Origin of the sequence: Pseudoalteromonas sp. BSi20311 (assembly GCF_000239875.1) — a bacterium.
Classification (GTDB): domain Bacteria; phylum Pseudomonadota; class Gammaproteobacteria; order Enterobacterales; family Alteromonadaceae; genus Pseudoalteromonas.
The window spans coordinates 1-101,495 of sequence record NZ_BADU01000063.1; the positions used below are offsets into that span (position 1 = coordinate 1).

Genomic DNA, 101,495 nt, shown 5'->3' on the forward strand with positions numbered 1-101,495 from the left:
GTTAGTAACTAGCTTTACTCTATTGTTTGTATTTCATGAACGGTGACAACACCATCGTGTTTATTACAATCAATTTTAATTTCGCCGAATGTTCGTCTCGGTGATGTTGACCTACGGCAGGTCATGTTTTGAGCTTTAACACCAAACTGCTCAATATAAACGGCAACAATTGCATCTATTTCTTGCTTCTCGTGTGTTGTCGCAGCAGTATAAAAAGTATCATATTGTTGTGACCAATTTTCAACGCCTGCTTCTGCAGCAACACCCAACCACCCCATACCAAGCTTAATTGATTGCTCTAAATATTGCCCTTTTAAAAACATAAACGCTAGGGTGTATTGTGCACTTTTATAGCACAATGCAGCGGGCTCTTCTAAATAGTTAAAAACCTCTTCAAACTCCCCTTTTTTGTATGCCTTAACACCATTATATTCTTTTTTCTTCATGGTATTATCGCTGTAAAGACTTATTGGTGACGAATTACAGCCAGTTATTAAAGCCATCAATACCAGCAAAGTGGCACTCAATTGTCAATGATTCATTATTATCCTTAATTTATTATTGTTTTTGCCCAGAAACATATACCACTTTTAAAACACCCGCCCTAAAAGTTGTTAGCATAAATTTAACATTATCATGGGATTGCAAAGCTTACAGCGATTATTTTATTAGCGCAGTTTTAATCGCCTATTAAAAGTAGATAAACCTAATTTTTTAATACCCTGTATTTATACACAAGGCACTTTACCACTTTAAGCAAAATACTTTTAACTGGCTCAAATTTATCACTGGCTGTCTGTTTGTTGAACTAGTAGTAATAACTGCGCGGCCGCTTTAGCATCGTCTAATGCACGGTGATGATTAGTTAAGTCTAAATTAAAGTGTGCAGATAAATTACCGAGTGAGTATGACTTTAATCCCTTAAATGCTTTGCGTGATTCAACGACTGTACACAGTTTCGGCATTTTAAAATTAATTCCTATCCTCTCAAGCTCTTTTTTTAATAAAGCCATAATCAAAATTAACATTATGCGCCACAAAAATACTGCCTGATAATTGATTCAGTAACGGCGCTGCAATATCGCTAAATATGGGCGCATTGCTTACCATGGCATCGTTAATGCCTGTAAGCGAGGTAATAAAACGAGGGATGGGTCGCTCTGGGTTTATCAATGTGGTCCATGTATCAACTATTTCGCCCTGCTTTACTTTAACAATACCAATTTCGGTAATGCGGTTACCGCCTTTGAGGCCTCCTGTAGTTTCAATATCTACCACACTATAAATACGGTTAGGGTCTACATACCACTTCACCGCGGCAATATTGACTTTAAAACCACTGTTTTTTAAATTATCGATGCTCACTAGCTGGTTTCTTTTAAGCTTGTCTCCGGGCGCTTTTACCTCCTCAAAATGAACTGCGCTGTTATCAACAATCATTAAATCGGGGTAACCATCTTTTAATTGTCGGTAGTTTTTTGCCATGTTTTTTAAATGGCTTAATAGCGCATTTATCGGGCTGTTTAAAATAAGCATCTCTAATGGCTTTAATACATCTTTGTGCCATCTAAATAAGCCATTTGATTGCTCATAATACTTAGCTGAATGGTTACACACTAAACGCAGCAATTTTTGGGTACTATTACACGCAGCCAGCCGCGCCTCTACTTGCGAGGATTGATTTAAATAAAATGTATCCGTTTTTAAGGCTTGCGGGTAAATATCAAACTCATTGCAGGGTGGGGTTGGGGTTTCAATAAAAAGTTCCTGCCAAAAAACCAGCGCAAATAAGCTTTGCCACAAGGTATTCTCAGTATAAAAAACCTGCTTACCTTGACGAGTGTAGTGATCACTTACACCTAACTCAACATCGCCACGATAGAGCTCATCAACTTCTATAATACAGCGTGTACTGGCTAACATTTCACTAAGCCGTGAGCGTGTTTGCTTGTTAAATTTACGCATTAAAAAGTCATCCGCAAAGTACAGTAACTCATCGGTGAGCGGATTTTCTATAATTTTCTCAAGTTGCGCCTTTACCCATTCTTTATTGCCTAAACGGTATTGCTCTCTTATTTGAATTTCTAGGGCGTGCGCATCATCCTCGCAGGCATTAAGTACATCAAACGCTAATACAGGGTTAGTTGTTTTTAGTTGCTTATAAAGTATGATCAATAACTTATTCTTTAGCTCTCGAGCTACAACCCCTACTGCTACTTCATTTATTAACTGTTTTGCTAACGTCTCATTTTCATTGTCATCTTTCGCGTTTTTAACGGCTAACCGAAAACGGTTTAACACATAGTTAGATTGCGCTTCCTCAATTGAGTCAAAGCGAGACAAACTTTCATTATGCCCTTGCCTAACAGGGGTTACCCCTAAGTCTCTTAGTACAAATCGATTTTGATGATTAATATCGCCTGCACTGAGCCTGCCAATATATAAAAATTCAAAATACTCGTAATACTCTTCTCTATTATTTATCACGTACTGATTATATAAGTGTGCAAGACACTCTGGCTTAGATTCAAAGAATGAACTAGCTATTTCAACTAAGTTACTTTTAGCAGCGCTTTTTTTAAATAATGGTGGTTGTTCTTGCTTTTCTAGCAGCTCTATTAAGGCCGGTTTTGTTAGGTGACTTAGTAGTTGCCTATGATCTTTATTAGAGGGTTCTACAATTAACTTTGCCGCTTTTAATTTAAAAAGTGCTTGGTATGGCGAACTAATTTCTTCGTAGTTTAATGATTGGGTTTGAACTAAATAAGGCTTACGAGAATAAATGCGCGCCAACATACACTGGCTCTGCTCGTCGAGCGTATTTATTTTACTAATAAATGAAATATGCCTTTGCTCGAGTAAATGCATGCATTTCTCGCTCACAAACGTTAATAGCTCTCTAAAATGTGCCAAATAATATTTCGCTGGTAACTCTTTTTTCATAAAACCGCCCACACTGTATATAAAAACAGTATCTAGTATCTCGTTATTTTTATCAACCCAATAAATTTTTATGCATACGTATTACTATTGAAATATCTTTTTTAGCGTGATCACTCTGTGCTAAGGTTGCCAGCAAATTTAGTGCTACTTTAACTTCATTACACATAATAAAAATTAGGATTGAACAACATGACGACACAGCATGCAACTAAAGGTGAGCATAGCGCACAGACTAAGTGCTCGCTTTTATATGTTATTTTTATATCGGCCATTGCCGCTATTGGTGGCTTTTTATTTGGTTTCGATTCGGGCGTTATAAACGGCACCGTATCGGCATTAGGTAATACATTTAACTCAAGCAGTGTTGCAACTGGTTTTAATGTTGCATCTGTATTATTAGGTTGTGCGCTGGGGGCTTTAGCTGCTGGCCCATTAGCTGACAAATTTGGCCGTCGCGCTATTATGATTGTCACTGCCATTATATTTGCAGTCAGCGCTTTTGGCTCTGGGGTTGCCGATAGTTCTGCTGAGTTTATTTTTTACCGCTTATTTGGCGGATTAGGCATAGGGGCAGCCTCTGTTTTAGCACCTGCTTATATTGCAGAAGTAGCACCAGCAAGTTTACGTGGTCGTTTAGCGACATTACAACAACTCGCTATCGTACTTGGTTTATTCGCAGCCTTTTTAAGTAATTACCTAATTGCTAACGCCGCTGGCGGTGCCGAAGGTATTTTAATGTTAGATTTAGCCGCATGGCGCTGGATGTTTTGGGCTGAACTTGTTCCTGCAGGGTTATTTTTAATTGGCGTACTTTTTATTCCTGAGTCACCGCGTTACCTAGTCGCACAAGGTAAACTTAAACACGCTAAAACTGTATTTAATAAAATCTCAAATGACGATGCTGATACGCAAATCAATGACGTGAAGCAGTCTCTGCAAAGTGATAAAAAACCAAGTATTCGCGACTTATTTATTGATGGCAGTAAAAAAGTACATCCTATTGTTTGGGTGGGTGTGGCTTTATCAGTTTTCCAACAATTTGTTGGTATTAACGTGGTATTTTATTACGGCTCAGAGCTTTGGCAAGCCGCTGGTTTTGACGAATCACAATCACTGTTTATTAATGTGCTTGCCGGCACCACCAATATTTTATCTACCTTTATAGCTATTGCCTTAGTCGATAAAGTAGGCCGTAAGCCACTACTATTGGTAGGTAGCATAGGTATGTTTATTAGTTTAAGTGCACTTACCTACACCTTTGGAAGTGCAGGCCTTGATGAAGCGGGCAAATTAGCACTTAGCGAAAATATGGGTACCTTTGCATTAATAATGGCTAATTTGTTTGTGGTATTTTTTGGCTTAAGTTGGGGCCCTATAGTGTGGGTGCTACTTGGCGAAATGTTTAATAACCGTATTCGCGGTGCGGCCCTTGCTGTTGCAGCTAGCGCGCAATGGATAGCTAACTTTGCTATTACTATGACCTTCCCGATTATGCTCGGCAGTATTGGTTTAGCTGGCGCTTATGGCTTTTATGCCTTATCGGCATTTATTAGTGTATTTTTTGTGGTCAAATACATCAAAGAAACACGCGGTATGAAATTAGAGTCAATGTAATTACTTAGCCTGAGTAGCATCGACTTGCCATTAGTTTACTCAGGCTAATCCTCCGTCCTATTATCTTTCTGCTCATAAAACTAATTAGATACATTTAACCATTTGGCAAGCGAATACTCTCTGGCACGGTGTAAGCTTTTGCCTGTTGAACCATTATCAACTGAGTATATTACCAATCACAGTGTATAAATCATCACTATTAATTGGTTTGGCAATAAAGTCATCCATACCGGCTATTAAGCATCGCTGTTTATCTTCTTCATAGGCATTAGCCGTAATCGCTACTATAGGCACTCGCCAACCTGTTTTAAGTTCCATAACTCTAATCGTACGTGTGCATTCATAACCATCCATGTTAGGCATTTGGCAATCCATTAAAATCAAATCAAACGATTGCTCTTTTAATACATCAAGAGCCTTAATACCATCCTCGGCCATAACAACCACAGCTTTAGTCGGCTCCAACATTTTTGAAATAACCTGCCGATTTATCGCATTATCTTCTACCAACAGTATGTGCTTACCCAGCAGATTTGGTTGCAAAGCTGCTTTTTTAGGTAAGGTTGAGGGAGCGTCTGCTGACTCTGGTGCACTAATACTAAACGCAAACGTACTACCTTTACCCTCTTCGCTGTTTAACTGAATTTCACCGCCCATCATTTTTATCAGCTTTTGAGAAATAGCCAACCCGAGCCCTGTTCCCCCATATTTACGAGCAACGCCCACATCAGCTTGAGTAAATTCGCTAAATAACAGTGATTGCTGTGCCTTCGCAATACCAATGCCACTATCTTCAACGCTAACTTGAAGCTTATTATCGTGATAATCAAACGACAAATTCACAAAGCCTTGCTGCGTAAATTTATACGCATTAGAGAGTAAATTAATGATCACCTGATTTAAGCGTAATTCATCAACACTAATGCACAGTGGCAAATTCTTAGATTGAATAACCGTAAATTCTACCTCTTTGGCAGCAACAATAGAGGAAAATAAAGAACGTATATTTTCGATAAATGGAGTTAGCTGCGTAGGCTTAATATTTAACTCCATGGCATTTGCTTCAATTTTAGAAAAATCTAAAATATCGTTAAGAATATTAAGCAAGTTTTTTGCACTTTTTTGTTGTGTGATTAACAACTCCTTTTGTTCGGTACTTAAGGACTGATCTCGAAGCAAAACCTCTCCCATACCTAATATGCCATTCATAGGTGTTCGAAGTTCGTGACTCATGTTTGCTAAAAATTGTGACTTAGCAATATTTGCTTCATTGGCGAGTTTAACTGCTTGTGTTAATTCAGTTGTTTGCTCTGCGACTTTCTCTTCTAATTGCTGATTAAAATGACTAAGCTGTTTATTGAGATCTTCATTTTTTACATTAGAAGTTTGCAAACTTTTAATTGAGTGTTGTAGTGCATTGCCCAACATTTCAAATTGTTGCTGTAGTTGCAGCACTTCATACCAACTAGAATCTGTATTAAATACGTGTTTTTTAGTTTTACTAAAGCTATTAATTAAATGAGTGAGCTCTATGATGGGTTTAACCAACAAATGGGTAAATTTATGAATAAATAAAACCACTAGTGCAATAGAGCATAATCCTAATAACATAGTAGGCAACCATGCAGCCACTACCACCATAGTTAAATGTTTACGATTATATAACGATATAACCTGCCAACCTGTGTTGTCGTCAACATACTGATTTGTATGGTACATCTCGTTATCATTTGAGCGAAAAAGTTGATTGCCACTGAGGCTTTGAAGACTAAGTTCCTGCTGCTTAAAATCACTGAGCGCAGCAAACTGGCTTAACGAACTAAATACCACTTTTTTATCTGCATCTAGAACAAGTAAATCCCCATTATATTCAAATAAATTTGGTATAAACCGCTCTAATTGATCTAGCTTAAGTGATCCCTCAACGACCCCATAAAACTCATCATTTTTATAAATCGGGGCGGAAAGCGCTACAATGGGTTGATCGCCTAATCCTCTGCCTTGAAAAACACCACTGATGTAGCCCAACGGGAACTGCTGAGCTTGAGCAAAATAAGGACGATCATTAATATAACGCTGACTCTGACTCAAACCACTGAGTAATTCACTCGGCATACTTTTCTCGACATAACCTTCAGAGCTGGCATATAGACTAGTTACAAAGCCAGGATATAATTCCATTAGCCGCTCTAACTGCTGTTGTATTGATACCCCAGCACTTATTGCATCACTGGTTATTACCATGGCACTTTTATGAAACAATAAATAATCACTCAGCTGGGCACTGATCGAACGAGATTTTTCTTTAAGTTGAGTGTTTACTTCGTATTCTAAGCGCGAATAATGCTGATTAACCAAAAAGGCACTGGTGATCAAAACCACTAAAGCAATAATTATACTTACAACATAGCTTAATATTCGGGCCAGAGGCTGCCCTTGATAAGCTCGGCTTGCATGGGGGACAAATATACTCACCAAGTCAACCAAAGCCAACGCTATCATAGCATTGATTAAGTATTTTGAGGCAGCCACAACAAGTGTGAGCCAAGGCAGGCCTATAACAAAGTGACCCAAAACCCACACCAGTGGTAAGCCCACTAAAAACCAAAATACGGCGCCTAAAGGAAGTATTGGCTTAGAACGCTTTAAACAAAAGACATAAAGCCAAAATAGCTCAAGTACATAAACAACACTGGTCCAGCTATGCCCCCAGCGATAAAATAAAAAACCAGTTACAATCGCTAAACTAAGAAGAGAATAACGAAGCCCTGCAAACACTAGGCTAAGTATTACAAACGTCTGACCAAATAAAAATTCAGAGCTATCAAAAAAATACAGAGGTAGAAGGTTAGCGCAACCTCCAATAAGCCCGAGTAATATTGCCAGCGCCCATTTATTCCTCTGAGATGCCATATTGACCCTTTATAGCTTTATTGAACACCTGCGGTGTATAGTATAATCACGAGTTTTAATTATTACTTACCCGTTAGCTATTGTCTATAATGACAAAAAATTAGCTAAGTGCGTAAAAGCTAGAATTAGCGTACGAATAACAAAATAAAATATTAGAAAATAGATAAATGGAATTTTAATACACCCAAATGAGGAGTTTGGGTGGCAGTCTTACCAGCCACATCTCGGCACACACGTCACAAACTGTGGCTGCTCCCTTCCGGGCCTGACCAGGTTCGCCTGCTAGTGTTGCGAGAGGACCAATAAGACTACCATTGAGGGCCTTGGTTGGCGCGATTGAGATTATCTCTACTTTTGCTCTGTTATTCAAGGAATAATCAAAAAAGAAAGTGCGATTGCATACTTCATATACAATCGCAGTCTATTTAGGTGTTAAAGCGATTATTAATTGCTCTCTAACTCAGCTTTAATATTACGTAGTGCCGCTTTTACTTTTTTCATGTTCTCTGGGCCCATGCGTAAAAGTTGCTTTTGCGCTGCGGGTAATTGTTCCCATTCAGAAAACGCATACTGATAAGTCACTGAGTCACGTAATAGAGGTAAACTGCCTTTTGGCTCAGGAGTATCAAGTAACAGGTCAATGGCATCTTCAAGTGTTTGAGTAAACTCATCATCACCATAGCCTATTTCAGTGTATGCGCTATTGATTAGCGGTTTATATTCTTCATATAAGCGCACGGTTTGTGCTGCACTCATACTTGTTAATATTTTTACATACGGGGTATAGCGTTCATAGCTATTAGGATCAATGGTTAAAATATCGCCTTCGTTTACGCTAAAACCTTCTTCTAACTTTGTAACTGGGGTGTGTTTTTTAGCCACTTTACCTTTTGCTAAGTTATCGATAAACACCACACCACGACGAATAACATCATCATTTAACACTAAGCTCATCGCTACATCACCCAAGTATTCATCTAATTTTGCAATGACTACAGGGTCGCTGTCGTTTAACGTTGGTAAAGGCACAATCTCGGCTTCGGGCTCAACCTCTGGACGCTGAGCTGGAACGGCTAATTCGGCAGGTTTTTCAGGTTTAACAGAAGGCGCACCTACCACAGGGTCGTTTTCAGGCTTTAGCTCCATAATAGGTTGCTCTTTTACCGGTTCTTCAACCTGCATTACTGTTTTTGGAGATTCACTTGGTTTTAATAAAACAAACGCAGCGGCAATAATGATGATTAGTAAAATAACCCCTGCAAAGATAAGGTTGTTATTCGGCGGACGTTTTTGAACATCTGATTCTGATGGTTTATCTGACATACGAACTCCATAAATATAAAAATGCGATGCTGTTTAGAGTACTCTAAACAGGTTTAATTCATTAGTTGCACTAATTATTTATTAATGTAGCTAATGTATCCTTTGATTCTTCTAGCTTAAAGACTTACAGTGCATAAATAAAGTAAAGACAGTGAACAGTTTAAATACGTAACATGAAAATTAAGCAAGTCGATCCCAGTAAACCTAAAATTGCCTTATTACTTACAGGTGGTGGTGCCCGAGCGGCTTATCAAGTCGGCGTATTAAAAGCATTAGCGCAAAGTATGCCAAGAACCGCTCCGCTGCCCTTTAGAGTGATAAATGGAACCTCTGCCGGCGCAATTAATTCTACGGCGTTAGCATGTTACGCTTCATGTATGCATTTAGCAGTTAGAAAACTAGAAACAGTATGGAAAAACTTTTCCACCTCTATGGTGTACAAAAGTGACTTCTTTAGTGTATTTGGCCATATTACGCGTAATATTTTAACTAGTTTTCAGTCTGAGCATATAAACCATCCACCAGCGAGTTTGTTAAATAATCGGCCACTTAGGAAACTGTTAAACGATATTCTTGATTTACATCGAATTGAACGTAACTTACATCGTGATTACTTAGAGGCGCTGTCGATTACGGCATCCAGCTATACAACAGGCGATTCTGTTGCTTTTTTTCAGTCAAATACGCAGCATTCTTGGCAACGAGCCAAACGCGAAGGACGCGCTACGCGTATCAATGTTGAACACCTAATGGCCTCAAGTGCTATTCCTATGGTGTTTCCTAGTGTGAATATTTATAACCATTACTTTGGCGATGGCTCAATACATCAGCTTTCACCTTTAAGCCCCTCTATTCACTTAGGGGCCAATAAAATATTTATTATTGGTGTTGAACAACCTAAAGAACCTCATCCTCCGGGTTACTCTGCGCATTTCCCCGGGCTTTCTGCTGTAGCAGGTCACTTACTCGACAGTGTATTTACCGATACCATGCAGTCTGATTTAGAACGCTTAGACAGAATAAATCGTACGCTAGGACTATTACCCAATAGGGACAAACATCAAGAGTTAAAACAAATAGAGAGCTTTATTATTAATCCTTCGCAAAACTTTAATGCTATTGCAGCGCAGTACTATGATGATATGCCTTGGGCAATTAAAGTGTTACTGCGTATGATCGGGGTAAAAAAGCGTTCTCAGTCGAGTTTAACCAGTTACTTATTGTTTGAAAAACGCTACACCCAACACTTAATTCAGATTGGTTATGACGACGCAATGGCTCAACTGCCTGAGATAAGAAAGTTTTTAGAGCTAGACTAGGGGCTGTTAATCTTTAAAGGTTAACAGGCTCTAACTCACTCAATGCCATCGAGTAAGTAGTGTTCAACATGCTCCACTCGCCTAGGTTTGCCTTGTAGCACTAAAATATCGTTTGCGTATAATATGGTATGATCTTGTGGCATATCCATTTCCTCCCCCTCACGACGCAATGCCTTAATTAGCACTTTTCTTTTACCTAAATTAAGCTCGCTAATAGCCTTATTTACCGCAAATGCTTTATCCGGCAAAGCAATAACATGTAAATACTCTAAGCGTTCGGGCAAGTTGGTATCGCTTTCGATATTTTCGCCTGCAAAAAAGCTTTGCAATAACTTATAGCGGTTGCGCCTCTCGCTACTAACTCGGCGAATTATTCGACTCATTGGCACACCTGACATAGATAATACATGTGAGACCAGCATTAAACTTGCTTCAAGCGCCTCAGGCACAACCTCAGTAACCCCTAGCGCTTTTAAGCGCTCTAACTGACTATCATCACGGGTTCTTATGAGTATTTTAACCTTAGGTGCAACCTGTTTAATGGCATCAATCACTATTTGAGTTTGTTGAAATTCCGTAAAAGTAATAATCACTAAGCGTGCCCGCTCTACCCCAGCACACTTTAAAATATCTTTTTGTTCGACGTGACCAAACAATAAAGGCTCACCCGCCGCTTTTCCTTCCTGTACTAAAATGGGATCGCTTTCAATGGCCACATAATCAATAGCCTCTGGCGATAAAAAGCGAGCAATGGTTTGCCCTACCCGAGAAAACCCACATATAACTACATGGTTATGATAAAGCGGACTGCTTTGCGGCTCGTCTTCATAGGTAAACTTAGCGCGCTCTAACATTCCCAGTCGCTTTAAAATAAAGGGAGTCTTATCGATTAAATACGGGGTGAGTGCCATAGAAATTACGCCCATGGCAATTAAAAATGAGACTTGCTCCACATTTAGTAAGTCATGCTGTGCTGCGAGTGCTATTAACACAAAACCAAACTCACCCATTTGCCACAGCATAATAGCGCACGCTAACGCGTCTTGTTTTCGCTCACCCATAAACAAAGACGAGACGGTAACTACGGCAATTTTTAAAATTAAAATACCAACTAAGGCTGCAATAATGATACCTGTATTATCAAATACAAAGCTTATATCTAGCTGCATACCTACGGTGACAAAAAATAGCCCCATTAAAATATCACGAAACGGGCGAATATCCGCTTCTAACTGATGGCGATAATGGCTCTCCCCAAGCATCATACCCGCTAAAAAAGCCCCTAATGCCATTGATAAGCCAAATGAATAAGTAAGTAAACCCGCAAATAAAGCAACTAATAAAGTGGTTAATACAAACAGTTCATCGCTTTTTGCTAATGCCACTTCATTAAAGACTTTAGGTAAAACCCATTTACCAATAGCCCATAACAACACACATACAAACGCACCTTTAGTGAGTGCAAATAACAAAGCCCAACCAATACCATTTGAGTCATTGCTGGCAAACAAAGGCAAAATAATCAGTAATGGCACAACGGCAATATCTTGAAATAATAAAACGCCGATTGCCAATTGCCCTCTGCGTTTATTTAAATCACCGCTCTCTTTTAATAATTTAGCAACTACGGCGGTAGAAGAGAGCATAATAATAATGCCAATAGTAAAACTGGTTAATAAATTAAAATTTAATAAATACAAGATCACTATCAGCAAAATACTACTGACAAATACTTGCAACGACCCTAAACCAAATACAATGTTACGCATTGCCATTAAGCGCGATACAGAAAACTCCAAACCTAAACTAAACAGCAAAAATACAATACCTAGCTCTGCAATAAAGTCCATTTCATGGCTTTGTGCCATCCAACCAACACCATGGCCACCAGCTAGTAAACCTACCGCTAAATAAGCTAATACAGGGGGAAGCCCTATGCGCTTAAATAGCCATACAAATAAAACCGCAGCGACTAAAAGTCCAAAAATCTGAGTATTAATACTTTGCAACGCAAACCTTATAACAATCTATGGGGTGTGACTTAACTATAGCAACCGCATAAGTTTCAGCCAGAATTAAAATGTGGCACGCGATCTGCTTAATTTACAAAAGTAATACTATAGGGGGAATAAATAGTGGAAAACGTTCATATTTTGACACAACGTATCTCTGGTCGCGGTGAATTTTTGCCGTTCTCAGCAGAGCAATACAGTAGCAATACACCAACAGCCCTGCATGAGCTGTCAACTAAACTACAAACTAGCTTAGTACTGGAAGATATTTTAGGCACATTTGCAAACTTTGCAAAACAACTGCTTAATTTTTCTGGAGTACACTTTCAAACTGCGCATATTGATGTGAAAACACCCAATAGTAATGTTGAAAACCCAGCCTACTCATTTGATCTAAACGTGGAAAATGAGCATTTAGGCATTCTCACTTATTACACCAAATACCCGCTTAGTGCGGCTATTGAAAAAAAACTACAACAGTTTCACAGTGTATTAATTTATCCACTGCGTAATGCAATAATGTACAACCGTGTATTAAAGCTGGCAACTAAAGACTCATTAACCGGATTAAACAACCGTAGTCAATTTAATGACATGTTGCTACAAAAGCTTGAAAATCATAGACGTAACGGCCATCAATTTAGTTTAATGCTACTTGATTTAGACAACTTCAAACAAGTTAATGACAACTATGGTCATAAAATTGGCGATGACGTTTTAAAAGAATTTGCAGCTGTACTATCTAGCAGTATAAGAGGCACTGATTCTGTGTTTCGTTTTGGTGGCGATGAGTTTTCAATACTAATTGAAGACCCTGCTTTTACTACCAATAAAGTGGTGTCTGAGCGTATTATGCGTTTGGTAAGAAACTCTCCGATTATGTCTAAATACGATGTCACTGCCAGTATTGGCTTTACACTGACTAACAACGGCGACTGCCATAACGAGATATTTTCTCGTGCGGATAAGGGCTTATATAAAGCAAAAGCTTCTGGGCGAAATTGCGCAAAAGCTTATTAAGCAATAAAAACATAACGCTTCAAAAGCCTAGCCTCCCCCGCTGGGCCTTTTTACGCTACTTTTTTAATATAAAGTACTTATAAATTAGCAGCATGGCACAAAAACCAAAAAAGAAGCCACTGAGTAAATTAAGTAATGCGGCAATTGTCGCAAGCGGTGTAAAAAGCACTAACAGTAAAGGCGTACTCACTCCTAAAATAAAAAACACGCCCCCCTTACCTAACCAATAGGCAAGTAAAATGGCGGCACATACCATACCGCCCAACACAGCGTAGCCTAATGTAATTATATTAAGGGTTAAAAATACATTCGCTAAAACTGCAATCAATAGCGTAATTAATATGCCAATGGGTGCCTTATTTATAAGCGACAGCCCAACATGAGGTTGTTGACTCATAATTTATACTCCCAAATAACTCCATTCTCATCTTTATGGTTATCACTAACAAAATAACCAACCACTTGAACTAGCTCATCATTGTAAAAAATTAATGGAATATCAGCACGTAGCCAAGGCGCTACTTTTGCATCTTTAAACCAATGTTTAAGGCTATTACTGCCTGGTTTTTTGAGTGGTTTAATACGCGCACTATTACAGTTAAAACGAACACTGACTTGTTCATCAGGTTTAGGGGCGCGTATACCTATTCCCTGCAGGCATTGTAGTATTTGTCCGTCATTCAGCACTAGTTCGCGACTTGTTACGCGTTCAATATTTACGGCTAAAGGCGTCGGCTGCACAAAATAAAGTAAACCTTGATGGCGACGTATTTGCCCATCGCTTAGCTCAATTTTTATTTGTGCATCAGCTTGTGCATGAATGGCTTGGCTCATTATTTGTGTTAATTGCTTTTGTGAGGGCATAGTGTGGCTAAATAATGCCAGCCACGCGCGTAATACATTAGCAGTGCGGCCAGCGCTGTAATCAGACAGCTTATGTAATTCAAGTGCTTGATGTTGATTAATGCACTGAGCGAGATCTTGCTGGGTATACTCATCCAGTAGTGCTTGCTGCTGCTGTAAAAGCTCAATACTTCGTGCTGTACACTGCTCAAACCCAGTAAAACGTTCTGCCAACTTTGGCACGATTTGTTGACGCAAAAAATTACGCTCAAAGCGTTCATCCGAGTTTGATTCATCGGTAATATGACTAATATTAAATTGTTGGGCAAATGCTTCTATTTCACTGCGCTTTATTGCCAGTAATGGCCTAAAACACTCACGACCACTCTCAAGCACTCTGATTGGCTGCATAGCACCCAGCCCTTTTAAGCCTGAACCACGTTTTAATCGCAGTAAAAAAGTCTCTATTTGATCGTTTAGATGCTGACCTAGCAAAATGACACTACCACTGGGGCTGTATTCATCAAGCGCTTGATAACGCACTTTGCGGGCTTGTGCTTCAATACTGGTTCGCGATTGTTGCTTTACCGTGACTTGCGCCGCTTTAAAGTTAATTGCTAGCTGCTGACAACGTGCATAACAAAATTGCTGCCAATGAAATGCGTTTTCACTTAAACCATGATTTACATAAATTGCGCTTAAATTTAATTGCGGGTACTGCTGTTTTAACCCATGCATTATGTGTAACAACACCACCGAATCTACGCCACCAGATAAGGCCACAGTAAATGTGAATTGCCCGTTTTCTATATACTGATTAAGGGCTTGTTGTACCTGCAAATAAATTTGTGATGTGTGCATTAATATAACCAATGAGTAAATTACTAATAGCCCTGATAATAAAGGCTCTACGTTAAGGCATTTTAAAACAAAAAAAGCCGCATAGGCGGCTTTTTTCTCTATTTAACCTGAACTTTGGTTAAGAGATTTACTAACATATTGAATCATAGTAATAATTAGATTTATTCTCTCTAGCCAGAGATTTAAAGTGAAAACAAGGCGAATTTTCGCGTCAATAGCTGGCCTATTGCAAGTAAATTCAACGCAGTTAGCGCTGAAAATAGCTGCTTGAGATAGATTTATTATCCAGAGTTCAGGTTATTTAGCTACATTTAGCTATTTTTAACAATAACCAAACGACATTAAACGCTTGTAACGTTGGTCCAGCATCTCTTCAAGCGATAACGCTTGTAGGTCTGCTAAATCGCGTTTAAGGCGAACTTTTAAGTTACGTGCCATGGCATCATAATTACGGTGTGCACCGCCTAACGGCTCATCAACTAGATTGTTGATTAAATCTAGCTCTTTAACACGCTCGGCTGTTACACCCATTGCTTCTGCTGCAAGTGGCGCTTTATCAGCACTTTTCCATAAAATAGAGGCACAGCCTTCGGGTGAAATAACCGAGTAAGTGCTGTATTGCAGCATGTTTACTCTGTCGCCGACACCAATCGCTAATGCACCACCTGAACCACCTTCACCAATAACAGTACAAATTGTTGGTACTTTAAGTGCGGCCATTACTTTTAGGTTACGTGCAATTGCTTCAGACTGACCACGCTCTTCAGCGCCAACACCTGGGTATGCACCTGGGGTGTCGATAAAGGTCATAATTGGCATTTTAAAACGCTCAGCCATTTCCATTAAGCGCAATGCTTTACGGTAACCTTCTGGTTTTGGCATGCCAAAATTACGTTTAATTTTTTCAGCAGTACCACGGCCTTTTTGCTGACCGATCACCATAACTGGCTCACCATCTAAACGGGCCACGCCGCCTAAAATTGCAGGGTCATTAGCAAACGTACGATCACCCGCAAACTCGTCAAATTCCGTGAAAATACGCTCGATGTAATCTCGAGTATAAGGACGCAACGGATGACGTGCTAGCTGTGATACTTGCCAAGCGCCAAGTTCAGAGAAGATTTTCTCCTTCATTTGTGCGCTCTTTTCTTTAAGTTTGCTGACTTCCTCTTCTAATCCAAGGTCTAATTCGCCAGCGCGGCTTACATTTTGTAATTCTTCAATTTTTGCTTCTAATTCTGCAATTGGAAGCTCAAAATCAAGATAATTGAGGCTCATGCTCTAAACTACCTAATTAGTTAAATTCTAGTTCTACATTTTGCGCTGCCATCAGCGATAACTTATGAATTAAGTCGTCACTTGGCGTAACACACCATTCGATCCCTAGGGTTAATTGCACCAACGCATCGGGGCGTTGATAATATACCTTGATCGGACACGTTCCCATTTTGTATGGTTCGAGTACTTTTTGTAATTTATCGAAGAAACCAGCCTCGATCTGCACCATATTCAGCGTCATCTTAATCGCTTTTATACGCTTTTCACGCGCCTGAGCAATGGTGTTTATTTCTCTGGCGGTCATTGTAATACCACCAGAGAAGTTATCAAAGCTGACCTGTCCGGATATCACCAAAATATTATTGATTTGCAACATATCTTGGTACATTTCAAACTGTTCTGGAAACAAGCGTACATCAATTCGGGCGCTTTTGTCATCTAAAGTTATTAAGCCCCAACGATTTCCTTTTTTATTAATTAAGGTTCTCGCTGCAATCACTAAACCTGCTCCAGTTGAGAGCACATCACGATTAGTTGGTTGTAAGTCGATGAGTCGACCACTGGTGTAATGCCCAAGCTCTCGTCGATACTGGTTTATAGGGTGACCGGTTAAGTAAAGGCCTAGGGTGTCTTTTTCGCCATCAAGCCACTGATTATCCGTAAGCGGTGTCGCTTTTATAAACGCTTGCTCTACTTCGTCAGGCTCTGTGGCCAGTAAACCAAACAAGTCACTTTGCCCTAACAGCTCAGCTTTGTTGTGTTGATCGGCTGCGCGCATTGCATCTTTTAAACTTGCCAGCAGCGTTGCTCGCCCAGGTTGATTTTTTTCTGGCCCTAGTTGGTCTAATGCACCTGCATAAATTAATTTTTCGGTGACACGTTTATTTAAGCGTTTTAAATCAACACGCGCACAAAAATCAAATAGGTCCTTAAATGGGCCGCCTTTTGCTCGCGCCTCTAATATGGCATCAACCGGCGCTTCACCCACACCTTTAATTGCTCCTATACCGTAAACAACTTCACCTTGAAGATTAACAGTAAACTTGTATTCACCAGCGTTTACATCGGGCGGTAACAAAGTGAGTTTCATGTTTTCACATTCATCCACCAGCGTTACTATTTTGTCGGTGTTATCCATATCAGCCGACATTACTGCAGCCATAAACTCAGCCGGGTAATGGGTTTTCATCCACAGCGTTTGATACGATACCAATGCATAAGCTGCTGAGTGAGATTTGTTAAAACCATAACCCGCAAACTTTTCAACCAAGTCGAATATTTTTATCGCAAGCTCGCCATCAATGCCATTATTACGCGCGCCCTCTTCAAAGGTTGAGCGCTGTTTTGCCATTTCTTCGGGCTTTTTCTTACCCATGGCACGACGTAACATATCGGCGCCGCCTAGTGTATAACCGGCCAGCACCTGCGCTATTTGCATAACTTGTTCTTGATACAAAATAATGCCGTAAGTCGGCTCAAGAATAGGCTTTAAACTTTCGTGTTGATATTGCGCATCGGGGTATGAAATTTCTTCTCTGCCGAGCTTTCGGTCGATGAAGTTATCTACCATGCCTGATTGCAGTGGACCTGGACGGAACAAAGCAACAAGGGCTATCATATCTTCGAAGCAATCGGGCTTTAATCGGCGAACTAGGTCTTTCATGCCGCGTGATTCTAGCTGGAATACTGCGGTGGTTTCAGCGCGCAGCAGTAGTTCAATACTTTTTTTATCATTCAGTGGAATGGTGTTGATATCAACCGGCTGCTTGCCTTCACGCTTTAAGCGCTCGTTGGTCATATCCACTGCCCACTGCAAGATGGTCAGCGTACGTAAGCCTAGAAAGTCAAACTTAACCAAACCGGCGGTTTCTACATCGTTTTTATCAAACTGAGTAACCGGAAACTTGCCTTCATCATCACAATAGAGCGCAGCAAAATCGGTAATTGTGGTCGGCGATATTACAACGCCCCCTGCGTGTTTACCGGCATTACGGGTACAACCCTCAAGAATACGACACATGTCGATTAAGTCTTTAACTTCTTCATCGCCGTCGTAGGCTTCTTGCAAACGAGGTTCAACTTCAAACGCTTTGGCTAAGGTCATTCCCGGATCGCCCGGAATAAGCTTAGAAATACGATCAACAAATCCATACGGATGACCAAGTACCCGGCCTACATCGCGTATAACCGCTTTGGCCGCCATAGTACCAAAAGTAATAATTTGCGATACCGCATCACGGCCATACAAGGCCGATACGTGATCAATTACTTCATCACGTCTATCCATACAAAAATCGACGTCAAAGTCGGGCATAGAAACACGTTCTGGATTCAAGAAGCGCTCGAAGAGTAAATCGAACTCTAGTGGATCAAGGTCGGTAATTTTAAGCGCATAAGCTACTAAGGAGCCCGCACCTGAACCACGCCCTGGACCTACTGGAATATTGTTATCTTTACTCCACTGAATAAATTCCATTACGATCAAGAAGTAACCAGGAAATCCCATTTGGTTAATTACATCGAGCTCTATCTTTAAACGCTCATCGTATTCGCCGCGTTTTTCTTGGCGTTCTTGCTCATCAGGAAATAAAAATTGCAGTCGTTCTTCAAGTCCATCTTGTGAGACTTTAACCAAAAACTCATCAATTTTTAATGAGCCTGTAGGGTAATCTGGTAGGAAATACTCACCTAATTGAACGGTTACATTACAGCGCTTTGCGATTTCTACAGTATTTTGTAACGCCTCTGGAATATCACTAAATAGCTCTGCCATTTGCTCTGGCGTTTTTAGGTATTGCTCTTGTGAAAAACGCTTTGGTCGGCGTTTATCATCTAGGGTATAACCATCAAAAATAGCCACCCGAATTTCATGGGCTTCAAAGTTTTCTGGCTTTAAAAATACCACTTCATTGGTAGCCACCACTGGCAGTTGCTCTGTGGTTGCAAGCTCTACAGCCATATGCAAATAATTTTCTTCTTGAGCACGGTTAGTGCGAATAAGTTCAATATAATAATGATCGCTAAAGTGCTGCTTATAAAAGCTTATCACCGACTCAACAATAGCGGGGTTGCCTTTTATTAATGCTTTTCCTAAATCGCCATCTTTAGCACCCGAGAGTATGATGAGCCCCTCTTTTAAATCAACTAACCATTCACGGTCAATCACTGGACGATGAAACACATGACCACGTTGGTAGGCTTTAGAAATTAATAAGGTGATATTTTTATAGCCAGTGTTATCTTTAGCTAATAACGTTATTCGGCTTGGCTCATCAGGAAACTCAGGACTACGTACCCAAAAGTCAGCGCCAACAAGTGGCTTGATACCTGCGTTATGCGCTGCGCCATAAAAACGCACTAAACCACAAAAGTTCATTTGATCGGTAATTGCCAGCGCTGGCATTTCAAGCTCTTGTGCTTTAGCAACAATTGGTTTGGTTTTTGCCAAACCATCAACCATCGAAAAGTCTGAGTGCACTCGTAAGTGAACAAAATCAGGAGCTGCCATAATTACTCCTTACCCGAAAGCGCAAGTACACGCTGCACCGGTTTAAAGCTCTTACGATGCTCATCTATAGCACCGTATTGTTCAAGCGCTGCAAAGTGTGCTTTAGTCGGATACCCTTTATGCCCTGCAAACCCATACTGTGGATAGCGCGCATCAAGTTCAATCATTTCATCATCACGGGCCACTTTTGCTAAAATAGACGCGGCTGATATTTCAGCGACTAAGCTATCGCCTTTCACCACTGCTTGAGCAGGCATAGCCAATTTAGGAAGGCGGTTTCCATCTACAAACACAAATTCAGGCACTGTGCTAAGTGCTTCCACCGCGCGGCTCATGGCAAGCATGGTGGCTTGTAATATATTTAGCTCATCTATTTCGCTTGGGCTACAACGACCAATGGCGTAACACAGTGCTTTTTCTTTTATTTCGATGGCTAATAATTGGCGTTTTTTATCCGTTAATTTTTTAGAATCGGCAAGGCCTGCGATTGGCTTAGCGGGATTTAAAATAACAGCGGCAGTAACCACATCACCCACCAGCGGTCCACGACCCACTTCATCTACGCCGGCAATTAGGGTTACATTAGGTCGTTCAATTTGCATTTATTAACTCCGCCACTGCATTTGCAGCTTGTTTACTTGCATCTAATCTAATTTTTTCATGTATGGCTAAAAAGCGGGCTTTTAATTCTTTATTATCGCTATTTAGCATAGGAGTGAGTGCCGCGGTTAAATTAGCCACATTACACTCACTTTGTAAAAACTCTGGTACTAATTCTTCGTCTGCCAATAAATTTGGAAGCGAAAAATATTTAATATTAAAGGTAAATAAGGTTTTAAAAATCCAATAACTTAGTGGTTTAATTTTATAACCAACCACCATTGGCTTTTTGTATAACATGCCCTCAAGCGTTGCCGTACCTGATGCCAGTAATATAGCATCGGCGGCTTGCATAGCTAAATTTGATTGGCCATCTAGTAAGTTAACATTAAGTGAGGGCGCTGTGGCATTTAAAATAGCAATAAACTGCGCTTTGCGCTTTTCGTTCACCAGTGGCACAACGACTTTAAGCGCTGGGTTCTGTGCTTGCAACTGAGCCGCTGTTTTTATGTAGGTTTCACTTAACAAGCCCACTTCTGAGCCCCGGCTCCCGGGTAATAACGCTAACACCTTGTCATCAGCATTTAAGCCTAGTTGGCTACGGGCTTGGCTATCGTCGTGCTCAAGTGCAATGTCGTCGGCTAATGTGTGGCCTACAAAAGTACAAGGTACTTGGTGCTTGTCGTAAAATTCTTTCTCAAAAGGTAATAAAGCCAATACTAAGTTAGTGGCTGCACTTATAGTGTGAATGCGTTTTTCACGCCACGCCCACACTGAAGGGCTAACGTATTGCACAGTTTTAATACCCGCATCTTTTAACGGTTTTTCTACACGTAAATTAAAATCGGGCGCGTCAATGCCTATAAACACATCAGGAGGATTATCAATAAAATGCTGCACAAGTTGTTTGCGAATTTTTAGTAAACGCGGTAAACGGCCAAGGACTTCAACCAACCCCATAACCGACAGTTCATCCATATCAAACAGCGTTTTGCAGCCTTGAGCTTGCATTTTAGGACCTGCAATACCTTCAAAAATTGCATCAGGAAAATGCGCTTTAAGCGCTTTAATGAGCCCTTCACCTAAAATATCGCCCGACAGTTCACCTGCCACAATACCAATTCGTAGTTGTTTTTTATCTTTTTTCATTTGCTATTTTTTCACAAGTAAACCCGGCGTTCATACCGATTAGTTTACCGTGTTTTAAGGCTAGGTTAAACGCTTAAAACGCACCACTTTTTTCTAGCTTACTCTTAATTGATGATTGCGTATTTTATAGACTGATTTAATGTCATAGTATATTAAAGTTTTCTAATATACATATTGACAAAAATTGTACTAACACTAATAATGACGCAAACTTTCAGAAATTACTGAAAGTTTATTAAAAACATTAACAATTGCTTTGTGCTGTCACTGCATCACAACCAAAGGAGCCAAAAATGATAGATGAAACCTTTGTGGATCTATCGCGATTACAGTTTGCTGTCACCGCTCTATTTCATTTTTTATTTGTGCCGTTAACAATCGGTATGACCTGGATTTTAGTTATTATGGAATCGGTTTATGTTATGACCGGTCGCGAGATTTATCGTGATATGACTAAGTTTTGGGGCAAGTTATTTGGTATTAACTTTGCTATTGGTGTGGCTACCGGCCTCACTATGGAATTTGAGTTTGGTACTAACTGGTCGTATTACTCTCATTATGTGGGTGATGTATTTGGTGCACCACTGGCTATTGAAGGCTTAATGGCCTTCTTTTTAGAGTCAACATTTGTGGGGATGTTCTTTTTAGGCTGGGATAGGCTCTCTAAACGCCAGCATTTAGGGGTAACATTTTTAATGGCGCTGGGTACAAATATGTCTGCGCTGTGGATTTTAGTTGCTAATGCGTGGATGCAAAACCCAGTCGGGGCAGAGTTTAACTATCAAACCATGCGTATGGAAATGACCAGTTTTGCAGAGCTGGTATTTAACCCAGTAGCACAAGTTAAGTTTATTCATACCGTGTCTGCAGGTTATGTTGCCGCCTCTATGTTTGTACTTGGAATTAGCAGCTGGTACATATTAAAAGGACGTGATTTGGCATTTGCTAAACGTTCGTTCTCGGTGGCATCAGGCTTTGGTTTAGCCTCTATTTTATGTGTTATTTTACTCGGTGATGAATCTGGCTACGAAGTCGGTGAAGTACAAAAAGTAAAACTCGCGACCATTGAAGCGGAATGGCATACCGAAGAGGCCCCCGCCGCTTTTACCATGCTAGGTATTCCTGACTCTGAAGAGCAAGTAACTCATGCTGCGGTTAAAATTCCTTACGCATTAGGTATTATTGCAACGCGCTCACTTGATGAACAAGTAATTGGTATTTCAGATCTTGAGAAAAAACACGAGAAGCGTATTCGCAATGGCATGATTGCTTATGAATACCTAGAAAAACTTCGCGCAGGTGACGATACCCCTGCAAATATCGAAAAGTTTGATAACGTGAAAGATGATTTAGGCTATGGCTTATTACTTAAACGTTACACTCCTAACGTGGTAGATGCCAGCGAGGCACAAATACAACAAGCCGTTAAAGACTCCTTCCCTAAAGTGGGCCCTATGTTTTGGTCATTTAGGATTATGGTTGGCTGTGGCGTAATTATGCTTGGCGTGTTTATTCTCTCTTTTTATTACAACGCCCATCGTATTATTGAACAAAAACGTTGGTTGTTATGGGCGGCGGTATTGAGCATTCCTCTGCCTTGGATTGCTATTGAATTTGGTTGGATTGTGGCTGAATATGGCCGTCAACCATGGGCTATTTCTGAAGTATTACCGACCTTTTTAGCAACGTCATCGCTGACGGTTAATGATATTTTAATTAGCTTAACTGGTTTTATTATTTTCTATACTGGACTGGCGATTGTTGAAGCATGGTTAATGATTAAATTTATTAAGCAAGGACCAAGCTCCCTTCATACCGGTAAGTACCATTTTGAATTACCTGATCACAGCTCGGCTGCTAAAGGAGAACTATCATGATTTTTGATTATGAAACATTAAAAATGCTCTGGTGGTTAATTATTGGTGTGCTGTTAATTGGTTTCGCCATTACCGATGGTATGGATATGGGCGTTGCCATGTTGCTACGCTTAGTCGGCAAAACAGATTCTGAACGCCGTACCGTTATTAACACTATTGGCGCCCATTGGGATGGTAACCAAGTATGGTTTATAACCGCAGGTGGCGCTTTATTTGCAGCATGGCCTATGGTGTATGCGGCAGCATTTTCTGGTTTTTACTTTGCCATGATGCTGGTGTTATTTGCATTATTTTTTAGACCTTTAGGCTTTGATTATCGCTCTAAGGTTGACTCTAAACGCTGGCGTAATAACTGGGACTGGGGCTTATTTGCCGGCAGTGCCATACCTGCCCTAGTATTTGGTGTAGCGTTTGGTAACTTATTTTTAGGCGTGCCGTTTCATATCGATAATTTATTAAGAGTCAGTTACCAAGGTTCGTTTTTTGCCTTACTTAATCCGTTTGCGCTCATTGCCGGCTTAGTTAGTATTACCATGTTAATTGCACATGCGGGCATGTGGCTACAACTGCGAACCGCTGATCAAGTTGCTGAGCGCTCAGGACAATATGGTCGTTACTCATTACTTGCCTTTATAGTATTATTTGCAGCGGCCGGTGTGTGGGTTGCCAACCTAACAGGTTATCAAATTGCCTCTATGGGCGACACCCAAGGTCATGCAGATCCACTAGCTAAAGTAGTTACCACGGCTCAAGGCGCATGGCTTAATAACTACAGTGAACGTCCATGGACAATGACCTTCCCTATTTTGGCATTTGCGATGGCACTGTGTGCACTGCTGTTTTCTAAATTGAATAAGCCCGCGTTGGGATTATTAGCAACCAGTGTGATGTTAATTGGGGTGATTATGACTGCGGGCGTTTCATTATTTCCGTTTATTATGCCTTCAAGCAATAACCCTGATATTAGCTTAACAATTTGGGATGCGGTATCGAGCCACAGAACACTCAATGTTATGTTCATTGCTGTGGTTATATTTGTGCCACTCATTTTAGCCTACACCACCTGGTGTTATGTGAAAATGTGGCGCAGAGTGACCGTTGATGAAATTGAAAATAACCCTCACGGCAGTTATTAAGGAGACTAAATTATGTGGTATTTCGCGTGGATTTTAGGTGTACTGCTTGCTTGTACCTTAGGTGTCATAAACGTGATGTGGTATGAATTTCATCAAAATAAAAACAGTATTGCTGATGATGAACAAGCCACCCATGATTTATTAAACGAGCATAATACAAATCACAATGACGACTAATCCCCGACCAAATCGCGCGCAGCAACAACCCCTGCGCGCTTTTTTAAAGCAGCAGAGTAAACCGGCGGCAATGTGGTTAAAGCTGAGCATTGCACTTGGAACAGTTAATGCAATTTTAATGATTGCAGGAGCTTACTTACTCGCGCAAACCATTCATGAGGTGATGTTTGAAGGGCATAGTTTAGCCCAAGTAACCCACTATTTATGGCCTTTAGCGGGTATTATTTTACTGCGCGCCATTTTCTTAGCACTCAGCGAGCGATTAAGCGCATTTGCTACGCTTAAAATTAAATCGGCTATTCGCCAAACCTTACTCGATAAACTCACACAACTCGGCCCAAGTTATATAGAGAAAAATGGCCAAGGCGCTACGCTCAACACGCTGCACAATGGTGTAGAGGCACTCCATGACTACTATGCTAAATACCTACCCGGTGTTGCCTATAGTGCGCTTATTCCATTGGCTATATTAGTGGTTATATTTCCTACCGATTACAAAGCAGGATTAATATTTTTATTAACCGCGCCACTTATTCCTTTTTTTATGATTCTAGTTGGTCACAAAGCCGAGGCGCTTAATCAAAAACGTTGGCAACAACTGGCAGTATTAGGAAACTATTTTTTTGACCGTGTACAAGGGCTTACTCAACTAAAATTATTTAATGCCACGCGCAAAGAACTCAAACAAATTGCGCGTATTTCAGATGATTTTAGGCACGCAACGCTAAGCGTGTTAAAAATTGCTTTTTTATCCTCTTTTGCGCTGGAGTTTTTAGCCACAATTAGTGTGGCACTGGTAGCGGTAATTATTGGTTTTAGATTGTTTTTTGGCACTCTGGATTTTGCTACTGGCTTTGTAGTGCTGTTACTAGCACCTGAATTTTATTTACCCCTTCGCCAATTAGGCAGCCATTACCATGCGCGCCTACAGGGAATTAGTGCCGCTGCAGATATGTTGATTATTTTAAATGCACCACTGCCAGCAAATGATAATAGCCACACAGCGAATATCAATATTGATGCTAACAATACTATCAGCATCCATGATCTCAACTTTAGCTACCCTAATAGCAATGAGGGAATTAATAATATTAATTTAACCCTGCCAAGCAAAGGACTAGTAGCCATTGTGGGAGCTAGTGGCTCAGGTAAGAGCACCCTACTTGATTGCATGCTTGGTTTTCACCCAGAAGTAATACAACACATATCCATTGACCAACAAGCATTGACGACCGCGGATATAAGCCAATTACAACAAAACATTGCATGGATCCCACAAAAGCCAACCTTATTTTACGACACCCTAGCCGCCAACATAAAATTAGGTAACCCAGACGCTTCATATGAAGCACTTGTACATGCTGCAGAGCAAGCAGGCGCACTGGAATTTATTAACGAGCTGCCCGATGGCTTTAATACCTTAATAGGTGAGCAAGGCGAAGGACTCTCTGGCGGGCAAAAACAGCGTATCGCTTTAGCTCGTGCATTTTTAAAACACGCCCCTATTTTAATGCTCGATGAACCAACCGCTCATTTAGATAGCCAAACCGAGCAACTCATTCAAAACGCTATTGCTGAGTATGCAAAAAACCACTTGGTGATCACCATCGCACATCGCTTAAATACAGTAAAAAATGCTAAGCAACTTATCGTTATGGAAAACGGCTGCATCGTTCAACAAGGCGATTTTAAAGCGCTCAGCCAGCAATCTGGCGAATTTGCAAAGCTACTGCAAACAGCAGAACAAGGGGTAACTAATGGCTAATTTTATTCGTTTACTCAAATTGTGCCGCCCTCATTATAAAGCGATGCTTTTAGGGACGTTTCTAGCGTCACTCACGGTGCTAGCTAATGTAGGCTTACTCGCTATTTCAGGCTGGTTTTTAGCTTCTATGGCAGCCGCAGGAATTGCCGGCGTCCATATGAACTACTTTACCCCAGCTGGCACCATTCGCTTTTTAGCGATTGTGCGCACCGCCTCACGTTACGCTGAACGCTTAGTTACTCACAACGCCACATTTTTATTGTTAAGTGAAATACGAGTAAACATGTTCGCCACACTCAGCAAGCTCAATAACCTTGATTTAGCTATGAGCCGCAGTGCCGATTTAGTTAATCGCTTGCAAAACGATGTAGACGCATTAGATAAGTTTTATTTAAATGTGTTACTGCCAATGTTAGTAGCTTTACTGACTGTGCCTATTATTATGCTGTTTATGTCAGCCTACAATGTAAATGTCGCCCTTATTTGTTTTGTTGGGATTATTATTATTGGGGTGATTATACCGGCAATATTAAGTAAGCAATTAGATAAAAATAGTCACCAAGAAACCTTACTTAGTGCACAACTTAGAGCAGAGCTATCAGACACTCTTACGGGCCTTAGAGAACTAAATATTTATCAAGCTCGAAACCAACAACTCACTAAGTGTGATCAGTTAAGTGAGCAGTATAATCAGCAATTATTTATTCGTCATAAGGCTCTTGGAAACGCTGATGGCTTAAGCTTACTCATAGTGCAATTAGCTATGCTTTCCAGCATTGTTACTATTGTGCCGCTAGTGTTTAGCGGTGCTATGGTCAATGTAGAGCTGGCGATGTTGAGCCTGTTTGTGCTTGCCAGTTTTGAAAGCGTATTGTTACTGCCTAACGCCTTTATTGAGCTTCCTAATGTACTAAAAGCAGCTGAGCGACTCTTTATTCTTGAAGACAAAACGCTTAGCACAAACAATGTATCAACCACAGATATTGAGCTATTAAATAAGCACTGGGCTTTGTCGTTAAATAATGTCAGCTATCACTATGGCCAAAAGCAGGCATTAAATAATGTGAGTTTTGAGCTCCCCGCGAAGCAAAAAGTGGCTATTGTTGGTAGAAGCGGCAGTGGTAAAACTACCTTAGTGAATTTGCTCAGTAGTTTATGGCCACTGCAGCAAGGAACAATAAGCTTACAAAGCGGCAAAGAAATCATAAACCTACATGAGTTAAATAATGAGTGTCGTGCAAAAACATTAAATATTTTAGCCCAGCAGCATCATATTTTTGATGGCACATTAAGCGAAAACCTTGCTTATGCAGCTCCCGATGCAACCTCGCAACAAATGATAGCAGCATTAACACAGGCAGAACTTGGTGGGTGGTTCTCTGAGCTCAAACAAGGGCTGAAAACCCGTTTAGGTACCGGCGGGCGAAATGTATCTCAGGGTCAATCAAGACGTATAGCGCTAGCACAAGCGCTGCTGCAACAGCCTGCCATTTTAGTGCTTGATGAACCGACTGAAGGGCTCGATAATATCTCTAAACAAGCTGTTATGAACAGTGTTTTACAGCTGAAAGAGCATGCCAGTGTTTTAACAATTACTCATGATCCAGCGTTGTTATCGCAAATGGATAGTGTCATCTGGTTAGATAGCGGACAAATTATCGCTCAAGGTTCACATCAACAATTGCTCAATGAACACCCTGACTATGTGGCGTTAACGACCCGCTTTTAGTCCTTAGCAGTATTACTTATTATCAATAACGGTGACCGATACATCAATAACGCCGACTTTAGGGTCGGCTATTTTTTTAAACATCGCCTTAGATAAATCTATAATTCGCCCCCGAATATAAGGACCCCTGTCGTTAATTCTGACCACCACTGACTTATTATTAGCAATATTAGTAACGTTTACTCGTGTACCAAACGGGAGCTTTAAGTGAGCAGCTGTTGCCGCTTGTTGACTAAATCGCTCGCCACTGGCAGTAAGTCGGCCGTGGTACTTATCAGCATAAAATGATGCTTTACCTTGCTCTGCAACATCACGTTGTTGATTATTTATATTACCTGGCGCAGTACTACAGGCGGCCAAAATCACCGACAGTACTGAAAGCAATACTAACTTCATTAGTTTCATTCTTTATACTTTATTGAAAAATGTAGAGGGAGTGTAATAGGACGATACTGAGTAGAGACTGAATTATTAATCAGCTAATAAAAAACCACCTTGATTACTCAAAGGTGGTTTTTTTAATTTGTTAAAAATGCTATTTTTTAACGCACAATACCGCGTTCAGAACTTTTAACGAAATCAATCATCAATTGCACTGCTGGAAACTTTGCAGCATCTTCAGCAAGTAATTCAATCGCTTCATCAACACCTAAGCTCTTGCGGTAAAACGCTTTATAAGCGCGGCGTACTGCCATGATTTCATCACTTTCAAAACCACGGCGTTTCATGCCTTCAGTATTGATTGCTGCAGGGCCTGCTGGCATACCAATGGTGGTAACAAATGGAGGTACGTCTTTGTTTACCCCCGAATACATACCAACAAATGCATGCGCACCAATTTTACAAAATTGATGAACACCTGAGTTACCCGCTAAAATAACCCAATCACCAACATGAACGTGACCCGCTACACTGGCATTATTTGCAAAAATAACGTTATCGCCAATTACCGCATCGTGTGCAACGTGGGTGTAAGCCATAAATAAGTTATTGCTGCCTATTTTGGTAACACCTTCATCTTGAATTGTACCGCGGTGGATAGTCGCACATTCACGAATCACATTATTGTCGCCAATAATTAAACTGGTTGGTTCGTTGTTGTATTTTTTGTCTTGGCAAGCTTCGCCCACAGAGGCAAACTGAAAAATATGGTTACCAGAGCCAATAGTAGCAGGCCCTTTAACAACAACGTGAGACTCAATAATACAGTCATCACCAATAACAACATCATTACCGATGTAACTGTATGGTCCAACTGACACATTGTTACCAAGTTTTGCACCCGGTTCGATTATTGCCGTAGCATGGATCACAATTAAAACTCTCTTCTAGCACACATGATTTCGGCGCTACACACTGTTTTGCCGTCAACTTTAGCTTCAGCCGCAAATTTCCATATGTTACGACGCTCTTTTAAAAACTTAACATGAAGATGCATGGTATCACCTGGCACAACCGGCTGCTTAAAACGGGCATTGTCTACGGCTGCAAATAGGTAAAGTTCGTTTTCGCTACGATTTTCAACCGTTTTAAACCCTAATAGACCGGTTGCTTGCGCCATTGACTCTAATATTAGCACACCAGGAAAAATCGGCTGATTTGGGAAATGGCCAGTGAAAATAGGTTCATTAATCGATACATTTTTAATTGCATGCAACGATTCACCTGGGGTGAAATCGATTACACGATCAATTAGTAGCATCGGGTAACGGTGCGGTAATAAACTTAAAATTTCTTGAATATCAAGGCTATTTAATTCGTTTGCCAAAATAGCATCCTTTTTAGTGTTCAACGATCATGACTTATTCAATGCTTCAAGCGCTTTTAGACGTGATTTCATGTCTGAAAGGTTGCGCAAATGAGCAATTGATTTTCGCCATTCTTTGTTAGTCGTATGAGGCATACCAGATGAGTAAATACCTGGTTCGGTGATTGATTTGGTCACCATACTCATGCCGGTAATTATAACACCATCACACACAGACATGTGACCGTTAATTGCGCTCATGCCGCCAATCTGGCAATTTTTACCTATGGTGACACTACCCGCAAGTACAGTACAACCGGCAATAGCCGTGCCTGATTGAACTTCAACGTTGTGTGCTATCTGACATTGGTTATCAATAATAACGTTACTATGAATAATAGTATCATCGAGTGCACCACGATCTATGGTGGTACTTGCACCGATTTCTACTTTATCGCCAATGATCACAGAGCCTAGTTGTGGAATTTTAAGCCACTCACCACGTTCATTTGCATAACCAAAACCATCACTACCAATAACAGTGTTTGCTTGCAATAAACAGTCTGCGCCAATCTCAACATCATGATAAATGCTCACACTTGGCCAAAGTTTGGTGCCTGAACCTATTTTAGCACGTTCACCAATAAAACTGTTCGGACCAATTTGTGCGTTATCACCAATTACAGCATCAGCTTCAACTACAACATTAGCACCAATGGCTGCACTTTTGCTCACTTGTGCAGTAGCATGTATAACCGCACTTGGATGCACACCGTGAGATGCGCTACGCGGGGTAGTATCCATTAATTGAGCTAACTTGGCGTAACTAACATAGGGATTAGTAACAATGATTTTATTGCCTGAAAAATAAGGTGCATCGTCAGGGCTCAGTATCACCGCACTGGCTTGTGTTGTCTCAAGTTGAGAGCGATATTTCTTGTTCGCTAAAAATGCAATATGCCCAGTATGGGCATTTGCAAGTGTCGCTATTTTTTTAATTTCTAAAGCGCCATCACCTTGAAGCTCGGCGCTTAGAAGTTCCGCAATTTGCGAAAGCGTATAATTTTGCATAGATTAATTATTTCTTACTTACAGCTGTTACAACTTTTTCAGAAAGATCAGTTACTTCTTTAGGGTTAAAGTAAATAGTTGTGTCTTTTACTTTAACTTCGTCGAAGTCGCCATCTTTGGCAATTTCTTCAATAGTTTTAATAATTAAAGTCTGAACTTTAGCCAGCTCTTGATTTTGACGTGCTTTAATTTCCTGCTCTAATGGACGACCCTTTTCAGCAAGATTTTTTTGCATACCCTGAATTTTATCACGTAATGCGTCTTTTTGGTCTTGACTCATTGTGGTGCTTTCACGCTTAAACTTTTCTGCTTCAAAACGAATGTCGCCTTGTAACTTTTCAAGCTCTTGACGACGCTCAGCAAATTCAGTTTGTAAAGACTGTTCGATTTTAGCCATTTGTGGAAGCTGCTTGTAGATTTCTTGCATATCTACAATACCTACTTTATGAGCAAAAGCATTAACTGATGTACCCATCATAAGTGTAGCTAAAACGGCAACTGCTGTTGATTTGAATAATTTTTTCACAAAAAACTCCTTTAGAAAGTGTTACTAATATTAAAACTGATGGTCTTGGTATCGTCATCTTCTTCTTTTTGCAACGGATACGCAAAGCTGATCAGCATAGGACCCATAGGTGAGATCCACTGTAATGATAAACCGGTTGCAACCCTAAATCGCATTGGGTCTGAGTAGTCATCTAATTTTGCACGCTCATCAATCCCTAAGTTTTGATAGCGATCAACACTGAATTCGGTATCCCATACGTTGGCAGCGTCAACAAAGAAACTCGTTCGCACTGAACTAGTATTTTCTTCATCTAAGAATGGAGTAGGTACAATAAGCTCCATACCTGCCACTGCTTTCGCATTACCACCAATACGACCTTGTGGTATTAGCACGTCAAACTCTGACGCCCCACCAATGTTGCCTGTGGTTGTGCCATCACCTGATGGCGTACCTGGTATTGATTGCGGTATACGCGAAACAGCACGCGGTAAAATGGTATTTCTATCAAAGCCACGTAATTCCATTTCAGTGATACGGAAGTATTCTTGGAACGGTAAAGTTTGATCATAGCCATTGGTAGAGCCATAACCATTACCATAACCTAATGCAGCACGCGTTGAGAAAACCCAACGATGATCGTTAGAAATCGGCCAGTAAAAACGCGAGTCATAATTTAATTTAAAGTACTGTAAATCAGAGTTTGGCGTTGTGGCTGTTAAGTTTAATGTTTGTCGTGAACCTGCCGTTGGGAATAAACCACGGTTAACTGTAACTCGTGACCAACCAACACTTAGCTCGTAGTTTGTAAATTCAAAGCCCGCATCTGGATTTTCTGGATCTAAGAAGGTTTCACGTAGTACACGTGTTTGCTCATATTCAGCAATATCTGACAATTGTTCTTCTATCCAACGTGCGCCAAAATTAATACGGTTTATAGCATCAATTGGAAAACCAATGTTTGTCCCTAACCCATAACTTTTTGACTTATAGTCAATCAAACTAAACTGACTGGCATCGTAGTTACTGTAAAAGATACTGCTACCCTGCGATACGCCATCCGGCGTAAAGTAAGGGTCGGTATACGATACACTGACACGCTCAGAGCCGCGTGAAGTATTAATATTAAAGCCAATTTGGTTACCTGTGCCTAAAAAGTTAGACTCGGTTACACCAATATTAAACTGCAGACCTAAGTATGAGCCATAGGCAAGACCGGCATTGAAGCTGCCCGCAGATTGCTCTTTAACAGTAAAGTCAACGTCTACTTGGTCATCAACACCTGGAACTGGCACCACATTAAAATCAACGGTTTCCATATAAGGTAAACGTTGAATTTGTAGTTTAGAACGCTCTAGGTTTTGATTAGATAACCATGCACCTTCAAGCTGTGTCATTTCTCGACGCAGTACTTCATCAGCCGTGTTTTGGTTACCACCTACAATAATTCGACGAACATACACACGCTTGCCTGGGTCAACCGACAGAGTCAATTGTACTTCTTGGTTCTCGTCATCAATTTCTGGAATCGTACGTACTTCAGCATTGGCGTAACCAAAACGCGCCAAGTAGCTTTTGATAAATTCTTCTGATGAGGTAACCACTGATCCGTTATAAAGCTCGCCTGTACGCAGTGGAATAACACTTTTTATTAATTCTTCACGACCGAGTAAATCACCGATGAAATCAAAGCCTTTCACTTTGTATTTAACGCCTTCGGTAATATTTGCCGTTACATAAACAGACTCACGTTCAGGGCTAACTGATACTTGAGTTGAGTCAATATTAAAGCGTAAATAGCCACGGTCTAAATAAAAGCTGCGAATTTTTTCTAAATCGCCTTCAATGGTTTGTTTTTGATAGCGGTCGCTACCCATAAACTGCCACCAAGGTAAATCTTGTTGCGACTCAGCAAGCTGTAGTAGCTCTTCGTTTGAAAAAAGCTCATTACCAACTAAGTTGATTTGACGAATAGAGGCTGCATCGCCCTCATCAAACTCAAGTTTTAATTTAACGCGGTTACGTGGCAACTTAGTGACGCTTATGTCTACTTTTGCATTGTATTTACCAATGCTGTGGAAAAACTCAACTAAGCCTTTTTCAATGTTATCGATAACCGTTTTATCCAGCGGCTCGCCTTGGCGAATATCTTGTTGATCAAGCGACTGGTTTAACTGCTCATCTTTTATGTCTTTATTGCCTTCAAATTCAATAAAGCTAATTGTTGGGCGTTCTGTTACTTTAAAAATAACGTTATTGCCATCACGCAACGCTTTTATATTGTCAAAGTGACCTGAGCGATAAAGTGACTTAATTGTTTTTGAAATTGTGTATTCATCAACATTGTCGCCCACGTTAATAGGAATATGCGTTAATGCAGCACCAAGTGCGACACGTTGCAGTCCTTCAACTTTTAAATCTTCAACAATAAAGGAGTTTTGGCCTAGGGCTGCAAAACTTGCACCCAATAAACTTGAAACTACCAAATGTTTTTTTATAGCCATTTTATTATCTTTATCCTTTACAACTGTATTACCGCTTAGCATCGTAAACTAAATAGTTACGAGCTTTACAATCGTGTTCTAATTTGTCGTTACCACGCTTACATAACTACAAGCGCGATACATCATTGAACAAAGCGAAACATGTTAGAAAAATGAGTAGCAAGGCTCCCACTTTAAAACCAAACTCTTGTGTCTTTTCAGAGACTGGCTTTTTACGAAAAAGTTCAATTATGTAATACATTAAGTGCCCACCATCAAGCACTGGCAGAGGAAGTAAATTAAATACTCCCAAGTTAACGCTTATCAAAGCTAAAAAGCTTAAAAATGCGACTAATCCATAACTAACACTGGTGCCGGCGCCTACGGCTATGCCGACGGGCCCACTTAAATTTTTCACTGACACTTGACCAGTAATTAAGTTACCTATCATGTCGAAACTCAGCGTAATTAAACGCCATGTTTCTTTTGTGCCCAGCACAATACTATCTAGTGGCCCATAATGTCTAGTCTCAACAAAATCATCAGGCCACTGCTCTACAACCGGAGCAACCCCTAAAAAGCCTTGTTCAACACCATTACTGACAACGCGACTCTTCGGAGTGACTGTTATTGTTTTTATACTATCTTGTCTTTTTACACTAAATTGTAAGGATTTGTTAGCCGATTGCGTAATAAGATTAACTAATTGCTGCCAACTGCTCATTGTTTCACCGTTTACAGCTAAAATAACGTCGCTAACCTGTAAATTTGCCTGTTCGGCAGCTGAGTCTTTCGTAATCGCCGCGATTGTAAGTGTCGCTTGAGGGCGAAACGGCACAATCCCCAGCGAACTTAATGGCGGTACATCTTGCTGATCAAGCTTCCAACCATCCAAATTGAGAGTTTGCGTCGTTTGTTGATAATTTTCGTTGCGTAAAGTAACAGCAACACTTTTATCACCTAAGTGCGACATCAAAGAAAAAGTCGCATCTTGCCAATTAGCAATGTCGTCATCACCAATTTTAATTATTTGCTGAGTAGGCATAATGCCCGCTTGCTCTGCTCGGCTGCCTTCAACCACATTGCCTACAACCGGTTTTATAGTTTGTACACCCACCATATACATGACAGCTAGAGCAAAAATAGCGAATAAAAAGTTCGCCATGGGCCCTGCTGCCACAATGGCTATGCGGGCTTGAACTGATTTAGCATTAAACGATAAATGACGTTGATTGGCAGGCACTTCATCAACACGCTCGTCTAACATTTTTACGTAACCACCGAGTGGGATTGCTGCAATTACATACTCAGTATTGTACTTGTCGTGCCATTTTAATAAGGGTTTACCAAAACCAATTGAAAAGCGCAGTACTTTAACGCCCGCCTTACGTGCCACCCAAAAATGACCATATTCGTGAACGGTCACTAAAATACCGAGCGCGAGTATAAACGAACCTAAATTCCAAAAAAAATCGAACATTTTAATGCACCACTTTTGTTATAAACTGCGTCGCGCTCATGCGTGCCAAACGATCACACTCTAAGATTTCATCAAGCGTTTGCACATTGGTAAACTTTGCAGCCTCTAACGTTTGCGCATTCACTTTATAAATATCAGTAAAACTAATTTGACCTTGTAAAAATGCATTTACAGCCATTTCATTGGCCGCATTTACCGTCGTGGTTGCACCCTGCCCTGCATCACAGGCGGCAATGGCCAGTTTTAAATTAGGGTAACGCGAGAAATCAGGTTTGGTGAACGAAAAATCACAAATATCAGAAAAGTTTAGCGGTTTAACTCCCGCATCAATTCGCTGTGGAAAAGCAAGTGCATGCGCTATTGGGGTGCGCATATCGGGGTTTCCCATTTGCGCTAAAATAGAGCCATCTTGGTATTGCACCATAGAATGGATAATACTTTGTGGATGAATCACCACATCAATATCGCTGGCATCACAGTTAAATAACCATTTAGCCTCAATAAACTCTAAGCCCTTGTTCATCATCGTGGCTGAATCTACCGATATTTTTTGTCCCATTGACCAATTAGGGTGAGCAACCGCTTCACTGACGCTAACACTAGCAAGCGTATTAATGTCACGGTTTAAAAACGGCCCTCCAGAGCCAGTTAATAAAATTTTACTAACACCATGCTGCTCAAGCCGTGCTTGTCCTTGGGTGTTTTGTAACGCACTAGGTAAACACTGAAAAATAGCATTATGTTCGCTGTCGATGGGTAATAAAGTTGCTTGGTGTTGTTTCACTTTATCAATAAACAACTGACCCGACATCACCAATGACTCTTTGTTTGCCAGCAGCACTTTTTTACCCGCTTCGACTGCGCTCAAAGTGGGTAGTAATCCAGCCGCACCAACAATTGCTGACATCACAGTATCAACATCAACATGCGCACAAAGCTCACTCATAGCTTTCTCGCCATGCATTACTTGTGTTTTACTCATGCCTTTTAAAAGTTCACAAAGCTGCTTAGCGGCTTGCTCTGAAGCCATAACAGCATAACGAGGTTGATGAGCAAGACACAACTCAGCCATTTTTTTTGCATTTTGCCCAGCGGCTAATGCGAACACCTTGAATTGCTGTTGATTTCTTGCAACAACATCTAACGTGCTAAGACCTATCGACCCCGTCGCACCCAAAATAACCAGTTGTTGCACTGCACTCATAAACTCAGTGTCCAGGCAAAGCAAATAACAAACATCGGCGCTGCTGCAGTTAAGCTATCAATACGGTCTAAAATACCGCCGTGCCCAGGTAGGCAACTGCCGCTATCTTTAAGACCCGCTTCGCGCTTAAACATACTCTCTAGTAAATCACCTACCGCAGAGAATAAAGCAATAAATGCCGTCATTACTGCATAAATAGGCCATACAGAAGTATCAACGTTGGTGTAATAACAAAAAGCCAATACAAATAACACCGCAGCAACCACGCCACCAGCGAGGCCTTCTATGGTTTTATTTGGACTAACTTTAGGCATTAACTTATGTTTACCGAAACTTTTACCGGTAAAGTAAGCGCCAATATCGGCACTCCATACAATACCTAGCACCACTAAAATCAGCATAGAGCCATAGTGTGTTGATTCTGTATATTGCGCACTACGAAGCGTATTAAGCGCAAGCCATAATGGAACCAATGTCAGTAAACCTGCAATACCGCGCATCACCAGTCCTTCATTCCAGCCTTTAGCCATCGCGGGATAACGCCACACTAAATAACTTGCAACTAGCCACCATGAAAACGATAAGGTAAATAGGTAATTAGCATCGCCAACAAGCTGACCATCTTGCCATAGGGTTTCTATAGGCCAATGTAAATTAAGTAAACCAAGTAATACAGCCACTAATAATACAAACGCACCGCGTTTTAGTTTATCGCATAGTCCCATAAAAGCAGACCATTCCCACGCGCCCATTAATACAATAGCACCCGCAAAATAACTAAATAACGTTAGTGGGGTGTAAAAAACCAAAGCCAGTGCTAATGGCGCTAGCACTAGTGAGGTTAAAATACGTTGTTTTAACAAAATGATGACCCTTAATCTATTTTAGGTTTGAGCGAGTAATTGTTTTATTTGTTCGCCCGTGCAACCAAAACGTCGCTCTCTGGCAACGTAACATGCAATGGCCTCTGCAAAAGCAGCTTCATTAAAGTCAGGCCAAAGTGTATTGGTAAAATAAAGTTCAGCGTAGGCTGCCTGCCAAAGTAAAAAATTACTAATTCTGACATCGCCACCAGTACGGATCAGTAAATCTGGCTGAGCCTGATCTGCCATACTCATGTGCTGTGCAATATGTTCTTCTGTAATGTCTGCGGGATCAATTTCCCCATTTGCTACTTGTAAAGCAACCTGCTTAGCAGCATGGGTCATATCCCAACGACCACCGTAATTTGCCGCTACATTTAAATGCAGGCCGGTGTTATTCGCTGTTAGTTCTTGCGCAGTATGTACTTTAGCGCGCAAGCTTTCAGAGAATCGAGATAAATCTCCAATGATGGTTAGTTTTACGTTATTTTTATGCAGCTTTTTAACTTCTTTACTTAGTACAAATAAAAAAAGCTCCATTAATGTATTTACTTCGTCTTCAGGGCGGCGCCAGTTTTCACTACTAAAAGCAAATAAGGTTAACGATTGTATCCCTAATTTAGTACAAAACTGCACAGATTGACGAACTGCATCCACGCCTTTTTTATGCCCATATACACGAGGCCTATTTCTAGCTTGTGCCCAACGCCCGTTCCCATCCATGATGATAGCAACATGTTTAGGCAAACATTGCTGTGAAATTGTATCAGCGTCTAGAACCATAAATTTTGTGTATTCCATAAAAAAACGCCGCCTAGTATACCCCAGACGGCGTTTCAAAACTAATAAATTTAACCTGTACCCGTGATAATAAATCTACTTTAAGCAGATAAATATACAGCCAACAGCCTTGTATTTACTGACAATCGAGCCACTAGCAAAGAGTAAACATATTCTGTTACCCTTTAAAATCACACAATTATAGTAAACTGCGAATACTTGTGAAAAGCGGCTTAATTATTTAATTAAAGCTGTTTACTTGGGTCTAGAACAGTTATTAGATTTCCATCAACTCAGCTTCTTTCGCTGTTAATTGTGTATCCATTTCTTTAATAAACTTATCAGTGATTTTTTGAATTGCATCTTCACCTTGACGTGCTTCGTCTTCAGAGATGTCTTTATCTTTTAATAAGTTTTTAATATCGCCATTTGCATCACGACGAATATTACGAATAGCAACACGTCCGCCTTCTACTTCGCCACGTACGATTTTAATTAAATCTTTACGACGTTCTTCAGTCAATGGAGGAAGAGGTACACGAATAACTGTGCCTGCAGACATTGGGTTTAAACCAAGGTCAGAAGCCATAATAGCTTTTTCAACCGCTTGCGCTAAAGACTTATCAAATACACCAATAGCCAGTGTGCGTGAATCTTCAATAGTTACATTTGCAACTTGGTTTAACGGTGTTGGAGCGCCGTAGTACGACACCATAATGCCGTCTAAAATTGCAGGATGAGCACGGCCAGTACGAATTTTAGATAATTGACTACCAAGTGCTGCTACACTTTTTTGCATGCGCTCTTGCGCATCTTTTTGAATATCGTTAATCACGGTTTAATCCTAATCTAGTTACTAACTTCATCTGAGGCTTGTGAAGAAATAAGGGTTCCTTCTTCTTCACCCATTATTACGCGTTTTAATGCGCCTGATTTATTCATATTAAATACGCTCAATGGCATATTATGGTCGCGAGCAAGAGTAAATGCCGCTAAATCCATTACTTTTAATTCTTTATCAATAATTTCATTGTAGCTTAAGTGACGGTAAAGTGTCGCATCAGGGTTTTTCACCGGATCATCACTAAATACACCGTCTACTTTGGTCGCTTTAATTACCGTATCAGCTTCAATCTCAATGCCGCGTAAACACGCTGCAGAGTCAGTAGTGAAGAACGGGTTACCCGTGCCAGCGGCAAAAATAACAACGCGACCTGTTTTCAACAAGCTAATAGCTTCAGCCCAATTATAGGCATCACATACGCCATTTAATGGGATAGCTGACATTAAGCGACAATTTACAAACGCACGGTGTAGCGCATCACGCATAGCTAGGCCGTTCATTACAGTTGCAAGCATCCCCATGTGGTCACCAACAACGCGATTCATGCCCGCTTCGGCTAATGAGCCACCGCGTAAAAAGTTACCGCCACCAATAACTAAACCCACTTCTACGTCGAGTTCTACGAGCTCTTTAATTTCTTGTGCCATACGATCTAAAACTTTAGGGTCGATGCCGAAGCCTTCGTCTCCCATTAAAGCTTCACCACTTAATTTGAGAAGAACACGTCTAAAAATAGGTTTGCGATTGATAGTCATAGTTTTGGGGCCAACTTTTATTGAATTATGGATAAAAAATAACCGCGCTTATGTTAAACATAAAAGCGCGGTTATTTTAAAGAATTTCTAAGCGTGACGCAAAAGCAAATAGTACTTTAATTGCATGTATTTTCCTTTTGCATCACAAATAGTATGTCTTACTGACCTTTAGCAGCTGCAATTTGAGCAGCAACTTCAGCAGCAAAATCTTCTTCTTTCTTCTCGATACCTGCACCAACTTCCATACGTACAAAGCCAGTAACTGTTGCGTTTTTCTCTTTAAGAATTTCGCCAACAGATTTTTTCGGTTCCATGATGAAAGCTTGACCAGTAAGAGAAACCTCACCAGTAAATTTCTTCATACGACCAACAACCATCTTCTCAGCGATTTCAGCAGGCTTGCCTTCATTCATCGCAATATCGATTTGTACTTGCTTTTCTTTTTCAACAACATCAGCAGGTACGTCATCTGGCGTTAGGTAATCTGGGTTTGAAGCAGCAACGTGCATTGCAACGTGCTTAAGTGTTTCTTCATCAGCAACACCAGCAACAACAACACCAATACGCTCGCCGTGACGGTACTCAACTAGTTGTTCACCAGTGATGTACTGAAGACGACGTACATTGATGTTTTCACCAATTTTAGTTACTAGCTCAACACGGTCTTCTTCGAACTTAGCTTGTAAGTCTTCGATAGATGAAGTGTCAGCGATAGCAGCATCTGCAACTTTGTTAGCAAATGCTAGGAAGCTTGCATCTTTAGCAACGAAGTCAGTTTGACAGTTAACTTCTACAAGTACTGCAACACCCGCGTTTTGCTTGATGATGATAGTACCTTCAGCAGCGATGTTACCTGCTTTCTTAGCAGCCTTTGCAGCACCGCTCTTACGCATGTTTTCAATCGCTAACTCGATGTCACCATCAGTTTCAGTTAACGCTTTTTTACAATCCATCATGCCAGCGCCAGTACGCTCGCGTAATTCTTTAACTAGGGCAGTAGTTACAGCCATTAGTAAATCCTCAAATCTGAAATCAGGTTTAGATAAGCGGGTTACCCGCTCCACAAGAATAGCAAGTCTTCACCTTTAAAAGATGAAGACTTGATGACAGCTAATTACTCAGCTTCTACGAAGTCATCTTTTTCAGCTTGAGCAACGATGTTACTCTCACGGCCTTCAGTGATCGCAGCTGCAACAGCACTAGTGTAAAGGTTGATTGCACGGATAGCATCATCGTTACCAGGTACGATGTAATCAACACCGTCTGGGTTAGAGTTAGTATCAACGATTGCAACAACTGGGATACCTAGGTTGTTAGCTTCACGGATAGCAATGTGCTCGTGGTCAGCATCGATTACAAAGATAGCGTCTGGAAGGCCACCCATGTTTTTAATACCACCAAGGCTCTTTTCAAGCTTTTCCATTTCACGAGTAAGCATTAACGCTTCTTTCTTAGTTAACTTCTCGAAAGTACCGTCTTGGCTTTGAGCTTCAAGGTCTTTAAGACGCTTGATTGATTGACGAACTGTTTTCCAGTTAGTCAACATACCGCCTAACCAACGGTGGTTAACGAAGAATTGATCGCTTTGTAAAGCAGCTTCTTTTACTGCTTCGCTTGCTGCGCGCTTAGTACCAACGAAAAGAACTTTACCTTTGTTTGCAGCAGCACCAGATAAAAACTTAAGTGCAGTGTTGAACATTGGTACAGTTTGCTCAAGGTTGATGATATGTACACGGTTACGTGCGCCGAAGATGAAAGGCTTCATCTTAGGGTTCCAGTAACGTGCTTGGTGACCGAAGTGAACACCAGCTTGAAGCATATCGCGCATTGAAACGTTTGCCATTTTGTAAATCCTCTAAGTTGTTTAGGGTTAGGCCTCCACATATCCCATAGCACCAACACCGCAGTTAAATGAAACTGAAATGCACCCAAGTGTATGTGACGATACGTGTGTGTGTTAAAATAAAATTGTGTTTGCCTTAAATACAAAAAATCATTTAAGAATTTATTTGTAAAAAGACGGCGCGCTTTATACCATATTAAAAATAAATACTCAACGTCTCGTGCAAAAATTGTGCGACGATAATCATCTAAAAACGCAACTTTGGAGCCTCAATGAGCGCTGTGATTAAGACCCCTGAAGAAATCGAGAAAATGCGTGTAGCCGGCCGTTTGGCTGCTGATGTGCTAGAAATGATCGAACCACATGTGGTACCAGGTATCACCACCGATGAGCTAAATACAATTTGTCATGATTATATTGTTAATGTGCAAGATGCCGTTCCTGCTCCTCTTAATTATCATGGTTTTCCAAAATCAATTTGTACCTCAGTAAACCATGTAATTTGTCACGGTATTCCGAACGACAAAGCATTAAAAGATGGTGACAGTGTAAATATTGACATCACCGTTATCAAAGATGGTTACCACGGTGACACATCAAAGATGTTTCATGTAGGCACGCCTAATATTCAGGGTAAACGCCTTGCAGAAGTTACTCAAGAAAGTCTATACCTTGCCATTAAAATGGTAAAACCGGGTGTTCGCCTTGGTGATATTGGTGCAGCTATTCAAAAATATGCAGAGAGCTTTAACTACTCTATCGTCCGTGAATACTGCGGCCACGGTATCGGCAGCGAGTTCCATGAAGAACCACAGGTAATGCATTACGGTAAAGCAGGTACTGGCGAAACATTAAAAGCAGGTATGTGTTTAACCATCGAACCTATGGTAAATGCGGGCAAACGCCAATGTAAATTACTTAAAGACGACTGGACTGTGGTAACAAAAGACCGTAGTTTATCCGCTCAATGGGAACACACCTTACTTGTAACTGAAAATGGTGTTGAAATTTTAACACTACGATCAGATGATACAATCGATAAAATTATCGAGCACTAATTAAGTGCGCACTTAATCGCGGTAGTAACAGGCTTTGCCTGTATATCGCTTAAGTGGTTTGCTGTAAGGGGCTAACATAACTTATTGCCCTTACAGCAAATATATTATAAAAATAAATCTCAAACTTATAATGCAGTCCATATATAGGAGCCAGCCTAAGTGGCATTACCTAACAAAGTAAAAAAGTTGCTCAATGATGCTGAGCAATTAAGCGATTACCGCGATTGCTCCGCCTATTTCTATAAATGGTTGCATAATGAATTCTCAAAACAACCGGTTGGTAAATTAATTAATGCCCGTGCAGAATTTATTGACCGGCTGCTAATCAAACTTTTTCAGGTTTATGATTTAGCTCACGAACCAGATCTCGCTTTGATAGCAGTAGGTGGTTATGGTCGTGGTGAGCTGCATCCCTACTCTGACATTGACTTTTTATTGCTCGTTACAAAACAACCTAATGATGATATTTGCGAAAAAATTGGCCAATTTGTCACTATGTTGTGGGATCTTAATCTCGAGATAGGCCATAGTGTTCGTACTATTGAACAAGCCATAGATCAAAAACGTGAAGACGTTACCTTTGCCACCAGCTTATTAGAAAGCCGCCTTATTTTTGGCAATCATATTGAGTTTGAAAAACTCAAAAACCATATTATTGAAACACCAGTATGGGGCTCAGGTGAATTTTTTGTCGCAAAAGTACAAGAACAGAACCTGCGCCACAGAAAATGTCACGGTACAGCCTACAATCTAGAGCCGAATATAAAAGAAAACCCTGGGGGTCTGCGCGACCTGCAAACCATTATTTGGGTCGCTAAAAAGCACTTCAGAGCCGAAACGTTGCAAGAGCTAATTAGCCACGGCTACCTGACCCATGAGGAATATCAAGAGCTGTTAGAGTGTCTTGAAAATTTATGGAACATCCGCTTTGCGTTACATTTAGCCGCAGGACGTTCAGAAAATCGCTTATTGTTTGATCACCAACCCCAAGCTGCCGAAATATTGGGTTTTGGTAGTGATGGTAAAGCCTCGGTTGAACGCATGATGAAGCGTTTATTCAGAATCATGAGCCGAGTACGTGAGCTTAACCAAATGTTGCTTTCGTACTTTGAGCAAAGTATTTCGCCAGACAGCAGCCAAGCGACCGTTGAAGAACTCGATCGCAACTTTGAGCGCGTTGGCCATCAAATTCGGGTTAAAAGTCCGTCAGTATTCTTTAGGCGCGACCAACTTTTTGTGTTGTTTGAGCATATTGCTGACCACCCAGAAATTACCCATATATACCCAAGCACTATTCGCACTATTCGTCAGGTTCGCCGTCGTTTATTAGGCGATCTACAAGACTACGCGGCCTGCCGAGAAGCTTTTTTACGCATTATAAAGCATCCTAATGGTATGGGGCGTGCTTTTACGCTGATGCACAAACATGGCATGATTGCCGCCTATTTGCCGCAGTGGCGAAATATCTTTGGCCAAATGCAATTTGATTTATTTCACGCCTACACAGTTGATGAACATACCCACAAGCTAATCAATAATATTTATCAGTATTTTGATAAAACAGGGATTAGCGAATTCCCAATTTGCAGCGAAATTGTCACGCGCATGGATAAACCTGAGCTGCTGTATTTAGCCGGTATTTTCCACGATATTGCTAAGGGCCGTGGTGGCGATCACTCTGAACTGGGCGCTGTTGATGCCATTGCCTTTTCTAAATTGCATGGCTTTGCATCATCCGATGGTAAGTTAATTTCTTGGCTTGTTGGCAACCACTTGCTTATGTCGGTAACGGCGCAGCGTAAAGACATAAACGACCCAGATGTAATAAAAGATTTTGCATCGCGCGTAAAAACAGAGCGTCAGCTCGACTACCTCTATTGTTTAACGGTCGCCGATATACGTGCCACCAATGACAACTTGTGGAATGACTGGAAAAACACGCTACTACGTGAACTTTACTTGCATACACAACGTGCTTTGCGCCTTGGGCTTGAAAACCCAATGGATCAACGCGACCAAATTCGAGATAAAAAGCATCAAGCGAAGCAGCGCTTGATTAATATGCATTACCATGAAGATCAAATTGACTTAATTTGGAGTCGCTTTAAGGCTAATTACTTTACCGCCTTTAGTGAACAACAAATTTCGTGGCATACAGAGCACTTGCTCAAATGCACCGACTTGAGTCTACCCAGTGTTATTGTCTCTAATAAGGCAATGCATGGCGGTACTCAAGTATTTGCTTACAGTCCTTACTCAGGTGCGTTATTCGCTCGATTAGTCAGTGTTATTGGCTCTAAAAAAGCACAAATTCAACATGCCCAAGTACTCACCACCAAAGATGGCTACGTACTATTTAACTTCGTTATTTTAGAAGTTAATGGCGACCCAATTGCCAGTAGCCGTGCACAATCTATTAAACGCGGATTAGAGCAAGCATTGAATGATCCGCGTAAAAAAATACGCTTCAAAAAGAGCCGTTCACAACGTTTTAAAGATTTTAATATTAAGCCTAAAATTGTACTACGCCCGCACCCTCGTAAGGATCGTAGTTTAATAGAAATTCAAGCGGTTGATATACCTGGACTATTAACTAAAATAGCCGAGGTTTTTCAAGCTTACTTACTCCACATACATGCCGCACGCATTACCACGGTAGGCGAGCGCGCAGAAGATTTCTTTGTGGTATCTAATAACGAATATCAAGCGCTGACTGATGAAGAGCAAGCAAAAATTCATCAGGCATTACGTAAAAAACTCAACGCCGAAATTGAATAAGAGGACACTATGTCAGATTTAAAAACCATGATTGAAAATGCGTGGGATAACCGCGACAGTATTAGCCCAGCAACCGTATCAAGCGATGTTAAACAAGCAATTATTGATGCACTTGAGCTACTAGATAGTGGCGCAGCGCGTGTTGCAGAAAAAATTTCTGGCGAATGGGTTGTTCATCAATGGCTTAAAAAAGCCGTGCTACTTTCATTTAGAATTCGTGAAAACCAGCCAATGAATGATGGCGTAAATCAATTTTACGACAAAGTACCGCTTAAATTTAGCGACTACACACCAGAACAGTTTCAACAAGGCGGCATGCGCGTAGTACCAAACGCCGTAGCCCGTAAAGGCAGCTTTGTAGGGAAAAATGTTGTGCTAATGCCATCGTATGTAAACATTGGCGCCTACGTTGATGAAGGCACTATGGTTGATACATGGGCCACGGTGGGCTCATGTGCTCAAATTGGTAAGAATGTACACTTATCAGGCGGTGTGGGCATAGGTGGCGTTTTAGAGCCGTTACAAGCAAATCCTACCATCATTGAAGACAACTGTTTTATTGGCGCTCGTTCAGAAATTGTTGAAGGGGTTATTGTTGAAGAAGGTGCGGTTATTTCAATGGGTGTTTACATTAGCCAAAGTACCCGTATTTACGACCGTGAAACCGGTGAAATTCATTATGGTCGCGTACCAGCCGGTGCCGTTGTGGTTCCGGGTGCACTGCCTTCAAAAGATGGCACGCATAGTTTGTACGCTGCGATTATTGTGAAAAAAGTTGATCAACAAACCCGTGAAAAAGTAGGTATTAACGCCCTGCTTCGCTCAATTGATGATTAAAGAGCAGTTTTTAGCTGTAAGCACTGAATAAGTTGATGTTAAACGTAGGTTAGGTTGAGTAAAACGAAATCCAACGATACATTAAAGTTAAGTGTATTCGCTAAAATTTAATTACATACAGAAAAAGCTCTAAGCTTGTATAGGTTTAGGGCTTTTTTAGTGCTTTTAAAATACCTTCTCACAAACCTGTACCCTTTAATCGCGTTGCTTTGTTAGATACCTGCATCTATAGTGAATAAACGCATAATTCGATTATCGAGGATAAGTTGTTGCGCCTTTTCGTTTTAGGTTGGTTGGTGTTATTTGGTTCAACGCAGGCTATGGCTAATGATTTTACATCGTTTGAAGCTAAACTTAACGAAGCCGAAGATTATCTTGTTGTTAATCCCGCACAATCAATAATCATTCTTGAAAATCTCAAAGAACTAAATACAGCTCCTGTTGCGCTATTTATCCGCTGGCACTTGCTTTATGCCCGAACAGCCGTGCCCACAAGTCATTACGATCGGCTTTATAAATCGATTGACGCAATATTTCAGCATCATCAAGCTGACTACTTCAAACAAAAATTGACCACCATAATGAGTGCCTTGGGAATATGGCTACGCCATGCTGAATACTTAAGCGATGCCCAGATCTCATTCAAATGTGCTTATAAATATGCGCACAACGATCGCCAACGACTCACCCTTACTAACAGTATGGCGCTGGTTGCTCGCTCGCAAAACGACTTTGCAAAAGCTCGCGCCTTATATACCGATAGCCTTGAGCTCACCACACAATTAAAGCTTCCTAATGTAACCGCACTTATAAAAAGTAATTTAGGCTACTTAGCCCTGGATGAGGGCAATATACCCGAAGCTGAGCGCTATTTTAGAAGTGCATTAAGAAATAACCAAAACATTGATAAACGCGCGGGGCAAATCTCAACCGGGCTTAATTTATTAATGGTTTTTTTGATTCAAGAGCAGCAAATTAATTTTGAGCGACTCTATAGCCCAACGGCCACATTAACCCATGCCTTTCCCAATGAAGCGAAACAAGCATTACTTTTTTGGCTTGAAATAGACTACAAAAATTTGACTGGGGGTTTTATAAGCCAAAAAGACAAACAACAGTTACAAACAGCGTATGAGCAATTAGAAAGCGATAAAATGAAACAGCTAGTAGCACATTATCTGGCTAAAAAGCTTGATGTTACTTTAACCCTTCCCGACCCCATTATAGCTAAAGAGTTTACCAGCCCTTGGTTTAATCTAGTAAAGCAATGTAATTGGGAGAAAAGTTTATAGCTTGAATCCATAAGCGTTCAGCAGAGCCAAGTTAAACACCGATGAAATCAATACAAAGCTGCTTGTCACGGACTCTAAATTAAAAAGGTATGGTTATCAATTTGCTCACTCTTATCGTTAACTTATATTCATTCTGTTATCAATAATATAAGTATATAAAACAAGCAACTGAATTAGCCAATAAACGAAATATATAATAAGGTGGTCAGGCATACTTGAAAGTTAGCAATTAATATTAAGGACTAATATGACAAAAACTGCTTTACGCTCAACTATTTTGCTACCTGTATTTTTACCTGCAGTATTTATTATTCTACTTTTGGTGATTGGTACAAGTAGTAACCCTGAACTCGCAGGTCAGGCATTTAGTGTTGCCCTTACGTGGATAACAGAAACCTTTGGCTGGTTTTATATGTTGTCTGTCGCTATTTTCTTGGTATTTATTGTCTCAGTCGCGGCTTCTAGCTGGGGGAATATAAAATTAGGGCCCGATCATGCACAGCCACAATACAGCTTTGGTGAATGGTTTGCCATGCTCTTTTCTGCCGGTTATGGCGTGGCACTGCTTTATTTTGGTGTTGCTGAACCTGTGCTGCATTACGCATCCCCGCCATCGGGGGCGGCTGAAACCGTTGATGCCGCCAAGCAGGCAATGCAAATTGCCTTTTTCCATTGGGGATTTCATATTTGGGCTATCTATGGAATTGTTGGTTTAGTGCTTGCTTACTTTGCATTTCGCCATGGCTTACCACTGTCTATTCGCTCTGCGTTGTATCCACTTATTGGCGATAAAATTTATGGCCCAATCGGCCATACTGTGGATGTATTTGCCATATTAGGTACTTTATTTGGTATTGCCACTACACTAGGGCTTTCGGTGACTCAAATAAATGCTGGCCTACATTACTTATGGCCAAACATCCCTATTAATACCACAGTGCAAATTACGGCCATTGCCGTTATTACTGCGGCAGCAACACTCTCAGTGGTGGCCGGTATGGATAAAGGGGTAAAACGTTTATCAATAGTGAATATGACCTTAGCCGTTTCATTAATGGCCTTCGTATTTTTTATTGGCCCAACGATTCATATTTTAGAGTCGTTTTTACAAAATACTGGTAGTTATCTTAGTGGCATAGTTGAGCGCACCTTTAACTTACAAGCTTATAGCCGCAGTGACTGGATTGGGAACTGGACTTTATTTATATTTGGCTGGACGATTGCGTGGGCGCCGTTTGTCGGCATGTTTATCGCAAAAATTAGCCGCGGCAGAACCATCAGACAATTTGTTGTTGGCGTAATGTTAGTTCCTACCATTTTTACTTTTTTATGGTTCTCAGTGTTTGGCGATACAGCACTGAATTTAATAATGAATGAAGGCTTTGACACACTAATCGGTGATGTACAAGCAAATCATGCCGTGGCATTATTTCAATTATTTGAAGTGTTACCGCTCTCATTTTTTATTTCGCTACTCACGGTTATTCTAATAGTTACCTTTTTTGTTACCTCATCTGATTCCGGCTCTTTAGTCATTGATTCACTCGCCTCTGGTGGAAATATTAATACGCCAGCTTGGCAACGCGTGTTTTGGGCGGTACTTGAAGGCGCTGTGGCTGCTGTTTTATTAGTGGCAGGTGGCTTAAGTGCACTGCAAACCATGACCATAGCCAGTGCGCTGCCCTTTGCTATTATTATGCTAATTGCCACCGCTGGGCTTTGGCGGGCTTTAAGAATTGAAGGCCATCGCGATACCAGTCTACAAGCACATTCACTCAATGGTCGTAATATTGATCTATCCCATTGGAAACGCCGTTTAGCTGCTATGGTTAATTACCCTAATAAAGAAAAAGTACATACTTTTATTGGCAGTGTAGTTGTTGAGGCAATGAAAGCCGTACAAGCAGAATTGAAATCTCGACAATGGCATGCCGTGGTCGAATTTGATACTGATTTAGGACGCGCTCATTTAACTGTACTACGTCATGAGCATGTGGATTTTGTTTATGATATTCGCCTTACCGAGCACCCTATGCCGAGCTTTGCTTACTCAGAACTACGACCAGATAATGATAATACTGAAATGTATTATAAGGCTGATGTATTTTTACGTCGTGGTGGTCTGTCGTACGATGTTTATGGCTACAATGAAGATGATATTGTGAAGGATATTCTTGATCAGTTTGAGAACTACTTACACTTTTTAGGTAACAGCCCAGGCGAACTACCTTGGGATATGGCTGAGCATGATGACATGTTAAACGCAGATAAAACCTAAGTAACTAACCACACATAAAAAAAGGCACTTTGCGGTGCCTTTTTGTTTATTCAAATCTAATTAATTACAGCGCGTTAAATACATCATCTGTTTTAGCAGCGCAAATGAAGTCATTTTTATGCAGGCCTTTAATTGAATGGCTCCACCAAGTCACGGTTACTTTGCCCCATTCGGTTAATAGACCTGGGTGATGCCCTTCGTCTTCAGCCATATCACCTACCTTATTAGTAAACGCAATGGCTTGTTTAAAGTTTTTAAACTTATAAACGCGCTCTAACTGCATAATACCGTCGCGTACTTCTGGCACCCAGTCAGGGATTTTTTTAATTAATTCAGCCAATTCAGCATCAGATACTTTTGGCGCATCTGCATGACAGGCTTCACATTTTTGTGCACTTAATGAAGACATTTTAAATCCTTAGTTTAGCGTTACTTTTTTCAAAAATTAACTAGCTAATTTTTCTTTTGGAGGAAACTTAGGGTCGTGCAAACCAAGTGATTTAGCTTGCTCAACTAAAGTCATTATATCCATTTGAGATATTTCAAACAGATCATGAATCGAATTAATCGTATAATACAATGGTTGCATAATATCTATACGGTACGGTGTACGCAGTACATCTAGCACATTCATTGGATTAATCTCTGGTGTATCTGAATACACGTATTGGGTTTCCCCTGGGCTTGATAAAATACCACCGCCGTAAATACGTAATCCTTTTTCGGTTTGCATCAAACCAAACTCAACGGTAAACCAGTACATGCGTGCTAAATAAACGCGATCTTTCTTCTCTGCCGCGTACCCTAGTTGCCCGTACTTATGGGTAAATTCAGCAAAGTCAGGATTGGTTAGCATGGCACAGTGACCAAATATCTCATGAAAAATATCGGGTTCTTGTAAATAGTCAAATTCTTCACGGCTACGAATGAAGGTCGCTACAGGAAATTGCTTGTTAGCGAGTAACCTAAAAAACTCATCAAAATCGATAAGTGCAGGTACAGGTGCAACTTGCCAACCTGTGGTTGCTAATAGCACTTCGTTTAGTTCACTAAGCTGTGGGATGCGATCATGAGGCAGATTGATTTTTTTCAACCCTTCCATGTACTCATCACAGGCTTTGCCTTCAATGCACGCAAGTTGGCGTGCTACAAGCTCAGACCAAATTTTATTTTCTTCATCGCTCCAATGTATAACCCCATTTTCATCAGGTGTTTTGGAGGTGTAATTACTTGCTTTAGCCATAAATACCTTCTTTGGGATGAAACCCTAAACCGGTGTCAAAATAACAGCCAAATGCTTGGCTATTCGATGTAGCCATACTATGCAAAAGTGAACAAAAGTTTAATAGCTTGACGCAGATCAATACTGTTGCAGATTACGCAAATCGTAAATTTAAAATTACACCAAAGCAAAGATAAAATCACACCCCATACTTAATAGTACTTACAGATAGAAATTACTGTAAATAATAAATTACACCTTACGATATTTTAGTAAATGCTTGGTTGAGATCGTTAATAATATCGTTAACATCTTCCAACCCAACTGATAAACGAATTAAGCCATCACTAATTCCAGCCGCTAGTCTTTCTTCGGGAGTGTATGGCGAATGCGTCATCGATGCAGGGTGTTGAATGAGGGTTTCAGCATCGCCTAAACTAACCGCTAAAGTGCACAGTTGCATGCTATCAATAAACTGCTCACCGTCGGTTAAACTCCCTTTAATTTCAAAGGCAATAACACCACCAGCCGCTTTCATTTGCTTACCAATATACTTGTAACCTGGGTGAGACTTAAGCCCAGGGTAATACACTTTATTTACTTGCGGATGAGCTTCCAAGTATTCGGCAATCGTTTGCGCACTTTGGCAATGGCGTTCTACGCGAATAGCTAAAGTTTTTAAACCTCGATTTATTAACCACGCATCGTGAGGACTAATAGTGGCACCAATATCTTTAAGCACGGTCATTTTAATCTGTGTAATATGCTCAAGTGAACCACATACAATACCTGCGACAACATCGCCGTGACCATTTAAATACTTGGTCGCGCTATGCATTATAATATCGATACCGTACTTTTTTGGTGACTGCAGTAGCGGGGTTAAAAAAGTATTGTCGACCACACTCAGTAAATTATGCTGTTTAGCCACGTTACTAATAAGTGCTAAATCAATCACTGCCATGGTTGGGTTGATTGGTGTTTCTACAAATATCATTTTTGAGTTAGGCTTAATGGCAGCGCGCAGTTCACTCTCATTGGCCATATCAACAAAGGTGACTTCAATTCCCCATCGCGGCAACATATGCGCAAAAAAAGCAAAGGTGCAGCCATACAGAGCGCTTGATGCAATTAAGTGATCGCCTTGCGATAGGAAGCTTAGTACCGAAGCGGATACCGCACCCATGCCTGTAGCCGTGGCGGCGGCGGCTTCACAGCCTTCTAATTGCGCTACTTTTTGCTCAAGTTCAGTCGTGGTTGGGTTACCTAAACGCGTGTAAATATAACCGGGCTCTTCACCTGCAAAGCGGGCAGCACCTTGGGCGGCACTTTCAAAATGAAACGTAGACGTTTGATACAAAGGTGAGGTTAATGCGCCATGCGGATCGTTTGCTTTTTGTGGGCCATGGATACATTGGGTGTGTTGATGATGCTTGCTCATTGTGTGTTCTCGTTTTTATTATGTGTGTCAATAGCATAAATAAAACGCACCGCACTTAAAATCACAAGCATGCCGGATGCTCAGATGGCTATTTGTGCAAACTTTACTCAAAAAGCTGTACACAAATATTGCCAACTATTTACTATCGGCTCTCTTAGTACGACTCATAATTTTACTCGCAATCCCTTGAACAGTGCCTTTTAACAAGCTGCGTTTATTTTCAAGACGCGGTAATGGTCGGCTTAATTCCATGGCTTTATAGCCTATACGAGCTGTAAATATACCTGCACTGACGCCTTGCGCAGCTCGCCCTGAAAGTTTGCCTAATAGCTCAGCACTAAGTGCCGTGGCAGCTAAATCAGATACAAGCTCTGCGCTGCCTACAAACATGACTTGTTTTAACAGCATTCGGTAGAGCTTAATGCGGCTGGCATAACCAAAGCCAATGCCATATATGCGGCCTATTTGCTCTATTAATTTAGTGCCACGCCATAACACCGCTATCATATCCACCAGCGCAAGAGGGCTTAATGCGACTAATAAGGCTGACTCTGTTGCAAAGCGGTTTATAAGCTTTTTAGCTTGGGTGTCTTGCGTTACCAGTAGGCTATTAGCGTAAAGTGTCATTATTTCTTTATCACTATGGTGCGTAGCAACTTGGTTTTTAAAGTTTTCAAAATTGTCTAACTGCTGGTGCTTGTTCAATTTTTCAAGCCAAGGGAGTGCACCACCCACTTGCTCACTGTTTAATAGCCTATCGGCTTCATGGCGATGCAGCTGATTACGCTTTAAACTGCGCAACATCCGATACTCTCGCCATAACAATCTTGTTATTAATAGCAGAGCGCTTACCACGGCGGTTAAATAAACACTGCCCAAAATAAGCGATTGCTGATAAGCAAGCACAATAGAAAACCCAAACTCTAGCAGTACTAAAATAATAAAGCTGAGCGCAAACAAGCCTTTGAGCGTTTGCCATTTTGACTTTTTATACACCGGCTCTAAATCAACTTCAGGCTCAAGCGCATCATCCTCAAGCTCAGAGGTGTAATCACTTTGTCCGTGTTCAATAATTTTAGCAGGTGTTAACGCAGGCTCGTTTTGCTCAATACTTTGTGCACTAATACGACGCCCTGCTTGAAACTGTTGCGTTGACTCACTCATGTTAATTTATCTCCTAGCAAGTACTGCATCACATGATCTAATCGAATATGTTTAAGTTGCTTGTCGGGGCTTGGCATCGGCGAAAATGACAAAAATTCAAACCCTTGCGCTGGCCACTCACTTTTATTAAGCATTCTACTTGGCGGCTCTGGTGGTAAATAAGTCAGCCACTCATGCTCATTTAAAGGTTTACCGTAAACGCAATCAAGGGTTTGACCTTTATCAACCACTTGGCGAGGTTGGGTTGCGGTAATTGATGACATAGCCATAGTTTCAATTTGTACACCATCAAACTTTAAATGATTACTTTGCTCTTTAACCAGCGAGTCTAGTAACAAGGCTAACGCTTTATGATGCTTAGCACTGATGTGATCTGACTTATTAGCCGCAAACAATATTTTATCAATATTCGGTTTGAATAAACGTTTAAAAAAGCCAGACTCCCCATAACTAAAATGTGCCAACAATTGATTAATAACACGGCTTTGCTCATGCAACGTTTCATGGCCTTCATTTAATGCACTGAGTACATCAACCAACACAATTTGGCGGTCAAAATGACGAAAATGCTCATTATAAAATGGCTTAACGACTTCTTTCACGTAAGCATTAAAACGTTTAATTAAATGCGCTAAATTAGAACCCGCCACCACATCGTCTTTCATCATTTCAGGGTTTATTGGAAAAAATAACAATAACGGCGCACCTTGCAAGTCGCCCGGCATTAACATTCGCCCGGGTTGTAACATCGCAAGTTTGGTGTCTTTTTTTAGCCCTACTAGCATGCGTTGATAAAGTTGTGCAATGTTAGCAAGCTCACTTTCATCCACAGGCGCATGTAAATCAAGTTGCTCTACGGCGTGTAAAAAATCGCCTGAGGTAGCGCTGCGAGGAGACTGATTTAATAATGGGTATTGCTGTTCACACCACGCAGTATAGCTTTGTTCAAGCATAGGTAAATCGAGCAGCCATTCGCCTGGATAGTCAATAATATCAAGGTATAACGTTGATTGCGGTGAAAAATGACCTCGCAGACCCGCATTACTTTGGTATTTAATCGCCAAGCGTAGGGTATTTATTCGCTCAGTAGACGCCGGCCAAGCAGGGTCACCTTCCATTGGCAGTAAGGCACTCATTGCACGGTTATAATCAAAAGTGGGCACGTTTAATGCCTCTTGCGGCACAATTTTAGTGGCAATATGACGATGCTCGCGCATCACATCAAAAAAAGGTAAGTTGTTGTCATTCGCCTGAGAGGTTAAGTGCTTAACTAACGCGCTTATAAACGCGGTTTTACCACTGCCGCTCAACCCAGTTACAGCAAGCTTAACATGTTGGTCTAAACTACGGTGCAGGGCTTTTTGTGCTTTGCCTTTAAAGGTTTTAAAGGTCTTTTTTGCAAATGATTGGCTCATAAAGTGTTTTGCACCCTATCTGCCGTAATTGTTCACGTTACAAACAAGGTGCTTATCAATCCTTTAAAGTTTATTAATTTCACGACTGACCGTAAATTCGCTTGAGGTAACGTAACGTTCCATCTCTTGTAAGCGAACATCAACACGTGTTAAACGCTCTTTTAAGTCTTGTAATGCACGACGAGGTGGCTCGCCCTTTTGCCATACTTTAAACTTAACTTCTAGTGGGTCATCACTGTAAGTTGAATGCGTTTTACGTGTTGCAGCAGGTTTTTTATCTAAAATAAACCATGCTGCAATGTACGCTACCACAAATAATGGGCCACCGGTTAGTAGTACCGCACTAACAAATATAATGCGAACTAACCATAACTCCATATTAAAGTAGTCACTTAAACCGGCACATACGCCAGCTATTTTGCCGCGTTGTGGGTCTCTGAATAATTCGCGTTTAGTGTTCATACTTTTTGTCTCCACTGAGGTGACTCTTGATCAAGCAACGCTTCTAATGTTTCTACTCTATCAGCCATTTTTTCAGCTTTTTGTGCTAGCTCCAATAATTGGCGGTGCTCATGCTCACTCAACCCTTGGCTTACTTGCTTTTTGCTACGGTAGTGTAAAATTAACCACAGTGGCGCAACAAAAATCATAAATAAGATAAAGGGGGCAACTAGTATCTCTGGATCAAACATAATCCTCTCCTGACAATCCTTATTCTATGTTGATGTCAGGGGCACGTGGCCCCTGATATTATCGTTTTATTTATTTGCGAGTTTCTTTTTAAGTTCAGCTAACTCGTCATCAATCTTTTCATTCTTTTGTAAGTCTGCAATTTCATCAGCTAACGTTTGTTTACCTAAATCATAAGACTCTATTTGAGATTCTAGCCCATCAATTTTGGTTTCGTAACGTTCAAAGCGATTAAGTGCATCCTCTACTTTAGAACTATCAAGCGCTTTTTTAACTTCAAGGCGCGACTCAGCCGAGCGTTGACGTAAAATAATCGCTTTTTGACGTGCCTTAGCATCTGCTAGCTTTTCTTGTAGCGTAGTAACCTCTTGTTGTAGCTTCTCAATATGAGACTCTACATGGTCAAGTTCACTTTCTACCGCAGCAACTGCGTCGGCTGATTTTTGCTTTTCAAGTAATGCTGAGCGTGCTAAATCGTCACGATCTTTGCTCAGTGCCAGTTCGGCTTTCTCTTGCCAATCGCTTACTTGGGCTTTTAGTGTATCTACGCGACGTACTAATTCTTTTTTCTCAGCGAGTGTTTTTGCTGATGTAGAGCGTACCTCTACCAGTGTATCTTCCATCTCTTGGATAATAAGACGAACCATTTTTTCAGGGTCTTCTGCTTTATCTAAAATGGCATTGATATTAGAATTAACAATGTCTGCAAAACGTGAAAAAATTCCCATAACATATACCTCTATTATTTAATCTAAATGTGTCTGCTTTTATTAGTATCAATATGCTTGCCAACTTTTTTAATTTTAAAATAGCAATAAATTTCAAATAGTTAAATGTAAATTACAAATTGCTTTTGTTATCAATCATAATGAAATACACTAACTGTTAGTAAAAATGACTAAGAGTTAGGAAATATGAGTCAATATCGCCAACAGGATAATTTGCTCGGCCAATCAGACAGCTTTTTATCGGTTCTTGATCAGGTATCGCAGCTAGCAAACCTAGATAAACCCGTACTTATTATTGGTGAACGTGGTACCGGTAAAGAGCTTATTGCAGCACGTTTACACTTTTTATCCAAGCGCTGGGATCAAAGTTACGTCAAACTTAACTGTGCGGCATTAAACGAAAATCTACTCGAAAGTGAATTATTTGGCCATGAAAGTGGTGCATTTACTGGCGCAAGTAAACGCCATGAAGGCCGATTTGAGCGGGCTAATAGCGGCACCTTATTTTTAGATGAGTTGGCAAATACTTCTGCCCTAGTGCAAGAAAAGCTATTAAGGGTAATAGAGTATGGTGAGTTTGAGCGTGTTGGCGGCAAACAAACGGTTAAAGTAGATACGCGCTTAGTCTGTGCGACCAATGAAGACTTACCGCATTTAGCGCAGCAAGGTGAATTTAGAAGCGATTTACTCGATAGGCTCGCATTTGATGTGATCACTCTACCGCCACTGCGCGAACGCCAAGACGATATTATGTTACTGGCTGAGCAATTTGCAATGAATATGGCACGCGACTTAGAGTGGGAGTTATTTAGTGGCTTTACTCGCAATGCACAAGAAAGTTTACTCAGTTATGAGTGGCCGGGTAATGTGCGTGAGCTTAAAAATGTGGTGGAGCGAAGTCTTTATCGCCACGGCAATGAACATATCCCTGTGCATAAAATTATTTTAGACCCATTCGAAAGCCGCTTTAGACCTAAAGCACGTATTAAACATGCACAAGCCCCTGTTGCTGTGCAAAATGAAGTTGTTAACACCCAGCCCAAAGAAGCGCCTGTAACACCGAGTTTGAGTAACGCAGAACCTGAGTTTCCTTGTGACTTAAAAACACTCTCTAATGAATTTGAGATCACATTAATAAAAAAAGCATTAGAACATAGCCAATTTAATCAAAAGAAGACTGCAGAAGTACTTGGTTTAACGTATCATCAATTACGTGGTTATTTGAAAAAATACAATTTGCTGGAATAGTAGAGGTTGTGCGGGTGCATAAATTATTACTTGCTTTATTATCATTGAGTTTAGTAGGTTGCATTGATAGTAAAGAAGAAATCTTAGAAGAAAAAAACCAAGGCCTCGTTTATTGCGCTGAGGCAAATCCTGTGTCGTTCAATCCACAAGTCACAACCACAGGATCAACCATCGATATTATTGCTAACCAGTTGTACGACCGGTTAATTAGTATTGACCCTGTGACTGCTGAATTTAAAAGCGAACTAGCCACCGACTGGAAAATTAGCAAAGACGGTAAGTCTGTCACTTTTACTCTGCGTAAAGGGGTTAAATTTCATACCACCGCGTATTTTACTCCAACACGCGAATTTAACGCTGATGATGTCATTTTCACTTTCAGTCGTTTATTTGATGTATACAACCCCTATCACTTTGTCGGTGATGCGAATTATCCCTACTTTCAAAGTGTGGGTATTGACCAACTTATTCGTAAAATTGTCAGGGTGTCTGATCACCAAGTTCGGTTTGAATTATTTAACGCAGAAAGCAGTTTTTTAGCGAATATGGCGACCGATTTCGCCGTGGTGCTCTCTAAAGAATATGCCATGGCGCTCAAAGCCAACAACCAAGAAAACCTATTTGATCAATATCCAGTTGGCACCGGTCCTTATATTTACAAAGAATACCGACGAGACCATTTAGTACGCTTTTATAAAAACGCTGACTATTGGAAACACGAGGTGGCACTTGAGCAGTTGGTGTACGACATTACCCCTAATGGCACCACGCGTATTGCTAAAATTCTTACCAAAGAGTGTGACGTAACTGCGCATCCTAGCAGTGCACAGTTAAGTATTTTAGCTCAGCGAGATGATATTAACGTTGAAAGGGAAACCAACTTAAACATAGGTTATTGGGCATTTAATTCCGAACGCCCTCCGTTTGATAACTTAAAAGTACGCCAAGCCTTAGTGCATGCCATTGATATAGAAAAAATAATGCAGGCAGTTTACTACGGTAATGGACTTCGTGCGCGGTCAATATTACCACCCACGTCGTGGGCGTTTGAACCACAAAAGAACATGCCAATTTTCGACCCACAACTGGCAAAAAAACTATTAACAGAAGCCGGTTATGAAAAAGGGTTTGATATGAGCATTTGGGCTATGCCTGTCAGCCGTATTTATAACCCCAATGCACGAAAAATGGCAGAGCTGATGCAAAGCGATTTACGCAAAATTGGCGTTAACGTTAATATTGTCGAGTATGAGTGGAACACCTTTATTCAACGCATAGGCGAGCACCGTCACGACAGTGTATTATTAGGTTGGGCAGCAGATACGCCTGATCCTGACAACTTTTTTAGCCCGTTACTTAGCTGCACCGCGACCTTCAGTGGCAAAAACCCAGCGAACTGGTGTAATCCTGAATTTGATTTACTGTTAACTAAAGCTCTCGATACGACCGATTTAAATTTACGTAAACAATATTACGACGCAGCACAAAGTATGATCATCGAACAATTACCCTTATACCCAATAGCCCACGGCATGCGTTTTCAGGCAAGTAGTGCTGATGTTGAGGGGATCACACTCGGGCCATTTGGCGCTATTTCATTGGCTAACGCGAGGAAGAAGTAATGTTATTCGATTATATTTTACGCCGCCTCGGATTGTTATTTTTCATGGTGTTATTACTGAGTATTTTTACTTTTTCGCTGAGCTACTTATTCCCTGGCGATCCACTGAGTAACTTAAGCGGCATACCAGACACTAACTTTACTCAAAATGCACAGCTAGAAGAAAAGTACCTGTTTAACAGTAACTACTTTATGCAGTACATTGCCTTTGTTGGGCGAATAGTACAAGGCGATTGGGGCGTGTCGTTTGCCTCAGGAGATAGTGTTTTTGCTCACGTGGTTGATTTAATTCCAGCGACCTTAGAGCTGAGTATTTATGCGTTAGTCATCTCGGTTGTGGTTGGCGTGCCTGTCGGGATTTTAGCATCGGCTTATCATAAACAATGGCCTGATAAATTAATTAGCTCAACAGCTATGGTTGGCTATTCTATGCCTATTTTTTGGCTCGCGTTATTACTAATTATGGTTTTTTCGCTCAAACTTGGTTGGTTTCCTATGTCGGGGCGAGTGAGCTTATTGTATGAAATACCTGCCAGTACGGGGTTTATCTTACTGGATATTTTACTAGCTGATTTTCCCTACAATGGCATGGCAATGCTTGATGCACTGCATCACCTAACGTTACCCACCATTGTACTGGCTATGTATCCGACTACTGTATTGGTGCGCTTTACTCGCGAGTCAATGTTAAAAGTAATGGATCAAAACTTTATCAAAACAGCTCGCGCCAAAGGCCTTAACCGTGGACAGCTTATTATTCATCACGCCCTGAGAAATGCATTACTGCCGGTTATAAAGCAAATAGGTTTGCAATTTAGCACCTTAATCACCCTTGCTATGATCACCGAGGTTATTTTTTCATGGCCGGGGATTGGCCGTTGGTTAATAGACAGTATTTATCAACGTGACTACCCTGCCATACAAGGGGGGTTAATGGCCGTTTCTTTTTTCATTATTATTGCGACAATTATAGCCGAACTAACATACACCCTACTCGATCCCCTGTCTCGGAACCAAGCGCATGGCAAAGTTTAATTTATTTTCAGAAGATTCAAATAAATCGCCATTAGCGAGACTATGGAGAAAATTTAAAAATAACCATCCTGCTTTGGTGGGTTTATGGGTGTTTATTGCCTTTAGTATATTAGCTGCAACAGCGCCGTTTCTTGCGCCCTATGGAGTAAACCAACAGCACAGTAATGCACTACTGCTACCACCTTCATGGAATGAAATGGGCGATGTGCGGTTTATTTTAGGCACCGATGACTTAGGCCGAGATGTGCTTTCACGCTTAATGAATGGTGCGACTTATACTTTTGGTTTGTCGATCGTGGCTGCACTAATTACCACCATAATTGGCGTGTTAGTCGGGACATTTGCTGGTATTAGCAAAGGCATACGCTCTAGCTTTTTGAACCATTTACTTGATGTAACCTTATCTATCCCCTCATTATTATTGGCCATTATTATTATTGCCATACTCGGACCTGGATTAATGAATACCGTTTGGGCAATTATTTTAGCGCTGTTACCACAGTTTATTCATTCCATTAGAAACCTAATCGTTGATGAGCTAGGTAAAGATTATGTCACAGCGTACCGGCTCGATGGAGCCTCTAAGTGGCATATTTTATCGCGCGGTATTTTTCCTAATGTGTATGAATATATTGTGGTTATTTTTACTATGGCCCTCTCTACTGCTATTTTAGATATTGCTGCGCTAGGGTTTTTAAAACTTGGCGCACAGCCGCCGACCACTGAATGGGGTGCTATTTTGGCCGAAAACTTAGGGCTTATTTATTTAGCGCCATGGACAGTGGCTCTTCCGGGTGTACTGCTATTTTTAGCCGTTCTTTCAACAAACTTGGTGGGCGATGGACTTCGCAAAGTTTTACAAGCGCGTAAGGCAGATTAAATGCATTTACTAGATATTCGAAATTTAACCATAGAGCTGCAAACGTCTGAAACTGCTATTCGCGCTGTTGACCGAGTAAGTTTTAGTTTAAAAGAAGGTGAAGTACACGCCTTAGTGGGAGAATCCGGCTCAGGAAAAAGCTTAATTGCAAAAGCCATTGTAGGCGTACTTAACGAACGCTGGGTTATAACCGCCGATAGAATGCATTGGCGCGGTGTCGATTTAATGCGCCTCACACCAGAGCAGCGCCGTAAAACCGTCAGCCAAGACATTGCAATGATTTACCAAGATCCAAGTCGCTGCCTTGACCCTACTGCAAAAATATTTAACCAAATCGCTGAAACACTGCCTGAAGTGGCCGCCAAAGGGTTTTTCTTAAAACGCAACCGAGAGCGTAAAGATCGTGTAAAAGCACTGATACACAAAGTGGGCATTAAAAATCATGAAGCCGTGCTTGATAGCTACCCTCATGAACTCTCTGAAGGCGTTTGTCAAAAAGTCATGATAGCCATGGCCATTGCGCGTACACCTAAATTGCTCATTGCTGATGAGCCTACAACCGCACTAGAAAGCACCACCCGTGCACAGGTGTTTAGGTTATTAAAAAGTTTAAATCAGCTAAAGAACATGTCTATTTTGATGATTTCCCATGAGCTAGAAGAAATAGTAAATTGGTCGCATGGTATTCATGTGTTGTACTGCGGTCAAATGGTTGAAGCAGGTCCAACACACCGTATTTTTAGCCAACCTCGTCATCCGTATACGCAAGCTTTACTAAAAAGCCTGCCCGATTATGAGCATGGTTTAGCCCATAAAGAACCTTTTTATGCATTAAAAGGCACCATACCTACACTACAACATTTACCGATTGGTTGTCGACTCGGTCCACGTTGCCCGCAAGCACAAAAAGAGTGTGTGGTTGCCCCTAAACTCTCTAAACACCACGGCCATAGTTACGCGTGTCACTTTCCATTGATCAAGGAAGTAAAATAATGCAACCCTTGTTAAAAGTTCAAGCCTTGTCAAAAGCCTTTAACATGCGTGCAGGTTTATTTAGCCGTAAAAAATTTGATGTACTAAAAAACATCTCATTTTGCATTGGTAAAGGTGAAACAATTGCCATTATTGGTGAAACAGGCTCAGGAAAAAGTACCCTGGCTAAATTATTAGTGGGTGCATACAGTGCCGATAACGGGCAGATATTATTAGAGAATAACACCATAGAAAACAATGGTAATCGTGATGCGCAGTGTCGTTATATCCGAATGATTTTTCAAGACTCCGCCACCTCATTGAACCCAGCAGTGACCATTGCTGAAATGCTCGATGATTGCCTAAAATTCAATACTGATTTTGATAAAACTCAACGTAGTGAAAAAATTGGCAGTACTTTACTTAAGGTCGGATTGCTGGTTGATCATCAGCAATACTATCCGCATATGTTTAGTGTGGGGCAATTACAGCGTGTAGCGCTCGCTCGCGCGCTTATATTAGATCCCAAGGTAGTTGTACTCGATGAGGCACTTTCGTCGCTTGACCCCTCTGTGAGGGCGCAAATAGTTAACTTATTACTTAAATTACAGCTCGAAACCGGTTTAACCTATATTTTGATCACCCATCATTTAAGTTTAGTGCGCCATATTAGCGACCAATTAGTCGTTCTCAATAAAGGTGAAATTGTTGAATACGGTCCCACTGAAGCTATTTTTCAAAGCCCACAGTCAAAGGTTACTCAACGCTTATTAAGCTGTTAATACAAAAATATAAAAGGCGCCAATTGGCGCCTTTTATAGTTTAGCTATTATTTATTCCGCAGGTTGCGCTGCTTTTGGTACATTAAGCTCTGCTTGTTGCTTAAGCGATTCAATGAATACCGTATAGTTTTTCTGCGCTTGCGCCATCGTGATATTTTGCTTCATTTGTGGCTCAATGTTGTCACTCACTGGTGCATCATTTACCGCTTTAAGCGCAACAATCGCTGCATCACCATTGTTTAAGTTAACTACATCATATACAGCTGCATCACTAGGATGTGCCATTTTGAATACTTGGGTAACAATAGCAGGCGAAACTGCAAAGCTTTCACGAGTTAGTTGCGACTCTTGACGAACGTTTAGTGATTGCTCAGCAGCCACATCGTTTAAGCCCTTACCGTCTTTGATTTGTGCAAATAAGGTACGTGCTTTTTCTTTAGCAAGATCCGACGCTTTTTCGTTTACTAAGCGTGTTTTAATTTGCTCACTTACTTCGCTCAATGCTTTAGTTGCAGCCGGTTGATGCTCGTTAACACGAACCACAATCACGTGCTCATTACCTAGTTCGATTACTTCTGAGTTTACTTTATCTTCTAGTAATTCAACTGATGATAATGCGGTTATAACCGCAGGATTATTAAGCGGCTCAGGAAGCGCACTCAGTGCTAATAGCGGTGTAGATTGTACTTCAACACCCGCCACTTCAGCAGCATCGTCTAAGCGGTCAGAAATCTCAAAGGCTAACGCACCCATTTCTGTTTGCTTCTCGTAAAACGCATCCACTTTTTCAGCTTGTTCAAGTTCAGCACGTAAATCGGCTTTCACGGCATCGTAAGGTTTAACTTGCTGCGATTGAATGTCTGTAAGTTTAATGATGTGATAACCAAATTCAGAGGCTACTACATCAGAGTAATCACCTTTGTTTTGCAGTGCAAAAGCAGCATCTTCAAATGCAGGCTCCATGACATCACGTTCAATCCACTCTAGGTCACCACCCATTTCTGCACTAACAATGTCATCTGACGATGTCTCTGCTAGCTCAGCAAAATCAGCACCAGCGTTAAGCTGGGCAAGTAAAGACTCAGCTTTCGCTTTTGCCGCATCGTCATCTTCACTGTTATCAATTAAGATATGTGATACACGACGTTTTTCAGGCTCAACATATTGCGCTTTACTCTGCTCATAATATGCTTTTACGTCGTCTTCGCTTACCGATGCAACATCGATATCATCTGCATCTAACTCAATGTAATTAACTGAAATAAGCTCTGGCGATAAAAATTGCCCTGCATTTAATTCGTAGTAATCAGCCACTTCTTGATCAGTAACGTCAACATCAGCCTGCATTGCTTGTTTATCAATGACTAAATAATCAATGCTGCGAGTTTGTTGTTGCAGTGCAATGGCTGATTTAAGCTCGTTTTGCAATGCAAAGTCAGTTCCTGCAACCGCTGACACTAACTGGCTACGTGTCATATCATCACGAAGGTACTCTCGAAATGAATCAGGTTGGAAGTTCATTTGACGAATCACTTGTAAGTAACGGTCGTTATTAAACTGATCGCCAATTTTAAAATAAGGTAGCTCTAAAATTGTTTTGCGAACGCTTTCATCACTTACGCGAAGACCAAGTTCGGCAGCTAACTGGCTTTGTAATTCTTGTTGTACTAAACGGTCAATCACGCCTTGACGGATTTGAGCCATGTAAGTTGGATCAGCTGCTATTTGGGTAAAGTACTCACCAAATTGTTGTTCTAAGCGGCTGCGTTCATTTTGAAACGCACGGCTAAATTCTGTTTGGCTAATTTTAATTCCATTTACTTCAGCAACGGGTTGTTCTGTGGTTTGACCTAAGTAACTACCGATCCCAGCTAAGGCAAAAGATAAAATCACCGCGCCTAAAATGACTTTGGCTACCGGCCCTTGCGAACCTTCTCTGATTTTCTCAAGCATTTGTTTATCTCTTTTCTGAGCAAGGTATTTTCTACCTTGTCATATGTAAAAAAAGCGTATCTTACCAGATACGCTTTTTCACTTGAAGTAACTGGCGGTGAAGTAACTTAATTTATCGATTGCAATAATTAAGCGTCTCTTTACTCGCCATAACTAATTTGTTTACACAGTGATTAGTTTACTGCGTCTTTAAGCGCTTTACCGGCTTTAAAAGCTGGGATGTTAGCTGCAGCAATTTGAATCGTTTCACCAGTTTGTGGGTTACGACCTGCACGAGCAGCACGCTCACGTACAGAGAAAGTACCAAAACCAACAAGTGCAACTGAGTCGCCATCTTTTAGCGCGCCAGATACAGATTCGATGAATGAATCTAGTGCACGACCTGCAGCCGCTTTAGAAATGTCAGCATCAGCTGCGATTTGATCGATTAATTGAGATTTATTCACAATATCATCCTCTTTCATTGTTGTTATCAAGAGCGATTGTTTTTTAAACTAACATCACTGTTTTGAAATTTTTGAGCAATTTTTTTAAAGCTCACATGATTATATTTTTCTTAAGCCTAGGCCCGGCAAGGGCTAGGCTTGAAAACCAGTGCTTAACTTATCATACCGTTTAGATTTGAAAAGCCCCTAAAAGCACTTTTTTTGGCTTTTTTACTGCTTTTTCGGTGTTTCGACTGAAAAACTATCAACTGGATGTACTAAAGCAAGCTTCAATACTTCGTCAATCCATGTCACTGGGTGAATCTCAAGACCCGCCAATACGTTATCAGGTATCTCTTTTAAGTCACGTTCGTTGATTTTAGGGATCACCACCGTTTTAATACCACCACGATGAGCCGCTAATAATTTCTCTTTTAAGCCACCAATAGGCAGTACTTCACCACGTAAGGTTATCTCACCTGTCATGGCCACATCAGAGCGCACAGGATTACCCGTTAAACTTGAAACCAAACACGTAACCATTGCAATACCCGCACTTGGACCATCTTTAGGAGTTGCGCCCTCAGGTACATGCACGTGAATATCACGTTTTTCATAAAAGTCGCTATTAATACGTAGCTCATCAGCACGATTACGCACAACAGTCATTGCCGCTTGAATCGACTCTTGCATTACATCGCCTAACGAGCCGGTGTAAGTCAATTTGCCTTTACCTGGTACTGCGGCACATTCAATAGTTAGTAAGTCACCGCCTACTTCTGTCCATGCTAAGCCAGTTACTTGACCAATACGGTCGCCATCTTCTGCTTTACCGTAATCAAAGCGTTGCACACCGAAGTACTCTTCAAGGTTATCTGCATCGATAGTGACCGTTTTGGTGTCTTTTTCCATTAAGATATTTTTAACCGCTTTACGGCATAATTTAGACACTTCACGCTCTAAGTTACGTACGCCCGCTTCACGGGTGTAATAACGGATAATACCGATAATAGCACTGTCGGCAATTTCAACTTCTTTCTCTTTTAAGCCATTACGCTTAACTTGCTTTGGAATTAAATGTTCTTTAGCTATATTTAATTTTTCGTCTTCGGTATAACCGGCTAAACGAATAACTTCCATACGATCTAATAAAGGCCCAGGAATATTAAAGCTATTAGAGGTAGCCACAAACATGACATCAGATAAGTCGTAATCGACTTCTAAGTAATGATCAGCAAAATGGCTGTTTTGCTCAGGATCGAGTACTTCTAATAATGCTGATGCAGGGTCGCCACGCATATCCGCTGACATTTTATCAATTTCATCTAACAAGAATAACGGGTTTTTAACGCCCACTTTAGTCATGTTTTGAATCAACTTACCAGGCATAGAGCCAATATAAGTACGACGGTGACCACGTATTTCGGCTTCATCACGCACGCCACCCAGTGCCATACGAATGTACTTACGACCAGTTGAACGCGCAATAGATTGCCCAAGTGAGGTTTTACCCACCCCTGGTGGCCCAACTAAACACAAAATTGGCCCTTTAAGTTTATTGGTACGCTGCTGTACCGCGAGGTATTCAATAATACGCTCTTTAACTTTATCAAGTCCGTAGTGATCGCTATCTAGTATTTTTTGCGCGCCTGCTAAGTCTTTTTTCACTTTAGAGCGTTTTTTCCACGGTACGTTAATTAGCGTATCTATGTATGAGCGAACAACACTGGCTTCCGCAGACATTGGCGACATCATTTTAAGTTTGTTAAACTCTGCCGTGGCTTTTTCTTTCGCTTCGTTAGGCATACCTGACTCTTCGATGCGTTTTTTTAGCGCTTCGAATTCATCTGGCACATCGTCAATTTCGCCAAGCTCTTTTTGAATCGCTTTCATTTGCTCATTGAGGTAATACTCACGCTGCGATTTTTCCATCTGCTTTTTAACGCGGGTACGAATTTTTTTCTCAACTTGCAATAAGTCTATTTCACCTTCCATCAGCGCCATTAAGTACTCCAAGCGCTCTGTAACGCTTGATATTTCAAGTACTTTTTGTTTTTCAGGCACTTTTAATGGCATGTGCGCAGCCATGGTATCAGCAAGACGCGCTGGCTCATCAATACCAGAGACCGAAGTCATCACTTCAGGTGGGATTTTTTTATTTAATTTTACGTAGCCTTCAAACTGGCTCAATGCACTGCGAATAAAAATATCTTGTTCTTGTTCGTTTACTGAATCAGACTCAATAAACTGTGCATTGGCAACAAAGAAATCTTCGTTATCAACAAACTCTTCGATATTCGCACGCTGCGTGCCTTCAACTAATACTTTTACTGTACCATCGGGTAGCTTTAATAATTGAAGTACAGTCGCAATTGTCCCAACACGATAAATATCGTCTTTCTCAGGCTCATCTACAGTTGCATCTTTTTGTGCAACTAAGAAAATTTGTTTGTCTTTATCCATTGCCGCTTCTAGGCATTTTATTGATTTTTCACGGCCTACAAAAAGCGGGATCACCATGTGTGGATACACCACAACATCGCGCAGTGCTAGCACAGGGATTTCGACTCGATCGTTTCTCTCAAGCGTCATTGTATTTTCTCTTTGCACTTCATTTATTTAAAGATTACTCAAGTATATGGGGATAACCTAATTAAAGTTCAACAATTTTTGCCAACTCGATTAAATTAATTATAAAAAAAGGAGCCATTGGCTCCCTTTTTTTTACAACTTGCTCAGAATTTAATCTGCTGCGGCTTGTTCTTGATTACTGCTGTCATAAATCAAGATTGGATCAGACTCACCTTTAATAACGGTTTCATCAACAACCACTTTGCTAACGTTATCAATTGAAGGCAGCTCATACATAGTATCAAGTAATACACCTTCTACGATTGAACGTAGGCCACGCGCACCGGTCTTACGTTCCATTGCTTTGTGAGCAATAGCACGTAGTGCATCATCACGAAACTCAAGCTCAACGTCTTCCATACCAAACAATACTGAAAACTGCTTAGTAATGGCGTTTTTAGGCTCACTTAAAATTTGTACCAGTGCAGCTTCATCAAGTTCAGTCAATGTAGCAACAACAGGTAAACGGCCAATAAACTCTGGGATTAAACCATATTTTACTAAATCTTCTGGCTCAACATCTTTAAATGTTTCGCTTAAAGAACGGCTCGCTGCCGACTCTTTAACGTTAACACCAAAACCAATACCGGTATTTTTATGGCTACGCTGCTCAATAACTTTATCAAGACCAGCAAATGCACCACCACAAATAAACAGGATCTTAGAAGTGTCTACTTGCAGGAACTCTTGCTGTGGATGTTTACGTCCACCTTGTGGCGGAACAGAAGCAACGGTACCTTCAATCAGCTTAAGTAAGGCTTGTTGTACACCTTCACCTGACACATCACGGGTGATTGATGGATTATCTGATTTACGTGAAATTTTGTCTATTTCATCAATGTAAACAATACCACGTTGTGCTTTTTCTACGTCGTAGTCACATTTTTGTAAAAGCTTTTGAATAATGTTTTCAACATCTTCACCCACATAACCGGCTTCGGTTAACGTGGTGGCATCGGCCATAGTAAACGGCACATCTAGTAAACGTGCTAACGTTTCAGCTAGCAGTGTTTTACCACTCCCCGTTGGGCCAATTAATAAAATATTACTTTTACCTAATTCAACGTCTTGTTTAGTTGATTGGTTGCGTAAACGCTTGTAGTGATTGTAAACCGCTACAGACAACACTTTCTTCGCATGGTCTTGACCAATTACGTAGTCGTCTAAGTGGTTACGAATTTCTTTTGGCACAGGTAATTTGTCAGCGGCATCATGCTTAGGCGCGATGTCTTTAATTTCTTCCCTGATAATATCATTACACAGCTCTACACATTCATCACAAACGTATACTGAAGGTCCTGCAATTAATTTTCGAACTTCATGCTGGCTTTTGCCACAAAAAGAGCAGTATAACAATTTATTACTTTTGTCGCCGTCTGTAGGAGTGTCAGACATTCAGCTACCTCATTTTATTACGTTGGCCACCAAAATCTTGGTGGCTATTTTAATACGCTTTAACTATACCAAAATTTAGGCTTTTTCGCATAGTAACTCTCATTAGCAAGCATTACTGCTTGCTTGCAGGCATACTTACTTGCTACCGCGATTAGTAAATACTGAGTCAACAATACCGTAATCTACAGCTTGGCTTGCACTCATAAAGTTATCACGGTCTGTGTCGCGTGAAACAACATCAAGTGGTTGGCCAGTATGCTCAGCCATTAAGCGATTTAATTTGTCTTTAATAGACAGAATTTCTTTTGCGTGTATTTCAAAATCAGACGCTTGACCTTGGAATCCACCTAATGGTTGGTGAATCATCACGCGTGAATTTGGTAAACAAAAACGTTTACCCTTAGCACCACCAGATAATAAAAACGCACCCATGCTAGCCGCTTGGCCTACACAGATAGTACTTACATCAGGTTTAATGAAATTCATTGTATCGTAAATAGCCATTCCCGCAGTGACCGAGCCACCCGGTGAATTGATATATAAGAAAATATCTTTATCTGGGTTCTCTGATTCTAAGAAAAGCATTTGCGCTAAAATCAGATTTGCCATGTTGTCTTCAACTTGGCCCGTTAAAAAGATAATACGCTCTTTTAATAGTCTCGAATAAATATCAAATGAGCGCTCGCCTTTAGCTGTTTGCTCAACAACCATAGGGACTAATGCGTTTAGGGGATCTGTCATACCAGTGTTCATACTTATTTAATTCCTTATGCGCTTATACTTATTCTAAGAAAAGCATAATGATCATTTTTAGCTAATTAAGAACCACAAACTAAAATGGCCCGGGCACACTGCATAAACAGAGTAACACGAGCCATTTAATCGTTAGCGAGCGCTTAAGTCAATGACTTATTATGCACCTTGCTGTGGATTCATGATGTCATCAAATGCTTTTTCAACATCAGTAACAGTTGCTTTAGCTAAAATAGCTTCAACAGCTTGCTCTTCCATTGCTACATTACGCATTTGTTGCATTAGTTGATCATTTGCTTTGTAGTATTCTACTACTTCAGTTGGATCTTCGTATGCAGATGCTACAGTAGCGATAAGTGCTTCAACTTTAGCGTCATCAACTTTGATGTCGTTCGCTTTAATCACTTCACCTAATAATAGGCCAGTTTTAACACGTGTTACTGCTTGCTCATGGAACAATTCAGCTGGAAGCTCAGGCATATTTTGACCGTTGCCACCAAAACGTTGAGCAGCTTGCTCACGTAATGCGTCAACTTCTTGGTCGATTAATGCTTTCGGCACTTCAACTTCGTTTTGCTCTAAAAGACCTTTGATTGCTTGGTCTTTCACGTTAGCTTTAACCGCTTGGTCTAGCTCACGCGTCATGTTCTTTTTAACTTCTTCTTTAAGCGCTTCTACGCCGCCTTCGGTAACACCGAATTTAGTTGCAAACTCATCGCTTAATTCAGGTAATTCTTGCGCTTCAACTTTTTTCACTGTGATAGTGAATTGAGCCGCTTTACCTTTTAAGTTTTCAGCGTGGTAATCTTCAGGGAAGTTTACGTCAGCAACCACTTCTTCGCCTGCTTTTTTACCTACGATGTTGTCTTCAAAACCTGGGATCATACGACCTTGACCAAGTTCTAATGGGAAATCTTCAGCTTTGCCGCCTTCGAATTCTTCACCGTCGATAGTACCAACAAAATCAACCGTTACACGGTCGTTTGAGCCAGCAGCTGCATCAACGTCAGCCCAAGAAGCGTGTTGCTTACGAAGTGTTTCTAGCATGTTTGCTAAATCTTCGTCAGTTACTTCTACTGCTGGTTTTTCAACAGCAATTTTCTCTAAACCTTGAACTTCAACTTCAGGGTAAACTTCAAATGTTGCTGAGAACTCTAAATCTTTACCTGCTTCAAGTGCTTTTGGAGCAAATGTAGGTGCGCCAGCAGGGTTAATTTTTTCAGCAACAATTGCTTCAATGTAATTACGTTGCATTACTTCGCCAGCAACTTCTTGACGAACAGCTGGTCCGAAACGCTTGTTGATTACTGATACTGGAACTTTACCAGCACGGAAACCGTCGATACGCTGCGTTTTTGACAGTTGTTGTAAGCGTTTTTTTACTTCGGTCTCAACGTTCTCTGCAGGAACGGTGATGGTCAGACGGCGCTCAAGGCCTTGAGTCGTCTCAACAGAAACTTGCATGATTTACCTCAATATTCAATTTTGGCGACTGTTCGCCTTCATTACAAACAAAGTAATCTATAGGCGTCTTGATAAAATTCAAGCCTTAGAGCTTAAAAAAATCCGTCGCTACCAGGAGATACCATTGCTGCTCTGCCCTAAGGGCACTATATTTTTAAACAAATAGACGCGGCATTATAACCTAATATTTATGATAGTCGAGTGTGGGGGGCAATTATTTGGGGTAGATCAAGGCAGATAACGACTAAGCGAATAAAAAACAGGCTAATTAAATTACATAGAATGAATAAGGGTAGAAAAAGAGAATTTTGTGAATTAAAAAAGAAATCAGGTGTGTTTTACTTTAGGGGGAAAATGGTCGGCGATGCAGGATTTGAACCTGCGACCCCTTGGACCCAAACCAAGTGCGCTACCAAACTGCGCTAATCGCCGATATAGATATTTTCTCGAATACTTAAACTTAGGATTTAAGACCACTTATAAGAAAGTGGTCGGCGATGCAGGATTTGAACCTGCGACCCCTTGGACCCAAACCAAGTGCGCTACCAAACTGCGCTAATCGCCGATATTCTTTTTTTTGTAAATTGGGGTGACTGATGGGGCTCGAACCCACGACAACCGGAATCACAATCCGGGGCTCTACCAACTGAGCTACAATCACCACGGCATTACAGTGTTTTCAAAATGGCGCACCCAGAAGGATTCGAACCTTCGACCGACGCCTTAGAAGGGCGTTGCTCTATCCAGCTGAGCTATGGGCGCATCGAAAACTTCATAGTTCACTAGTAAGTTAAATTGTTATGAGTAAACATAAAAATGGTCGGCGATGCAGGATTTGAACCTGCGACCCCTTGGACCCAAACCAAGTGCGCTACCAAACTGCGCTAATCGCCGATACTTACTATTGCCTGCGAGTGACCTCGTTGACAACGGGGTGCATAATAGTGATTTGACCGGGTTAGGTCAAACGTTTTTTTAAGAAAACAAATCAATTGCTCATTTTTAGTTCATAATGGTCAAATATTACGATACAGGGATAAAATTTAAACTCTTTTTTATAATTCGGGGGGTTATAATTTAAAAGCAACTTGGCGCTCAACCGCTTTTCTGCGAAAATAGTCGCCATATTAAAAAATGAGTAAGGTGAAGGTCTTTTTCTTTATCGGCATTTTAACCCCTATATATGCATTCGTTTTTTAAATGTATCGGTATCAAGTTAATTAACCTAATTAAAGGTCACCCATGACGGCAAACATCATTGATGGTAAAGCAGTAGCAAAACAAGTACGTAGCGCAGTGGCTGAACGAGTTTCAGAACGTGTTGCACAAAACCTTAGAGCCCCAGGATTAGCTGTGGTGCTTGTTGGACAAGACCCAGCAAGCCAAGTTTACGTTGGTTCAAAGCGTAAAGCCTGTGAAGAAGTTGGTTTTATTTCTAAATCATTTGATTTACCCGCAGACACAACAGAGCAAGCGCTATTAGCATTAATTGATGAATTGAATGTTGATGGCGAAGTTGACGGTATTTTAGTACAACTTCCTTTACCTGCAGGCCTAGATGCAGAAAAAATTCTTGAGCGTATTACCCCGCATAAAGATGTTGATGGCTTTCATCCTTATAATATTGGTCGTTTGGCGCAGCGAATGCCTGCCCTTCGCCCATGTACGCCAAAGGGTATTATCACCTTATTAGATTCAACTGGCGTGCGTTACAAAGGTATGCACGCAGTGGTTGTGGGCGCCTCTAATATTGTAGGCCGCCCTATGTCACTTGAATTATTGTTAGCTGGCTGTACGACTACTGTTTGCCATAAGTTCACGCAAGATTTAGAAACCCATGTTCGCCGTGCTGACTTACTGGTTGTTGCTGTAGGCAAACCAGAGTTTATTCCGGGTGATTGGATAAAAGAAGGCGCAATTGTTATTGATGTGGGTATTAACCGTTTAGACAACGGTAAGTTAGTGGGTGATGTTGAATACGCTGTTGCAGAACAAAAAGCTGACTTTATTACCCCTGTACCTGGTGGCGTAGGCCCAATGACTGTTGCCAGTCTAATTGAAAATACGTTAGAAGCGTGTGAGAAATATCACAGCTAATAAATAAAAAATATAGTAATGAAAAGCCCGCTTAATTGCGGGCTTTTTGTATCATCATTCTTCGTTTTATTAAGTCCAAGCCTTGTGGCAAAACCGAAAACACGATCATCAATAACATAATTGCATATTGCCAACTTGCATACTGCTCGTTAATTAATATTCCGGCACATAAAATACCGGCAATTGGGTTGGCTATAGTGCCAAAAGTAAACTCAACTACTGACATTCGCCCTAATAACCAAACATATAGGATGTAAGCCAGAGCAGTATTAGGGACCACTAGCCAAAATAACGCCAGCCATTGCGTGGTATTTATTGTTGCAGTTAAAAATTGATACTGCTGAGGGGCAAAATAAAAAGCTTGAACCATAGCCGCAATTGCTAGCAAACTACCACCAATGATTAGCTGCCACGTGAGTACCGTCCACCAGTGTACTTTAGCCGTTACTTTTTTTACCAGCGTACTGCCTATCACAATAGTTAATAACGCCCCTATCAGCGCTAAAACCCCCAAAACATTAAGTGCTACATGTTGTGGATCAAATAAGCGCCATGCTAAAACCACTAAAGCAAGGGCACAAAATCCTTGCACCAGCGCTGGCTGTTGTCGCTTTACAAGCCATGCATATAATAATGCAACCACAGGGACAGATACCATTCCCACGCCTGCGATAGCTGCTGGTAGGTTAATTGCCATTACAAAAATAAAGCTAAAAAATAACGCAATATTAATTGTGCCGATCAGAAAAATGCCTGGCCATTGTTTAGCCGTTGGCCAAGAAGGTTTAAACAGCAACAACAATAAACCGGCAGGAAGTGCGCGTATGGCACCTAATAAGATTGGTGGCCACTCTGGGGTTGCGTACTTAGTCACTGCATAAGTCGTTCCCCATAAAAAAGCAGGGATCATGGCAAGTAAAATATTCATTAATTTTCCATTTTTAAATTGATGAATGCGAGTTTAAAACCTCAACTATGATTGAGGTCAACAGTATCAATTTTATTAAAAACATAATCAATTTAATGCAATTGATATAACCAAAAAAGGGTTACCCTATGGTAACCCTTGTTTTGTGATCAGCGCGTTATGGCTAAATCTGCCAAGGTCGACAAACCCTATGCTTTACGCCACGTTGTTTTTCCCGCTGAATCTTCAAGTATTACACCCAGTGCATTTAAAGCATCGCGAGCTTCATCTGCTGCAGCCCAATTTTTACTGGCACGTGCGTCATTACGTTTGACTATCAGTGCCTCAATTTCAGCCACTTCATCGTCGTTTTGACCGCCTTGTAAAAATGCCTCTGGTGCTTGCTGAGCAATACCAAGTATTTCACCTAAGCTGCGTAGAACAAAGGCTAAATGTCCTGCTTTTTCGCTATCACTTTCTTTTACTCGGTTTAGCTCTTTAGCAACTTCAAATACAACCGGTAATGCTTCTGGCGAATTAAAGTCATCATTCATAGCTTTTCTAAACTTAGCTACATACTCATTACCCTCAAGCTCACATTCAACTGGCTCAACACCACGTAATGCCGTGTAAATACGCTCAAGTGATGAACGTGCTTGGTCTAAGTTTTCTTGAGAGTAATTAAGCTGGCTGCGGTAATGGCCAGAAATTAAAAAGTAGCGAACCGACTCAGCATCGTATTGCTTTAATACTTCACGAACGGTAAAAAAGTTATCTAATGATTTAGACATCTTTTCTTTGTTCACTTGAACCATACCGGTGTGGATCCAAGTATTAACGTATTGGCCGTTGTTAGCACAGCATGATTGCGCAATTTCGTTTTCGTGGTGCGGAAACTGTAGGTCTGAACCACCACCATGAATATCAAAGTGCTCACCTAGGTGCTTTGAACTCATTGCTGAACATTCTATGTGCCAACCAGGGCGCCCCTCTCCCCAAGGTGATGACCACGATGGCTCCCCTGCTTTAGCTTTTTTCCATAAAACAAAATCAAGAGGATCGTCTTTATCTTGTGCTACTTCCACACGTGAGCCCGATTGCAGCATGGTTAAATCTTGCTGCGAAAGTGCCCCGTATTGCTCAAAGGTTGATACATCAAATAAAACGTCGCCATCGGCTGCAACATAAGCATGGCCTTTGGCAATCAAACGCTCAACCATAGCAATAATTTCATCCATGTGACCTGTAACCGTTGGCTCTACATCAGGACGCAGCATGTTTAAGCTGTCAAAGTCTTCATGCATCGCTTTAGTCATACGCACGGTTAAGTCGTTAATCGCCTCACCGTTTTCATTTGCGCGCTTGATAATTTTATCATCAACATCGGTAATATTACGTACGTACTTTAAGTCGTAACCTAAATGACGAAGATAGCGAACAATCACATCAAAACCCACAAATGTGCGTGCATGGCCAATGTGACAGTAATCATAAATGGTGATACCACACACATACATGTCGATTTTTCCATCGACCATAGGTTTAAATTGTTCTTTTTGGCGTGTCAGTGTGTTGTATATTTGTACCATTTAGTTGCTTTCCTTCACGATTAACAGAAAAGCTATGTTACCACTTGCTAAGCATGGGCTCTAGCGGTTTATAACAAACATAACATCTACTTTGTTAATCTGAGTCAACTACGATAAAATAGCGCCAATATTTAAACCAGCTATAGGAAACCTCATGGTTGTTCTACACACAAACTTTGGTGATATCACCATTAAAATGCACGAAAGCGAAGCTCCAAATACAGTAAAAAACTTTTTAGAGTATGCAAACTCAGGTTTTTATAACGGCACTATTTTTCACCGTGTAATTGATGGTTTTATGGTTCAAGGCGGTGGTTTTGCATCGGGCATGGAACAAAAAGAAGTAAACGACCCAATTGAAAATGAAGCGAACAACGGCCTATCTAACAAAGTAGGTACTTTAGCAATGGCGCGTACGCCTGATCCACACTCAGCTACAGCGCAATTTTTCATTAACGTAAATAACAACGACTTTTTAAACCACAGCAGCGAAACGTCGCAAGGTTGGGGTTACTGTGTGTTTGCTGAAGTAGTAGAAGGCATGGACGTAGTAAATAAAATCAAAGGTGTTGCTACAGGTAGCAATGGTTTTCACCAAGATGTACCACTTGAAGATGTGGTAATTGAAAGTGTAACTGTAAGCTAAAACCCCCTTATTCTTCAAAGAATACATAAAGCGGGTATTCACCCGCTTTTATTTAACTGGAATCACCATGACTCGCCAAACCTACTTTATTGCCGATTTACATTTGAGTGAAAATCGCCCTGATATTACAGCGGCATTTTTTAAGTTTTTACACTCCCATATTGTTCCTCAAAAAGTAGACGCCCTATATATTTTAGGTGATTTTTTTGAAGTGTGGGTTGGTGACGATTATGTTAGCGAACTATCAGCAGCAGTGGCAAAACAATTAAAAGCAGTTAGTAACTCGGGTATCCCCATTTATTTTGTACACGGTAATCGCGATTTTATCATGCGTGAAAAATACGCCAATATGGCAGGAATGACTCTACTCGATGAGCAAACAGTGATCGACCTTTACGGCACTCCCACTGTAATTTTACATGGTGATGAAATGTGTACTCAGGATATTGAGTATCAAAAGTTTCGTCAAAAAAGTCGTGGTTGGTGGTGGCCCAAATTAATGCTTGCTATGCCATTATGGTATCGAAAGAAAATAGCCCGTGATGCACGTGAAAAAAGTAAACTTAGTCAAGCAGACAAACCTATAGAAATACTTGATGTAGTGCAAAGCGCTGTATTAGAGACCTTTGCTAAGCATAACGTGGCTAATATGATCCACGGCCATACTCACCGCCCTAATGTACATACCTATGAAGTTAATAACCAAACCCTAACTCGCACTGTGTTAGGCGATTGGTATACTCAAGGTTCATATTTAGTGGTTACCCCTAATTCTCAAGAGTTAGTTTCGACCCCCTTGTAGGGCTTTTGGCCTTTATTGACTAATGGTAATGAGACTTTGCTGTTAAGTCAGGCAAGGTAATAATAAATTGTGTTTTAAAATAAGCATCGCTTTGTGGTTCTGAATGAAGTTTGATGTCTCCTTTCAAAACTTGTGTTACCCATTAGTGCACCATATATAAACCTAAACCGGTATTACCTTTACCCCGTGCGGTTGTATAAAAAGGCTCAAATATATCTGCTTTAGTGTCATTATTAACTCCTTTACCATTATCTGACACGCTAAGCCTTACGCTATTATTTGTCGCTTGCTCTACTTTTATTTCTATCACTCCCTCTTGCTTATCATCAAAAGCGTGATTTAACGCATTCATTACAAGGTTTTCGACCACCTGAGAAATAATCCCTGGCAAACTAATCACCTGTTTATTGAGCAAGAAAATAGTTTTCACTTTTATCGGTGAATTTTTTAATCTGGAGTTTAATGACAATAATAGCTCTTCAATAATTTTTTCAATATCACATGCAATAAATTCATCATTGTGGCGATCAATGGCCATTTTTTTAAAACTTTTCACTAATACAGCGGTTTTATTTAAGTTAATTTTAGCCAGCGCTAGATTCTCACCAATACTGGTTGTTGTTTCCTCTAGCGTTGATTTAGTCAGCCCTTGCTTAATCGCTGCATTTAATTTACTCAATGCCATATCTGCATTAGAAACAGAAATAACGGCTCCGCCAATAGGCGTATTCATTTCATGAGCAACACCTGCCACGAGCAACCCTAATGAAGATAGTTTTTGTGCTTCTATTAATCCTTCTTGTAGCTGTTGTTGCTGCTTTATAGTGGCATCAAGCTCTCGGTTCACTATATCTAGTTCTATCTTTTCTATATGTAATTTATGCGAGAGGGTTAACAACTTATTTTGAAACTTATACTCACGATAAATAAAACCAAAACTAATTAAACACAGTAAGCCACTACACAACAACGCTAACTGTAAGGCTACACTTTGTGCAGATATTAGCGATTCATCTGGACTACTTACAAGAATAATTAACTCTTTATCAGTGTCACTAATTCTGCCTTTATTCTCACGCAATGAAAAAATAGAAAAACGACGGTAAGTATAAAGACCATTATTGAAAAAATGTGACCCATATTCTACTTTGCCATCAATAATTTGCTGCCAAAGATCTGGTTTTTTTAAAGCGAGTGTTTGCTCATTGTTACCATACATAAACCCCCACTCTAAGTTTGCATCACTATTTAATAACCAAAAACCATCATGGTTTAAAATGCTGATCAAAGTACCCTCTTGGTTGTAACTCTTAATCTGACTAAACAAGTAATCTAAGTTAAAGTTTACAACTAGCAAGCCATCTAATAGGTAGTTTTCTTTATTGGTACGGTAGGTTACGCGGATTGTTGGCTGAAGAGGCTTTACAATTTTGTTGCGTTCAATGTTTAAATCTATCTCTGTGGCAAATATATTTGGGGCACTGACCTGCATCCCTTTTAGAAAATAGTAACGGTTTTGCTTATTTTGTAAACCATCGGGCGCTTCAATTTCGCCAACACCATTCACTGCGTTAATGCGGTATTGCTCCTGGCCTTGTGTATCTAGCCAGCGAATTTGCGCGATATTATTAGAGAGAGCGGCAAAATTTAAAAAGTAGTTATTTATTTCATCTCTGCTTTGCTCTAGTTGTAAGGGCTTGTTTTGTTTATCACTTTTTAAAACCGACCCCTGAGCCAGAATACGAGTTAGCTTTTTAATGCTACTGAGTTCTTTGGAAAAATCACCACTGATAAGGACTAACTTTTCATCTTGCTTAGCTTTTATGGTATTTATTTTTTCTTGGTATATTTGTTCATATACTAGCCAACCAATAAATAAAGTAATAAATAAACTAAATAGCGATTTAACTAGCACACTTTTTTTTGAACCAATTGGCAAACCATTAACACTATTCATTTTTTATCACTTCATACTGCTTTAACCACACGAACAGCTCTTTTAAAAATAAAGGTTTAGAAAAATAATACCCTTGTGCTGTTGCACAGCCTTGTTGCTGTAACCACTTTGCCTCAAATTCATTCTCAACCCCTTCAGCAATCACCGAAAAATTAAATTGCTTTGCCAAAGACAGTATCATTTTAATCATGTACTGATTGTTGTCATTAAATTCAAGATCACAGACAAAGTAGCGATCTATTTTTATCGACGTAGACGGTATTTCATTAATGTGAGCCAACGATGAGTAACCAGTACCAAAATCATCAATACTGACTTTAATACCTAAATCAATAAACCGTTCAAGTGCTTCTTTAATTAGGCTGTAATTACTAATAGCTTGTGTTTCGGTCACCTCAAGCTCAAGCATAGAGGGCGAAATATCGTACTCTTCAATTTTAGTTTTTATCTGCTCAAAATAACTTGGCTCAACTAAGTCATAAGACGATGCATTAAACGCAACGGGTAAGTTGTAGCCTTGCTTTTTAAGTTGGTTAATCACTTCGAGTATTTTCTCAAAAATCACATGGTCTAGTTCATTAATTAATCCGGCTGTTTCAGCTAACTCTATAAATTCATCAGGGCGTACAAAGCTGCCATCAGCTCTTTGCCACCTAGCGAGCGCTTCAAAACCTGCAGGTTTCAAGGTTGATAGGTTCATTTTGGGTTGTAACGCCACCTCTAAACTTTTATTACCTATAGCCGTTCTAAGCTCAGCCATTAGCTCGTAGCGCCGAGTAATTTGATCTGTTTTTTCCTCGGTATGCTGAATATACTTAGTTTGGTTTACCTGTGAAGAGTTCAGACTCGACTCTGCCAGGCTAATCACTTTTTCCGGAGAGAGGTTTAAAGCTGCACTTAATTTTAATTCTAAAATACGCACATCAATGTATTGTTTTACCTGCTCGATTTCGAATTTTTGCTTATTTTGAAAGCAACTAATAGCCTCTGAAATATCAAAATCAACATTGACTAACATGCCAAATGCTCTGCTACTAACTAATGCTATGCGAGGGTCATACCTAGCAAAGGTACCAACAATACTTTGGTGCACTAGCTTCATTAATTTATTACAAAATTCATGACCAAAGGTAAATGCTTTTTCGTCAAACTGATAGATATCAAAAATGACTAATCGCGTTTTTAACCGCTCCTGCGCATTCATGTTTTTTATTTCACGGGTTAGCCAGTTACGGTTTTGTAAATTAAGTGATACGTCGGTATAGGCAAGCTCGGTTAAGCGATTTAATAACGAAATATTAGCAAACCCCGTACTCACGTTTTCACTAAATACCTTAAGTAAATATTCGTATTGCTCACTAATCGGGTTATCTGATTTTACAATGGTGATGTAATCAGCGCCTTGGTTATCTAGCGTTTCGAAAAAAAACACACTGTGGTTTTTTGAGAATATATGGCGACGCTCTTTAATCGCTTGTTTAAAGTCTTGTAGCATTTCTGCGGGCAGGCTAGTTTCTACTGGCTGCCCTTTAGTGCCACTAAAACAACCATGAGTAGAGAGTATTAAGCATTCAGACTTGGATCCTGCATTACTCGAACAAAAAATACCGCCCCCTTCGGTTATTTTTAAAATATTACTAATTTCTTTAAGCACAGCATAAGAAAAAGAGGCCATATCGTGCTTGCCGTTAATACTTCTAGATGCATCAAGCACCAGCTGTAAACCTTGCTTCGCTGATCTGATTTGTGAAATATATTCCCAAGTGCGCATGTTACTATTAACAATGGATTGCAGCTTCTCGGCAGATAGGTCTGATTTATTCCAGTACTCATCGATATCGAGCATTTTCATGATATCGCTCTCTGGTGCAAAGCCAGGTTGCCCTGTTAACAGCACAATACGCATTTCTGCGTTACCGATGACCTCTCGAATAGTATTTACTAAACGCAGGCCTGAGTCATCTTCCTCCATCACCACATCTATAAAGATAAGTGCAATATCAGGGTGCATGCTCAGCGCTAAAGCAGCCTCTGGCACAGAATTAGCTGTTAACAACTCATATTTATAACCATCCTTGGCTTTTAGCTCTTTTAAGCTGTTAACTAACGCGTTTTGATAATCAAGATCATCCTCAACGGTTAATATTTTCCATACTTTCAGATCTGTATCTGCTTGCTCTTCTTCAGCTGCAAATACAAATAATCCCTCTTTATTTTGCATATCTTCTCACCCAATAATAAATAAGGTATGGCTCTTTTATTAAAATGATTTCAAAGCCATAGGTAAAATTCTTAAATAAATTAGTAGTTATTTCAATATTAGAAGAGGGTATTGGATGTGTCTAATTTAAACACAACGTTTAATTAGAAGGTAACTGCTACAGCTAATTACTTGACCGTAGCAGCTTCAGGTGAAAAAACGGGTTATTGGCAAACAGTAACGGGCACGCCACTGTGAAATTTAAAGTCTTCATCGTCTGATGTAATTAGTTGCGCTTCTATTTCAGCAAATTCTTTTACTCGCTCGGTAATATCAAAATCAGCAATGTCTTGAGCAAGGGTTAAGTAGTCTTGATAGTGGCGAGCCTCTGAGCGTAACAATGAAATATAAAAGTCACCTAAGCGTTTATCTACATGCGGGGCAAGCGCAGCAAAACGCTCACACGAGCGTGCCTCTATGTAAGCACCTACAATAAGTTTATCAACTAAGGCGTTGGGTTCAAACGTTTTAACATTACGCAGCATACCTTTGGCGTAACGACATGGGGTTATACTTTTATATTCAACACCGTATTCATCCATAATTTCCAACACTTGATAAAAATGATGCAACTCTTCTTTTATTAACATCACCATTTTATCAATTAAGTCTTGGCCATAAGGTGAGTTAGATTTAGGAATAATAGACTTTGTCAGTTTATTTTTAGCCGCTAAATCGCGCCAATTCCCTTCACGTTTATAAATAAGCGTTTCAAATGGTTTTAGCCACTCAAGCAGTGCATCACTGCTGTCTTTATCTACTGCATACTTACGAATTAAAAACATCGCACTTTGCGCTGCTTTTAGCTCACAAATTAAGTGATCAATTAATATGATGGGTAAGTTTGCTTTTTTGATTGCTTGCTCAACCCACTCATCGGGGGTGCTGCATAATAAAAAGTTATTAATGGGTTCTAAAAGTTGGCTATGTGGCACGCTGACTTCTCATTGCTAAAATTGCGATGCGGCATTTTAACATGAAATATTACGCTGAATAAAATAAACACACACCCTTATTACAAGCTCATGGTTAACTTGACTTTGTATACTTACTGAACCATAACTAAAAGGACTGTATAAAAACAAACCAATTATAACCAAACAGTAATTTATCCTTTTATGGAGAGCACGCAATGATACTAAATCACCTATGGGGCTTATACGCCCACCCACTCGAAGAATGGCAAACAATTGATAACCGTCACGAAAGCTTAACCTATAGCTTATCGCATATTTTACTTATCGCTTTATTTCCCTCTGCAATGGGATACTACTCATCGGTTTACTTAGGCTGGAGTATAGGCACAGGTAACCCAGTTTTTTTAACCCATGAAAGCGCACTGATGATTGGTGCAGCCATGTATGTTGCTTTAATTGGCGGTGTATTTGCGCTGGCCTATTTAGCCCATTGGATGGCGGTTACCTTTGGTGCTAAACCGACCTTTACCCAAACTATTGAGCTGGCAGCTTATACCGCTACACCGGTATTTATGTCAGCATTAGCTGCTTTTTGGCCTGAGCTGTGGTTTGTGGTGTGTGTTGGGTTAGTGGCACTCGCCTACTCAGTTTATTTACTGTATACCGGCGTGCCAATTTTGATGCACATTCCGCAGGAGCGCGGCTTTATTTATGCAAGCTCTGTCGTTACCTGTGGATTAATTTTACTGGTTATTATATTAGCGCTTACCGCTATGCTATGGACCAACGGCATTATCAGCCCCATGTTTACTTAAATATTCCTTTATCATAGACGCAAAAAAGGAGCTTAACAGCTCCTTTTTTATTGGCCTTGATAGTGCTATCAGGCTGACATTACTTTATTAATCAGATTCGTTTTCATCTTGATTATGTATTTCTAAACCAGATGACATTGCGTTTTCACGGGTGCTTTTAGCAGAATCGTTACGTAGCTTATCTATACGGTTTAAGTAATCTTGATCAATGTCGCCAGTAATGTACTGTCCGTCAAACACTGAGGTTTCAAACTTTGTGATCTCAGGATTTTCTTGGCCAACTGCGGCGATTAAATCGTTTAACGATTGGAAGATTAAACCATCAGCGCTAATGCTTTGGTTAATATCTTCTACTTCACGGCCGTGTGCAATTAACTCAGCAGCCGATGGCATATCAATACCGTACACATTAGGAAAACGTATTTCAGGTGCTGCTGATGCAAAGTAAACATTTTTAGCGCCAGACTCGCGGGCCATTTCTACTATTTGTGCTGAGGTGGTACCACGTACAATTGAGTCATCAACAAGTAGTACATTTTTACCTTTAAACTCACGGTCAATCGCATTAAGTTTTTGACGTACTGACTTTTTACGTAGCTCTTGGCCAGGCATAATAAACGTACGCCCAATGTAGCGGTTTTTAACAAAGCCTTGGCGATACGGTAAGTCAAGTACACGTGCCATTTCTAAGGCAATATCACACGAGGTTTCAGGAATAGGAATAACCACATCAATGTCTTTGTCTGCCCATTCACGTGCTACTTTTTCACCCAGCTTAGTACCCATATTTACACGTGCCGCATAAACTGACATACGGTCGATAGTTGAGTCCGGACGCGCAAAATAAACAAACTCAAAAATACACGGTGAGTAAGCCACTTTATCTGCACAGTTTAGAGAATGAAACTCTCCGTTTTCAGTGACATAAATAGCTTCGCCTGGGGCGACGTCACGAACAAACTCAAAACCGTCAGGCTTTAACGCCACGCTTTCTGAGGCAAACATGTATTCAGTACCGTTTACTGATTCACGCTTACCAAACACCAATGGACGAATACCGTTTGGATCGCGAAACGCGACAATACCATGGCCGATAATCATGGCGATAGTGGCATAACCGCCACTTACTTTATTGTTAACTTCAGTAACCGCGGTGAAAATGTCTTCAGGGTCTAATTTTAGTTTGTCTGATTTACTTAGCTCATGCGCCATGATGTTAAGTAAAATTTCAGAATCAGAGGTTGTATTAACATGGCGACGTGCCTCTGAAAATAACTGCTCTTTTAACGACTCGGCATTGGTTAAGTTCCCATTATGCGCAAGCGCGATACCAAATGGAGAGTTTACATAAAACGGCTGAGCCTCTGACGAACTTGAAGAACCCGCTGTTGGGTAGCGCACATGGCCTATGCCAATATTGCCTTGCAAACGTTTCATATGACGAGTGTGAAATACATCTTTCACTAGGCCATTTGCTTTGCGCAAGCTAAATGTATTGTTCTCAATAGTTATGATACCCGCAGCATCTTGGCCACGGTGTTGCAAAACGGTTAAGCCATCATAAATCGCCTGATTAACTGGCGATGTTCCGACTATTCCAACGATACCACACATGTAATTTATCCTCGCCGATTAACGGTTTACTGAATTTAAAAAGCTCGAGTTGTTTTCTAGGTACGAAAAGAACCATTCAACTACAAAGCCAAATTCTGGAATCAAAATAGAGTTGCCCCACCAATGCGTATTTGGCGCACCAGTAAAAGCATCAAGAAAGAAGAGTAACGCGCTCACGACCAACACGCCTCGAAGAGCACCAAACACCACACCAAAAACACGGTCTGTGCCGGATAATCCGGTTCGCTGTACAAGCTCACCTAAAATATAGTTTAGTAAACCGCCTAACAATAGCGTCGCAAAGAATAATATGGCAATGGCCGCTGCATTTCTTAAAAGGGGTTCAGAAATGGATGTTAGGAAGGAAGCTAAATATTGATAAAATAAGCTGGAGATGATGAAAGCCCCTGCCCATACCGCTAATGACATAGCTTCTTTAACAAAGCCGCGTATTAAACCGATGATGGTAGAGAGTGCAATAATGCCAATAATGGCGTAATCAACCCAGATCATAAGAACCAATTAGTCGCTAATTTTGGGCGCATTCTATACCTAAACCTCCCAGTGATGCAAGTTTAAGCGTGAGATTGCAGGTGAGTAAAAACATGCAGTTTTTAGATAAAAAATAGTGTGAAATATACAGCTAAAAGTAGGTGGAGATCTAGTCTTAACTTATGGAGTATAAGTTAGGTAAATGTGCAATATTAAGTTATGAGCACACCCACCTATTAGCAACTCAGTTATTTTGCCACTTCAAATTGAGTAACTTTACCGTTTAGTTTAGTTAGTTCTTTCAGCGCGGGAAGTTGGGACTGCAGCTCATTTTTACTTAATGACGGCCCTACAAATACTTTAGTTAACGTACCATTTGGCGTTTTAATTGGCCTAGTAAAGCTTTTAAAACCTTTCGTTTTTAGCTTTGCTTGCAACGCTTTTACATTTGCCGCATGAGAAAAACTACCAAGCTGAATGACATACGCCATACTTGTTAAGTTTTCATTGGTATTACGCGTAGCGTTATTTTGCTCGGTAGTGACTGTGCCTTGCTTTGTATCGGCTATGACCGCTTCAACCATTGCTGGCTGTGCAGTAACGTCAGTTTCAGCAGAGCTGTTTTGTTGCTCAAATGCAGCATCATCAGGCTGAATATCTTCAATTTCATCCTCTTTTAATGGTTCTGCATTTGCCACTTGCTGATCAATTGATTCTTGTAAATCAATGGTCTTGAACTCAGAGCGTTCTGGAATCGCTTTAAAGCCTTCTTTATAGTGCACTTTTTCACCATCGAGTATATTGGGAATAAACACAATTGCTGCGATCACCACAATACTTGTTCCGACTAAGCGATTAATAAAACCTGAGTTCACCGACATCCTCTCTATTTTTTAAAGTAATGAATAGCGCCAGCCACGGTAAAAAATGAGCCAAACACAATTAATAGTGTATTACTTGGCTGGTTTGGCAAAATAGCATCCAATGCTACCTCTACGTTGCTATAACCCTGTTTAAAGTAACTATTGGGTATGCTTGAAAGCGCCTGTTGTAGGTTAGTGGCACTATCGCCACGCGGGCCACCTAAACTCGCCAACGACCATTCATCTACTACATCAGCCACTTCTTTAAGCACACCGACTTTATCTTTATCAGCAAGCATAGCGGCTAATGCATGAATTTTAAAGCCTTTATCTTTATAGCTTGCTAACTTAGTTGCTAAATAGCGTGCAGATTCAGGGTTATGTGCCACATCGGTATACACTAATGGCGACTCACTTAATTGTTGAAAGCGCCCTTCTACCACTAAGTTGGCTATACACTGAGTTATTACTTCATCTGTTGGTAATAAATTTAACACCGATAAGGTCGTTAATGCGGTAGCCACATTTTGACATGGGATGGCCGGTTTAGGTAACTCGAGTTTATGTTCTTTAAATTGCCAACTAAAACTCTGCGCATAATCTTTAAAAATAAAGTCGCTGCCCGATAGCACCATATTAGCGTTAATTTCTTTGCCATAATCGGTCATTGTATGCGGGATATTTAAATCCCCAATAATTGCCGGGGTACTCTCTCTAAAAATTCCCGCCTTGTCATAAGCCACCAGCTCACGGGTATCACCTAAGTATTCTTTATGATCTAAATCGATGGTGGTGATCACACTAGCAAATGGGGTAACAATATTGGTCGCGTCAAAACGCCCGCCCAAACCCACCTCTAACAACACGTAGTCAACTTCTAAGCGTTTAAATATTGCCAACGCGCCTAAGGTGCCATATTCGAAATAGGTTAATGGTGTGTCACCACGCCCTTGCTCTAGCAAATTAAACGCATCGACATGGTATTGATTGTCAAGCTCTGCGCCATTAACGCGTACACGTTCGTTGTAGCGAACTAAATGAGGTGAAGCATACGTGCCAACACAATAACCTTGGGCTAATAATAATGACTCTAAACAACGAGCTGTTGTTCCTTTGCCATTGGTGCCTGCAATAAGAATGATTTTACTTGAGGAAGTTAAAAGCCCTATGTTGTTAGCAACACGAGCAACGCGTTCTAAGCCCATTTCTATATTAGCTGGGTGAACACTCTCTAAATAACAAAGCCAATCATCAAGGCTTGATGATTGGCTAGGAATTGTTTTTGTCATAGCATGTAATCAGTAAAGCTGAAATTTACGCTACTCTATGCTCTTGTTCCGTAGAAGGCAAGTTCATAAATTTTGCTAGGATACGTGCTAGCGTATCGCGCATTTCTCGACGGTCAATTATCATGTCGATTGCGCCGTGCTCTAATAAAAACTCACTGCGTTGGAAACCCTCTGGTAGTGTTTCACGCACGGTTTGTTCAATAACACGCGGACCGGCAAAACCAATTAAAGCTTTAGGCTCTGCAACATTAATATCACCAAGCATTGCCAATGATGCTGATACACCACCCATTGTTGGATCAGTCATTACAGAGATGAACGGTAGGCCTTTTTCGGTCATTTTAGCAAGTGCAGCACTGGTTTTAGCCATTTGCATAAGTGACATTAGCGCCTCTTGCATACGCGCGCCGCCCGATGCAGAAAAACAAATCAGCGGCATATTATGCTCTAAACACTGGTCAACTGCGTCAACAAAGCGAGCACCTACAACCGATGCCATTGAGCCACCCATAAATGAGAATTCAAATGCAACTGCAGCAACCGGAATACCTTTTAGGTTTCCTTTCATTGCAACCAGTGCGTCTTTTTCACCGCTTGACTTTTGAGCTGCATTAATACGATCTGAGTATTTTTTAGAGTCTCTAAATTTAAGCACATCTTTGGGTTCGTGTTGAGCGCCTAATTCATGACGGTCACCGTCATCTAAAAATTGTTCAAGACGCTTACGACCACTAACACGCATATGATGGTCGCACTTAGGGCATACATTTAGTGATTTTTCTAATTCTGCTTTATATAAAATTGAATCACATGACGTACATTTAGCCCATACACCTTCTGGAATTTCTTTACGACCTGAAGATTTAGTCGTTTTTGGTAAGATTTTTTCTAGCCAACTCATTTGCAACTCTCTTAATGCTGTTCTGTGTCGCGAGTCTACATGTTAACCATGCAAACAGATTTTTCCAATTAAAACATGAATTACGCTATCACGGTATAAAAAACTGGTCTTAGTAGTTAGCCCTACGAATAATAGCGTATAAAAATAACCACCTGATTACCTTTTAAATATCGGTATCGGCTAAAAACAATGGCCCCAACGGCGTTCTAGGAATGTTAAAATGTTCTGGGTAATCAACATCTACTAAATATAAACCCGCCGCTTTTGCTGTGGCGCTCGCTTTGGCACGCTCTTTAACATCTAGCAACTCTTTTAACCAAATTGGTTCATGTTTATGTAAACCGATATCCATTAAACACCCGGTAATATTACGTACCATATGATGCAAAAACGCATTGGCTTTAATATCAATAATGACATAAGCACCTTGGCGCTGTACCGATAAATGATGAATCGTTCGCGTTGCCGTATTAGCTTGGCAGTGAAGCGCTCTAAACGAGGTGAAATCGTGCTCACCTAATAAATATTGGCAAGCCTGCTGCATTTTCACTTCATCTAAAGGATGATGAAAATGGGTAACACCTTCATTTAATACCGCACCACGAAACGCATAATTATAAATCACATAACGATAACGACGAGCAGTTGCACTAAAGCGAGCATGAAAGTCTTCAACCACAGGCTGGGCAAAACGAATAGCAATGTCTTTTGGTAATAAGGTATTCATGCCTAATGTAAAGGCCACCATTTCACGCTCAGCATGGGTATCAAAATGCACAACTTGACCAGTGCCATGAACACCGGCATCGGTGCGCCCTGCACATACAATTTCAACCGGATGATTACAAATGCGCGACAACGCTTTTTCTACTTCTTGTTGTACGCTATTTACATGAGATTGACGCTGCCAACCACTGTAACGCGCGCCGTTGTATTCTACTCCAAGTGCTACTCGCATAATTGCTGCTTTACCTACTGTGCTAATCGACGCTGCATTTTATGCTATATGGCGTTCCAATAAAAGCAGCGAACTAAGGTTCCTAACTATGCGATACAAAAAACCCGTTATTAGTGTTAACCAATAACGGGTTTTACAGCTCAGATATCCTTTTCAGGATTAGCTATTGTTAGTTTTTCAGCTTAGCTTTTAGATTTTGTGCTTCTTCTTGCACATCGTCTGGGCCATTATTAATAATCTCATCTAAAATTTTAACTGCCGAGTCAGCATCATCAATCTCAATATACGCATGGGCAAGATCAAGCTTGGCTGAGTAACCACCGCTTTGGGTATCTACATCCATAGGGTTATCACCAGCGAGTAATGAATCGTAGTCACCTAAGCCAACATCCATATCAACGTCGGTGTAAGGTTCGTGATCTATATCCGCTTCATCGCTTTGCTCTAACAAGGCATCGATATCTACAAAGTCATCTTGTTCTAAAGCTTCAGTAACTTCAGGTTGCTCAATGGGTGCTGGCGACGATGGTGTTTTATCATCAGCTAAGTCTTCGTTGAGTAAACTATTAAAATCAACATCAAACTCACTGCTGTCGCTTAAATCAACATCATCTGGCTCTGCCAGCTCATTCAGTAATGCATCAAAATCTGTTTGCGTTAAATCAGCCATGAACTCATCATCTAGTTCATCATCTGAAATCACTTCTGATTCTAATGGTGCTAACGTTTGGGTTAAATCCGCTTCACGATCAGCGTTAGTTTGCTGATCGGTAAATTCAGCTGACTCTGCGAATTCATCAAGTTGATCATCATCAAAATCATCATTAGTGCTAACAGCTTGCTCATCTGCAGCTTGTTCAGTCAGCTCTTCAGGCTCTGAAACTTCATTATCTAGAGCTTGCTCTAAGTTTGACTCTGAAAACTCATTATCAAGTAACAGCTCATCATCAAAATCATCTTCTAAGCTATCGAGGTCATTGCCTGCTGATAATGCATTAGCGAGATCTTGCTCAGCCTGACTAGGTGACATACCTGTGGCATCGCCGTCTAAATTATCACCTTGTAGCTCTTCTGGAGTTAGTGATTGTTGCTCTTCATCAGATAAAGGCAGTTCATCATCAAGTTCTAACTCAGGGTACTCCTCAAGTTCTTCACTTGGGGTGACTATTTCAGGCTCATAAAGCTCATCGTCATCTGTTGATAAATCATTGCTTTGGATATCGCCAGCAAGCGGATCATCGCCTAAATCAATTTCCTCTTCATCAAGCTCATCGTTTAAGTCATCAATTGACCAGTCAGGTACGTGTTCATCTTCATCGCTTGCTTGCTCAAGCTCACTTAAAAGATCATCGACACTTTTGAAGTTTTCATCGTTGTATTCGTCAAGCGCATCTTCTGGGTCGAGTAAAGTAGAAGACGTATCGGTAAAATCATCTTCTGATCCAACATCAAGCTCTGGCTCTGCTTCAAGCTCTAGCTCTGCTTCAAGCTCTAGCTCTGCTTCAAGTTCCGGCTCTTCTTCAAGCTCCGGCTCTTCTTCAAGTTCTGGCTCTTCTTCAAGTTCTGGTTCAACTTCAAGTTCTGGTTCAACTTCAAGCTCTACTTCAAGCTCTGGTTCTACTTCAAGCTCTGGCTCTGCTTCAAGCTCTGGCTCTGCTTCAAGCTCTGGCTCTGCTTCAAGCTCTGGTTCTACTTCAAGTTCTGGCTCTGCTTCAAGCTCTGGTTCTACTTCAAGTTCTGGCTCTGCTTCAAGCTCTGGTTCTACTTCAAGTTCTGGCTCAGCTTCAAGCTCTGGTTCTACTTCAAGTTCTGGTTCTGATTGCTCATCTAATCCATCAATCGACCAATCAGGCGCTTCGACATAATCATCACTTGTTTGTTCTAACTCGCTCAGTAGATCATCTACGCTTTCAAGGTTTTCATCGTTGTACTCATCAAGCGCATCTTCTGGGTCGAGTAATGTCGATGAGCTATCTGAAAAATCACCTTCTAAGCCATCTACTGCGTCTTGATCAACTTTAACGTCAGACTCAGCTTCAATTTCTGACTCAACTTCAATTTCTGGCTCAGCTGCAACTTCTGGCTCGGCTTCAAGCTCTGGCTCTGCTTCAACTTCTGGCTCAGCTTCAATTTCAGGTTCTGCTGCAACTTCTGGCTCAGCTTCAACTTCTGGCTCAGCTGCAACTTCTGGCTCGGCTGCAACTTCTGGCTCAGCTGCAACTTCTGGCTCAGCTTCAACTTCTGGCTCAGCTGCAACTTCTGGCTCAGCTGCAACTTCTGGCTCAGCTTCAATTTCTGGCTCAGCTTCAATTTCTGGCTCAGCTGCAACTTCCGGCTCTGCTTCAACTTCTGGCTCAGCTGCAACTTCTGGCTCGACTGCAACTTCTGGCTCGGCTGCAACTTCTGACTCAGCTTCAAGCTCTGGCTCAGCAAAAGATGAAGCGATAGATTCTATATCTTCACTATTTAATTCTTCTTGCGCGTCAGTTAAATCTTCTATTGAGTCTGCCAATGCATGATCTATTTCAGAGTCATGAACATCACTTTCAGGTTGCTCTGCATCAAGTAAATCATCAATATCAAACTCGTCGTCTTCTTCAACTAAGCTGTCAATATCAGGCTCTTCGCTTTGAGCTTCAGCCGCTGGTTGCTCAGCGTCGAGTAAATCGTCTATATCAAATTCGTCGTCTTCTTCAACTAGGCTATCGATATCAGGCTCTTCGCTTTGAGCTTCAGCCGCTGGTTGCTCAGCGTCGAGTAAATCGTCTATATCAAATTCATCGTCCTCTTCAACTAAGGCTGTCAATATCAGGCTCTTCGCTTTGAGCTTCAGCCGCTGGTTGTTCAGCGTCGAGTAAATCGTCTATATCAAATTCGTCATCTTCATCAACTAAGCTGTCGATATCTGGCTCTTCGCTCTGATCTTCAGTAGCTGGTTGCTCAGCATCGAGTAAACTGTCTATATCAAACTCGTCATCATCGGCTTGTGCTGATACATCAGCTGTTTGCTCATTGTTCTCATCAAGCAAGTCGTCAATGTCAAAGTCTTCACCCTCTTCGGCTAGCTCTTCACTGAGTGCTGCCATATCATCATTCGATTCACCTTTAGGTTCATCAGGCAGTGCATCGTCATCTTCTTCATCAAACAGGCTATCTAAGTCATCCGAACTTAAAATGTCATCTGACTCATCAAGGTTGATAGCATCGCCTGTATCATCACCATCGGAGCTATCAAAGTCTTGTTGCATGAAAACATCAAGCTCATCGTCCTCGGTGTTTTCGTCTTCAAAAACAACATCATTATTGAGTAGGCTTTCTAACTCATCTTGATCTAGTAAACTGTCATCATCGAGATCATCGTTAAATTCCACATCATCATCGAGTAACACGTCATCCATGTTATCGTCTAACTGCACACTTAAATCATCAAGCGGATCGGGAGCTGGTGCTTCATCGAGTGAGGGCTCTGGCACTTCATCTATAGGATCAGTAAAAGCAGGGGCTTGTGGAATAAACTCATCATCATTACTTTCAGGCTCTTGATCATTACTACGCTTACGCAGCCACATAACAACGGCAAAAATAATCAATAAAGCTGGAATAGTCATTAATAAAATGAGCACCAAAGGGTTTGACAATAACGCTGCAAAACTAAATTCACTCTCTTGCTGTGCGTCCTTTAATTTTTGCTGTGCAATAATCTCATTTTGTTTAAGGATTAATTCTTTTAACTGTTGTTGAATTTCACTGTCTTGGCCTAGTTGTAAACGAACGTTTTCTAATTCGCTTGAAATACCTGTTAGCTGTTTTTTAAGATTGTTGTTTTCAACTAAAATTTCTTCTACGTTACTCACAGAGCTTTTAAACTGCTGCTGAAGCTCAACCAATTTATTGCTTTGGTCAGTCTTAATCGCTTTTAATTCTTGTTGTAATTCTTTTTTGGCTTCATCAACATCTGCTTTGCGTGCTTGCGTTACTTTTGTTTGTGCTGAATTAATTTCTGCTTGGGTGAGCGTACCGTTTTTCTTTTTTTCCCACAGGTCATCATCTTGCTCAGAGCGCTGCTTAGCTAATTGCGGGTTTACTCGTCTAATTTCTGCCAAAGTCGGTATCTTTAAATAAGAACCACTTTGCATATGGTTTAAGTTTTGTTCTAAGAATGAATTAGGGTTTTTGTTATACAAGGCCTGCATAACTTGATAAATGCTTACTGAATTATCAGGACGAACCTTAACGGCAATGCGCCAAAGTGTATCGGTTGGTTTTATTGGCCCAATAGAACGCCCCTGTGCGCCATAATCTGCGCCTTTAGGCCCTCTTAACTGGGTACTGTCTTGAGAGTAAACAGTCGTTACCATCAGTGCAGACGCTAATATAATAAGTGAAACGAAACCGCGCATGCTGATCCTTTAATGTTTAAATGTTAACGCAGCGCTTTAAATTGGCGCTTAAACATTGATTATTCTTGCCGTTGTTAGCCAAGTAGCTAACGCACATTTTTATTACAATCTATTTTTATTGCAAGCTCTATTCCAGTTACAAACTATAAACCAGTTAAGCCATAATATCCATCGCAACGCATTGAAAATAAATACCTTAAACATCTAGATAAAAATAATTTTATGTTGTTTATCAAAGTGTTTACACAGCTGTTGTTTATAAGTGGCAAAAAAATGGCAATTAAAGCACAAAAAAACGGCAAACCACTTAGGTTTGCCGTTTATTGGATTATCACTGTCTTCAGGCTAATTACATGTAATTAGCGATTAGCTCTTCTGCTATTTGCACACTGTTGGTTGCAGCCCCTTTACGGGTGTTATCACTTACTACCCACATATTTAATCCATGTGGGTGTGAAATATCGGCACGTAAACGGCCAATGTAAACAGTGTCGTTACCACTGGCATCTGAGACAGCCGTTGGGTAATCACCCGCATCATCAATTAGCTCAACACCCGGTGCATCGTTCAATAATTGCTTCACATGCTCAAAGTCATAAGGCATACGCGTTTCTATATTAATTGACTCAGAATGACCAAAGAACACCGGTACACGAACACAAGTCGGGTTTACCGCAATGCTGGTGTCGCCTAAAATTTTATGCGTTTCGTTTACCATTTTCATTTCTTCGCGTGTATAGCCATTGTCTTCAAAGCTATCGATTTGCGGAATAACATTAAACGCAATTTGCTTAGGAAAAATGTCGTTTTCCATTGGCCGTGCATTCATTAAGTTGGCTGTTTGTTTTGCCAGCTCATCAACCGCTTCTTTACCTGCACCCGACACTGCTTGGTAGGTTGAAACGTTAATACGATCAATACCGTAGGCATCATAAATAGGTTTAAGCGCAAGCATCATTTGAATAGTTGAACAATTAGGATTAGCGATTATATTACGGTTTCTAAAATCGGCTAAACTCGCTGCATTCACTTCTGGCACAATTAGCGGCACTTCAAAGTCATTTCTAAAGTGTGAGGTATTATCAATAACAATACAGCCTGCGTCTGCAGCAATCGGGGCGTACTTTTCAGACACACTGCCACCAGCAGAAAATAAGCCGATATGCGCTTGGCTAAAGTCAAAGCCTTCAACATCGCGTACTTCTATGCTCTCACCACGAAACTTTATATCTTCGCCGGCACTGCGGCTGCTTGCTAATAAAAACAGCTGATCGACCGGAAATTTACGATCTTCCAAAGTTTCAATGATTTGACGACCAACAAGGCCGGTAGCGCCGAGTACGGCAACGTTATATTTTTGCGACATATTTCATCCTCTGTAAGCACGGTTAAAACAACCGCGCTAATTAAATTAGTTTACTGTGGTAAAGCCAAGCTGGGCGAGTGCAGCAAGCTCGGTGCTATCACCTTCAACCATCACAGTGCTAAACTCACGGCGGGTTGAGTAGTTTTTTCGTAAGCTGTCAAAGCCCTCATCGGCTAGGTGGCGCAGTAAAATGCCATCATCGCGACGAACATCATAAGTTAAGTGTACTAAGCGAGCGATGTCTGCCTCAGTAAAACTTGACGCTAAGGTAACGCACCCAATGGCTGCTGGCGGTAAAAAGTCGCTAAGTGACTTATTGGCCTCCACCCCTTTGAGCTCACATAAGCGCTGGTACAACATTTGCGTACCTCGCGCTTTACCCTCAAGGGTATGCCCTGCAATGTGAACACTTGCATAGCGCACGTGCTCAAGTAATTCAGTTAAAATATTAGGTTCATTTTCCCAAACATCCAACACTAAATCGAGCTCTGCTCCTGCTTCCATCACTTCGAGTAAGGCTTGGTTATCAATCACATCGCCTCGGCTAGCGTTTATTAACGTCAACCCAGATTTAAGTTTAGTTAAGCGTGTTTTATCAAGCATGTGTAGGGTTTTATGTTTACCCGTTTTAACCAACGGCACATGAAAAGTAACAATATCTGACTGCGCTAATAGCTCATCAAGCTCAACATGCTCGGTTAATAGCCCTTGCTCATGCTTAATTGGATCGCACAATAGTAAATTAACGTTCAGTGCTTTTAACTTTTGCGCTAAACAACTGCCAATATTACCTACACCCACAATACCGATTGTTTTACCACTTAACGGGCTGGCATTTTCTTGGCTTAATGCAAATAAGCTACTTATTACATACTCAGCTACGGCAATGGCATTACAGCCAGGCGCACTGGTAAAGCCGATATTGTTAGCACTGAGCAAATCAGTATCAATATGATCAACACCAATTGTGGCGGTACCTACAAAGCTTAGTTTATTCGCCTGTGCTAATAGTTCACTGTTAACTTGAGTAACTGAGCGGGTAAGCAGTACATCAACATCGATAAGTTGTTCAGGGGTTAATTGCCTGCCATCAAATCGTTCAACCTTACCCATATCTTTAAAGAATTGCTCAACTAAAGGCATATTTTGATCGGCAAGAATTTTCATTGTGAGTCCGTTTGGCGAAATGAGGCGCTATTGTAACGAACAACCCCCTATTAGCACAAACGAAAAAGCCGAGCATTTTGCTCGGCTTTAAAATAGTTAACGATTAACTTAACCTTTGTATTTGCTCATTACTAGCGTGGCATTAGTACCGCCAAAACCAAAGCTATTAGACATAACCGTGTTTAGTTCAACGTCTTTTGCTTCAGTCACAATATTCAAGCCTGACGCTTGTTCATCTAACTCATCAATATTGATAGATGGCGCAACAAAGCCATGCTCAAGCATTAATAATGAAAAGATAGCTTCGTGTACACCTGCCGCACCCAGTGCATGGCCTGTCATTGCTTTAGTGGCACTGATCATTGGCGAGTTACCACCAAACACTTCTTGAATAGCCCCTAGCTCTTTAACATCACCTACTGGTGTTGATGTACCATGGGTATTTAAGTAATCAATGCTGTCAACGTTTTGCATAGCTTGACGCATACAACGTACCGCGCCCTCACCCGATGGTGCTACCATGTCGTAGCCATCTGAGGTTGCGCCGTAACCGGTAATTTCAGCGTAAATGTGCGCGCCACGAGCAAGTGCATGTTCAAGTTCTTCAACAACCACAATACCGCCACCAGCTGAAATTACAAAACCATCGCGGTTTGCATCGTAGGTGCGCGATGCTTTTTCAGGTGTGTCGTTGTATTTAGTCGAAAGCGCGCCCATAGCGTCAAATTCCATTGCTAACGTCCAGTGAAGTTCTTCACCGCCGCCTGCAAAAATAACGTCTTGTTTGCCTAATTGAATTTGTTCTACCGCGTGGCCAATACAATGCGCAGAAGTTGCACACGCAGAACTAATAGAGTAGTTAACACCTTTAATTTTAAACGGTGTTGCTAAACATGCAGAAGTGGTGCTTGCCATAGTACGTGGCACCATGTAAGGACCAACGCGTTTAACGCCTTTTTCACGAAGAATATCAGCCGCTTCTACTTGCCATTTTGATGAACCACCGCCAGAGCCAACTAATAAACCAGTACGCTCGTTTGATACTTGCTCGTCGCTAAGACCCGCATCTTCAATCGCTTGCGCCATTGAAATATAAGAGTAAGCCGCCGCATCACCCATAAAGCGCATTGCTTTACGATCAACATGCTCTTTAACATCAATATCAATTTTACCTGATACATTGCTACGCAATTTGTAATCAGCAAATTCTTGATTAAAAGCAATACCACTTTTACCAGCTCTAAGTGACTCTAATACTTCTTGTTTATTATTGCCGATGCTTGATACAACACCGATGCCTGTTATTACGGCTCTTCTCATGGGTAATTCCCTTAGCTTAATACTTAATTGTGTTCTATTTTACGCGAATTTAATCATCTAAGTGGTCAGCTTTCTAGCGTACACTTGTACTCTGAAGCTACAGCTTATAAATAACGCCAGACTATTTCAAAGAAAACACGTAAAATAATTAAAAAATTATCTATAAATTGAATTGGTCATGATAAAAAACGCCCATATACACTTTAACGACTTAGGCACTCCGGTTGCCAATGACTTTGACGATGTTTATTTTTCTAATGACGATGGTCTTGCCGAATCGCATTATGTGTTTTATCAACAAAACAGTATAGATACACGGTTACAAAATCATGACCGTGAACACTTTGTTATTGCCGAAACCGGTTTTGGTACTGGGCTTAACTTCTTAAATGCATGGCTGCAGTTTTCTGACCACCTACAGTACTCACAAGTTCAAAATGAACAGCCAAATAAAGTGCAGCGATTACATTTTATTTCTTTTGAAAAATATCCACTTAGCGTAAATGATTTAAAACAAGCCTTGCAAGCTTGGCCTAGCTTAAGCCATTTAAGCAAGCAGCTCGTTGCTCACTATCCGATTAACTTAAATGGCTGCCATCGGTTAGAGTTTGCCAATGGCCGTGTAGTCCTCGACCTCTACTTTGGCGACGTACTGGAATGTATTAATAGCATGAGCTACCCACAAAGTGGGCTGGTTGATGCGTGGTTTTTAGATGGCTTTGCGCCAAGTAAAAACCCCGACATGTGGCAGCAAAGTGTATTTAATGCCATGGTCGATATTTCTAGAAGCAATGCCACATTAGCCACGTTTACCGCTGCGGGCTTTGTGCGCAGAGGACTAAACGAGGCAGGCTTTAGCATGCAAAAAGCCAAAGGTTTTGGCCGAAAACGTGAAATGCTAATTGGCACACTCGCTCAAGCCAACCCAAAACAATCAGCCCCCGCTTATTTTGAGCATCACCCCTCAGCGCTTTCAAGTGTGGCTGTTATTGGCGGTGGTATAGCAAGCAGTTGTATCCTTTATAGCCTCGCAAAGCGTGGCATAAAAAGCCACTTATTTTGCCAAGATGAAAAACCCGCAATGGGGGCATCGCATAATGTACAAGGGGCTGTGTATCCGCACTTACAGGCAAAAAATTCGCCACACAGTGAATTATTTGCCCACAGTTTTTTATACGCAAAGCGACTTTACAATCAATTACTCAACAATGGCTTTTTGTTTGATCACCAGTGGTGTGGTGTGCTGCAACATGCAGTAAAACAGCCATTGGCAGATCGCCATCAAAACCTCGCAGATAAACAACTGTGGCCAGAGCAGCTTATGCGAAATGTAACTGCTGATGAGGGCGATGCTATCGCAGGGGTTAAAACAGGTTACTCAGGGGTATTTTTTGAACAAGGCGGCTGGGTTAATCCCCCGCAGCTAGTCTGTGCAATGTTAGATGCCGCACAACAATTAAATTCGTTTGAAAGCCTATTTAACTGTCATATTGAGCAATTTAATAAACAACCCGATGGTTGGTACTTAACCACGCAAAAGCAAACATTTGGCCCCTTTAGCGATGTGATTATTTGTACTGGTGAGCACAGTGATGCATTTACGCAAACCAAAACACTTCCCATTGTTGGCGTTCGCGGCCAAGTGTCACATGTTCAAGCAAGCGAGCAATCACGTAAACTTAATACCGTGTTGTGTCACAAAGGCTATTTTACTCCCGCCTATTTAGATCACCATTGTATGGGTGCCACCTTTGAAAAAAACAGTAAAAGCCGTGAAGTGACCGAGCAAGATAACCACACTAACCGCGAGCAATTACTGAGTTTTTATAACAACACTGAATTTGCCACCAGCCTAGGCGATATTAGCTCAGCTAAAACCGCTGTTCGCTGTAGTTTTATTGACCACTTACCTATGGCCGGTGAATGGGTGGAGCAAACTGATTATACACATGCATTTGCTAATTTACGCTTGGGCAAGCGCTATCAATATCAGCCGTTAGAAAAACCACAACAGGGCCTACATATGTTTACCGGCTTTGGCGCGCGAGCATTGTGCAGTGCACCGCTATCTGCCGAACACTTAATTAGTAGTTTAAACAATGAACCTCGCCCACTAAGCGAGCGTGTAAGCCAAGCAATTCACCCAGGCCGTTTTATTGTTCGTGACCTTATTCGTAATAAAATTTAAAAGGCAGATCACACTGCTCACACTAAAAAACAAACCTATACTTTAAAAACAAATTATTACCCCCAGCTCTTTAGTACAGTGGATAAAGTTTAAGTCGGCTGTTTTGTCTTATAAAATAAGGAGTATGTGATGAGTAAAACATTAGTAATTGGTGCCAGTGGGCAAATTGGTAAACTAACCACCAAACTATTGCTTGAACACCAACATCCTGTAGTGGCTTTAGTGCGTGACAAAAGCAAATTAGATGACTTAAATAGCGACTATTTAACTATCGTAGAGCAAGATTTAGAAAATGATTTTAGCGATGCGCTGCGCAGTTGTGACCATATCATTTTTGCCGCAGGTTCAGGCGGTAATACCGGTGCAGATAAAACCTTACTTATTGATTTATGGGCTGCAACTAAAGCTATTAATTACGCAAAAGAGCATGCAGCCAAGCACTTTACTATGGTGAGTTCTATTGGTGCAGACGATCCGGATGCAATCCAAAGCGACTTAAAACCCTATTTAGTAGCTAAGCATATGGCAGATAGGCATTTAATTAATAGTGGACTCAATTACACCATAGTACGCCCAGGCTCACTCACTAATGAGAATGCCTCAAAACTTATTTCTACCGAACGCCCCAAAGAGCGCGATAAAGCAATCATTAGCCGTGAAAACGTAGCCCATGTTCTATTTACCATTGCCACAGAGCAAGGCAGCAATCGCTGCATATTTGAAGTATTTGATGGCGACAAACCAATAAAAGCCGCTATTAAATAAGCATTACATTCATCCCTTGCCATGCAAGCTGTATGGCAAGCAGGGTTAAAATCACTTTAAAAATAACCCTAAAACGCGCCACCGATAACCGCTTAAGTAACTTAATCCCTAACCATGTGCCAATGGCTCCGCTTAAAATCATCGCCAGTGTTAACGGCAACCATTGCCAAAAGCTAAAGCCAAGCCCCGCATAAACAACGGCTTTTAAACTATGCTGCAAGGTCATAATACTTGAAAAAGTCGCGGTAAATTTAAGCTTATCGTAATGATTAATATGTAAATAACTCGCTACCAAAGGCCCACTTGCTCCGACAAAAGTCGAGATAAATGCGGTTATTACGCCTGCTAGTAAGCGCCCTAATCGTGAGTCTTTATTAAATTCAGGTATTGTTCCCCACAATAAATAAATCACAAATAAAGCCACAAACAGCTTCATGCTATCAAGGTTAATATCGCTTACTACTTGGCTTGATAGCCC

80 protein-coding genes, 5 tRNA genes, 1 other RNA gene and 1 pseudogene are annotated in these 101,495 nt (G+C 40.8%); 25 read left to right on the forward strand and 62 right to left on the reverse strand.

Annotated features, from left to right (window positions below; all coding sequences use genetic code 11):
* Nucleotides 1–14 precede the first annotated feature (14 nt).
* Together P20311_RS06530 and P20311_RS06535 are read right to left on the reverse strand one after the other, a co-directional pair.
* Nucleotides 15–503, reverse strand: coding sequence for a sel1 repeat family protein (locus P20311_RS06530; protein WP_050949643.1), 489 nt, complete (start codon nucleotides 501–503; stop codon nucleotides 15–17).
* A 282-nt stretch (nucleotides 504–785) separates the two neighbouring features.
* Nucleotides 786–2,943 (reverse strand): annotated as a pseudogene (locus P20311_RS06535) (exonuclease domain-containing protein).
* A 189-nt stretch (nucleotides 2,944–3,132) separates the two neighbouring features.
* Between P20311_RS06535 and P20311_RS06540 the strand changes: the two are divergent.
* On the forward strand, nucleotides 3,133–4,557 hold the full coding sequence (locus tag P20311_RS06540) for a sugar porter family MFS transporter (protein ID WP_008110937.1): 1,425 nt from the start codon (nucleotides 3,133–3,135) through the stop codon (nucleotides 4,555–4,557).
* Between the two features lie 156 nt (nucleotides 4,558–4,713).
* On the opposite strand, the gene P20311_RS06545 is transcribed toward P20311_RS06540, so the two are convergent.
* The 3 genes from P20311_RS06545 to P20311_RS06555 all read right to left on the reverse strand — a co-directional run bounded on the left by P20311_RS06545 (nucleotide 4,714) and on the right by P20311_RS06555 (nucleotide 8,793).
* Nucleotides 4,714–7,470, reverse strand: coding sequence for a response regulator (locus P20311_RS06545; protein WP_008110938.1), 2,757 nt, complete (start codon nucleotides 7,468–7,470; stop codon nucleotides 4,714–4,716).
* 208 nt (nucleotides 7,471–7,678) lie between these two features.
* An RNA gene (ffs, locus tag P20311_RS18630) (signal recognition particle sRNA small type) lies at nucleotides 7,679–7,775 on the reverse strand.
* A gap of 139 nt (nucleotides 7,776–7,914) precedes the next feature.
* Nucleotides 7,915–8,793, reverse strand: a complete 879-nt coding sequence (locus tag P20311_RS06555; RefSeq protein WP_008110939.1) for a DUF3014 domain-containing protein — start codon at nucleotides 8,791–8,793, stop codon at nucleotides 7,915–7,917.
* A 173-nt stretch (nucleotides 8,794–8,966) separates the two neighbouring features.
* Here P20311_RS06555 and P20311_RS06560 point away from each other — a divergent pair, with 173 nt between their 5' ends.
* Nucleotides 8,967–10,112: a patatin-like phospholipase family protein gene (locus P20311_RS06560; protein WP_008110942.1), complete on the forward strand. Its 1,146-nt coding sequence runs from the start codon at nucleotides 8,967–8,969 to the stop codon at nucleotides 10,110–10,112.
* 35 nt (nucleotides 10,113–10,147) lie between these two features.
* Here P20311_RS06560 and P20311_RS06565 read toward each other — a convergent pair whose 3' ends face one another.
* A complete protein-coding gene (locus tag P20311_RS06565) occupies nucleotides 10,148–12,121 on the reverse strand; it encodes a monovalent cation:proton antiporter-2 (CPA2) family protein (protein ID WP_008110944.1) in 1,974 nt (657 codons plus the stop codon).
* 126 nt (nucleotides 12,122–12,247) lie between these two features.
* Between P20311_RS06565 and P20311_RS06570 the strand changes: the two genes are divergently transcribed.
* The gene (locus P20311_RS06570) at nucleotides 12,248–13,144 is read left to right on the forward strand and encodes a GGDEF domain-containing protein (protein WP_008110945.1); all 897 of its coding nucleotides are present in this window, start codon (nucleotides 12,248–12,250) and stop codon (nucleotides 13,142–13,144) included.
* Nucleotides 13,145–13,199: 55 nt separating this feature from the next.
* On the opposite strand, the gene P20311_RS06575 is transcribed toward P20311_RS06570, so the two are convergent.
* The 6 genes from P20311_RS06575 to lpxB all read right to left on the reverse strand — a co-directional run bounded on the left by P20311_RS06575 (nucleotide 13,200) and on the right by lpxB (nucleotide 21,383).
* On the reverse strand, nucleotides 13,200–13,541 hold the full coding sequence (locus P20311_RS06575) for a hypothetical protein (RefSeq protein WP_008110947.1): 342 nt from the start codon (nucleotides 13,539–13,541) through the stop codon (nucleotides 13,200–13,202).
* Nucleotides 13,538–14,848, reverse strand: a complete 1,311-nt coding sequence (gene tilS, locus P20311_RS06580; RefSeq protein ID WP_008110949.1) for a tRNA lysidine(34) synthetase TilS — start codon at nucleotides 14,846–14,848, stop codon at nucleotides 13,538–13,540. Before tilS ends, P20311_RS06575 begins: the two co-directional genes overlap by 4 nt.
* A 321-nt stretch (nucleotides 14,849–15,169) precedes the next feature.
* Complete coding sequence (gene accA / locus P20311_RS06585) at nucleotides 15,170–16,126, reverse strand: acetyl-CoA carboxylase carboxyl transferase subunit alpha (protein ID WP_008110950.1); 957 nt, start codon at nucleotides 16,124–16,126, stop codon at nucleotides 15,170–15,172.
* A gap of 16 nt (nucleotides 16,127–16,142) precedes the next feature.
* On the reverse strand, nucleotides 16,143–19,634 hold the full coding sequence (gene dnaE, locus P20311_RS06590; protein WP_008110953.1) for a DNA polymerase III subunit alpha: 3,492 nt from the start codon (nucleotides 19,632–19,634) through the stop codon (nucleotides 16,143–16,145).
* Between the two features lie 2 nt (nucleotides 19,635–19,636).
* Nucleotides 19,637–20,236: a ribonuclease HII gene (gene rnhB / locus P20311_RS06595; RefSeq protein ID WP_008110956.1), complete on the reverse strand. Its 600-nt coding sequence runs from the start codon at nucleotides 20,234–20,236 to the stop codon at nucleotides 19,637–19,639.
* Nucleotides 20,226–21,383, reverse strand: coding sequence for a lipid-A-disaccharide synthase (gene lpxB, locus P20311_RS06600; protein ID WP_008110958.1), 1,158 nt, complete (start codon nucleotides 21,381–21,383; stop codon nucleotides 20,226–20,228). The genes rnhB and lpxB overlap by 11 nt, the downstream gene beginning before the upstream one ends.
* 293 nt (nucleotides 21,384–21,676) lie before the next feature.
* On the opposite strand from lpxB, the gene P20311_RS06605 reads away from it, so the two are divergent.
* From P20311_RS06605 to cydC, 5 genes are read left to right on the forward strand one after another with little or no spacing between them, the layout of a single operon-like run.
* Nucleotides 21,677–23,260, forward strand: coding sequence for a cytochrome ubiquinol oxidase subunit I (locus P20311_RS06605; protein ID WP_008110960.1), 1,584 nt, complete (start codon nucleotides 21,677–21,679; stop codon nucleotides 23,258–23,260).
* A complete protein-coding gene (gene cydB, locus P20311_RS06610; RefSeq protein ID WP_008110962.1) occupies nucleotides 23,257–24,396 on the forward strand; it encodes a cytochrome d ubiquinol oxidase subunit II in 1,140 nt (379 codons plus the stop codon). The genes P20311_RS06605 and cydB overlap by 4 nt, the downstream gene beginning before the upstream one ends.
* A 12-nt stretch (nucleotides 24,397–24,408) precedes the next feature.
* Entirely contained in the window at nucleotides 24,409–24,573 is a 165-nt protein-coding gene (gene cydX / locus P20311_RS06615; RefSeq protein WP_008110965.1) for a cytochrome bd-I oxidase subunit CydX, read from the forward strand.
* The gene (gene cydD, locus P20311_RS06620; protein ID WP_008110966.1) at nucleotides 24,563–26,338 is read left to right on the forward strand and encodes a thiol reductant ABC exporter subunit CydD; all 1,776 of its coding nucleotides are present in this window, start codon (nucleotides 24,563–24,565) and stop codon (nucleotides 26,336–26,338) included. The genes cydX and cydD overlap by 11 nt, the downstream gene beginning before the upstream one ends.
* Nucleotides 26,331–28,067 carry a thiol reductant ABC exporter subunit CydC gene (gene cydC / locus P20311_RS06625; RefSeq protein ID WP_008110969.1) on the forward strand — a complete coding sequence of 579 codons (1,737 nt, stop codon included), beginning with the start codon at nucleotides 26,331–26,333 and terminating at the stop codon, nucleotides 28,065–28,067. The genes cydD and cydC overlap by 8 nt, the downstream gene beginning before the upstream one ends.
* Before the next feature lie 12 nt (nucleotides 28,068–28,079).
* On the opposite strand, the gene P20311_RS06630 is transcribed toward cydC, so the two are convergent.
* The 14 genes from P20311_RS06630 to rpsB form a co-directional block, all read right to left on the reverse strand.
* Complete coding sequence (locus P20311_RS06630) at nucleotides 28,080–28,472, reverse strand: septal ring lytic transglycosylase RlpA family protein (protein ID WP_036984942.1); 393 nt, start codon at nucleotides 28,470–28,472, stop codon at nucleotides 28,080–28,082.
* A gap of 137 nt (nucleotides 28,473–28,609) precedes the next feature.
* Complete coding sequence (gene lpxA, locus P20311_RS06635) at nucleotides 28,610–29,380, reverse strand: acyl-ACP--UDP-N-acetylglucosamine O-acyltransferase (protein ID WP_008110972.1); 771 nt, start codon at nucleotides 29,378–29,380, stop codon at nucleotides 28,610–28,612.
* A 2-nt stretch (nucleotides 29,381–29,382) separates the two neighbouring features.
* Nucleotides 29,383–29,835 carry a 3-hydroxyacyl-ACP dehydratase FabZ gene (gene fabZ, locus P20311_RS06640; RefSeq protein WP_008110974.1) on the reverse strand — a complete coding sequence of 151 codons (453 nt, stop codon included), beginning with the start codon at nucleotides 29,833–29,835 and terminating at the stop codon, nucleotides 29,383–29,385.
* 27 nt (nucleotides 29,836–29,862) lie between these two features.
* A complete protein-coding gene (gene lpxD, locus P20311_RS06645) occupies nucleotides 29,863–30,885 on the reverse strand; it encodes a UDP-3-O-(3-hydroxymyristoyl)glucosamine N-acyltransferase (protein ID WP_008110976.1) in 1,023 nt (340 codons plus the stop codon).
* Nucleotides 30,886–30,892: 7 nt separating this feature from the next.
* On the reverse strand, nucleotides 30,893–31,411 hold the full coding sequence (locus P20311_RS06650; RefSeq protein ID WP_008110978.1) for an OmpH family outer membrane protein: 519 nt from the start codon (nucleotides 31,409–31,411) through the stop codon (nucleotides 30,893–30,895).
* Nucleotides 31,412–31,422: 11 nt separating this feature from the next.
* Nucleotides 31,423–33,894 carry an outer membrane protein assembly factor BamA gene (gene bamA, locus P20311_RS06655; RefSeq protein WP_008110980.1) on the reverse strand — a complete coding sequence of 824 codons (2,472 nt, stop codon included), beginning with the start codon at nucleotides 33,892–33,894 and terminating at the stop codon, nucleotides 31,423–31,425.
* Nucleotides 33,895–34,000: 106 nt separating this feature from the next.
* Nucleotides 34,001–35,353, reverse strand: a complete 1,353-nt coding sequence (gene rseP, locus P20311_RS06660) for a sigma E protease regulator RseP (protein WP_008110982.1) — start codon at nucleotides 35,351–35,353, stop codon at nucleotides 34,001–34,003.
* Nucleotide 35,354: 1 nt separating this feature from the next.
* Entirely contained in the window at nucleotides 35,355–36,557 is a 1,203-nt protein-coding gene (gene ispC, locus P20311_RS06665; protein ID WP_008110984.1) for a 1-deoxy-D-xylulose-5-phosphate reductoisomerase, read from the reverse strand.
* Nucleotides 36,554–37,420 (reverse strand): phosphatidate cytidylyltransferase, encoded by an 867-nt coding sequence (locus P20311_RS06670; RefSeq protein ID WP_008110985.1) that lies wholly within the window; start codon nucleotides 37,418–37,420, stop codon nucleotides 36,554–36,556. Before P20311_RS06670 ends, ispC begins: the two co-directional genes overlap by 4 nt.
* A 21-nt stretch (nucleotides 37,421–37,441) precedes the next feature.
* Nucleotides 37,442–38,221, reverse strand: coding sequence for an isoprenyl transferase (locus tag P20311_RS06675; protein WP_008110986.1), 780 nt, complete (start codon nucleotides 38,219–38,221; stop codon nucleotides 37,442–37,444).
* Between the two features lie 256 nt (nucleotides 38,222–38,477).
* A complete protein-coding gene (gene frr, locus P20311_RS06680; protein WP_218651693.1) occupies nucleotides 38,478–38,999 on the reverse strand; it encodes a ribosome recycling factor in 522 nt (173 codons plus the stop codon).
* Nucleotides 39,000–39,049: 50 nt separating this feature from the next.
* Nucleotides 39,050–39,799 (reverse strand): UMP kinase, encoded by a 750-nt coding sequence (gene pyrH, locus P20311_RS06685; RefSeq protein WP_016899281.1) that lies wholly within the window; start codon nucleotides 39,797–39,799, stop codon nucleotides 39,050–39,052.
* Nucleotides 39,800–39,957: 158 nt separating this feature from the next.
* Nucleotides 39,958–40,809 (reverse strand): translation elongation factor Ts, encoded by an 852-nt coding sequence (gene tsf, locus P20311_RS06690; protein ID WP_008110989.1) that lies wholly within the window; start codon nucleotides 40,807–40,809, stop codon nucleotides 39,958–39,960.
* A gap of 104 nt (nucleotides 40,810–40,913) precedes the next feature.
* Nucleotides 40,914–41,642, reverse strand: a complete 729-nt coding sequence (gene rpsB / locus P20311_RS06695; RefSeq protein WP_008110990.1) for a 30S ribosomal protein S2 — start codon at nucleotides 41,640–41,642, stop codon at nucleotides 40,914–40,916.
* Nucleotides 41,643–41,914: 272 nt separating this feature from the next.
* On the opposite strand from rpsB, the gene map reads away from it, so the two are divergent.
* The 5 genes from map to P20311_RS06720 all read left to right on the forward strand — a co-directional run bounded on the left by map (nucleotide 41,915) and on the right by P20311_RS06720 (nucleotide 49,885).
* Nucleotides 41,915–42,700 carry a type I methionyl aminopeptidase gene (map, locus tag P20311_RS06700; RefSeq protein WP_008110991.1) on the forward strand — a complete coding sequence of 262 codons (786 nt, stop codon included), beginning with the start codon at nucleotides 41,915–41,917 and terminating at the stop codon, nucleotides 42,698–42,700.
* 159 nt (nucleotides 42,701–42,859) lie between these two features.
* Nucleotides 42,860–45,478: a [protein-PII] uridylyltransferase gene (gene glnD, locus P20311_RS06705; protein ID WP_008110992.1), complete on the forward strand. Its 2,619-nt coding sequence runs from the start codon at nucleotides 42,860–42,862 to the stop codon at nucleotides 45,476–45,478.
* A gap of 9 nt (nucleotides 45,479–45,487) precedes the next feature.
* Nucleotides 45,488–46,315, forward strand: a complete 828-nt coding sequence (gene dapD / locus P20311_RS06710; protein WP_008110994.1) for a 2,3,4,5-tetrahydropyridine-2,6-dicarboxylate N-succinyltransferase — start codon at nucleotides 45,488–45,490, stop codon at nucleotides 46,313–46,315.
* A 269-nt stretch (nucleotides 46,316–46,584) separates the two neighbouring features.
* The gene (locus tag P20311_RS06715; protein ID WP_036984943.1) at nucleotides 46,585–47,607 is read left to right on the forward strand and encodes a tetratricopeptide repeat protein; all 1,023 of its coding nucleotides are present in this window, start codon (nucleotides 46,585–46,587) and stop codon (nucleotides 47,605–47,607) included.
* 247 nt (nucleotides 47,608–47,854) lie between these two features.
* Nucleotides 47,855–49,885 (forward strand): BCCT family transporter, encoded by a 2,031-nt coding sequence (locus P20311_RS06720; RefSeq protein WP_008110999.1) that lies wholly within the window; start codon nucleotides 47,855–47,857, stop codon nucleotides 49,883–49,885.
* A 64-nt stretch (nucleotides 49,886–49,949) separates the two neighbouring features.
* Here P20311_RS06720 and P20311_RS06725 read toward each other — a convergent pair whose 3' ends face one another.
* From P20311_RS06725 to pspA, 8 genes are all read right to left on the reverse strand, one after another.
* Entirely contained in the window at nucleotides 49,950–50,294 is a 345-nt protein-coding gene (locus P20311_RS06725; protein ID WP_008111000.1) for a 4a-hydroxytetrahydrobiopterin dehydratase, read from the reverse strand.
* A gap of 36 nt (nucleotides 50,295–50,330) precedes the next feature.
* Entirely contained in the window at nucleotides 50,331–51,128 is a 798-nt protein-coding gene (gene phhA, locus P20311_RS06730; protein ID WP_008111003.1) for a phenylalanine 4-monooxygenase, read from the reverse strand.
* A gap of 238 nt (nucleotides 51,129–51,366) precedes the next feature.
* Complete coding sequence (megL, locus tag P20311_RS06735; RefSeq protein ID WP_008111005.1) at nucleotides 51,367–52,548, reverse strand: methionine gamma-lyase; 1,182 nt, start codon at nucleotides 52,546–52,548, stop codon at nucleotides 51,367–51,369.
* A gap of 135 nt (nucleotides 52,549–52,683) precedes the next feature.
* Nucleotides 52,684–53,712 carry a TIGR01620 family protein gene (locus tag P20311_RS06740; protein ID WP_008111008.1) on the reverse strand — a complete coding sequence of 343 codons (1,029 nt, stop codon included), beginning with the start codon at nucleotides 53,710–53,712 and terminating at the stop codon, nucleotides 52,684–52,686.
* Nucleotides 53,709–55,127 carry a YcjX family protein gene (locus P20311_RS06745; protein WP_008111009.1) on the reverse strand — a complete coding sequence of 473 codons (1,419 nt, stop codon included), beginning with the start codon at nucleotides 55,125–55,127 and terminating at the stop codon, nucleotides 53,709–53,711. The genes P20311_RS06740 and P20311_RS06745 overlap by 4 nt, the downstream gene beginning before the upstream one ends.
* A 63-nt stretch (nucleotides 55,128–55,190) precedes the next feature.
* Entirely contained in the window at nucleotides 55,191–55,589 is a 399-nt protein-coding gene (gene pspC, locus P20311_RS06750; RefSeq protein WP_008111012.1) for an envelope stress response membrane protein PspC, read from the reverse strand.
* Entirely contained in the window at nucleotides 55,586–55,819 is a 234-nt protein-coding gene (gene pspB, locus P20311_RS06755) for an envelope stress response membrane protein PspB (protein ID WP_008111014.1), read from the reverse strand. Before pspB ends, pspC begins: the two co-directional genes overlap by 4 nt.
* A 66-nt stretch (nucleotides 55,820–55,885) precedes the next feature.
* Entirely contained in the window at nucleotides 55,886–56,545 is a 660-nt protein-coding gene (gene pspA, locus P20311_RS06760; RefSeq protein ID WP_008111015.1) for a phage shock protein PspA, read from the reverse strand.
* A 186-nt stretch (nucleotides 56,546–56,731) separates the two neighbouring features.
* Here pspA and pspF point away from each other — a divergent pair, with 186 nt between their 5' ends.
* From pspF to P20311_RS06790, 6 genes are read left to right on the forward strand one after another with little or no spacing between them, the layout of a single operon-like run.
* Complete coding sequence (gene pspF, locus P20311_RS06765; RefSeq protein WP_008111017.1) at nucleotides 56,732–57,793, forward strand: phage shock protein operon transcriptional activator; 1,062 nt, start codon at nucleotides 56,732–56,734, stop codon at nucleotides 57,791–57,793.
* A gap of 14 nt (nucleotides 57,794–57,807) precedes the next feature.
* Nucleotides 57,808–59,415, forward strand: a complete 1,608-nt coding sequence (locus P20311_RS06770; RefSeq protein ID WP_008111019.1) for an ABC transporter substrate-binding protein — start codon at nucleotides 57,808–57,810, stop codon at nucleotides 59,413–59,415.
* Entirely contained in the window at nucleotides 59,415–60,449 is a 1,035-nt protein-coding gene (locus tag P20311_RS06775; protein WP_008111022.1) for an ABC transporter permease subunit, read from the forward strand. Before P20311_RS06770 ends, P20311_RS06775 begins: the two co-directional genes overlap by 1 nt.
* The gene (locus tag P20311_RS06780; RefSeq protein WP_008111024.1) at nucleotides 60,436–61,329 is read left to right on the forward strand and encodes an ABC transporter permease subunit; all 894 of its coding nucleotides are present in this window, start codon (nucleotides 60,436–60,438) and stop codon (nucleotides 61,327–61,329) included. The genes P20311_RS06775 and P20311_RS06780 overlap by 14 nt, the downstream gene beginning before the upstream one ends.
* The gene (locus P20311_RS06785; protein WP_008111028.1) at nucleotides 61,330–62,322 is read left to right on the forward strand and encodes an oligopeptide/dipeptide ABC transporter ATP-binding protein; all 993 of its coding nucleotides are present in this window, start codon (nucleotides 61,330–61,332) and stop codon (nucleotides 62,320–62,322) included.
* The gene (locus P20311_RS06790) at nucleotides 62,322–63,083 is read left to right on the forward strand and encodes an ATP-binding cassette domain-containing protein (protein WP_008111030.1); all 762 of its coding nucleotides are present in this window, start codon (nucleotides 62,322–62,324) and stop codon (nucleotides 63,081–63,083) included. The genes P20311_RS06785 and P20311_RS06790 overlap by 1 nt, the downstream gene beginning before the upstream one ends.
* A gap of 51 nt (nucleotides 63,084–63,134) precedes the next feature.
* Here P20311_RS06790 and P20311_RS06795 read toward each other — a convergent pair whose 3' ends face one another.
* The 11 genes from P20311_RS06795 to P20311_RS06845 all read right to left on the reverse strand — a co-directional run bounded on the left by P20311_RS06795 (nucleotide 63,135) and on the right by P20311_RS06845 (nucleotide 72,598).
* Nucleotides 63,135–65,036, reverse strand: a complete 1,902-nt coding sequence (locus P20311_RS06795) for a SurA N-terminal domain-containing protein (protein WP_008111031.1) — start codon at nucleotides 65,034–65,036, stop codon at nucleotides 63,135–63,137.
* A 173-nt stretch (nucleotides 65,037–65,209) separates the two neighbouring features.
* Nucleotides 65,210–65,509, reverse strand: a complete 300-nt coding sequence (locus P20311_RS06800) for an HU family DNA-binding protein (RefSeq protein WP_256872136.1) — start codon at nucleotides 65,507–65,509, stop codon at nucleotides 65,210–65,212.
* A gap of 183 nt (nucleotides 65,510–65,692) precedes the next feature.
* Nucleotides 65,693–68,053 (reverse strand): endopeptidase La, encoded by a 2,361-nt coding sequence (gene lon, locus P20311_RS06805; RefSeq protein WP_008111037.1) that lies wholly within the window; start codon nucleotides 68,051–68,053, stop codon nucleotides 65,693–65,695.
* A 150-nt stretch (nucleotides 68,054–68,203) separates the two neighbouring features.
* Nucleotides 68,204–69,487: an ATP-dependent protease ATP-binding subunit ClpX gene (gene clpX, locus P20311_RS06810; protein WP_008111039.1), complete on the reverse strand. Its 1,284-nt coding sequence runs from the start codon at nucleotides 69,485–69,487 to the stop codon at nucleotides 68,204–68,206.
* Nucleotides 69,488–69,622: 135 nt separating this feature from the next.
* On the reverse strand, nucleotides 69,623–70,240 hold the full coding sequence (gene clpP / locus P20311_RS06815; protein WP_008111041.1) for an ATP-dependent Clp endopeptidase proteolytic subunit ClpP: 618 nt from the start codon (nucleotides 70,238–70,240) through the stop codon (nucleotides 69,623–69,625).
* Between the two features lie 159 nt (nucleotides 70,241–70,399).
* Nucleotides 70,400–71,704, reverse strand: a complete 1,305-nt coding sequence (tig, locus tag P20311_RS06820) for a trigger factor (protein WP_008111043.1) — start codon at nucleotides 71,702–71,704, stop codon at nucleotides 70,400–70,402.
* A gap of 355 nt (nucleotides 71,705–72,059) precedes the next feature.
* A tRNA-Pro gene (locus P20311_RS06825) sits at nucleotides 72,060–72,136 on the reverse strand.
* Between the two features lie 56 nt (nucleotides 72,137–72,192).
* A tRNA-Pro gene (locus P20311_RS06830) sits at nucleotides 72,193–72,269 on the reverse strand.
* A 20-nt stretch (nucleotides 72,270–72,289) separates the two neighbouring features.
* Nucleotides 72,290–72,365: transfer RNA gene (locus tag P20311_RS06835), tRNA-His, on the reverse strand.
* 24 nt (nucleotides 72,366–72,389) lie between these two features.
* A tRNA-Arg gene (locus tag P20311_RS06840) sits at nucleotides 72,390–72,466 on the reverse strand.
* A 55-nt stretch (nucleotides 72,467–72,521) separates the two neighbouring features.
* A tRNA-Pro gene (locus P20311_RS06845) sits at nucleotides 72,522–72,598 on the reverse strand.
* Nucleotides 72,599–72,946: 348 nt separating this feature from the next.
* Between P20311_RS06845 and folD the strand changes: the two genes are divergently transcribed.
* The gene (folD, locus tag P20311_RS06850) at nucleotides 72,947–73,801 is read left to right on the forward strand and encodes a bifunctional methylenetetrahydrofolate dehydrogenase/methenyltetrahydrofolate cyclohydrolase FolD (protein WP_008111045.1); all 855 of its coding nucleotides are present in this window, start codon (nucleotides 72,947–72,949) and stop codon (nucleotides 73,799–73,801) included.
* A gap of 31 nt (nucleotides 73,802–73,832) precedes the next feature.
* Here the strand turns inward: folD and P20311_RS06855 are convergent, their stop codons facing one another.
* Nucleotides 73,833–74,729, reverse strand: a complete 897-nt coding sequence (locus P20311_RS06855; protein WP_008111047.1) for an EamA family transporter — start codon at nucleotides 74,727–74,729, stop codon at nucleotides 73,833–73,835.
* 188 nt (nucleotides 74,730–74,917) lie between these two features.
* Entirely contained in the window at nucleotides 74,918–76,297 is a 1,380-nt protein-coding gene (cysS, locus tag P20311_RS06860; protein WP_008111049.1) for a cysteine--tRNA ligase, read from the reverse strand.
* Nucleotides 76,298–76,451: 154 nt separating this feature from the next.
* On the opposite strand from cysS, the gene P20311_RS06865 reads away from it, so the two are divergent.
* Both P20311_RS06865 and P20311_RS06870 read left to right on the forward strand, forming a co-directional pair.
* On the forward strand, nucleotides 76,452–76,943 hold the full coding sequence (locus P20311_RS06865; RefSeq protein ID WP_008111051.1) for a peptidylprolyl isomerase: 492 nt from the start codon (nucleotides 76,452–76,454) through the stop codon (nucleotides 76,941–76,943).
* A 67-nt stretch (nucleotides 76,944–77,010) separates the two neighbouring features.
* Nucleotides 77,011–77,745: a UDP-2,3-diacylglucosamine diphosphatase gene (locus P20311_RS06870; RefSeq protein ID WP_008111053.1), complete on the forward strand. Its 735-nt coding sequence runs from the start codon at nucleotides 77,011–77,013 to the stop codon at nucleotides 77,743–77,745.
* 142 nt (nucleotides 77,746–77,887) lie between these two features.
* Here the strand turns inward: P20311_RS06870 and P20311_RS06875 are convergent, their stop codons facing one another.
* The 3 genes from P20311_RS06875 to miaE form a co-directional block, all read right to left on the reverse strand.
* Nucleotides 77,888–79,702, reverse strand: coding sequence for a sensor histidine kinase (locus P20311_RS06875; protein WP_008111055.1), 1,815 nt, complete (start codon nucleotides 79,700–79,702; stop codon nucleotides 77,888–77,890).
* Nucleotides 79,695–81,923, reverse strand: coding sequence for an EAL domain-containing protein (locus P20311_RS06880; RefSeq protein ID WP_008111056.1), 2,229 nt, complete (start codon nucleotides 81,921–81,923; stop codon nucleotides 79,695–79,697). The genes P20311_RS06875 and P20311_RS06880 overlap by 8 nt, the downstream gene beginning before the upstream one ends.
* A gap of 203 nt (nucleotides 81,924–82,126) precedes the next feature.
* Entirely contained in the window at nucleotides 82,127–82,897 is a 771-nt protein-coding gene (miaE, locus tag P20311_RS06885; protein ID WP_008111058.1) for a tRNA isopentenyl-2-thiomethyl-A-37 hydroxylase MiaE, read from the reverse strand.
* Between the two features lie 197 nt (nucleotides 82,898–83,094).
* Here miaE and P20311_RS06890 point away from each other — a divergent pair, with 197 nt between their 5' ends.
* A complete protein-coding gene (locus tag P20311_RS06890; protein WP_008111059.1) occupies nucleotides 83,095–83,694 on the forward strand; it encodes a Yip1 family protein in 600 nt (199 codons plus the stop codon).
* Between the two features lie 87 nt (nucleotides 83,695–83,781).
* Here the strand turns inward: P20311_RS06890 and purF are convergent, their stop codons facing one another.
* The 11 genes from purF to fabB form a co-directional block, all read right to left on the reverse strand.
* Entirely contained in the window at nucleotides 83,782–85,308 is a 1,527-nt protein-coding gene (gene purF / locus P20311_RS06895; protein WP_008111061.1) for an amidophosphoribosyltransferase, read from the reverse strand.
* An 18-nt stretch (nucleotides 85,309–85,326) separates the two neighbouring features.
* Complete coding sequence (locus P20311_RS06900) at nucleotides 85,327–85,821, reverse strand: CvpA family protein (RefSeq protein ID WP_008111063.1); 495 nt, start codon at nucleotides 85,819–85,821, stop codon at nucleotides 85,327–85,329.
* A 227-nt stretch (nucleotides 85,822–86,048) separates the two neighbouring features.
* A complete protein-coding gene (locus P20311_RS06905) occupies nucleotides 86,049–86,675 on the reverse strand; it encodes an SPOR domain-containing protein (RefSeq protein ID WP_008111065.1) in 627 nt (208 codons plus the stop codon).
* An 11-nt stretch (nucleotides 86,676–86,686) separates the two neighbouring features.
* Nucleotides 86,687–87,952 carry a bifunctional tetrahydrofolate synthase/dihydrofolate synthase gene (folC, locus tag P20311_RS06910; RefSeq protein WP_008111066.1) on the reverse strand — a complete coding sequence of 422 codons (1,266 nt, stop codon included), beginning with the start codon at nucleotides 87,950–87,952 and terminating at the stop codon, nucleotides 86,687–86,689.
* 25 nt (nucleotides 87,953–87,977) lie between these two features.
* On the reverse strand, nucleotides 87,978–88,853 hold the full coding sequence (gene accD, locus P20311_RS06915) for an acetyl-CoA carboxylase, carboxyltransferase subunit beta (protein WP_008111068.1): 876 nt from the start codon (nucleotides 88,851–88,853) through the stop codon (nucleotides 87,978–87,980).
* 163 nt (nucleotides 88,854–89,016) lie between these two features.
* Complete coding sequence (gene truA / locus P20311_RS06920) at nucleotides 89,017–89,811, reverse strand: tRNA pseudouridine(38-40) synthase TruA (protein ID WP_008111070.1); 795 nt, start codon at nucleotides 89,809–89,811, stop codon at nucleotides 89,017–89,019.
* A 169-nt stretch (nucleotides 89,812–89,980) separates the two neighbouring features.
* The gene (locus P20311_RS19280) at nucleotides 89,981–92,617 is read right to left on the reverse strand and encodes a FimV/HubP family polar landmark protein (protein ID WP_008111072.1); all 2,637 of its coding nucleotides are present in this window, start codon (nucleotides 92,615–92,617) and stop codon (nucleotides 89,981–89,983) included.
* Nucleotides 92,601–94,211 (reverse strand): FimV/HubP family polar landmark protein, encoded by a 1,611-nt coding sequence (locus P20311_RS19285; protein WP_008111074.1) that lies wholly within the window; start codon nucleotides 94,209–94,211, stop codon nucleotides 92,601–92,603. The genes P20311_RS19280 and P20311_RS19285 overlap by 17 nt, the downstream gene beginning before the upstream one ends.
* A 349-nt stretch (nucleotides 94,212–94,560) precedes the next feature.
* Nucleotides 94,561–95,577 (reverse strand): aspartate-semialdehyde dehydrogenase, encoded by a 1,017-nt coding sequence (locus tag P20311_RS06930; protein ID WP_008111077.1) that lies wholly within the window; start codon nucleotides 95,575–95,577, stop codon nucleotides 94,561–94,563.
* Nucleotides 95,578–95,622: 45 nt separating this feature from the next.
* Entirely contained in the window at nucleotides 95,623–96,744 is a 1,122-nt protein-coding gene (locus P20311_RS06935) for a 4-phosphoerythronate dehydrogenase (RefSeq protein WP_008111079.1), read from the reverse strand.
* Between the two features lie 108 nt (nucleotides 96,745–96,852).
* A complete protein-coding gene (gene fabB / locus P20311_RS06940) occupies nucleotides 96,853–98,064 on the reverse strand; it encodes a beta-ketoacyl-ACP synthase I (protein ID WP_008111080.1) in 1,212 nt (403 codons plus the stop codon).
* Between the two features lie 178 nt (nucleotides 98,065–98,242).
* Here fabB and mnmC point away from each other — a divergent pair, with 178 nt between their 5' ends.
* Nucleotides 98,243–100,252, forward strand: coding sequence for a bifunctional tRNA (5-methylaminomethyl-2-thiouridine)(34)-methyltransferase MnmD/FAD-dependent 5-carboxymethylaminomethyl-2-thiouridine(34) oxidoreductase MnmC (gene mnmC / locus P20311_RS06945; protein WP_008111081.1), 2,010 nt, complete (start codon nucleotides 98,243–98,245; stop codon nucleotides 100,250–100,252).
* Nucleotides 100,253–100,381: 129 nt separating this feature from the next.
* Entirely contained in the window at nucleotides 100,382–101,017 is a 636-nt protein-coding gene (locus P20311_RS06950) for an SDR family oxidoreductase (RefSeq protein ID WP_008111082.1), read from the forward strand.
* On the opposite strand, the gene P20311_RS06955 is transcribed toward P20311_RS06950, so the two are convergent.
* The coding region (locus P20311_RS06955; protein WP_036984944.1) for a sulfite exporter TauE/SafE family protein at nucleotides 101,010–101,495 on the reverse strand (486 nt) is incomplete at its 5' end. The two genes, P20311_RS06950 and P20311_RS06955, sit on opposite strands and share 8 nt — an antisense overlap.

Coding starts and splice junctions, on each gene's coding strand:
- P20311_RS06530 (WP_050949643.1), bottom strand. CDS start 503: ATGGCTTTAATAACTGGCTGTAATTCGTCACCAATAAGTCTTTACAGC.
- P20311_RS06540 (WP_008110937.1), top strand. CDS start 3,133: ATGACGACACAGCATGCAACTAAAGGTGAGCATAGCGCACAGACTAAG.
- P20311_RS06545 (WP_008110938.1), bottom strand. CDS start 7,470: ATGGCATCTCAGAGGAATAAATGGGCGCTGGCAATATTACTCGGGCTT.
- P20311_RS06555 (WP_008110939.1), bottom strand. CDS start 8,793: ATGTCAGATAAACCATCAGAATCAGATGTTCAAAAACGTCCGCCGAAT.
- P20311_RS06560 (WP_008110942.1), top strand. CDS start 8,967: ATGAAAATTAAGCAAGTCGATCCCAGTAAACCTAAAATTGCCTTATTA.
- P20311_RS06575 (WP_008110947.1), bottom strand. CDS start 13,541: ATGAGTCAACAACCTCATGTTGGGCTGTCGCTTATAAATAAGGCACCC.
- tilS (WP_008110949.1), bottom strand. CDS start 14,848: ATGCACACATCACAAATTTATTTGCAGGTACAACAAGCCCTTAATCAG.
- accA (WP_008110950.1), bottom strand. CDS start 16,126: ATGAGCCTCAATTATCTTGATTTTGAGCTTCCAATTGCAGAATTAGAA.
- dnaE (WP_008110953.1), bottom strand. CDS start 19,634: ATGGCAGCTCCTGATTTTGTTCACTTACGAGTGCACTCAGACTTTTCG.
- rnhB (WP_008110956.1), bottom strand. CDS start 20,236: ATGCAAATTGAACGACCTAATGTAACCCTAATTGCCGGCGTAGATGAA.
- lpxB (WP_008110958.1), bottom strand. CDS start 21,383: ATGAAAAAAGATAAAAAACAACTACGAATTGGTATTGTGGCAGGTGAA.
- P20311_RS06605 (WP_008110960.1), top strand. CDS start 21,677: ATGATAGATGAAACCTTTGTGGATCTATCGCGATTACAGTTTGCTGTC.
- cydB (WP_008110962.1), top strand. CDS start 23,257: ATGATTTTTGATTATGAAACATTAAAAATGCTCTGGTGGTTAATTATT.
- cydX (WP_008110965.1), top strand. CDS start 24,409: ATGTGGTATTTCGCGTGGATTTTAGGTGTACTGCTTGCTTGTACCTTA.
- cydD (WP_008110966.1), top strand. CDS start 24,563: ATGACGACTAATCCCCGACCAAATCGCGCGCAGCAACAACCCCTGCGC.
- cydC (WP_008110969.1), top strand. CDS start 26,331: ATGGCTAATTTTATTCGTTTACTCAAATTGTGCCGCCCTCATTATAAA.
- P20311_RS06630 (WP_036984942.1), bottom strand. CDS start 28,472: ATGAAACTAATGAAGTTAGTATTGCTTTCAGTACTGTCGGTGATTTTG.
- lpxD (WP_008110976.1), bottom strand. CDS start 30,885: ATGCAAAATTATACGCTTTCGCAAATTGCGGAACTTCTAAGCGCCGAG.
- bamA (WP_008110980.1), bottom strand. CDS start 33,894: ATGGCTATAAAAAAACATTTGGTAGTTTCAAGTTTATTGGGTGCAAGT.
- rseP (WP_008110982.1), bottom strand. CDS start 35,353: ATGTTCGATTTTTTTTGGAATTTAGGTTCGTTTATACTCGCGCTCGGT.
- ispC (WP_008110984.1), bottom strand. CDS start 36,557: ATGAGTGCAGTGCAACAACTGGTTATTTTGGGTGCGACGGGGTCGATA.
- P20311_RS06675 (WP_008110986.1), bottom strand. CDS start 38,221: ATGGAATACACAAAATTTATGGTTCTAGACGCTGATACAATTTCACAG.
- frr (WP_218651693.1), bottom strand. CDS start 38,999: ATGCAAAAAAGTGTAGCAGCACTTGGTAGTCAATTATCTAAAATTCGT.
- pyrH (WP_016899281.1), bottom strand. CDS start 39,799: ATGACTATCAATCGCAAACCTATTTTTAGACGTGTTCTTCTCAAATTA.
- tsf (WP_008110989.1), bottom strand. CDS start 40,809: ATGGCTGTAACTACTGCCCTAGTTAAAGAATTACGCGAGCGTACTGGC.
- rpsB (WP_008110990.1), bottom strand. CDS start 41,642: ATGGCAAACGTTTCAATGCGCGATATGCTTCAAGCTGGTGTTCACTTC.
- map (WP_008110991.1), top strand. CDS start 41,915: ATGAGCGCTGTGATTAAGACCCCTGAAGAAATCGAGAAAATGCGTGTA.
- dapD (WP_008110994.1), top strand. CDS start 45,488: ATGTCAGATTTAAAAACCATGATTGAAAATGCGTGGGATAACCGCGAC.
- P20311_RS06720 (WP_008110999.1), top strand. CDS start 47,855: ATGACAAAAACTGCTTTACGCTCAACTATTTTGCTACCTGTATTTTTA.
- P20311_RS06725 (WP_008111000.1), bottom strand. CDS start 50,294: ATGTCTTCATTAAGTGCACAAAAATGTGAAGCCTGTCATGCAGATGCG.
- phhA (WP_008111003.1), bottom strand. CDS start 51,128: ATGGCTAAAGCAAGTAATTACACCTCCAAAACACCTGATGAAAATGGG.
- megL (WP_008111005.1), bottom strand. CDS start 52,548: ATGAGCAAGCATCATCAACACACCCAATGTATCCATGGCCCACAAAAA.
- P20311_RS06740 (WP_008111008.1), bottom strand. CDS start 53,712: ATGAGTGAGTCAACGCAACAGTTTCAAGCAGGGCGTCGTATTAGTGCA.
- P20311_RS06745 (WP_008111009.1), bottom strand. CDS start 55,127: ATGAGCCAATCATTTGCAAAAAAGACCTTTAAAACCTTTAAAGGCAAA.
- pspC (WP_008111012.1), bottom strand. CDS start 55,589: ATGAACACTAAACGCGAATTATTCAGAGACCCACAACGCGGCAAAATA.
- pspB (WP_008111014.1), bottom strand. CDS start 55,819: ATGTTTGATCCAGAGATACTAGTTGCCCCCTTTATCTTATTTATGATT.
- pspA (WP_008111015.1), bottom strand. CDS start 56,545: ATGGGAATTTTTTCACGTTTTGCAGACATTGTTAATTCTAATATCAAT.
- pspF (WP_008111017.1), top strand. CDS start 56,732: ATGAGTCAATATCGCCAACAGGATAATTTGCTCGGCCAATCAGACAGC.
- P20311_RS06775 (WP_008111022.1), top strand. CDS start 59,415: ATGTTATTCGATTATATTTTACGCCGCCTCGGATTGTTATTTTTCATG.
- P20311_RS06780 (WP_008111024.1), top strand. CDS start 60,436: ATGGCAAAGTTTAATTTATTTTCAGAAGATTCAAATAAATCGCCATTA.
- P20311_RS06785 (WP_008111028.1), top strand. CDS start 61,330: ATGCATTTACTAGATATTCGAAATTTAACCATAGAGCTGCAAACGTCT.
- P20311_RS06790 (WP_008111030.1), top strand. CDS start 62,322: ATGCAACCCTTGTTAAAAGTTCAAGCCTTGTCAAAAGCCTTTAACATG.
- P20311_RS06795 (WP_008111031.1), bottom strand. CDS start 65,036: ATGCTTGAGAAAATCAGAGAAGGTTCGCAAGGGCCGGTAGCCAAAGTC.
- lon (WP_008111037.1), bottom strand. CDS start 68,053: ATGACGCTTGAGAGAAACGATCGAGTCGAAATCCCTGTGCTAGCACTG.
- clpX (WP_008111039.1), bottom strand. CDS start 69,487: ATGTCTGACACTCCTACAGACGGCGACAAAAGTAATAAATTGTTATAC.
- clpP (WP_008111041.1), bottom strand. CDS start 70,240: ATGAACACTGGTATGACAGATCCCCTAAACGCATTAGTCCCTATGGTT.
- tig (WP_008111043.1), bottom strand. CDS start 71,704: ATGCAAGTTTCTGTTGAGACGACTCAAGGCCTTGAGCGCCGTCTGACC.
- folD (WP_008111045.1), top strand. CDS start 72,947: ATGACGGCAAACATCATTGATGGTAAAGCAGTAGCAAAACAAGTACGT.
- P20311_RS06855 (WP_008111047.1), bottom strand. CDS start 74,729: ATGAATATTTTACTTGCCATGATCCCTGCTTTTTTATGGGGAACGACT.
- cysS (WP_008111049.1), bottom strand. CDS start 76,297: ATGGTACAAATATACAACACACTGACACGCCAAAAAGAACAATTTAAA.
- P20311_RS06865 (WP_008111051.1), top strand. CDS start 76,452: ATGGTTGTTCTACACACAAACTTTGGTGATATCACCATTAAAATGCAC.
- P20311_RS06870 (WP_008111053.1), top strand. CDS start 77,011: ATGACTCGCCAAACCTACTTTATTGCCGATTTACATTTGAGTGAAAAT.
- P20311_RS06875 (WP_008111055.1), bottom strand. CDS start 79,702: ATGAATAGTGTTAATGGTTTGCCAATTGGTTCAAAAAAAAGTGTGCTA.
- P20311_RS06880 (WP_008111056.1), bottom strand. CDS start 81,923: ATGCAAAATAAAGAGGGATTATTTGTATTTGCAGCTGAAGAAGAGCAA.
- P20311_RS06890 (WP_008111059.1), top strand. CDS start 83,095: ATGATACTAAATCACCTATGGGGCTTATACGCCCACCCACTCGAAGAA.
- purF (WP_008111061.1), bottom strand. CDS start 85,308: ATGTGTGGTATCGTTGGAATAGTCGGAACATCGCCAGTTAATCAGGCG.
- P20311_RS06900 (WP_008111063.1), bottom strand. CDS start 85,821: ATGATCTGGGTTGATTACGCCATTATTGGCATTATTGCACTCTCTACC.
- folC (WP_008111066.1), bottom strand. CDS start 87,952: ATGACAAAAACAATTCCTAGCCAATCATCAAGCCTTGATGATTGGCTT.
- accD (WP_008111068.1), bottom strand. CDS start 88,853: ATGAGTTGGCTAGAAAAAATCTTACCAAAAACGACTAAATCTTCAGGT.
- truA (WP_008111070.1), bottom strand. CDS start 89,811: ATGCGAGTAGCACTTGGAGTAGAATACAACGGCGCGCGTTACAGTGGT.
- P20311_RS19285 (WP_008111074.1), bottom strand. CDS start 94,211: ATGCGCGGTTTCGTTTCACTTATTATATTAGCGTCTGCACTGATGGTA.
- P20311_RS06930 (WP_008111077.1), bottom strand. CDS start 95,577: ATGTCGCAAAAATATAACGTTGCCGTACTCGGCGCTACCGGCCTTGTT.
- P20311_RS06935 (WP_008111079.1), bottom strand. CDS start 96,744: ATGAAAATTCTTGCCGATCAAAATATGCCTTTAGTTGAGCAATTCTTT.
- fabB (WP_008111080.1), bottom strand. CDS start 98,064: ATGAGAAGAGCCGTAATAACAGGCATCGGTGTTGTATCAAGCATCGGC.
- mnmC (WP_008111081.1), top strand. CDS start 98,243: ATGATAAAAAACGCCCATATACACTTTAACGACTTAGGCACTCCGGTT.
- P20311_RS06950 (WP_008111082.1), top strand. CDS start 100,382: ATGAGTAAAACATTAGTAATTGGTGCCAGTGGGCAAATTGGTAAACTA.